Source organism: Cupriavidus sp. UBA2010, from assembly GCF_002335265.1.
GTDB classification, from domain to species: Bacteria; Pseudomonadota; Gammaproteobacteria; order Burkholderiales; family Burkholderiaceae; genus Cupriavidus; species Cupriavidus metallidurans.
Map to the genome: position 1 here is coordinate 169,814 of NZ_DDCI01000036.1, position 115,343 is coordinate 285,156.

Here is a 115,343-nt window from a genome sequence, read left to right on the forward strand (position 1 = left end):
CACGGGCGATTGTCAGCGTGGCGTCGCGCGTGATGCCGTCCAGGCACGAGGCCAGGTCTGGCGTGTAGATCACGCCGTTGCGCACGATGAACACGTTCTCGCCGGAGCCTTCGCTCACATAGCCTTCGGTATCCAGCAGCAGGGCTTCGTCGTAGCCCAGGCCGGTGGCTTCCTGGTTGGCCAGGATCGAGTTGATGTAGTAGCCCGATGCCTTGGCGCGCACCAGCGACACATTCACGTGATGGCGCGTGAACGACGAGGTCTTCACGCGGATGCCGCGCTCCAGGCCTTCCTCGCCCAGATACGCGCCCCAGGGCCAGGCGGCGATGGCCACATGGATCGTGTTGCCCTTGGCCGACACGCCGAGCTTCTCGGAGCCGATCCACACCAGCGGACGGATGTAGCACGACTCCAGATTGTTGGCGCGCACGACTTCTCGCTGGGCGGCTTCGAGCGTGGCCTCGTCGAACGGCATGGCCATCTGGAAGATCTTGGCAGAGTTGAACAGGCGGCGCGTGTGCTCCTTGAGGCGGAAAATCGCGGTGCCTTCCGGCGTCTTGTAGGCGCGCACGCCTTCGAATACGCCCATGCCGTAATGCAGCGTGTGCGTGAGTACGTGAATCTTTGCGTCACGCCACTCAATCAGCTTGCCATCCATCCAGATCTTGCCGTCGCGATCTGCCATCGACATGGTCGTCTCCCTCTGCAGCCCAGGTAAATGTCGCAAAGGCACCATTGTAAGCCGCGCGTCCTTGCGTGCCAACGAAGGGCGGCGGATAGAGCGTTCTACAATCGCACCTTCCGACCTTCTATCGTTCCGCAACCGCGTGTCCCACCCCGAACTTCCCGTCGAGCGTGCCGATCATGATGCCGATTCCGTCGCGGATGGCGGCTGGCAGGCCACGCTTGGCGCACTTGAAGCGTTGGCGGGGGGCGTGGATGAGGCCGCCGGCACCGGCGACGGACGCCGCCTGCTCTGGGCGCTGACCCTCGACGCCGACGGTGTGGTCGGGACGATCGAGCCGCTGGAGCAGACCCACGGGGCGCGTGGCTGGAGCAAGCCCAGGCCGGTGCCGCTGGCCCGTGTGGCCGAGGACGATACCCTGCCACCGTGGGATGTCCGCGTGGCCCGTGCCATTCGCCGCGACGCATCGCGCAACCGGCGTCACGTGCTGGACCGCGCCGCCGCCGTGGTGGCGCTGGTGGGGCATCCGGCCGTGGTGCTGTCCCATGCGCCGACGGTGCCGATGGAAGTGGTCGAGTCCGCGCCTTCGCTCGAGGCGGTGCGCGAGGGCGACCGCTACGTGCTGCGGATCGTGCCGCCGCTGCGCGAGGCGCTGGCCATGGAGGACTTCCTGCCCGCCGCCGCGCGTCAGGAGGCCGAATCGCTGCGCCAGATCACTGTGCTGCAGGATGGTCCGCGCCGGCTGCGCGTGGTCCGCTTCACGCCGGCGCAGCAGGGCGCGGCCAAGCTCATCGCAGGCGGACTCTCCGTGCCGGCCGATGCCCAGGCGCGGCTCGACAGCACGTTGCGCGCGCTGGCGGGCCACTTCCAGATTCACGCCGACAGCTCGGGCGAGGCACGCGAGCGCGATCCGGAGTCGCGGCTGCGTGCCGAGGTAGCGCCGGTTGGGCGCGGCATCAGCCTGCGGCTGGTGGTGACGCCGCTTGGCGTGCTCGGCCCCAGGCTCGCGCCGGGCCACGGCCGCGCGCAACTGATGGCGACGATTGGCGGCGAGACGCACGTGACGTACCGCGATCTCGATGCCGAGCACGCGCACGTGGCCGAGGTATTCGAGGCGTTGCCATTCCTCGTGCAGCAGGCCCCCGCTGGCGGCGAGCACACCTGGACGCTGGACGATCCCGAGGACGCGCTGACCGCCATCGAGGTGTTGCCAGGGCTGACCGGCGTGATCGATCTCGAATGGCCGCGTGGCCGTGAGTTGCGCGTCTTGCCGGCTGATATCGCGCAGCTTGCCGTCAGCGTGGAGACCGGCAGCGAATGGTTCAAGCTCGTGGGCGAACTGCGCGTGGCCGAGGGGCTGGTGATCTCGCTCGAAAAGCTGGTCGCGTGGGCGCATGGTCATGCGGGCCGCTTCATGCCGATGGCACACGGTGTCTACGTGGCGTTGACCCGCCAGTTGCGCGACCGGCTGCGCGATCTGGCCGGCGTGGGCGATGGCGTCCGCGACGGCATCCGCGTGCCGCTGGTCGCCGCGCCCTGGCTCGACGACGTGCTGGCTGGCGCCGGTATCGACCCCGACGCGCACTTCCGCACCCGCGTGAAGCAACTGCGCGCCGCGCGCGGTCACGATGCGCCGGTGCCGCCGACGCTGGCGGCGGAGTTGCGGCCGTATCAGATCGAAGGCTTCCGCTGGATGATGTCGCTGGCAGAGGCCGGCTTTGGCGCATGCCTGGCCGATGACATGGGCCTGGGCAAGACGCTGCAGTCGCTGGCCGTGTTGCTGGCGCGGGCGGCGGGTGGCCCCGCCCTGGTTGTCGCGCCAACCTCGGTCTGCGGCAACTGGGCCGCAGAGGCGCGTCGCTTCGCCCCGGCGTTGCGGGTCCACGTCTATGCCGAGGGCGACCGCGAGGCGATCGTCGGGCAGGCCGCCGCGCACGATCTGGTGATCGTCTCGTACAACCTGCTGCAACAGGCCCGCAAGGCCTTCTGCGATCGCCCCTGGCATACGGTCGTGGCTGACGAGGCGCAGTCGTTCAAGAATCCGTCCTCGCGCCGTGCACAGGCGATGTTCGCGCTGCCGGCCCAATGCCGCATCGCGCTTTCCGGCACGCCGGTGGAGAACCGTCTTGCCGAGCTCTGGGCCGTGATGCGCTTCTGTGTGCCGGGATTGCTTGGCTCGCTGGCACGCTTCAACGAGCATTTCGCGAATCCGATCGAGCGCAGCGGCGCACGCGATCCGCGTCAGCGGCTACGGCGCATGATTGCCCCGTTCGTGTTGCGCCGGACCAAGGCGCAGGTCCTCGACGAATTGCCGCCGCGCACGGAACTGGTGATTCGCGTCACGCCCGAGCCCACGGAGGCCGCCCACTACGAGGCGTTGCGCCGGCAGGCGCTTTCCGAGGCGGAACGGGCGCTGCTGCGTCCGCGCAAGGACAAGAGGGCGCCCGCGGCCATGACCGAGCCCGAGGCGCGCATCCATGTGCTTGCCCAGTTGATGCGGATGCGCCGTGCCGCGTGCGATCCGCGGCTGGTCACGCCCGATGTAGGGCAGCCCGGCGCCAAGGTGCGGGCATTCGCCGAACTGGCGGCTACGCTGGCCGCCAACGGGCACAAGACGCTGGTCTTCAGCCAGTTCGTCGATTTCCTGCAGATGCTGCGGCAGGCGCTCGTTGACGCGGGTCTGGCGTGGCAGTACCTCGACGGCGCGACACCGGCCGGCGAGCGCACGCGACGCGTGGCGGCATTCCAGGCGGGCGAGGGCGATGTGTTCCTGATCAGCCTGAAGGCAGGCGGGTTCGGCCTGAACCTGACCGCCGCCGACTACATCGTGATTGCCGATCCCTGGTGGAACCCGGCTGCCGAGGATCAGGCGATGGGCCGCGCACACCGCATCGGCCAGCAGCGGCCGGTCACGGTCTACCGGCTGATCGCGGCCGGCACGATCGAGGAGCGCATCGTCGATCTCCACCAGGGCAAGCGGGCGCTGGCGGACGGCGTGCTCGACGCGATGGATGGCGAGGCGATCGGCCGCGATGTGCCGTTGCCCGATGTCGATGAACTGGTAGGGCTGATACGGCGATGAGCGATACGCCGCTCAGGCACCAAACGGTATACAAAACGGCTCCCATGCATGGTGCATCGCACCATCAATCCGCCACCTGATTTCCCCTCATTTCCCTTTTTCTGCCTTGTTGCGGTGCATCCACCCTGGCACAAATACTGCCTTGTGGTCTGTGATGTTGTGAATATAGTATACCGACTGCTTCTCCAATCGCCCCCACAGACCGACCCACCGCCCCAAGCCTGATGGGCTCGGTCCAAGATGACAACGGAGCTACCGTGACCCTGCCAGACCTGTCTCCGGCTGACGCCGTTCAGCCCGAGGCGAGCTTTCATCCGGTTCACCAGGCGGCCGCGCAACTCGCGCGCGGCGAGACCACCGCGCAGGCGCTGGTCGATGCCTGCCACGCGGCCTGGGCCGCCCGCAATGGCGACATCAATGCAATGGTGCTGGCGGATTTCGAGGCCGCCCGTCACGCCGCCAGGCAGAGTGATGCGCGCCGTCGGGCCGGGCAGGCGCTCGGGCCGCTTGATGGCATTCCGTTCTCGATCAAGGAGTCCTTCGACGTGGCTGGCTGGCCGACTACCTGCGGCAGCCCCGCGCGGCGCGCGCATCAGGCCGGCAGCGATGCGGTGGTGGTCGAACGGTTGCGTGCCCAGGGCGCCGTGTTGCTCGGCAAGACCAATGTGCCGCTCGGGCTGCGCGACTGGCAGAGCTACAACGCGATCTATGGCACCACGCGTAATCCGCACGACCTGTCGCGCACGCCGGGCGGGTCTTCCGGCGGCAGCGCGGCGGCGGTCTGCGCCGGCATGAGCTATTTCGACATTGGCTCGGATATCGGTTCGTCGCTGCGCAACCCGGCGCACTATTGCGGGGTGTTCTCGCACAAGAGCAGCCACGGCATCGTGCCGCTGCGCGGCCACGGCAACGCAGCGGCAGGGTTTGCCGGGCAGGACATCAACGTGGCCGGCCCCGTGGCCCGGAGCGCGTATGACCTCGAACTGATCCTGCGTGCCATCGCCGGCCCCGACGCGGCCGAATTTCCCGCCTGGAAACTTGATCTGCCGGCGTGCGATCACGCCCGGCTGGCCGATTTTCGCGTGGCCGTGCTGCCCACGCATCCGTTGGCGGAGGTCGATGCCACGGTGAGCGGCGCGATCGAGGGCCTTGGTCACTGGTTGGTCGGGCAGGGCGCGCGCGTGGACTGGAACGTACGACCGGACTTCGATGCGGCAGCGCTTTGGCGCACCTATGTGCTGCTACTGCGCGCCACCACTTCGCTCTACATGGACGATGCGGCATTTGCCGACGCGCTCGCCAAGGCAGGAGATGCCGGCAACGACGATGACTACGCCACGCTGCAGTTCTCTGGCGCCACGCTGAGTCATCGCGACTGGCTATTGCTGCAACACGCGCGCGCCCGGTTCGCGGACGCGTGGGAGCGATTCTTCGCCGACTACGACGTGCTGCTGTGCCCGGCGGCCTCGACTACGGCGTTCCCGCTCGACGAGGCCGGCGAACCGTGGCAGCGGACGATCGACGTGAACGGCACGGCATGGCCGCTGACGTCGCAGTTGTTCTGGGCCGGCCATTCGGGGCTATGTGGATTGCCGTCCACGGTGGCGCCGATCGGTCCGGCCAGCGATGGGTTGCCAGTGGGCGTGCAGATCGTGGCACGCCGGTTTGGCGACCTGACATCGCTGCGGTTCGCGCAGCAGCTTGAGGCAGCCGGCCACGTGTTCCGCCAGCCGCGCGCCTGACACGCAAGTTCAAAACGGTAAAAGGGGAGAAAGACCATGCTGGACTGGTTCAGAGAGTTGTCGCGCGCCGAGCGCAAGGGGTTCTACGGCGCCTTCCTGGGTCATGCGGTCGACGTGTTCGACTTCATGATCTATTCGTTCCTGATTTCCACGCTGCTGGCCCAGTGGGGCATGAGCAAGTCGATGGCGGGCGCCATCGTCACGTGGACGCTGGTGTCATCACTGATCGGCGCGATCGGCGCGGGACTGCTGGCGGACCGCTTCGGCCGCGTGCGTGTGCTTCGCTGGACGATTCTGGTGTTCGCGGTGTCGTGCTTCCTGTGTGGTATCTCCACCTCGCCCGAACAGCTCATGATGTTCCGTATGCTGCAGGGGCTGGGTTTCGGCGGCGAGTCGTCGCTGTGCATGGTGCTGGTGACCGAGCTGATCCGGAATCCCGCGCACCGCGGCAAGTACTCGGGCTTCACGGCCAGCAGCTATTCGTTCGGCTGGGGTGGCGCGGCCATTGCCTACGCGATCACGTTCAACCTGTTCGAGCCGGAAATGGCGTGGCGCGTCTGTTTCTTCCTGGGCATCCTGCCGGCGCTGGTGGTGGTCTACCTGCGCCGTAACCTGCAGGAACCCGAGGTCTTTCTCAAGAGCCGCGCGGAACGCGGCAATGTATCGGCGGCCGCCGATCTCGCGCGCGTGTTCCGGGGCCCGCTGCTGCGCAAGACCGTGCTGTGCAGCCTGCTTTCGGGCGGGATGCTGGGCGCGTATTACGCCATCGCCACATGGCTGCCGACGTTCCTGAAGACCGAGCGCGGCCTGTCGGTGTTCGGCACGAGTTCCTATCTGGCGGTGACGATCCTTGGCTCGCTGGTGGGCTACGTGGCCGGCGCGTACGCAACGGACCGCTGGGGACGACGCCTGACCTACATGGCATTCGCGGCGGGCGCGTTCGTGATGGCGATGATCTACATGGTCATCCCGGTGTCGAACACGTCGATGCTGTTCCTCGGCTTCCCGCTCGGCGTGCTGATGCAGGGCGTGTTCTCGGGCATCGGCGCGACGATCTCCGAGTCGTATCCGAGCAGCATCCGTGCCACGGGCTATGGTGTGTCGTACAACCTCGGCCGCGTGATCGGCTCGTTCTTCCCGCTGGCGGTAGGTTGGCTCAACAGCGGCCGCACGACGCTGGCGCTGGCGATCGCGATGGTGGCGGGCGTTGGCTATGCGCTGGTGATGGTGTCCGCCGCGATGTTGCCGGAAACGTCCGGTATCGATCTGGGCCAGGCTGGTGGCGGCGATGACGGCGAGGCGAAACAGCAGGCCGCGGCCGAGCCCGTGACGGTGGCGCCGACCGCCGGACGTCCCGCCTGAAACCGGGATGCCGACGCCCGCGGATTGACCCCGAAACAACACTTTTAAGCCGCCACTTACCAGCGGCTGTCACACGCCTATAATGGCTCTTTCGCTGTCGGCCACGCACTGCGTGGCCGATGGTCCTTCAAGACGGCCAAGCCACGACAGACGGGCTGCCGTTGCGTCTCCTCTTCACATCCAAGTCATGACACCCCGACCATTGTCCCCGGTGTGGCAGCGCCTTTGGCACCGCTTCGCCGAGGTGGAGCGCGATGCCTTTCTCGAAGGCGCGCGCTTCTTCGCCCGTTTCCAGCCCGCGATTTTTTCCTGGGGGCTGGTCACAGGGGTGGCGATGAGCAAGTCGGCGCTGACCGTGCCGGAGGCGATTGGCATGTCGCTGCTGGTCTATGCGGGGTCCGCGCAACTGGCCGTACTGCCGCTGTTCGCCGCCGGCATGCCGATCTGGACCGTGCTGCTGACCAGCGCCGTGGTCAACTTGCGTTTCGTGATCTTCAGCGCGGCGCTACAGCCGCATTTCAGCTACCTGCCGCTATGGCGCCGGACCGTGCTCGGCTTCTTCAATGGCGACCTGCATTTCGTTTACTTCATGCAGCGCTACACCGAGCCGGGCTACGCGCCGGGCAAGGAAGGGTACTTCTGGGGCATGGCGCTCTTCAACTGCGTCACGTGGCAGGTATCGTCGGTCATCGGCATCCTGCTGGCGAGCCTGTTCCCCGATAGCTGGGGGCTGGCGCTGGCCGGCATGATGGCGCTGATCCCGGTGATGGTTTCCACGATCAATTCGCGTTCGACGATGCTGGCGGTGGCGGTGTCCTCGGTGCTGGCGCTGCTGTGTTTCGACCTGCCGTACCGGCTGGGACTGGTGGTGGCGGTTATCGGGGCAATCGCGGCGGGCATGGCCAGCGACGAGATGGCCGCTCGCGCCACGCTGCGTGGCATCCGCGCGCGCAAGTCCGCGCAACCCCAGGCCGGAGATCAGGCATGAGCCATCTCGAAATCTGGATCTCGATCATCGGCATGACGCTGGTCACGATAGTGACGCGCGCGCTGTTCCTGATGGCGGGCGAGCACGTGACCGTTCCTGATCGTATCCAGCGCGCGCTGCGCTACGCGCCAGCCGCCGCGCTGGCAGCGATCATCCTGCCCGAGTTCCTGAGCTTCGAAGGGCATTTCTCGTTCTCGCCGACCAACGACAAGCTGATGGCCGGCATTGCGGCCACCGCCTGCTATCTGCTCACGAAGCGCATGGTTGGCATGATCGTCGTCGGCATGGGGGTCTACACCGCGCTGCGCCTGCTCGGCTGACCAGGCCGGCAGCGCCGGCCCCGAACCGGCTACTGGGCTGCCACCGGCCTGCTACCGGCCTGCTATCTGGCGGGTTCGGCCAGCACGCTGCCCAGTCGAGTAAGCAGGTGAGCCAGTTGCGCCTGCGTGCTCGTGTTGGTCTTGGTGAAGATCGACTTGAGCTGGGACCGGCCCGTCTCGCGCTTGATGCCGAGCTGGATGCTCGCCTCCGGCAGGCCGATGCCGGTGGTCAGCAGCGCGGCGAGCCGCGTTTCCGCTGGCGTCAGACCGTAGAGGTCGCGCAGCACGGTGGGCACCGCCCGCGGCGTGCCGTGGCTTTCGTGAATCGCCACCAGCAGCGGCTGCCCGAGACATGCCGAGGACAGCGGTGTGCCCGGCGTCAGTCGCATCGCGACGATCTGGGCCTCGTGGCCGTCCGTGCTCACGGCGTGAATGGCGCCAGCCTCCAGCGGCGCGCCCGCATCGGTGAGCCCGCGCATGATTTCGTGGAACGGCTTCGAGAGCCGCCAGCCTTGTCCACCTGGTGCCGGCGTGCCGTCGGCGGTGCCGTCCGCACGTATCGGCATCAGTCGGCCGATCCAAGGCTCGCCTGCCGCATTCGCCAGTAGTGGCTCGCCATCAGCCGTGAAGACGATCACGCCGAATGGCAACTGGTTCAGCAGATTGGCTGACACGCGGCCGTGCGTGCTGGCGGCCTGCGCGCGGTCGCGCATGGCCACTGCTTCGCGCAGGTGCGGAATGATCCAGTCCAGCGCGCGGGCATCGGCTTCCAGAAAACCATCGGCGCCGGCCGGGCGCTGCAGCGACAGGTAGATCTCGTGGCCGGGCTGCCGGTCGATCAGGCAGGTCATCATGGAAGCGGGTGCGACGCCGGCAATGTCCTCCTGCGGAAAGGCGCCGAGGGTTGCAGCGAATCCCGTGTCGCGTCGATGAATGAACCAGCCGCCCACGTTCAGCCGTTCGCTAAAGGAAAGCGTTTGCGGCGAATCGTGGGGCGTTGCCTGCGAGGCAAGGGTGGCAAGCGCGGCCGTCTGCCGCACGCGCACATTGCCGCTTGCGGGATCGAAAACCAGGAGCGAGGCGCGCTCGCTCTGGCTGAGGTCGCATAGCGCGGACAGGCTGCGCTGCCACGCCTGCGGTTCCAGAACGCCTTGATAGAGACCACGAATGGTCTCGTGCATGTCCTCCGTCACCATCACTCGATCAACCTCCGTCGAGCGTGACGGCGAGTCGCGTCAGCAGGTGCGTCAGCTGTGCCTGGCTGGTGCAGCCGGTCTTGAGGAAGATCGCCTTGAGCTGGGTGCGCGCGGTCTCGTGCCGGATGCGCATCTGCCGGCTGGCTTCGGGCAACCCTTCGCCCGTGGCCAGCCGCGCGACCAGCCGGGTCTCGGCGGGTGTCAGGCCGTACAGGCTGCGCATGACCGAGTCGAGCAGTACCGACGGGGCGCCCGCCTCATGCACGACGACCAGCGCCGCGGGCGTCTGCCATGTCGAGGCAAAGGCGTGGCTGGCCGGCAAGGGCAGCACCAGGACTTCGGCCTGGCTGCCATTCGGGCCAGTGGCGCGGGCGGCCATGGCGGCCTGTGGTTTTGCGGGATCGCAGGCGCCGGTCGGGCGAATAGATGGCCACGGCGAACGCCAGTCGTTCGATCAGCCGCGTTGCCAGCGTGGTCATCGTCGACAGCGCCAGCGTGCGGTCGCGGATCGCAATCGCGCTGCGCATGTGCGGCACCACCCAGTCGAGCCGCCGCGCGTCATCGCCGCTGAAGTTGCCCTGCGCCAGCGAGCGCTGCATCGAGAAGTAAACCTCGTAGTGCGGCTGGCGCTCTACCAGGCAGGCCATGTACGAACCCAGTTCGAACTTGTGGAAGAACTCGCCATAGAACGGATGACGCGCCATGGCCTGATGGCCCAGGTCGCGCGCATCGACATACCAGGCGCCGGGCACCAGTCTGGGTGCGAACGCCTTGGCCGGGTCCATGGCCTGGAAATCGTTTTCATAGGCGAGAAACAATTCCTCGACCGGGTTGACCACCTCGTTGACGGTCACCTGATCGCGGACTGTGTCCCATACCATCATGGAGGCGTGCGTCGTGCCGGCGATTGCCGTTAACGCACGCAGACTTTGCTGCCAGGCTGCCGGGTCCAGGATGCCCTCGTAAAGCCCCCGGATCGCGCCATGCATGGTCGCTTGATCCATTTCAGACTACCCCCTTGCATTCGCCACGCTTATTTTTGGCCTCTTGGTAACCGGGGGTGTCCCGGGTCCGCGGGTCATATTTCTTATGGTCCGGTCGCGCCGGACCTGCAGTGATGTACTAAAACCACCAGAATTGACGTGAGTGTCTGGCCATGCATACGTTTAGTACATTAAGGCGTACATTACTCCAACCCGGTTGTTGAGCGTGCAATCGGGTGCCCCCCCTTCGGTAGGGGATGTTCCGGGCTGGGCATGGCATGTGACGGATATGCCGCGAAACGGGCAGATCGCGTCGTACGGTAGTAACGATCAGGTAAAATGCCGGTTTTCCCGATTTCCACGGGCGGCGCATGTCGCCCACGTCCCGCTCTTATCGCCATGACCTCTGTCCTGCGTCTTACCGATCTCATTTCCCAAGGCAAAATCTCCGGCAAACGTGTGTTCATCCGTGCCGACCTGAACGTGCCGCAAGACGACGCAGGCAATATCACCGAAGACACCCGCATCCGCGCGTCGGTGCCGGCCATTCAGGCCTGCCTGGACGCCGGCGCGGCCGTCATGGTGACGTCGCACCTGGGCCGTCCGACCGAGGGCGAGTTCAAGCCCGAGGATTCGCTGGCCCCGATTGCCACGCGCCTGTCCGAACTGCTCGGCAAGCCGGTGAAACTGGTCCAGAACTGGGTCGACGGTGTCGAGGTGGCGCCTGGCCAGATCGTGCTGCTGGAAAACTGCCGCGTGAACAAGGGCGAGAAGAAGAACAGCGACGAGCTGGCCCAGAAGATGGCCAAGCTCTGTGACGTCTACGTGAACGACGCGTTCGGCACCGCCCACCGCGCCGAGGCCACGACCCACGGTATCGCCAAGTTCGCCCCGATCGCCTGCGCCGGCCCGCTGCTGGCCGCCGAGATCGACGCGCTGGGCCGCGCGCTGGGCCAGCCGGCGCGTCCGCTGGTGGCCATCGTGGCCGGCTCGAAGGTTTCGACCAAGCTCACCATCCTGAAGGCACTGGCCGACAAGGTGGACAACCTGATCGTCGGCGGCGGCATCGCCAACACGTTCATGCTGGCCGCTGGCCTGAAGATCGGCAAGTCGCTGGCCGAGGCCGACCTCGTGGGTGACGCCAAGACGATCATCGACATCATGGCCGCGCGCGGCGCATCGGTGCCGATTCCCGTCGACGTGGTCTGCGCCAAGGAGTTCAGCGCCACGGCTGCGGCGACGGTCAAGGACGTCAAGGACGTTACCGACGACGACATGATCCTCGACATCGGCCCGAAGACCGCCGCGATGCTGGCCGACCAGCTCAAGGCTGCCGGCACGATCGTCTGGAACGGTCCGGTCGGCGTGTTCGAATTCGATCAGTTCGGCAACGGCACCAAGGTGCTGGCCGAAGCCATCGCCACGTCGAAGGCATTCTCGATCGCAGGTGGCGGCGACACGCTGGCCGCCATCGCCAAGTACGGCATCGCCGATCGCGTCGGGTATATCTCGACCGGTGGCGGCGCCTTCCTGGAATTCCTGGAAGGCAAGAAGCTGCCCGCATTCGAAGTGCTGGAACAGCGCGCCGCAGGCTGATGACCCGACAGGCCGGCGCGGGACATCCCCGTCCGGCCAGTTTCCAGAAAAACCAAGCGCCCCCCACCAAGGAAGCTGCCCGCATGACACGTTCCACCAAGATCGTCGCCACGATTGGCCCCGCATCCAGCACGCTGGAAGTGTTGACCCGCATGATCGGAGCAGGGGTCGATGTGGTGCGCCTGAACTTCTCGCATGGCACCGCGCAGGACCATATCGATCGCGCCGCCCTGGTGCGTGAGGCAGCGGCGGCCTGCGGGCGCGAGGTGGCCATCATGGCCGACCTGCAGGGCCCCAAGATCCGCGTGGGCAAGTTCGAGAACGGCAAGATCACGCTCAAGCCGGGCGATGCGTTCATCCTCGATTCGGCCTGCCAGATGGGCAATCAGGAGCGCGTGGGCCTGGACTACAAGGATCTGCCGCGCGATGTGGGCCCGGGCGACCTGCTCCTGCTCAACGACGGTCTGATCGTGCTGGTGGTGGACCGCGTGCTCGGCAACGAGATCTTCACCACGGTGCGTATCGGTGGTGAGCTGTCCAATAACAAGGGCATCAATCGTCAGGGTGGCGGCCTGTCGGCGCCGGCGCTGACCGCCAAGGACATGGAGGACATCAAGACCGCCATGGCGCTGGGCGCGGACTACGTGGCCGTGAGCTTCCCGAAGAACGCCACCGACATGGAAATGGCCCGCCAGCTCACCAACGTGGCAGGCCAGCCGCACAACCACAAGGCGCGCATGATCGCGAAGATCGAGCGGGCCGAGGCGATTCGTCCGGGCGTGCTCGAGGAAATCCTGCTCGCGTCGGACGGCATCATGGTGGCGCGCGGCGACCTGGCCGTCGAAGTTGGCAACGCCGCCGTGCCCGCGCTGCAGAAGCGCATGATCAAGCTGGCGCGCGAGGCCAACAAGCTGACGATCACCGCCACCCAGATGATGGAGAGCATGATCGTCAACCCGGTGCCGACGCGGGCCGAAGTGTCCGACGTGGCCAACGCCGTGCTCGATGGCACCGACGCCGTGATGACGTCGGCAGAGACCGCTGCCGGCCGCTATCCGGTGGAAACGGTCGAAGCCATGGCCGCGATCTGTCTGGAAGCCGAGAAGTCGGAGGTGGTGCAGCTCGACACCGACTTCCTGAACCAGACCTTCGCGCGGATCGACCAGTCGATCGCGATGGGTGCGCTGTTCACCGCCTATCATCTAGGTGTCAAGGCGATCGCGGCGCTGACCGATTCCGGCGCCACGGCGCTGTGGATGAGCCGTCACCGCATCCACGTGCCGATCTATGCGATGACGCCGAACCTGGCGTCGCAACGCAAGATGCAGCTCTATCGCAATGTGGTGCCGCTGCCGCTGCAGTCGAGCGCGGACCGCGACGTGGCGCTTGAGCAGGCCGAGGAACTGCTGCTGTCCCAGGGCGTGGTGCAGCGCGGCGATTTCATCGTGCTGACGATCGGCGAGCCGATGGGCCAGCCCGGCGGCACAAATACGCTCAAGATCGTGAGGGTGGGCACCCGGTAGGACGCGCGCCCATGTGGCGTGCCAGACAGACATGACCGCGCCCGATGCGCGAGCCTGTCTGGCGCAGCAACGACAAGAATTCAGAAATACCCCAAGCTATTTACATTCAGGAGTTAGACATGCCACTCGTATCCATGCGCCAGTTGCTGGACCATGCCGCCGAGAACAACTACGGTCTGCCGGCTTTCAACGTGAACAACCTCGAACAGGTTCAGGCCATCATGCAGGCCGCCGACGAGGTCAACGCCCCGGTGATCATGCAGGCATCGGCTGGCGCGCGCAAATACGCTGGCGAGCACTTCCTGCGCCACCTGATCGAAGCCGCTGTGGAAGCCTACCCGCACATCCCGGTGGTGATGCACCAGGATCACGGCCAGTCGCCGGCGATCTGCAAGGCCGCCATCGACCTGAACTTCTCGTCGGTGATGATGGACGGCTCGCTGAAGGAAGACGGCAAGACCCCGTCGGACTACGAGTACAACGTCGACGTGACCCGCAAGGTTGTGCAGATGGCCCACGCGCTGGGCGTGACCGTGGAAGGCGAACTGGGTTGCCTGGGCTCGCTGGAAACCGGTGAAGCCGGCGAGGAAGACGGCATTGGCGCCGAAGGCAAGCTCGATCACTCGATGCTGCTGACCGATCCGGAGCAGGCCGCCGACTTCGTCAAGGCCACCCAGCTCGACGCGCTGGCCATCGCCATCGGCACCTCGCACGGCGCGTACAAGTTCACGCGCAAGCCCACGGGCGACATCCTGGCCATCGGGCGCATCAAGGAAATCCACGCCCGCATTCCGAACACTCACCTGGTGATGCACGGTTCGTCGTCGGTGCCGCAGGAACTGCTGGCTGAAATCCGCCAGTTCGGTGGCGACATGAAGGAAACGTACGGCGTGCCCGTGGAGGAAATCCAGGAAGCGATCAAGTACGGCGTGCGCAAGATCAACATCGACACCGACATCCGTCTGGCGATGACCGGCGCGATCCGCCGCTTCTTCGTGGAGAACCCGAGCAAGTTCGACCCGCGCGAGTACCTGAAGCCGGCCCGCGAAGCCGCCAAGCTCGTGTGCAAGGCCCGCTACATCGCCTTCGGTTGCGAAGGCCAGGCCAGCAAGATCAAGGCCGTGTCGCTGACCGACGTTGCCCAGCAGTACAAGGCCGGCAAGCTCGCCCAGGTCGTGCAGTAAATTGTGTCGTTGCCCCGCCTGGTGCGGGGCTTTGCTACTTCATGGGGCTTCGCATCGCGCTCGAAGCCCCGCTTGTTTTTCAGCCGCAGCCGTTTTCACACCATGTCCGACGCCCTCTACGAATCCTCCATCCAGTCCCTGCCGCTGCTCGGCAAAGGCAAGGTCCGCGATAACTACGCTGTCGGCGACGACAAGCTGCTGATCGTGACCACCGACCGTCTGTCGGCCTTCGACGTGATCCTGGGCGAGCCGATTCCGGCCAAGGGCCGCGTGCTGAACCAGATGGCCAACTTCTGGTTCAAGAAGCTCGCGCACATCGTGCCGAACCATGAGACCGACGTGACCGCTGAGTCCGTGGTGGCACCGAACGAGGTGGAGCAGGTAAAGGGCCGCGCCGTGGTGGTCAAGCGCCTGAAGCCGATCCTGGTGGAAGCGGTGGTGCGCGGCTATCTGGCCGGCAGCGGCTGGAAGGACTACCAGGCCACGGGCAAGGTGTGCGGCATCGCCCTGCCGGCCGGCCTGCAGAACGCGCAGAAGCTGCCCGAGCCGATCTTCACGCCGGCGGCCAAGGCCGAGATGGGCGAGCACGACGAGAACATCTCGTTCGATGAAGTCGAGGCCCGCATCGGCAAGGAACTGGCCGCGAAGATGCGTGACATCTCGATCCGCCTGTACAAGGAAGCCGCCGACTACGCCGCCACGCGCGGCATCATCATTGCCGACACAAAGTTCGAGTTCGGTCTGGACGAGAACGGCACGCTGACGCTGATGGACGAAGTGCTGACGGCCGATTCGTCGCGCTTCTGGCCGGCCGATTCGTATCAGGTGGGCACCAACCCGCCGTCGTTCGACAAGCAGTTCGTGCGTGACTGGCTCGAAGCCGTGCGCATCGACGGCAAGCCTTGGCCGAAGACCGCGCCGGCGCCGAAGCTGCCGGAAGACGTGGTGCAGAAGACCGCCGACAAGTACAAGGAAGCGCTGACCCGCCTGACCGGCGAAGCGCTGCAGTAAAGGCAGGAAGGGTAATTGAAGATGAGCAACGAATCGAAGCCTGTGGTTGGCGTGGTAATGGGCAGCAGTTCCGATTGGGACGTGATGCAGCACGCCGTGGCCATGCTCAAGGATTTCAACGTGCCGTTCGAAGCGCAGGTGGTATCGGCGCACCGGATGGCCGATGACATGTTCCGCTATGCCGAAGCGGCGCGTGGCCGCGGCATCCGCGCGATCATCGCCGGCGCCGGCGGTGCCGCGCACCTGCCGGGCATGATCGCCGCCAAGACCATCGTGCCGGTGTTCGGCGTGCCGGTGCCGTCAAAGTACCTGCGCGGCGAGGACTCGCTGTTGTCGATCGTGCAGATGCCGAAGGGTGTGCCCGTGGCCACCTTCGCCATCGGCGAGGCCGGCGCCGCCAACGCGGCGCTGCACGCGATCGCCACGCTGGCCACCACCGACGACGCGCTGGCCAGCGCGCTGGAAGTGTTCCGCGCCAAGCAGACCGAAGCCGCGCGCGCGATGACGCTGCCCGTATAACTTTCTGAAGTCTCACCGTAGCCTGAGCCATGCCGACCGATATCCATCCCCACCTGTCCGAAGCGCATACCCCCGAGTCGCGCGCCGAGTTCGGCGTGGACAGTCCGAACTCGCCGATCCTGCCAGGTGCCTGGCTCGGCATGCTCGGCGGCGGCCAGCTCGGCCGCATGTTCACGCACGCGGCGCAGTCGATGGGGTACCGCGTTTGCGTGCTCGATCCGGACCAGGACAGCCCGGCCGGCTCCGTGGCTGACCGGCACATCTGCGCGGCATACACCGACGATGCGGCGCTGGCTGAACTGTCCAGCCTGTGCGAGGCGGTGAGCACCGAGTTCGAGAACGTGCCGTCGATCTCGCTTGAGCGTCTGGAGGAAGCCGGCGTGTTCGTCGCGCCGCGCGGCTACTGCGTGTCGATCGCGCAGAACCGCATCGGCGAAAAGAAGTTCTTCGCCTCCTGTGCAGACCGTACCGGCGTGCCGCCGGCCCCGCACTGGGTGATCCAGCACGATGCCGACGTGGACCGGCTGCCTGATGAAGTGCTGCCGGGCATCCTGAAGACCGCGCGGATGGGCTACGACGGCAAGGGCCAGGCGCGCGTGAAGTCGCGCGAGGACGTGCGCGTCGCATGGAAGGCCATGCAGCATGTGCCGTGCGTGCTCGAGCGGATGCTGCCGCTGGCGTACGAGGTGTCGGTGCTGGCCGCGCGTGCCGCCGATGGCTCCACCGCCACGTGGCCGCTGGCCGAGAACGTGCACCGCGATGGCATCCTGTTTTCGACGACGATGCCTTCGACAAGCGTGTCGGACGATATTTCCCAACGCGCCCGCAACGCCGCGGCGACGATTGCTTCGGAAATGGGCTACGTCGGCGTGCTTTGCATTGAATTCTTCGTGCTGACCGATGGCACGCTGGTGGCCAATGAAATGGCGCCGCGCCCGCATAACTCGGGGCACATCACGATGGATGCTTGCGAGACCAGCCAGTTCGAGCAGCAGGTCCGCGCGATGGCTCGCCTGCCGCTGGGCAGCACCCGCCAGCATTCGGCCGGCAAGATGCTGAACCTGCTTGGCGACTGCTGGTTCGAGTTCGGCCTGGAGCGTACGCCCGCGTGGGATGAGGTGCTGGCACAGCCCGGCGCCAAGCTGCACCTCTACGGCAAGAACGATGCGCGCCCGTCGCGCAAGATGGGACACGTGAACTGCGTTGGCGACCACGCCGAAGCGGCTGACCGCACGTTCGATGCCGCCGCCAAGGCGCTGCACATCCCCAGCTGAAACCGGTAGTTCGCGATGTCTTCACGCATGCCCACCGCCGCGGAGCTGGAAGAAGCTGTTCGCCTGCTCGAAGCCGGCGAGCTCGTGGCCTTCCCGACCGAGACCGTCTACGGTCTCGGTGCCGATGCCGAGAATCCTGAAGCCGTGGCGCGTATCTTCGCCGCCAAGGGCCGTCCGTCGAACCATCCGGTGATCGTTCACGTGGTCGATGGCGCCGATGTCGGCTACTGGAGCGACGACGTACCCGACGCCGCGCAGAAGCTGATCGATGCGTTCTGGCCCGGTCCGCTGACGATCATCCTGAAACGCGCCGCCCACATCCCGGCAGCGGTTGCCGGTGGGCAGGACAGCATCGGTTTGCGCTGCCCGTCGCATCCGGTGGCGCAGGCGCTGCTGTCGCGCTTCCGCCGTGGCCGTGGTGGCATTGCTGCGCCATCGGCCAACAAGTTCGGCCAGGTCAGCCCGACCACGGCCGAGCATGTGCGCGACGAGTTCGGTGGATCGGTCTATGTGCTCGAAGGCGATGGCGTGGACGTTGGCATCGAATCGTCGATCGTCGATCTGTCCCGCCTGGATACGGCTGGCCCGGTGCTGCTGCGCCCGGGCGCGATCACGGCGGCGATGATGGCCGACGTGCTCGGCACCATGCCGCTACCGCCGGACGCCGCCGCGCCGCGCGCATCGGGCACGCTCAAGGCCCATTACGCGCCCCGCACCACGCTGACGCTAGCCCAGGCGGACGCCTTGCCGCAGTACCTGCATGGGCTGTCCGCCGATGGCAGGCTGGCCTGGGTGGGTCGCGCGCCGGCAACCAGCGATCCGCGCTGCACGTTCGTTGAAGCACCGGCCACGCCGGACGCTTATGCGCAGGAGCTGTACCGGCTGTTGCGCCGGCTCGACAAGGAAGGATTCCTGCGGCTGGTGTTCGAACCCTTGCCGGAGAGTCCCGAGTGGGACGGGGTGCGGGACCGGTTGGGTCGCGCCGCGGCTGCGTTCGAGGATTCCTGAGGTTAGGGGAGAAAGCGGAGGAAGGCGGGGAGAGGGCCAGGCGCTCCATCCCCCACCACGCCCGTCACAAAACCCTCACCTCAAGGCGCGCCCTTATACACCCACTGCATCAACGCATCGTGCGCCTCCTGCGCCCCCGATGCGTTCGGGTGATTGATATACGCCACCACCACATAACGCTGCCCGTCGAGCGCGTCGACGTAGCCCGCCAGCGCGCGCACATCCTGTAGCGTGCCCGTCTTCAGGTAGGCATTGCCGGCCGCATTGGCGCGGGTCAGGCGATTGCGCAGCGTGCCATCCACGCCGAGGATCGGCAGGGAATCGATCAGCACCGGCCCAACATCGCTGGCCAGTGCCTGTTGCAGCAGGCGCGCCATGTCGTAAGCGCTGATCCGTTCCTCGCGTGACAGTCCCGAGCCGTTCTCCAGTACCAGATCCGGCATGTCCAGCCCCTGGCGCGATAGCCAGCGCTTGATCACGCGTGTCGACTTCTCGGTGCTGGCCGGGCCGCTCCGGTCGATCTCCGCGCCAATCGTCAGGAAGAGCTGACGTGCCATCACGTTGTTCGAGAACTTGTTGATGTCGCGCACGATCTCGCCGAGCGGCTGGCCGTAGTGCCGCGCCAGCAGGAACGCGCTGCGCGGCACGGTGCCGCCGCGCAGTCCGGGCGGACGCACGAAGCGGCCACCCGCCGCCTGCCATTCGGCCACGAAGCCGCCCCAGATGAAATCGCTGTGCGAGAGTGTGGCCAGGTTGACCACGTGTTCGCCACAATCGGCGGAGTAGTTGCCGTCGAACGCGGCGACGATGGTGCCGTCTGACTGCGGCGTGATGCTTGGGTTGGCACGTGCGCGCCAGTCACCGCAACGGCCGTTGACGAGCGTCAGGCGGTTATCCACACGCAATTGCGCCAGCGCCGGCGTGACGGCCACGTCGACGGCGCGGCCGGCGGCGTCGGGCGTGATCGTGAAGGTGAGCGTCTTGAAGGCATAAAGCAGCGCATCAGGATTGACGTTGTAGGCGCGTTGCGTCTCGCCATCGATCGTGTAGCTGTTGTCCTGGGTATCCGCGAAGAAGCTGCGGTCGAGCACGAGATCGCCGTTGATGGCCGTCGCGCCAGTCGATCGCGCCGTGTTGACCAGCTTGGCCATCTCCTCGGGCACCAGCTTCGGGTCTCCCCGGCCGCGCAGATAGACGTTGCCGTTGATCACCCCGTCCGGGCCTGGCTGGCCATCGGCGTAGAGCGAAGTGAGCCAGCGATAGTCGGGCCCGAGCAACTGCAGTCCGGCGAACGTGGTGACCAGCTTCATCGTCGACGCCGGGTTCATCGGCGCCTCGGCGTTCCAGCTCACACGCGGGCGCGGCGCGCCGACCTTGATCACGTAGAAGCTTGCTGCCGACAGTGGCACATGCGCGCGGCGCAGCGCCGTGGTGACAGTGGCGGGCAGGCCGGTGCGCGCGGCGGCCGGGTCCGCGGCTTCGGCACTGACGCGCTGGACCGACGGTTTGGTGGCTTTGACGGATTTGACGGGTTTGGCCTGGGCTCCAGTCAGGCCGAAGGCGAGCAGCGCGACCGTTGCGATAACGGGAGACAGGCTGCGGCGGAGCAGGGAGGGGCGGATTGGCATGGCGCTCATGTTAACGCATGGCCCACGCCCGATGGATGACGTGAATGCGGCCGTTTCTGGCCGCATTTTGTTGCTGAGGTCGACCGCGCGTCGCACGGTCGGATTTCCGCGGTTCCTAGTTGGCCGACGGGCAATCGGCAGGCTGGCTATCCTCCTTCGCCTTGAGGCCAGGGATCGGGAAGACCGCGTCATAGACCCAGTTGTAGACCAGCGCGTAGACCATGTAGAAGCCGGCCACGGCGATGTCCATGATGAACGCGTCGAGCAGGGTCATGTCGAGGTACCACGCCACCGATGGCAGGAACACGAGCAGCAGGCCACCCTCGAACAGGATTGCGTGCAGCACGCGAATCGCCGGCGTCTTCCGGAGTTGGCCGGTGAAGCGCAGCATCCCGCGGTCGAAGAGGATGTTGTAGACGTAATTCCAGACGGCAGCGATCAGTGACGCGACCGCGCCCACCAGACCCATCTGGTGCAGCGCGTAGCCAAATACCAGGCTGGCAAGCGGGGCGAAGATCAGCAACCCGATCAGCTCGAAACCGACGGTGTGACGGATCCGGTCTGCGGTGGTGCGCATGAAGCTCTCCTTTGTGAAACGATGGAGCGCATTCTATCGGCGGGACAGCTAATCGCAAGTTGGGTAGTATCGGTTATTCCGATAGAAGGGGATTCCCCCTGCGACCGGCTTTCGCCACCGTCTGCCCCCGTCGCCCCCTCCTGCTTGTGCGAGAGGGGAGAAAGCCAACGAGAACGCACACCATGAGCCTGTCCCTCGAACAGTTGCAAGCCTTTGCCGCCGCAGCCGAGACCGGATCCTTCTCCGCGGCGGCCCGCCAACTTGGCAAGGCACAGTCCGTCGTCAGCGCCGCCGTCGCCAATCTGGAGATCGACCTCGGCAACGCGCTGTTCGACCGCACCGCCCGCTATCCGGTTCTGACGCCGGCCGGCGAGCGGCTGCTGGTCGAGGCGCGTGTGATTCTGGAGCGTTGCGAGCACTTTCGGGGCGTCGCCAAGAGCCTGGGCGAAGGTGTCGAGTCCCGCCTCACGCTGGCCGTCGACGAGCTATATCCGGAAGAGACCCTTGGCGTGCTGCTCGACGAGTTCTCGCAACGCTTCCCGTCGGTCGAACTCGAACTGCTGTTTCCGCTGATGGAGGACGTGAGCCGGCTGGTGCTGAGCCAGTGCGCGGACCTCGGCATCATGTGGCGCCAGGAGATCCTGCCGCCCGAACTCGGCTTCCATGCGCTGGGCTGGGTGCCGATGCCGATCATCTGCGCGCCCGACCATCCCCTTGCCGCCCAGCCGCGCGTGGACTTCGAAGAGTTGAAACGCTACCGGCAGTTGATGGTGGCCACGCGCAGCGACAGCGAGGAAAAGAAACGGCTGCGTGTGGCGGCCGAAGTCTGGTGGGTGGAAAGCCAGTGGGTGATCGTCGAACTGGTCAAGCGCAAGCTCGGCTGGGCGTTTGTGCCCTGGCACGTGGCGGCCAACTCGCCCGCCGCTGCCGGGCTGGTATCGCCGCAGATGACCTTCCAGGACCAGGACTGGCCCGTGGCGATGGAAATCGTGTGGCACAAGCAGCGGCCGCTGGGCAAGGCGGCCACATGGTTGCGGGAGCGGGTCAGTCAGCAGCCGTTGCCGATGCCGGAGGGGCGGTAGCGCGCTGCAGCGCCGCTACCGAGTCCGCTATTGAGTCCGCCACCGAGTCTGTTATTGCGCTGTCGATGCGGGCGCGGTAGCCGGCGGGGCGCTATCGGCCTTCCCCACCTCCATATCCGGTCCATGCCATCCGCCGCCAAGCGCCTTGATCAGCGTGACGGCCGCGGTGTACTGCCGCCCCATGATCGTCAATGTGGTGTTCTCCGCCGTATAGGCCGCGGTCTGTGCCGTCAGCACATCCAGCAACGCTGCGGTGCCGGCCTTGTAGCGGTGGTTGACCAGCGAAAGCGCTTCGCGTGCCGAGCGCAGCGCGTCGTTCTGGACGATCGACTCCTGTTCGAGCACGCGGGCCGAGGCGAGGTTGTCCTCGACCTCCTGGAACGCGCCCAGCACGGTCTGCCGATAGTTCGCCACGGTCTGGTCGTATTGGGCCACGGCAATTGCTGTATTGGCACGGCGCAGGCCGCCGTCGAACACGGTGCCGGCCAGACCGGCACCGATTGACCAGACGCGGTCAGGCAGAGAGAGCCAGCGCGCCAGGGTGCTGGCCGTCAGCCCGCCTGTGGCGGATAGCGAGAGCGTCGGGTAGTAGGCCGCTTCGGCCACGCCAATATTGGCGTTCGCAGATGCCATGCGCCGTTCCGCAGCCGAGATATCGGGGCGGCGTTCCAGCAACTGCGACGGCACGGCCACCGGTACGCGCGGAATCGTGTCGCGGTTGTCGACGGTCGCCACGGTCAGGTCCGCCGGGGGTTTGCCGACCAGTACCGCGATGGCATGTTCGAGCTGCTGCCGCGTGATCTGGATATCGAGTTGCTGTGCTTGCGCGGACTTGAGCTGGGTTTCCGACTGCAGCACGTCCGAGCGTTGTGCGGTGCCCGCCTTGTACTGGTTCTGCACGAGCTGCAGCGACTTCGCGTAGTCGGCCACGGTGCGGTCCAGCAGCGCGTGCTGGGCGTCCGCCACGCGCAGCAGGAAGTAGCTCTGCGCCAGCGTTGCCTGCGTGGAGAGCAGGATCGAAGCCAGGTCGGCCTCGCTGGCCTGCGCGCCGGCCTGGGCGCTTTCCACCTGCCTGCGCACGCGGCCCCACACGTCGATTTCCCAGTTGGCGGACAGCGTCAGGTTCTGGCCGTTGATGATCTGGCCATTGCTGCTCGTCGCGCCGCGCGAAACGCCGGCGTTGGCGCCGACCGTCGGGAAGTAGCCCGCGCGTGCCGCGGATAGCGATGCCGTGGCCTGGCGATACTGTGCTTCCGCCGCCTTGATGTTCTGGTTCGATATTTTGACCTGAGACATCAGCGCGTCGAGCACGGGATCGTCGAATACGCGCCACCAGTCGGGGCGCGCCATGATGTCCTGCGGCTCGGCGGTTTTCCAGTCGCCGGTCCATGCGGGCATGTCCTCGCTGGCTTCCTTGAAAGCCTTGGGCACGGGCGCATCGGGCCGCTGGTAATCAGGGCCGACCGCACAACCGGTCAGCAGGGCACAAGCCAGCGCGACGACGGTGAACGAGAATTGGCTTCGAGACATGGCAATTGCCTTCATCAGTGTTCGAGGCGCGGCGTGGTGCCGCTTGCCTGGGTGCGACGACGCTCGCGCCAGGCCTTGACCTTGAGGCGCCAGCGATCCAGCGTGAGGTAAACCACAGGCGTGGTGTACAGCGTCAGCAACTGGCTGACGAGCAGGCCGCCGACGATCGAGATACCGAGCGGCGCGCGCAGTTCGGCGCCATCGCCGCGGCCCAGTGCCAGCGGAATCGCGCCCAGCATCGCTGCCATCGTGGTCATCATGATCGGGCGGAAACGGAGCAGGCAGGCGCGGTAGATCGCGTCGCGCGGGCTCAGGCCGTCACGCCGCTCGGCGTCGATCGCGAAGTCGATCATCATGATCGCGTTCTTCTTCACGATGCCGATCAGCAGGATCACGCCGATCAGCGCGATGATGCTGAACTCGGTCTTGAACAGCAGCAGGGCCAGCAGCGCGCCCACGCCCGCCGACGGCAGCGTCGACAGGATTGTCAGCGGATGCACGTAGCTCTCGTACAGGATGCCCAGCACGATGTAGATCGTGATGATCGCCGCCAGAATCAGGATCGGCTGGCTCTTGAGCGAATCCTGGAACGCCTTGGCGCCACCCGCGAAATTGGCCTGTAACGTCTCCGGCGCGCCGATCCGCGCGAGCGCATCCTTGATCGCGTCGGTAGCCTGCGACAGCGAATAGCCTTCGGCCAGGTTGAACGAGATCGTCGACGCCGCGAACTGGCCCTGGTGGTTCACGCCGAGCGGCGTGCTGGTCGGCATCACACGCGTAAAGGCCGCGAGCGGCACGCGTTTGCCACCGCCGGTGACGACATAGACATCCTGCAGCGCGTGCGGCCCCTGCAGATACTCGGAGCTGAGTTCCATCACCACGCGGTACTGATTGAGCGGGTGGTAGATCGTCGAGACCAGGCGCTGCCCGAAGGCATCGTTGAGGATCGCGTCGATCTGCTGCGCGCTGACGCCGAGCTTCGACGCGGTGTCGCGGTCGATGATCACTGACGTCTGCAGGCCCTTGTCATTGGTATCGGTGTCGACGTCCTCGATGCCCTTGATGTTCGAAATTGCCGCGCGAACCTTTGGCTCCCACTCGCGCAGCACGTCCAGGTCATCGGACTGCAGCGTGAACTGGTATTGCGAACTGCTCTGTCGCCCACCGACGCGGATATCCTGCACCGACTGCAGGAACAGGCTGGCGCCTGGCTCCTTCGCCAGCTTGCCACGCAGCCGCGCGATGATTGCATCGGCGGATTCCTTGCGCTCGGACAGCGGCTTCAGCGTGACGAACATCTGTCCCGTATTGCGCTGCGAGCCGCCCGTGAAGCCGACCACGTTGACCACGGCCGGGTCGGTCTGGACGATCTGGATAAAGTTGTCGAGCTTGGTGCGCATCGCCTGGAACGATGTGGCCTGGTCCGCGCGGATGAAGCCGATCAGGCGGCCCGTGTCCTGCTGCGGGAAGAAGCCCTTTGGCACGATCACGTAGAGCCAGACGTTCAGTGCCACCGTGGCCAGCAGAACGATCCAGACCAACGTGCTATGGCGCAACGCCGCGCCCAGCGTGCGTGCGTAGGCCTGCTGCATCCATGTGAAGACGTGCTCGGTTGCGTGATGAAAACGGCCCTGGGATTCTTCACGCACCGGGCGCAGCAGCCGTGCGCACATCATCGGCGTGGTGGTCAGCGACACGACCAGCGACACCAGGATGGCGACCGACAGCGTGATCGCGAACTCCTGGAACAGCCGGCCGACGATGCCACCCATCAGCAGCAGCGGGATGAACACGGCGATCAGCGAGAGACTCATCGACAGCACCGTGAAGCCGACCTCGCGCGCGCCGCGCAAGGCGGCGGCCAGCGGCTTCATGCCTTCCTCGATATGGCGCGAGATGTTTTCCAGCACCACGATCGCATCGTCGACCACAAAGCCCGTGGCGATGGTCAGCGCCATCAGCGAAAGATTGTTCAGCGAGAACCCGGCCAGGTACATCACCGAGAACGTGCCGACCAGCGATACCGGCACCGCCACACTCGGAATCAGCGTGGCCCGCACGTTGCGCAGGAACAGGAACACGACCATGACCACCAGAGCCACCGAGATGATCAGCGTCTGTTCCACCTCGCGCAGCGAGGCGCGGATGGTGGGTGTGCGGTCCATCATCACGTCCATCGAGATCGCGGCCGGGATCATCTTGCCCAACTGCGGCAGGATGTCGTTGACGCGGTCCACGGTCTCGATGATGTTGGCGCCGGGCGAACGGTTCAGCACCAGTAGCACCGATGGCTTGCCGTTGGCAGAGCCGGCATTGCGGATGTCCTGTACCGAGTCGACCACATTGGCCACGTCCTGCAGGCGGATTGGCACCGCGAAGCCGTTTGGCCCCTTCGCGCCGTTGCTGCCGCCGGTGGCGCCCGTGGTGATCGTCGTGGTGCCGCTGCTGGTGGTGATGGTGGTCGTGGTGACGCCGTTGACGGTCTTCGTGCTGACGTTGCCGCCGGCGGCGGCGTTGGCGGTGCTGGCGATCAGTGCGCCGGCCGACGCGGACGAGTACGTGCCCGGTGTCGCGTAGCGGATGATCAGCGGCATATAGTCCTTGGCCGCCATCGCCTGATCGTTGGCATAGACCTGCCACGCGTTGTTGCTGTTCTCCAGCACGCCGAGCGGCCGGTTGGCGTTGGTGGCGCTGATGGTGTTGCGGACGTCTTCCAGCGAGATGCCGTACTTGTTCAGTGACGTGGGATTCAGCTCCACCCGCACGGCCGGCAGCGAGGAGCCGCCGATGGTCACCTGCCCGACACCTTCCACCTGCGAGAGCTTCTGCGCGAGGATCGTCGATGCCGCATCGTAGAGCTGGCCGCGTGACATCGTCTGCGATGTCAGGCCGATGATCATGATCGGCGCGTCGGCCGGGTTGACCTTGCGATAGGTCGGGTTGTTCGGCAGGCTCGTGGGCAGCGTGGCGCGCGATGCATTGATCGCCGCCTGCACGTCGCGGGCCGCGCCGTCGATGTTGCGCGACAGGTCGAACTGCAGCGTCACGCGTGTGGAGCCGAGCGAGCTGGTCGACGTGATTTCCGTGACACCGGCAATCGTCCCCAGCGCGCGTTCGAGCGGCGTGGCCACCGTGGCGGCCATCGTCTCGGGGCTGGCGCCGGGCAGCGACGCAGACACCGAGATGGTGGGGAAGTCCACCTGTGGCAGCGGCGAGACTGGCAGCAGCCGGAACGCCGCGATGCCCGCCAGCAGAATGCCGATGGTCAGCAGCGCAGTGGCAACCGGGCGATGGATGAAGGTGGCCGACAGATTCATCAGACGTTCGGCTCCTGCGGACGGTGCGACGGCTGGCCGCCATCCTCTCCGGTGCCGCCTTCATCGGGGTCGCCAAAGCGGTTGCGGCGCCAGGCCTTCAGGCGGATCGCGACGCGGTCGAACGCCAGGTAGATCACCGGCGTGGTGAACAGCGTCAGCACCTGACTGACGAGCAGGCCACCCACCATCGTGATACCCAGCGGACGGCGCAGTTCCGAGCCGATGCCCGTGCCGAGCATCATCGGCAACGCAGCCAGCAGTGCGGCCATCGTGGTCATCAGGATCGGGCGGAAGCGCAGCAGGCAGGCCTGGAAGATCGCATCGCGCGGCTTCATGCCGCCTTCGCGTTCGGCCTCGAGCGCGAAGTCGATCATCATGATCGCGTTCTTCTTCACGATACCGATCAGCAGGATGATGCCGATGATCGCGATGATGCCGATATCCTGCCCCGACACCAGCAGCGCCAGCAGGGCGCCGACGGCGGCCGACGGCAGCGTCGAGAGGATGGTTACCGGATGGATCGTGCTTTCATACAGCACACCGAGCACGATGTACATCGTGACCACAGCGGCCAGGATCAGCCACAGCGTGTTGGAGAGCGACGCGCGGAAGGCCAGCGCGGCGCCCTGGAACTCGGTGGCCATCGAGATCGGCAGGCCAATCTCGCTCTCGACCTTGGTGATCTTGTCCACCGCCGCGCCAAGCGATTCGCCCGGCGCGAGGTTGAACGAGATCGTCGCGGACGGGAACTGGCCCTGGTGATTGATCACGAGCGGGCCGGTGCGCTCCGAGATGTGCGCGATCGATCCGAGCGGCACCTGGCCGCCAGACGACGACGGCAGGCGCAGCGCGGACAGCGACTCCGGGCTCACCCGGAACTGCGGCATCGTTTCCAGCACCACGCGATACTGGCTCGACTGGGTGAAGATCGTCGAGACCAGCCGCTGGCCGAACGCGCTGTAGAGCGCGCTGTCGATGACCGCGGTGGTGATGCCGAAACGCGCGGCGGCGTCGCGGTCGATCTCCACGTAGGCGCGCAGGCCGTTGTTCTGCTGGTCGCTGGCCACGTCGCGCAGTTCCGGCTCCTGCTTCAGCCGCTCGATCAGCTTCGGTACCCATTCGGCCAGCACGGCCGGATCCGGGTCCTCGACGGTGAACTGGTATTGCGTGCGAGCCACGCGGTCCTCGATTGTCAGGTCCTGCACCGGCTGCATGTACAGTGCCACGCCGCCAAGTTTCTGCACCGAGGCCTGCAGCCGGTCGGTCACGACTTCCATCGAGTCGCGTTCGTCCTTCGGCTTCAGGTTGATGATCATGCGGCCCGCGTTGATCGTCGTGTTGGTGCCGTCGACGCCAATGAACGACGACACGCTTTCGACGGCGGGATCTTCAAGAATCACCTTCTGCACCGCCTCCTGCTTGCGGCCCATCGACTGGAACGAACTGGTCTGCGAGGCTTCGGTGATCGCCTGGATCATGCCCGTGTCCTGCACCGGGAAGAAGCCCTTGGGCACCACCACGTAGAGAAGGCCGGTCAGCACCAGCGTGCCCACGGCGACGAGCAGCGTGGCCGTCTGGCGTCCGAGCACCCAGTTCAGCGCGCGGCCATATTGTTCGATCACGCTGTCGAAGAAGCGGCCCGTGACCACGTGGAAGCGGGACATTTCGCTCTCCGGCACGTGACGCAGCAGGCGCGCGCACATCATCGGCGTCAGCGTCAGGGAGACCACTGCGGAGATCAGGATCGACACGGCGAGCGTGACAGCGAACTCGCGGAACAGGCGGCCGACCACGTCGCCCATGAACAGCAGCGGAATCAGCACGGCCACCAGCGAGAACGTCAGCGAGATGATGGTGAAGCCGATCTGTTTCGAGCCCTTCAGCGCCGCTTCCATCGGCGGATCGCCTTCCTCGATGTAGCGCATGATGTTCTCGATCATCACGATGGCGTCGTCCACCACGAAGCCGGTGGCGATGGTCAGCGCCATCAGCGTGAGGTTGTTGATCGAGAAGCCGGCCATGTACATCACGCCGAACGTGCCCACCAGCGACAGCGGCACCGCCACGCCCGGGATGATCGTGGCGGACAGGTTGCGCAGGAAGATGAAGATCACCATCACCACCAGCGCGACGGCCAGCAGCAGTTCGAACTCGACGTCCTTGACCGAGGCGCGGATCGTGGTGGTTCGGTCGGTCAGCTGCTGCACCTGCACGGAGGCCGGCAGCGACGCCCGCAACTGCGGCATCAGCGTCTTGATGCGGTCGACCACCTCGATCACATTGGCGCCGGGCTGACGCTGGATGTTCAGCACGATGGCCGGCTTGGCGTTGGCCCATGCGGCCAGGCGGCTGTTCTCGGCCGCATCGACGATGTCGGCCACGTCGGTGATGCGGATCGGCGCGCCGTTCTGGTAGCCGATGATGATCTGCTTGTACTCGTCGGCCGACCTGAGCTGGTCGTTGGCGTCGATCGTCGACGCGCGCGCGGGGCCGTCGAAACTGCCCTTGGCGCCGTTCACGTTCGCATTGCCGATGGCGGTGCGCAGGTCGTCGATCGACATGCCGAGGTTGGCCAGCGCCGTCGGGTTGGCCTGGATGCGCACGGCGGGGCGCTGGCCCCCGCTGATCGTGACCAGACCCACGCCCTGGATCTGCGAGATCTTGGCGGCCACGCGCGTGTCGACCATGTCCTGCAGCTTGGGCAGCGGCAGTGTGTCGGACGTCATCGCCAGCGTCATGATCGGCGCGTCGGCCGGGTTGACCTTGCTGTAGATCGGCGGCATTGGCAGGTCAGCCGGGAGCAGGTTGCTGCCCGCGTTGATGGCGGCCTGCACTTCCTGTTCGGCCACGTCGAGCGACAGTGTCAGCTCGAACTGCAGCGTGATCACCGATGCGCCGCCGGAGGAGGACGACGACATCTGCTTGAGGCCAGGCATCTGGCCAAACTGGCGTTCCAGCGGTGCGGTGACCGACGAGGTCATCACATCGGGGCTGGCGCCGGGGTAGAGCGTGGTGACCTGGATGGTTGGGTAGTCCACCTCGGGCAGGGCCGAGAGCGGCAGCAGCCGGAATGCGACCAGCCCCGACAGCAGGATGGCCACCATCAGCAGCGCTGTGGCGACTGGCCGCTCGATAAAGATGCGTGAGGGATTCATGCCGCTCCTCGACTCCTCGCCTTACGGCTGTGCCTGCTGCGGGCTCGCGCCCGAGCCATGGGCGCCGCTGGCTGCCCGCGCGCCGCTGGCACCGTGGGCGCCGCTCGCGCCGCCGCCGCGACGGCCGCGGGCGCGTGGCGAACTCGCCGGAGTGAGCGCCGCGGCACGTGCCGCCGGGTCTACCGCCTCGACGGTCATGCCTTCCTTCAGGCGGTCCGCGCCATCCACAACCACGCGCTGCCCGGGCTCCAGGCCCTTGAGCACGGCGCTGTGGCTGCCGTCGCCCGGCCCAAGCGTGACGACCTGCACCTTGACCGTGCTCTGGTCATCCACGACATACACGAACGTGCCCTGCTGGCCGCGCTGGATCGCCGCGATCGGGATCACGGTTGCGTCTTCCAGCGTGTCGATGCGTGTGCGCACGTTGACGAACTGGTTCGGGAACAACATGCCGTCCGTGTTCGCAAAGATCGCCTTGAGCTTGACGGTGCCCGTGGTGGTGTCGATCTGGTTGTCCGTGGTCAGCAGCGTACCCTCACCGAGCTGGTTGCGCATCTGGCGGTCCCAGGCTTGCACCGGCAGCTTCTCGCCGGCGTTGAGCTTCTTCAGCACCGAGGGCAGGTTGTCCTCGGGGATCGTGTACAGCACCGCGATCGGCTGGATCTGGGTGATCAGGGCGATGCCGTTGGTGTCGCTCGGGTTGACGATATTGCCCGGATCGACCTGACGCAGGCCAATGCGGCCCGACGTCGGCGCGACGATGCGCGTGTACCCAAGCTGGATGCGCGCGTTGTCGACGTTACCCTGGTCGGTCTTGACCGTCCCCTCGTACTGGCGCACCAGCGCGTCCTGCGTATCCACCTGCTGGCTCGAGATCGAGTCCTGCGCCAGCAGCGTCTTGTAGCGCTTCTGGTCCAGGCGGGCGTTCTGGAGCAATGCCTGGTCGCGCGCGAGCTGGCCGACAGCCTGGTCGAGCGTGGCCTGGAACGGGCGCGGGTCGATCTCGGCCAGCACGTCGCCGGCCTTGACCATCTGGCCTTCCTTGAACAGCACCTTGAGCAGCGGGCCGGAGACCTGCGCGCGCACCGTGACGTTGGCCACCGGCGTCACGTTGCCCAGGCCGTTCAGGACCACGTCCATGTTGCGGCGCGTCACGCGGTTGACGACCACTGGCGAGCGCTGCTGCGCGCCCGGGCCGCCAGGGCCACCGGCGCCGCTAGCGCCTCCGGGGCCCCGCCTGCCCGCGCCCATCCCGGCGGCGCCACTGGCCGCGCCGGCACTCGTGGCGCCGGCTTCCTGCGCGGCCTTGCGATGGCCATGCCAGTACCAGCCGGCACCGGCCAGCACGACGATGACTGCGCCGGCAATCCATGTGCGGCGTCGGGACCGGGTATTACCGCCCGGTGTGGGCGGATTGGGAGGAGTGGGTTGACCTTGTTCTGGGTTGGACATGACCGGAATCCTGGGAGCGGCACGACGAAAAAGTGGGGCGTGCCAACGGTATTCGCACAAGCATTGTGACGGCGAAGTTGCAGCAGTATGCCGCATCGCACGGGCAGGGTGCCTCGCCGTCAGGGGGATGGCCTGAAGCATAATGTGCGGCTCCCATCCCACCTGTTTCGCCGCGCCCTGCTTTTATTACAGCGGATTACCAGCGACGTGGGTGTAACCTCCGGAAACAAAACGGTCCGGGACATTTGCAAAGCCGCATGTCCGGCCTGACTATCATGTGCCTATGCGTACAAACCAGCCCACCCAGATTCTCGTCGTCGATGACGATCCCGAACTGCGCGACCTGCTGCGCGAGTACCTGACATCCCAGGGATTCGCGGTTTCCGTGCTCCATGATGGCGACGGCCTGCAGGCGCGGCTCGAGCGCGAGCGCCCGGCGCTGATCGTGCTCGACCTGATGATGCCGAAGGTCGACGGCCTGACCGCCCTGCGCAACCTGCGCGCCAAGAACGACGATATTCCGGTGATCCTGCTGACCGCGCGCAGCGACGAGATCGACCGCATCGTCGGGCTGGAGATCGGCGCGGACGACTACCTCGGCAAGCCGTTTTCGCCACGCGAGTTGCTGGCGCGGATCAATGCCGTGCTGCGCCGCAAGCTGGCCCGCCCGGCCGCCGCCCCCGAAGATCGGGAATCCGTGGTGTTCGGGCCGTTCCGGGTGAACTTCCGTCAGCGCTCGCTCGAACGCAGCGGCCAGTCCGTTTCCATCAGCGACACCGAATTCGCGCTGCTCAAGCTGCTGCTGTCGCATCCGCTTGAAGTGCTCTCTCGCGAGCGCATTGTCGAACTGATGTACGGCACCGCCAACGGCATCAGCGACCGGGGCATCGACGTGCAGATCTGGCGCCTGCGCCGCCTGCTCGACGAGGACGCCCAGCGCCCGCGCTATATCCAGACCGTACGTGGCCGCGGCTACACCTTTGTGCCCGACGAGGCCGAGGACAGCATTCCGCAATGAAGCTTCGCATCGATACCCTGTTTGGCCGCATCGCGCTGCTAATCGCGGCCGTGTTGGTAATCAGCCACTTTTCGTGGCTGGCCATCCTTCGCATGGACCGGCGCCAGCAGCAGATCGACTATTCGGTCGAGCAGATGATCTTCCAGCTCGACAGTATCCAGCGGGCGCTCGATGCGACGCCGCCGTTGCCCCTGCCGAGCCTGGTGGAAGTGGCGGATGCCTCTACCGCCGACGAGCACGCCTCCGTTCCGCAGGCCGGCCGGGCGCGCCGGCTGGTGGAGCAGTTCACGCGGCGCCTGCCGCCGGGTACCGAGGTGCGGCTCGAGGACGAACTGTCCACGCCGCGGCTGTGGATCAAGCTTCCCAAGCGCAATCGATGGATCGCCATGCCGATCCTGTTCGTGCACAACCCGCCGCCGGACAATCGATTGCTGCCGGGCGTGGTGCTGGTGGTAGGGATAGCGATCATCTTCGCATTGCTGATCGCATGGCAGATCCAGCGCCCTGTGCGGGACATGGCCGAGGCGGCGGAGAAGCTGTCGCGCCAGCAACTGGTGTCGCCGCTGCGCGAGCGCGGACCGCATGAGCTGCGGCAACTGATCGTGCGTTTCAATCGCATGGTCGCAGACCTTGTGCGCATCGATCAGGAACGCAACACAATGCTGGCCGGCATCGCGCACGACCTGAAGACCCCGCTCGCACGCCTGCGGTTGCGTGCGGAGATGCTGTCGGATCCGAAGGCCGCTGCCGGCGTGACGCGCGATGTGGAGTCGATGTCGGCCATCGTCGAGCAGTTCCTGACCTTCGCGCAAAGCAGCGAGCCTACCGCGCGGCCCGTGCCGGTGGACAAGCGTATCGGCGAACTGGCGGCGTCCTTGCAGGAACAGGACAGGAAGGTGGTGCTGGAACTGAACGCGGGCGATGGCTTCCGCATGATCGCCACTCAGCTTGACCGAATCATCGGCAATCTTGTCGACAACGCCTACGCCTACGGCCAGCCGCCGGTGTGCGTGGCCACGAGCCGCACGCAGGAAGGCTGGAAGCTGATCGTCGAGGATGAGGGGCCGGGGATTCCGGATGACGCGATCGAACGCGTGACGATGCCTTTCGTGCGGCTCGATCCGGCACGTGGCGGCAATGCGCATTCGGGATTGGGCCTGGCGATCGTCGATCGCCTGGTGCGGCAGGCAGGCGGACGCCTGTCCATTGCCAACCGCGAGGAAGGCGGCCTGCGCGTGGAAATGATGTTCCCGTTCGCGGCCATGGCGCAGGCGGCTTGATGCGGTAATGCCGCCGATGGTTTTCCCCCTCTTCCATGAATGGGAGAGGGGCGCACACAGCTTGTGCTTCAGACGTTCAAACCTTCTTCTTCTCCCCGATCCGGCTTTCCTTGCCCGCCAGCAGCTTTGCGATGTTGGCGCGGTGGCGCGCGATCAGCAGCACGCTGATCACCAGAATCGCGCCGGCCATGATGTCCACGCCATTCATCAGTACATAGAAGAACGGCGCGAAGATCGCCGAGATCAGCGCGGCCAGCGACGAATAGCGGAAGAAGAACGCGATGATCAGCCACGTGGCCAGCGTGCCGGCGCCGAGGATCGGATCGATCGCGAACAGGATGCCGGCGGCCGTAGCCACGCCCTTGCCGCCCGCGAAGCGATGGTAGAGCGGGAACAGATGGCCGAGGAACACGGCCAGCGCCACCAGCGCGATGCCGGTCTCGTCCACGCCGTATGCCGGGCCGAAGTGTTTGGCCAGCAGCACCGCTGCCAGGCCTTTCAGTGCGTCGCCGATCAGCGTGAAAATGGCCGCCTTCTTGTTGCCGGTGCGCAGCACGTTCGTGGCGCCGGGGTTGCCGGAGCCATAGCTGTGCGGATCGGGCAGGCCCATGACTTTGCTGACCACGACGGCGAATGACACCGATCCGATCAGGTAAGCGATGACGGCGAAGAGCAGGTTGATCATTTCTGTGGGAATAGGGCTAGAAATTTCAGGCTGGCGCGATTGTAGCGCGGCGCCGGGTCATCCAACTCCGTGACTTTCCCCTATACGCGGTGTCAGTCCGGCAGCGCGCATTCCACCGGCTTGGCGCCAACCAGCGCTTCCAGTACCGACGGCGCGACGCTGACCAGGTATCCACGGCGGCCGCCATTGATGTAGATCTTGTCCAGCGTCAATATCGACGCCTCGACATAGACCGGCATTTTCTTCTTCGTGCCGAAGGGCGACGTGCCGCCAACCATATAGCCGCTGTGGCGCTGCGCCACTTCGGGCTTGCATGCCTGCACGCTCTTGGCGCCGATCTGCCGTGCGAGATTCTTAGTCGAGACCGAGCAGTCGCCATGCATCAGCACGATCAGCGGCTTGGCCGCTTCGTCTTCCATCACCAGTGTCTTGACCACGTCGTGCTCGGGCACGCCGAGCTGACGTGACGATTCGCCCGTGCCGCCGTGGTCGACGTAGTCATAGGTGTGCTCGCCGAACGTGACGCCGTGCTTGCGCAGCATTTGCGTGGCGGGGGTTTCGGAGACGTGCTTGCTCTTGCTCATATCGGGTGGTCGGTCGCGCGGGTCAGCCGCGCGGATGGTGATGCAGGTGCAGTTCGCGCAGGCGCTCGCGCGCGACGTGCGTATAGATCTGCGTGGTGGAGATATCGGCGTGCCCCAGCAGCAACTGCACCACGCGCAGGTCGGCGCCGTGATTGAGCAGGTGCGTGGCAAAGGCGTGCCGGAGCGTATGCGGGGAAAGCGGGGCGTGAATGCCCGCGTCACGCGCGTGTTTCTTGATCAGGTGCCAGAACGTCTGGCGTGTCATGCCCTCGCCGCGCTGCGTGACGAAGAGTTCGTCGCACGCGCGGCCCGCCAGCAACGTGGGGCGCGCATCGGACAGGTAGCGATGCAGCCAGTCGCCGGCCTGCGCGCCGAATGGCACCAGCCGCTCCTTGTTGCCCTTGCCGCCAACCACGCGCGCCACGCCTTCATTCAGGCCGACTTCGATGGTCTTCATGTTCGTGAGCTCGGACACGCGCAACCCGCTCGCATACATCAGCTCGAGCATGGTGCGGTCCCGCAGGCCCAGCGGCGTTTCGATATCGGGGGCTTCCAGCAGCGCCACCACCTGTGCCTCGGACAGCGTCTTCGGGAACCGGGGCGGTTGCTTGGCGGGGCGCAGCAGCAGGCAGGGGTCGGTCTCGATCATGTGCTCGCGCAGGGCCCACTGATAGAAGCGGCGGAACACGGTCAGGCGGCGATTGGCCGAGGAAGCGCGCGTCTCCAGGTGACGCGCGGCGAAGTATCCGGATAGCGCGGTGTCGTCGACGCCCAGCAGCGCCGTGGTGCCGGACTCGTGCAGCCAGCGCGCCAGCATGGCCAGGTCGCGCCGGTAGGCGTCGATCGTGTTGCGTGCCAGGCCATCTTCGAGCCACAACGCATCGCAGAACCGGTCGACCAGCGACAGGTCGCCATCGAGTGCGGCCGTCATAGCAGCATCGCGCCTTCATGGCGCAGCAGCCAGCGCTTCACGCCCAGATGGAATCCTTCCTCGCCATGATGCGCGAAGCCGCCGAGTCCGTTGGCCGCCACCACGCGATGACATGGCACCACGATCGGAAACCAGTTCTGTCCGCAGGCCTGGCCCACGGCGCGCGGCATGCTCTGCAGCGATTTCGCAATGGTGCCGTAGGTCGTCAGGCCGCCTCGCGGCACGGCGCTGATGGCTGCCCAGACTTTGCGCTGGAAGTCCGTGCCACGCCGCGCCAGCGGCAGGTCAAACACGGTGTCCGCATTGGCGTAGTAGGCGTCGAGCTGCTCCGCCACGCGCTTTGTCAACGCGCTGGTTGGCGGGACTTCGGCAAAGCTGTCGGGCAGATAGACGATTTCGTGAACCTGCGTGCCATCGACACGTACGCCGACCTTGCCAAATGGCGCGGGCAGGACGGCATCGAAGTGATGTTGCATGGTGGATGGCGGGATAACGTGGCGATGAGCGATTTTATGCTGATTCCAGATGCATATCGAATGCAATGGGACGACCCGCCCGCTCGGCGGGGGGCGGACAGGGGAAGAATGCTGGCGCCGCGTCTGTCAGGCGCAACAAAAAAGGACCTCCGTGGAGGTCCTTTCTCGCTACCTGCGGATACCCGCTTATTGCTCGAGCTTGATGTTCTGAACCTTCACCAGGTTCTTCATCTTGTCGAATTCCTTCTTGATTTCGGCGGCGTGCTGCGCCGGCGTATTGCCCGACGGTTCGGCGCCAGCCGCCTGCAGGCGCTGGACGAAGGCCTTGTCCTGCAGCGCCTTCACCACCGCGGCGTTGAGCTTGTTGATGACGTCGTCAGGCGTGCCGGCCGGGGCCACCAGACCGTACCAGGCCGGGTCGTTCGGCTCCTTCAGGCCCATTTCGCCGAAGGTCGGCACGTCAGGCAGTCCCTCGACGCGCTTGTTCCAGGCCACCACAATCGGGCGCAGCTTGCCGGCCTTGATGTACGGCATCGACGACGGCAGGTTGTCCACCATGATCGGCACCTGGCCAGCCAGTACGTCGTTCAGGGCGGGGCCCGCGCCACGGTACGGAATGTGCACCATGAACGTCTTGGTCGAGACCTTGAACTGCTCGCCGAGCATGTGGCCGAAACCGCAGGTGCCCGACGACGCGTACGAGTACTTGCCCGGGTTGGCCTTCAGCACCGCCAGGAACTCCTTGTAATCCTTGGCCGGGAAGTTCGGGTTCACGGCGATCACATTGGCCACGTTGGCCACGTTCGCGATGGGCTTGAAGTCCTTGATCGGGTCGTAGGAGAGCTTCGGGTTGCAGGCCGGGTTCACCGCCATCGTCGACACTGTGGAGATGCCGATCGTGTAGCCGTCCGGCGCCGCCTTGGCGATCGAGTCGGCGCCGATCGAGCCACCCCCGCCCGCGCGGTTTTCCACCACGACCGTCTGGCCCAGGATGCGGCTCATCTGATCCGCCACGCCACGGCCGACGATGTCGGTGGTGCCGCCCGGCGCGAACGGAATGATCAGGCGGATCGGCTTGGTCGGATAGTTGCTCTGCGCGTGAGCCACCGACGCCACGGAGGCAGCCGCCGCGACGGCAGCGATCAATGCGGTTTTGCGAGCTTGCATGAGGAAAGGATCTCCCGTACGTGAAAGCCGGGCGGATCACACCCGGGGTTGGAATCGCCGGCGTGCCTTTGCGCGGATTTGCGCGGCACGGCGGCGTGCATGGGTCAGCCGCCCAGCAGGCCGCGCTTGAGGTTGCGGTCTACCGGATGGTCGCCCAGGAAAATGCGCAGTACGGCCTGGTAGAAGTCTTCGCCGGCAATGGCCTGGCCGCGTGGGATGCCGTTGAGCGCCACTACGGTGCCGCCTTCGGGCGTGAAGTCGAAATTGATGATGTCGCCACGGTGCGCGGCGCCCATCTCGGTCATGGTCTGTTGGAGCTGCGCCAGGCGATCGGCCAGCATCTTCATCTGCAGCTCGGAATGGTTCTCGCGCAAGCCTTCGTTGAGCGCCTTGATGAACGATTCCGCTTCCACTTCCCGCAGCACGCGCAGTTGCAGCCGCTTGGGCCCGCGCGTGGCCAGCGCCACCGTTGCATTGCGGGCGCGTTCGGGCAGGTACAGGCCCGCGACATAGCCCTTGATCACGAATACCGAGCGCAAGCCAGCGCCGTTGAGCGCCAGTTCCTTGCCGCCGAGCCGCGTCGCGTCGTCGAAGCGAACCCCCTCGATGACCATCGCCGATGCAGGTGGCGTCAGCATCCAAAGCGCCAGCGTCGCGCACAGCGTGGCGGCGAAACGGCGGGGAAGGGCGGTCGTACGGGAGGGAGACTTCAGGGACTTCATGGTGCGACGGGCGGCGGGTAAACCGCGGGCGAGACGAAATACAGCGTGCCATGCTGCCGGAATTCTGAAAAAATACCCATCCGTATCTGCCCTAGGCTGCACATTTCATGATGCAAGGCAAACGAGCAGATGTGATGAAAACGACAAAACAAACGAGACAATGTCTTCCGCACTCCTGCTGGTCCCGGATTTCAGCCTGATTCTGATTGGCTGGCTGCTGGTTCGATACACCCCATTCGACCGCGGTTTCTGGGCCGGAGTGGAGCGCCTGGTCTACTTCGTCCTGTTCCCTGCACTGCTGCTGCAATCGACGAACAGCGCCAAGTTCGACTTCTCGTCGACGTCCGCCATGCTCGGCCTGGCCCTGCTCACGATGGTCTTCGGCATGGCCACCGGATATCTGGTCAAGTGGGTGTTGCGGCCGGCACCGGCGGATTTCGCCTCGGGCCTGCAGACAGCCTTCCGTTTCAATTCCTACATTGGCCTGGCCTTGGCCGCGCGGCTTGGCAATGGCGAGGGCCTGGCGCTGATGGCGCTGGTCGTCGGGGTGACGGTGCCGCTGTGCAACGTCGTGGCGGTGTGGGCGCTGGCGAAGCATGGCGAGGCGCGTGTGCTGCGCGAACTGGTCCGGAATCCGCTGATCCTGGCCACGGCCACTGGGCTGGTCACGAACCTGCTGGGCCTGCATCCGCCCGAGGTGGTGGCGATGACGCTGAATCGGCTGGGTTCGGCTTCCACCGCGCTCGGGCTGATGACCGTCGGCGCCGGGCTGCAGATGAGCGGGGCCACCGGCACGGCCGGCCCGATGGCTTGGTGGAGCGGCGTAAAGCTGCTGGCCATGCCCTGTTTTGCGTGGCTGGTGGGGAAGTATCTGCCGCTGACTCCGTTGCAGTACCAGATCGTGGTGGTCTACGCGTCGCTGCCCACAGCATCGAGTTCGTACATCCTGGCCGTGCGCATGGGCGGCAATGGCCCAATGGTGGCTGCGACGATTTCCGCGATGACCGTCGTGGCGATCGTGACCACGCCGGTGTGGCTGTCGCTGGTGAGCTAGCGGCCTACGCGTAGCCGCCTAGCCGCGCTCAGGGGCCCGGTCCTGCGCGAGCGCCCATTCGATATGCTCGCGCACCAGTGGCGTGGCCGCATCGAGCCGTGCGTGGAGTGACGCGCGGATGCGGTCGGCCAGCGCCGGATCGTTCACTGCCGCGGCGCGCAGGCTGTTGCCGAGGCCTACGGCCAGGTTGCGCAGCCAGCGTTCATGACCGATCCGCCGGATCGGGCTGCCTTCGAGCCGCTGGTTGAACTCTGCTTCGCTCCAACTGAACAGTGTTGCCATGTCGGGCGCGTCGAAGCCATTGCGCACGTCGAAGTCCGGTAACGTGGCGCGATGGGCGAACTTGTTCCACGGGCACGCCAGTTGGCAATCGTCGCAACCGTAGACGCGATTGCCCATCGGCGCGCGCAGGTCTTCGGGGATCGCGCCCTTGTGTTCGATCGTCAGATAAGAAATGCAACGCCGCGCATCCACCAGATAGGGCTCCACGATGGCCTGGGTCGGACAGATGTCGATGCAGCGGCGGCAGTTGCCACAGTGCGGTGCCTCGGCCGAATCGGCGGGCAACGGGATATCGACGAGGATCTCGCCGAGAAAGAACATCGAGCCGCCATCGCGGTCGAGCAGCAGGGTGTGCTTGCCGCGCCAGCCCAGGCCACCCTGGCTGGCCAGCGCCACCTCCATGACCGGGGCCGAATCGGTGAAGACGCGGTAGCCGAACGCGCCGATCGCGGTCTCGATACGGGCCGCCAGCTGCTGCAGCCGGTTGCGGAGTACCTTGTGATAGTCGCGGCCACGCGCATAGAGCGAGATCACGGCGGTCGCGGGGTCGTCGAGGCGGGCGAGTTCGTGCCGGCGCCAGTCGTCGTCACGCTGCATGGGCAGATAGGGCATGCGCGCGACGATGGCGCGCACGGTGCCGGGCACCAGTTCGGCCGGGCGGGCGCGCTTTGTGCCGTGGTTGGCCATATAATCCATGTCGCCGTGGTAGCCCGCCTGCAACCACGCCAACAGGCCCGCTTCGGCGTGCCGAAGATCGACATCGGCGATGCGGATCGCATCGAATCCGAGCTCACCCCCCCAGGCACGAATTTGTGCCACCAGCGACGCCAGAGAGTCCCTGGCAGCTTGCGGGGACGACGTGGACGGCACCGGAACGGGGTCTTTCGCGGGGGAGGAGGCGGGAACTACTCGGTCGATCATTCCTGAATTGTACGCAATGCCCCTGCTCGAAGAACGCATTCTGCCGCTACCGGACGAAGCCGCCACCGAACGGTTTGGCGCGGCGCTGGCCGCCGCTGCGCGCGCGATGCCGCCGCGCACGATCCATCTGCAGCTGTCCGGAGACCTTGGCGCGGGCAAGACCACGCTGACGCGCGCCGTGCTGCGCGCGCTCGGACACGCCGGCAAGGTGCGTAGTCCCACCTACACGCTGTGCGAACCCTATGAAGTGCTGCGTGCCGATGGATCGCCGCTGACGGTCTACCACTTCGATCTCTATCGCTTCGCCGACCCCGAGGAGTGGATCGACGCAGGATTTCGCGACTGTTTTGCCGAACCGGCGCTTAATCTTGTGGAGTGGCCGGAAAAGGCGGGCCGCCTGCTGGGGGAACCAGACCTCCATGTGTTGCTCCAATCGGACAATCGTGTCTCACATTGGGCCGATAACGGGGCCGATGCGGGCGCGGATCGCCGCATGGCAACGCTGCGCGCCTATACTCCCACTGGACTTACCCTGCTGAACGCATGCTGATCAAGCGACTCGCTACCGACCGACCCGATGGACCCGACGGACTGCTGAAGGCCCGCCGCAAATGGATGGCGCAGGCGCTGAAAGCCAGTGCCGGTACGGTCGTATTGACCATTGCCGGGCCGCAGATTGCCTTTGGCGCCGGCATCGTCGCGGTGCGGGTGTGGCCGGCCGAGGACTACACGCGGGTGACCATCGAGTCCGACGAGCGCCTGGTGGCCGTGCACCAGATGATCCGCAACCCGGACCGTCTCGTGGTCGACATCGACGGGCTCGACCTGTCGCCGACGCTGCGCGAACTCGTGGCGAAGATCACGCCGAATGATCCGTATATCCAGTCCGTGCGCGTGGGACAGAACCGCCCGCGCGTGGTGCGGATGGTGTTCGACCTCAAGGAAGACGTCTCGCCGCAGGTGTTCACGCTTGCGCCGATCAGCGACTACCGCAATCGACTCGTATTCGACCTGTATCCGGTCAATCCGCCCGACCCGCTCTGGAAGCTCGTGCGTGATACCGAGGACAAGCAGCGGCGATTCGCCGCCGCGCCGCCGCCTGCCGGTACCGATGGTGTGTCCGGCGCGCCCGCTGGCGCGGAAGAAGATGCAATCGGTGCGATCGTGCGCAAGTTCGAGGATCGGGACCAGCTTCCGTCGCCGACTACCGCTCCGCCTCCCGCGTTGGCCGGCGTGAAGCCCAGGCCCCCCCTGCCGTCCCCCGCGCCCGTGGCGCCGCCGCCGACGGCGCGGACCAATCTGCCGCCACCAAGCGAATTCAAGATGCGCCGCCTGCTGACCGTGGCCATCGATCCCGGACATGGTGGTGAAGACCCGGGGGCGATCGGTGCCGCGGGATCGCGCGAGAAGGATGTGGTGCTGCAGATCGCCACGCGCCTGCGCGCGAAGATCGACGCGCAGCCCAATATGCGCGCGATGATGACGCGCGATTCGGACTTCTTCGTGCCACTCAACGTGCGCGTGCAAAAGGCCCGCCGCGTGCAGGCAGACCTGTTCGTGTCGATCCACGCCGACGCTTTCCTGTCGCCCGAGGCGCGTGGGGCATCGGTGTTCGCGTTGTCTGAACGCGGCGCGTCAAGCTCCGCCGCGCGCTGGCTGGCCAACAAGGAAAACAATGCCGATCTGATCGGTGGTGCCAATATGGGCAACAAGGATGCCCAGGTGGCGCGTGTGCTGCTGGACTTGTCCACAACGGCGCAGATCAACGACAGCATGCAGGTAGGCAGGTCCGTGCTGCAGGAGATCGGTGGGATCAACAAGCTGCACAAGGGCAGCGTGGAGCAGGCGGGATTCGCGGTGCTCAAGGCGCCCGATATTCCGTCGATCCTGATCGAGACCGCGTTCATCAGCAATCCCGAGGAAGAGCGCAAGCTCAACGACGACAGCCATCAGGAGCAACTGGCCAACGCCATCCTGCGAGGCATCAAGGCGTACTTCGCGCGCAATCCGCCGCTGTCGAAGAATCCATCGGTGTGATGGTCGACGGTGGCCAATGCGACAGCGGGCCACCCTTCACCATGCAAAAGAAAACGGCGCCTGGGGCGCCGTTTTCTTTTGCTCGACAAGCCTGTCTCAGGCACGCACCGCCTCACGCGTTTCCACGTCATCGCGGTTTGCGTACCGCGCGGCGATGACCGAGCAGACAATCAGTTGGAGCTGGTGATAGACCATCAGCGGCAGCACCAGCAGGCCCAGGGCCGGATGACCGGCGAACAGGATCTTGGCCATCGGGATACCGTTGGCAAGGCTCTTCTTCGAGCCGCAGAACACGGCCGTGATTTCATCTTCCACCGAAAAGCCCAGGCGACGTGCCGTGAACGTGGTGGTGCCCAGAATCACGAACAGCAGGACGGCTGCGATACCCATCACTGCGCCGATGGTCTGCCAGTGGTACTGATGCCAGAGGCCGGCGGCGGTGGCGTCGCAGAACGACGAGTAGACGATCAGCACGATCACGCCACGGTCGATCTTGTTGGTGATCTGCTTCTTCTTGGCCAGCCAGTTGCCGATCAACGGACGCGCGGCCTGACCCAGCGCGAACGGCAGCAGCAGTTGCAGCGCCACGCCCATCAGCGCGCGACCCAGCGGCATCGACGCGCCGCTGGCGCTGATCACCAGACCCATCAGCAGCGGGGTCAGCGCCATGCCGATCAGGCCCGAGATCGTGGCGTTGAAGATGGCGCCGGGCACGTTGCCACGTGCCATCGACGTCATCGCCACCGACGACGACACCGTGGACGGCAGTGCGCACAGATAAAACACGCCCAGCAGCAACTCGGGCGGCAGCGTGTTGCGCAGCGACAGCATCAGCAGCACGCCGACGATCGGGAACACGATATACGTGAAAGACTGCACGAACACATGCAGACGCCAATGCTTGGCACCCGCCACGAGCTTGTCGCGCGACAATGCGGCGCCGTGCAGGAAAAACACCAGGGCGACACCGAGATTGGTGACCACGCCAAGGCGCAGCGGGCCGTCACCGGTTCCAATTTCAGGGGCAATCAGCGCGATGCCGATGGCGGTCAACATGATCAGCACGAACCCGTCGATCAGGTCGTAGATCTTTTTGAAGGGGGCGAGAATGGCGGACATTGATAGGGATAGTGCGTAAGGGTTTCTGCTTGGTATTGGACCCTCGTCCTGTCTAGAATGCAAATTCATTTATTTCATCCATTCATTTCAACGTTGCATGAATTACACACTGCGGCAGTTGCGGGTCTTTCTGGCGGTGGCGGGGCATGGCAGTTTCAGCCGGGCAGCGGATGCCGTCGGGCTGACGCAGCCGGCGGTCAGTCGGGGTGTTGCTGAGCTTGAAGAGGCACTTGGCGTACGCCTGCTGGATCGCACGACGCGGGAAGTCGTGCTGACCGAGGCTGGAACGGCGCTGGTACCAGCGCTGGAGCGGTTGCTGGGCCAGCTAGACGACACCCTGGAAGAGACGCGGCAGTCCGGTGAACGCTATCGCGGTCGGGTTGTGATAGCCAGTGCCCCGACGATCTCGGCACGACTGATGCCGATGTATGTGGCGGCCTGCGCGAGCCAGTATCCCGACATCCGGTTGTTCGTGCGCGACAACGTCCAGGCCGACGGCCTCGAGCAGATCCGCGCCGGCGCGGTCGATTTCGGGGTGTTGATCGATCCGATGGCACGTGAGGGGCTGACCATCGCGCCGCTCGCCACCGATCCGTTCTGTTTCGTATGCCGGCGCGACCATCCACTGGCCGAGGCGGATTCGGTGCCCTGGACCGCGTTGCACGGCGAGCGCCTGGTGCTGCTCGATTTTGCCTCCGGCAGCCGGCCGTTGATCGACCGGATCTTCGCCCGTCATGGCGCGGTGCCGCAGGTGGTGCAGGAACTCGGGCACTCCGCCAGCGTATTCGGCATGGTGGAGGCAGGGATCGGGGCCTCGGTCCTGCCGTCCTTCTCGTTGCCGTTGCCCGAGGCGTCCCCGCTGGTCTCGAAGCCGCTGACGCCGCGCGAGGAACGCAGCATCGTCATGGTCCGTCGCGAGGACCGGTCGCTGTCACCGGCGGCGGCCGCGGTCTGGAACATGGTCCAGACCATGGCGATCCCGGCCGAAACTGCGACGGGCTGACTGCGACCGGCGAGGGGAGGACTGAGGGGAGGGCTGTTACGCGCGGGGAGAGGCGGTCACCATTGCCGCTTCCAGCGCAAAGCTGCCGCCGGGCTGCACGCGATAGCGATCACGAACTTCGGCTGGCGCCTTTTCCCACAGATGGCGGATCGCGGCCGCCGCAACTTCTGGCGTGCGCATCCGGGCCACCCAGCTGCTGAACTCGATGTCGATGCGCCAGATCGGCGACACCTCTACCTGGAATCCGGCAGCCTCGAACATCTGCGTCCACACGGTCGGCGTGTAGTCGCGGATGTGCGATGGGTCGCGGAGCAATTCCACGGATTGCAGCCAAGTATCGCAAAGCGGGTCTTCGGCGCCGACGATGTCGATCAGCACTACCTTGCCGTTCGGCTTCAGCACGCGGCGGATTTCACGCAGCGCGGCGGGAACGTCGCGCCAGTGGTGGGCACTCATGCGCGAGACCACGGCGCAAAAGCTGGCGTCGTCGAACGGCAGTTGCTCGGCAGCACCCTGCTGTGTCTTGACGTTGCCAAGGCCGCGATCGCGTGCCGCGCCTGCCACGACGTCGAGCATTTCCGCCGACAGGTCGTAAGCCACCACTTCGTTGGCAACCGTTGCAGCAGCAAAGCTTGCGTGGCCTGCGCCGCAGCCCAGGTCAAGCACACGGCTACGCGCCACCGGCTTCAGGTGAGCCAGCGCTTGCTTGAGTTGTTCGAGATCGGCGCCTTGGGCATGGACGGCGCTGGTCAGGTAGGCATTGGCGGTGGCGCCGAACTGGGCGGCGACGAGTTCCTGTTGTTGCATGGGGTGCCTCGATTCTTGTCGGATTGGCGATGGGGATTGCCCGGGCCCGGGGGTTCACGTACTGTAGATGTGCTCTTTTCCCGGTACAAGTCACAGATTTATCCTGGTATAAGCACCACCAGTCATGTCCATCGAACCCACTCAAGTCAGTCGCGAAGCTGAACTCGGCGCATTTCTGCGCACCCACCGAGAGCGGCTGACGCCAAGCGACGTCGGCCTGCCGCCTGGCCGCAGGCGGCGCACGCCGGGATTGCGGCGCGAGGAAGTCGCGCAACTTTCGGGTTTGAGTGCTACATGGATCACGTGGTTGGAGCAGGGGAGACCGGTGGCGATGTCCGTGCGCGCGCTGGGCAGTCTGGCCGAGGCCCTGCGACTGTCTCGCGCCGAACGCGCCTATCTGTTCGCGCTGGCCGGCAAGCCCGAACCGCGCCAGGATGCCGAGCCCGCCGTGCCCGCCGCACTGCTTGCGAGCGTGCAGGCAATCTCGGGGCCTGCCTATCTGCTGGATCGCCAATGGACCGCCCGGGCATGGAATGACGCGGCCGCCGACCTGTTCGTCGGCTGGCTCGATGCGGCGTCCGGGGAGCGGAACCTGCTGCGAGCGATGTTCCTGCCGACGGCGTTGCAGGCGTTGGTGGAAGACTGGCCGCACCGCGCCGCACGGCTCGTGGCCGAGTTTCGCGTTCACAGCTTGCGTCATGCCGAAGATCCGCCGACACGCGCACTGATCGAGCGGCTCATGGAAGACAGCCCCGCGTTCGCGGCGGCCTGGCGTTCGCAGGACGTCGACGAGCGGCAAGGCGGCCGGCGCGGGTTTCATCACCCGACGCGCGGCCTGGTCTACTTCGAGCAGCTCACTCTGGTACCCCCGGCTGCGCCGGGGATGATGCTGGTGATGCTGCTGCCGGAAACAGCCTGATTCGGCGCGATTCGCCGCGAGTCGTCCTGCATCGGGCGACGCGCGGGCTTACTTCGGCTGCATACGGATCGCGCCATCCAGGCGGATCACTTCGCCATTCAACATCGTATTGCCGATGATCGACTGGACCAGCTTCGCGTACTCCGCGGGGCGGCCCAGGCGCGGCGGGAACGGCACCATCTTGCCGAGTGCCTCCTGCACCTCCGGCGGCATGCCGAGCAGCATCGGTGTTTCGAACAACCCCGGGGCGATGGTCAGGCAGCGCACGCCGTCGCGGGAAAGATCGCGCGCGATGGCCAGCGTCATGCCTACCACGCCGCCCTTCGATGCCGCATACGCAGCTTGGCCGATCTGGCCATCGAACGCGGCCACCGAAGCCGTATTGATGATCACGCCGCGTTCGCCTTCGGCATCGGGAGCGTTTTGCACCATCTCCGCGGCGGCGAGGCGAATCATGTTGAAAGTGCCGATCAGGTTGACGCGGATGGTCTTCTCGAACGCATCGAGCGGATGCGGTCCGTTCTTGCCGACCGTCTTGGCGGCCACGGCGATACCCGCGCAGTTGACCAGCCCGGAGAGCCGGCCTAGCTTCCGCGCGGCATCCACGGCCGCCTGACCGTCGGCTTCCGACGCCACGTCGCATTTGACGAACTGCCCGCCAAGCTCCGTGGCCAGCGCCGTGCCCGCGGCTTCGTTGAGGTCGGCAATCACGACCTTGCCGCCGGCAGCCGCCAGCATGCGCGCCGTGCCCGCGCCGAGCCCCGATGCGCCGCCCGTGACGATGAATACGTTGCCCTGAATGTCCATGCGTCTGTCTCCTCGTTGTAGATGCCGTTTACGTTAACGTCAATTGGAGGCTATTGTACGAACCGCGCGAACCGATCGGCAAATAAAAAAGCGGCCCGGTTGCCCAGGGCCGCTTCTTCTTGATGCTGGAAGCGCTTCGCGACTTACTTCAACGCGTCGAACACGCTTGTCGTGATCTTGTCGACTTCGCCAAGACCCGCGATCTTGCGGTACTTCGGCGGCGATACCTTCGCCGAGGCATCGCCGTTGGCGGCCCAGCTCGAGTAGTAATCGACCAGCGGACGGGTTTGCTGCGAGTACACGTCCAGGCGCTTGCGCACCGTCTCTTCCTTGTCGTCGTCGCGCTGGATCAGTGCTTCGCCCGTTTCGTCGTCGACCATGTCGGCCTTCGGCGGGTTGAACTTGACGTGGTAGGTCCGGCCAGACGCCACGTGCACGCGGCGGCCGCTCATGCGCTCGATGATGGCGTCGAACGGCACGTCGATTTCCAGCACGTAGTCGATCGCCACGCCGGCTTCCTTCATTGCCTCGGCCTGCGGAATCGTGCGCGGGAAACCATCGAACAGGTAGCCCTTTTCGCAATCAGGCTGCTTAAGACGGTCTTTCACCAGGCCGATAATGATGTCATCCGACACCAGTCCGCCCGCGTCCATCACCTTCTTGGCTTCGATGCCCAGCGGCGTGCCCGCCTTCACCGCGGCGCGCAGCATGTCGCCCGTGGAGATTTGCGGAATGCCGAACTTCTCGCAGATGAACTTGGCTTGCGTGCCTTTGCCGGCGCCAGGTGCGCCCAACAGGATCAAACGCATTTACGGGTCCTCAAGGTATTTGAATTCGGTCTGGCGGGAGGGATGGAAGGAGGGTACCGCCGCAACTTGACGCAGGACTTACGCGGTCAGGCCAGACTGTACGAGTCGAGCCATGTGCCGGAGTCAGGTCATGCTCGACGCGCCGGGCGCGCAGCAGGTGCCAGCGGGCACGCGCGCATCCGGTCGGGCTCGATCTCTATCTCCCCACCGAGTCTTTGCGAAGTGCGGCGAACGCGCCTCACGGACTCTGTTTCGGCAAGCATTATGCCATGGGCCGTACGGATTCGGCCCCCGCCGAAGTTGCAGCAGTGTGAACTTCAGCGGGCGAATGTTGTCACGGCCCTTCCTGAGCCATGCCCTGCGCCCATAGCGCGCGCACGCGTTCCAGGTCCGCCGGCGTGTCCACGCCCGGCGCCGGTGCAGCCGCCGTCACCATGACGCCGATCCGCTCGCCATGCCACATGGCGCGCAGTTGCTCGAGCGCTTCGGTCTGTTCGACCGGCGCGACCGCCAGCGTCGGGAAGCGGCGCAGAAAGCCTGCCCGATAGGCATAGATGCCAATGTGACGCAGCACCGGCATGGCCGGCAGCGGGACTTGCGCGGTGGCAGCGGGCTGGGCCGGCACGGCAGACCAGGCGTCGCGTGCCCACGGAATCGGCGCGCGCGAGAAATAGAGCGCCCGTCCCGCGTTGTCGCAGACCACCTTCACCACGTTCGGGTTGAATACTTCGCCCACGTCGTTCAGCGGATGCGCTGCCGTGGCGATCGCGCAGTCAGGGTGCGCCGCCAGATGCAGCGCGACTTCGTCGATCAGCGTCGGCTCGATCAGCGGCTCGTCGCCCTGTACGTTGACGACGATCGCATCATCGGCCAGCCCGAGCTGTGCCGCCACTTCCGACAGCCGGTCGGTGCCGGACTGATGGTCGGCACGCGTGAGCACGGCTTCGACGCCATGCGCGGCGCAGGCCTGCGCAACTTCCTGCGAGTCTGTTGCCACCACGGTGCGCTGGGCCGACGACGCGTGGGCGCGTTCAGCCACGCGCACGATCATCGGATGGCCGCCGATATCGGCCAGCGGCTTGTTAGGCAGCCGCGTGGAGGCGAGGCGGGCTGGGATGACAACGGTAAAGGTCGGGATGCTCATCGTGCGACCTTGGCCCATCAATTGCCGGTCGGCGCCGAGGGTTCCACCGGTACCACACGGCCCGGCACGGTCTGGCGCGCTTCGTCCGCCAGCATGACCGGAATGCCGTCACGGATCGGGTAGGCCAGCTTGTCGGCGTGGCAGATCAGTTCCTGGGCGGCGCGATCGTATTCCAGTTTGCCCTTGCACAGCGGGCAAACGAGGATTTCAAGCAGCCGGTTGTCCATCTTGGTGTTCCTTGTCGAGACCGTCGGCCATCCCGGTGGCGGTGGATTGCCCCACGGTGACGGGTGTGGCGATGGCCGGGTTGCGCGCCTGCACGACGCGGCGGATTTTATCGATCAGGCCCGCGTCGATCACGGGCGTGGTGGGGACGACCCAGATACGCGGGTCGTCGAAGCGCTCGCATTTTACGGCATCCTTCTCGGTGATCAGGATCACGTCGGCTTCGAGCGCGGCAGGATTGTCCGCGAACGGGTCCTGCACGAAATCGTAATGGTCCGGCAGCGGCATCGTGGCGGGGGAGAGCCCCGCCTGACGCAGGCTGGCGAAGAAGCGTTCCGGGTGGCCGATGCCGGCTGCCGCCAGCACTCGCTTGTCCGCGAACTTGGACACGTCGCGCGACATCGTCGGATCGTTGAGCTGCCAGGCCTCGTCGAGCTCCAGGCGCATGCCGTAGACGTCGGGTTTGTCTGGCGTGGCGCGGAAATTCGGATCGTTGATCAGCGTGGCGTCGCGTGGCCGGGTCAGCGGTTCGCGTAGCGGGCCGGCCGGCAGCATCATGCCGTTGCCGCCCATGCGCGTGTCGAACATCACGATCTCGAAGTCCCGCTGGAGCTTGTAGTGCTGCAGGCCATCATCGAGCAGTAGTACGTTGACGCCGGGATGCGAGACGAGCATGGCCTGCGCGCACAGGGCGCGGTCCGGGAAGACCCACACCGGGACGTCCGCGGCGCGTGCGATCAGCAGCGGCTCGTCGCCGACGTCGGCAGCCTTCGAGGTCGGCTTGACGCGGCGCGGGTGGTTCAGCTTCACGCCGTAGCCACGCGAAACCACGCCCGGGCGCAGGCCGGCTTCCGTCAGCGCATGGGCCAGCGCGATCACGGCCGGGGTCTTGCCGGTGCCGCCCACGGTCACGTTGCCGACCACGATGACAGGCATCGGCAGACGGGTCGACTTGAACCATCCCTGCTGATAGCCGTACCGGCGAATGCGCGCGATCAGGCCAAACAGCAGCGACAGCGGCCACATCAGCCAGGCAAACCAGCTACGGCGCTGCCACTGGTCGGTGACGAAGTCGGCGAGGGTGTGTTGGGGAGCGGCCATGAAGATCGGGGACGGGAACGGGCGGCGCCACCGCTAGGGTGGCGCCGGGCGGATGCAGACAGAATGCAGACATTATGGGCATTGCCCGACGCTTGCCGCAAGCCTGCCGTTCGCCGCGCCGGGACTGCGGGGCGTCCAGCGTCTTATCGCTTCTGACTGCTCTGGGTGGCGAACGTCAGCCGCGACAGACCTGCAAGGCGCGCGGCCTCCATCACATTGATCACGGCCTGGTGCGTGGCCTGGGCATCGGCGTTGACGATGACCACTGGCGGTTGCCCGTTGCTGGCCGGACCGGCTGCGCTACGCAACTGGTCGGCGAGGCTGGTGACATCCGTCTGCTCCAGCACCTGCTTGTTGACGGAATAGACCCCGCGCGCCGAAACGGACACGACGATCTCGGTCGGGCGCTGCTGCGCCCGCTCGGCATCGGCCGTCGGCAACTGAATCTGAAGTTCGGTGAAGCGCGAATATGTGGTCGTGATCATCAGGAAGATGAGGATCACGAGCAACACGTCGATGAGCGGGATCAGGTTGATCTCCGGCTCCTCGCGTCGCTGACGGGAACGGAAATGCATGGCGCGCTCCCGCGGCGTTACACCCGCCGCTGGGGCAGGATGGCGTCGAGGAACGAGGTCGCGCGGAATTCCAGCTCGGCCACGTAGTCGTCCACGCGGCGGCGGAAATAGCGCCAGAAAATCAGCGCTGGGATGGCGACGATCAGGCCGAACGCGGTGTTGTAGAGCGCCACCGAGATCCCGTGCGCGAGTTGCTCCGGATTGGCACCGGTGCCGCCCTGGTTGCCGAAGATTTCGATCATGCCGATGACTGTGCCGAGCAGGCCCATCAGCGGGGCCACCGAGGCGATCGTGCCCAATGCGTTCAGGTAGCGCTCGAGTTCGTGCGCGACCACGCGGCCGGCTTCCTCGACCACGTCCTTGGCGGCGTCGCGCGACGTCTGCGGTTGCAGCACCACGTGGCGCAGGCCGGCGGCCAGCACGCGGCCAAGCGGCGAATTCTGCTCAAGGGTGTTCACGACCTCGGGCGTCGCCCTGCGCTGCTGGGCGGCGGAGAGCGCCTCCTCGTACAGCTTGGGCGGCAGAATCTTGCTGCGCTTCAGGGAAATGAACCGCTCGACGATCAGCGCCAGTGCGATGACCGACGCGAGCAGCAACGGCCAGATCGGCCAGCCGGCCGCTTGAATGATGGAAAACACGTGGACCCCCGAATTCTACAAACGAACGACAGACCCGAAATCAGAACGATTGATGCGTGGCAGCCTTTGATGCGCCGGGACGCGCCCCGCGCAGCGGCAATGCTCGAAAAATTGCAGGCGCCACTCTACCCCGCGACTTGGCGCGGGGCAAGCCGCGCAATTACGCGGTGTCTGCCGTGCGCATCGCCGCACGCCGGCAGCTTTCCACATTTGTGCTGGACAGGACTGTGGACCGATTGTGGAAAGCACGCGGAAAAGCACGCTAACCCATTGATCGCAAAGGAAGGCGCGTGGTCTGCCTGTTTTTTGGGCAGGCTTCGGCGCAACGGCTGCCGGCACCTGTTCCGACCGCTTCCGACCGCTTTGGATGGGCGTGGTGGCGACTTTCCACACATACGCGGGACAGGATTGTGGATCGGTTGTGGAAAGTTATCGGAAAAGCGTGCTAAGTCCTTGATCGACAAGGGGGAAGCGAAGTCTGCCTAAAAAACGTGCAGTTCGGGTGTGGCGCCGGTCCGGCAGTCAATCCGGTAAGCCCGTCACTTTCCACATCTGTTCAGGACAGTACTGTGGACGCATTGTGGATAAGCACGGGAGAAGCAACGTAAACCGTTGATTCGATTGGCCCTGTAACTGGCTGCCTAAAAAATGAGCATTTGCGGTGCCACAACCCCTCGTGACGTGGTGAGGACATTTCGCCGGACCGACATTGCTGCAGCTTGAGTCGCGATGCCATCGCCGCGATTATCCACAGCATTGACGCTTGACAAATCATTTATCCAAAGCTTCTGTGGATAACTTTGTGAACAAGCCAAGTGGCCTTTCGGTAAGTCGTTGACGCGTAAGGTTTTCTCTTACATTGCCTGTTTTTTGCGCCGTCCAAAAAATCATAAGAATCAAAGGCTTGCACCAGAACATGCGGATTGCGGCCAGGCGCGCGTGAAGGGGGAGGTGCCCCTTGACATTGCCGGTATGCTGTGGACATGTCCATCCCAGGCCGCGTGCGCGGTTGCGAACCATGCCAGACAACGAGAACTTTCCGCGCGCGATGCCGTCTCAGCCGCCCACGCGCACCCGTGATGTGATCCAGGTCAGTGAACTGAATCACGCCATCGCCGGAGTGCTCGAACGCAGCTTTCCACTCGCCTGGGTCCGGGGAGAGATCTCGAATTTCACGCGGGCGGCCAGCGGGCATTGGTATTTCTCGCTCAAGGACGCACGCGCGCAGATTCGTTGCGTGATGTTTCGCGGACGCAATCAGCATGTCGACTTCTCGCCACGCGAAGGGGAGGCTGTCGAGGTGCGCGCGCTGGTGTCGATGTATGAGGCGCGTGGCGAGCTGCAGCTCGGCGTCGAAGCCATGCGTCGTGCCGGGCTCGGGAATCTCTACGAGGCGTTCCTGCGGCTCAAGGAAAAACTGGCGCAGGCAGGTCTGTTCGATACTGAGCGGAAACGCCCCATTCCGGATCATCCGCGTGTGATCGGCGTGGTGACCTCGCTGCAGGCCGCCGCGATGCGCGACGTGCTGACCACGTTGCAGCGCCGCGCCCCGCATGTGCCGGTGATCGTCTATCCGGTGCCAGTCCAGGGGGCGGGCGCTGCGGAAAAAATCGCCGCGATGCTCGACGCAGCCAGCGCGAGGCGCGAGTGCGACGTGCTGATCCTCTGTCGGGGCGGCGGCAGTATCGAAGACCTCTGGTCGTTCAACGAAGAGGTGGTGGCCCATGCGATCGCGCGGTGTGCCGTGCCCGTGGTCTCCGGTGTCGGTCACGAAACCGATTTCACGATCGCCGATTTCGTGGCCGACGTGCGCGCGCCGACGCCTACCGGCGCGGCGGAACTGGTGAGCCCCGACCGCGCGCATCTGCTCCAGGCCACGCGCCGCGCACGCGATGCGCTGGCGCAGGCAATGGACCGGCAACTCGAGCGCCGCGCGCAGCATCTGGAATGGCTCGGACGCAGGTTGCGCAGCCCGCAGGCGCAGTTGCAGGAGCGTCGCGCCCAGGTCGACAATCTGGCCCGGCACATGCGCTCGGCACTGCGCGATACGGTGGCCGTACAGCGCCACCGCGTGGACGTGCTGGCGATGCGCTGGCGTGCCTGCAAGCCCGACATTAGCGCGGCGCAGGCTGAGTTGGGCCGCCTGGCGGCACGTATGGAAGCTGCCGCCGCGCGGCGGCATGAGCGCGAGACGGCACGCCTGGCGCGTGCGTCGGGTGCGCTGGAGCTGCTGGCGCCCCAACGCACGCTCGAGCGCGGCTATGCGGTGTTGCTTGACAATCGTGGCCGAGCCCTGCGGTCGCCGGTCGAGTTGCGTGCGGGCAGCATTGTGGAGGCCCATTTGGCGGACGGGGTTGCCGACATCGAAATCGCCGGTGTGCAGGCCAAGCTGGCAAGCTTCTGACAACTGCCCCCGGCCCTGTGCCGGGGAAACTAACATGAGGGCAGGGGGCTTTCCGGCGTCGTTTGCGCGGGTCTGGCAAGTCACCTACAATCGGCAGTTCTCCCCACCACAAACCGCAGAGACAGAACAATGGAACACAAGCTCCCTTCTCTCCCGTACGCGCATGATGCCCTCGCTCCGCATATCTCCAAGGAGACCCTGGAGTTCCATCATGACAAGCATCACCAGACCTACGTCACGAACCTGAACAACCTGATCAAGGGCACCGAGTTCGAGAGCGCATCGCTGGAAGAGATCGTCAAGAAGTCGTCGGGCGGCATCTTCAACAACGCTGCCCAAGTGTGGAACCACACGTTCTACTGGGAATCGATGAAGCCGAACGGCGGTGGCCAGCCGACCGGCGCCCTGGCTGACGCGATCAACGCCAAGTGGGGTTCGTTCGACAAGTTCAAGGAAGAATTCACGAAGGTGGCCGTGGGCACGTTCGGTTCGGGCTGGGCCTGGCTGGTCAAGAAGGCCGACGGCTCGCTGGACCTGGTGTCGACCTCCAACGCCGCCACCCCGCTGACCACCGACGCCAAGCCGCTGCTGACCTGCGACGTGTGGGAACACGCCTACTACATCGACTACCGCAATGCCCGTCCGAAGTACGTCGAGGCATTCTGGAACGTCGTGAGCTGGGACTTCGCGTCGAAGAACTTCGCCTGAGCGAATTCGGCAAGTCGAAGCTGAGTAATAAGGCCCTCCTTAGCGAGGGCCTTGTTTTTTTGGGGCGAGGGTGATGAAAAGAGGCCAGTTCATCGTGCTGAGTACAGGGTGAATTGCCGCATAATCCACACTGTTCCCGAACGGCCTTCACCCACTGTCATGCCCACGCCTACCAAGCCCTCGACCCGGTCCGTTACCGCATCCCGCGCCCGGTCGGCCAAGCGAGGCGCCGAAGAGGTGGTGCGTCCACCGTTGCAGTCGCGTAGCGAAAAGAGTCTGGAGAAGATGGTGGCGGCCTGCCGCGCGCTGGCCGAGGAGCGCGGCAATCTCGACGACATTTCGCTGAACGAGACCGTTGCCAGGGCGGGCACGTCGATTGGCGCGTTCTATGGGCGTTTCAAGGACAAAGAGGCCTTTCTCGGCTATGTGCTCGAAGTGGCGTTGCGCGAGGCGGAGGACGTCATGCAACGCTCGATCGACGAGGAGCCTGTCTGGCAGGCGGGCCCCGCGCAGGCGATCGTCGAGCGCATCATCAGCGGCTACGTCGGCCAGTTTCGGCTGAATCGTGGCTTGTTCAGGGGATTCCTGCGGCACTACTCGGCGCGTGACGCGCGCGACAACCCGATGCGGGATGCCAACCGGCGGATCTACGGGCTGGTCGTGCCGTCGCTCGCGGCGCAGTTGGGCGATCGGCCCCAGGACACAGCGGAATTCGAAGTCCGCGCCGCGCTGCAGTTCATGGTGGGCACGCTCGCCAACATCCTGCTCAACGATCCGGGGCCGCTGCATCTCGATGACGATGCTCTGGCGCCGCACCTGAATCGCATGATGGTCCGCTACCTCGGATTGCCTGAGGCAGTCGCGCCTGTGGCATCCGCGGCGCCTCGCCGCAGCAAGCGCTAGCCTCCGGTTATCGAGCGTCTCGCGTTAGGCGTTTCCCGAGCGAAACCCTATCAGTATTTGCCCTCTGCTGTCTGAACCGAAAAATAGCACTACCGTTCGTAATCCGGTCGGATGGCACATGCCTTCCGGCACGCCCCCGGTGCGCGCGCGAGCACGCAAGGAGACTACGAATATGGCAGAAGCGTTGACATCGTCACGAGGCAGTGTGTTGCCGCAAGAGGCTGAGGAAAGCGGCCCGGCCAATGTCTATCAGCCACGCAAGGCATGGACCATCGCCATCTGGCTGACTGCCTTCTCCGCCATCAACTTCCTCGACAAGGTCGTGCTGGGCATGCTGGCCGTGCCGATCATGGAGGATTTTCATCTGACGCCCACGAGCTTCGGCGTGATCGCCGGCAGCTTCTTCTGGCTGTTCTCGCTGTCGGCGGTCGTGGTCGGCTTCATCGGTAACCGGGTGGCCTCGCGATGGATCCTGCTGTGCATGGCGTTCATCTGGTCTGTGGTCCAGCTTCCGGTCGCCTTCGCGTCGAAGTCATGGGTGCTGCTGGCCTCGCGGGTAGCGCTGGGCGCGGGCGAGGGACCGAGCTTTCCGGTCTCGGCACATGCCCTGTTCAAGTGGTTCCCGCATGACAAGCGCAATCTGCCGGTGACGCTGATCAACCAGGGCGCGGTCATCGGGCTGCTGCTGGCGGGCCTGCTCGTGCCCTATGTCTCGCACAACTGGGGATGGCGCACCAACTTCATCATGCTGGCGATTGCGTCGGCGGTGTGGGGGTTGGGCTGGCTTTGTTTCGGCCGCGAGGGCACGCTGAGTTCGGCCGCCGCCGATGACGGGCCCGCGCGCGCTGATACCTTGCCGCGACGTGTGCCTTACCGCAAGCTGCTGACCGACCCCACGATTCTGTCGGCCTGTTTCGTCGGCTTCACGGCGTACTGGAGTCTTGCGCTGGTGCTGACCTGGATTCCTTCCTATCTGGAGCAGGCGCTCGGCTTCGATCGCATCAGCGCGGGCAAGGTGTTCGCCGTGCAGGTTGCCGCGGGTATCCCTATCAGCATGACGTTGAGCTGGCTCTCGCAGCGCATGTTGCAGCGTGGCGCATCCACGCGTGTGGCCCGCGTGCTGTTTGGCGCCGTTTGCGTCGGTGTGGGCGGGCTGGGCCTGCTGGTGCCTGCATTCGTGCCGATGCCGACGCCTTATCGGCTGGTATTGCTCACCGCTGCGGCCACGCTGCCGAACATGGTGTTCTCGTTCGGCCCGGCGATCCTGGCCGAGATTACGCCCGACGCACAACGCAGCGCCATCGTCGCGCTCAATGTCGCGATATCCACCTGTGCGGGCGCCATCGCGCCGATCACGATGGGATGGTTCGTGCAGGCGCATCCGGGCGACCTTGCCCATGGATACGAACTTGGTTTTGCACTGGGCGGCGCGGTGATGCTGACGGGATTCGTGATGAGCTGGCTGGGTCAGCATCCCGAGCGCTCGCTGCGACGGCTGCAAGGCTAACGAACAGAGGCCGGCTTGCCGGCGAATCTCTGGCACGAAAAAAAACCCGGCAAGTATTTGCCGGGTTTTTTCACTTGCGCGGATTCAGTGCGCGCTGTCGGTGGCCTGCTTGATGGTGTCCATCACATGGCGGCGCGCGTCGAATTCCTCGGCTACCTTGTGATCGTTGGCGAACTGGGCTTCGACGTCAACGTTGGCGAACTCGATCGCGCCCATGGCGGCAAACGCGTCCTGCACGCGCTGGCTCCACAGACCGATGTCCTTGACCGTCGGCACGATCCGGCTGAACAGGCGCTGGCGGAACAGTCGCATGGTTTCCGAATCGCGTACCGCCTGCGCGCATTCGTCCTCGGGCAGGCCCAGCCGGCCCCAGACTTCCTTCTGGTCGAAGCGCTCGCGCATCAACTGGCAGGCTTCGATCACGAAGTCCTCGCGTTCGCGTTGTTCGGCCTCCGTCAGTTGCGGATAGTAGCCGCGCAGCGCGGTGCGGCCGAAGGCGACATGGCGCGACTCGTCCTGCATCACGTAGGCATTGATCGAAGCAGCCAGCGGGTTCTTCGCGAAGTCGCGAATGCGCTGGAAGGCGGCGAGCGCCAGCCCTTCCACCAGCACCTGCATCCCGAGGTAGCAGAAGTCCCAGCGCGAATCGGTCAGCGTGGTTTCCAGCAGCGACTTCAGACCGGGCGTGATGGGATAGAGCAGGCCGACCTTCTCATGCAGCAGACGCGAATAGGCTTCGACGTGGCGGGCCTCGTCCATCGTCTGCGTGGCTGCGTAGAACTTGGCATCCATGCCAGGCACCATCTGCACGATGCGCGCGGAGACCATCAATGCGCCCTGTTCTCCATGCAGGAACTGCGACAGCGAATGCGCCTGCTGGTGGCGGCGTACCTCGATGCGGTCGTGGTGGCCCAGCTTGTCCCACAGCTTGGTGCCGTAGATCGGGATCATGCGGTCATCGAGTTCCTGCGGGTTCTCCGGGTCCAGCTCCTGGGACCAGTCGATCCGGTCGCTCGCGTTCCACTGCTGCTTCTTGCTCGTCTCGTAGAGCTGCAGCAGCTTGGACGACCCATTGTCGTATTCCCAGTTGAACTCTGTCGCTACCTGGCTGCCGACGGACCAGCCGGTCTGGTCCACAGGCAGGGTGTAACGGTGCATCGATGTCATGACGTCTCCTTTGGCTTGCCTTGGGGTTTGGCCGATCATCGTGACCTGCTGCGCCGGAGCCGGGAAGATCGGCCTTGTTCTTGCGGGGGCTTCCGACTATAAACAGAAGAATAATTCTGTTTCTGATTAATGCAAGGAGCCGATACAGGTTCCGCAGAACGAGGAGACGCGGATGCAGTTCCATCGCCTGACCGTTGCCGATGTGGTTGCGGAGACCGAAGACGCACGTTCGTTCGCGCTTGCGATACCCGAGCCGCTGCGCGGCGCGTTTCGATATCGTGCGGGGCAGCATTTGACCTTCCGGGTGGACGTCGGCGGGGAAACCCTGATGCGCAGCTACTCGCTGTCCAGTGCTCCGGAGTCCCTTGGGCTACCGGTAGTGACGGTAAAGCGGGTCGCGCGAGGCAGGGTGTCGAACTGGTTCCACGCGCACGTCGGCCCCGGCAGCGTGCTGGAAGTGAGCGCGCCCACCGGGCGCTTCGTGTGTGACGATGGCGCGGCGCCGCTGGTGTTCTGCGCGGCGGGTAGTGGCATCACGCCCGTCCTGTCGATGATTCGCTCCGCGCTAGCCACGACCACGCGCCACATCACGCTCTTCTATGCGAATCGTGATGCCGCGAGCGTCATCTTCGGGCAGGCCATTGCCAGGCTGGTGGCGGATCATCCGGAGCGGCTCGCGGTCCGGTGGCACTACGATGACGAACACGGCATCCCCGACGCGCAGACCCTCGGACAAATGCTGCGCCGCAATGCGGACTTCCACCTTTATCTTTGCGGTCCCGCGCCGTTCATGGCCATGATTCAGCAGGCCGCGGGCGAAGCCGGCGTGGCAGGTGGGCGTGTGCACCTGGAGCGTTTCGACGCCGCGCCCGTGGTCGCCAGCGCCGCGGTTACCGCCACGGCAGCGATGGCCTCATGCGATGCGCGCGTGACGATCAAGGGCGAACAGCATACGGTGCGGGTGGAGGGCGGCCAGTCGCTCCTGCAGGCCATGCTGGAGGCCGGGCTCGATGTGCCGTACGCGTGCGAGGAAGGCTACTGCGGATCGTGCGCGGCAAAATGCCTCGATGGCGAAGTCGCCCACGCGCACAACGACGTGTTCAGTCCCGACGAACTTGCCGCCGGCTGGATACTGGCGTGCCAGGCGCGTCCGCGTCACGATCGATCATTGATCATCACCTACGACGTATGAATCCGATCATTCCGATGCAGACCGTGGAAGGTTTGCGCACGCCGCGCCAGGAGCGCAGCGAGGCCTCCCTGCGGGCCATGCTTACGGCGGGGCGAGGGTTGATCAACGCATCCGGCAGCCTGACCGGCTTCTCGCTGGCCGAGCTGACCCAGGCGGCCTCCACGTCGGTTGGCGCGTTCTACACACGCTTTCGCGACAAGGAGACCTTTTGCGCGCTGGTGCTCGAGGATATGCTGACCGAACTCCGGGCCGGGCTCGATGCGCAGATGGCGCAAGACCCGGTCTGGCATGACGGACCGGCTGATGCCATCTGCGCACGCATCATCGCGTTCTACGTTGCCACCTTCCGCTCATATGCTGGTGTGTTCGCGGCCTACCTGCGACATGCCGCCAGCGGTGGACCGTTATGGGGGCCCATTCGCGATGCCAACCAGCGCATTCTCGATGTGATGGTGCCCTGCCTGTCCGGCCATCTGCGCGCGGAAGGGCGCGACTGGGCCGAGGACGAGATCCGGATGGCGATCCGGCTGGTGGTCAGTACCCTCACGAGCATCGCGCTGGAAGTGCCGCATGGCATCGGCATGGAGGACGCGGCGCTCGAGCCTCGCCTTGCCGCGATGCTGCAACGCTATCTGGCCGGGCCGCCGCACGTCCCGGCTCCGTGAAGCAAGTTGATTCAACCAAGGAGACACAGAAGATGAAAGCCGCAGTGATGGAAAAAGCAGGCGCGCCGCTCGTGATCCATGACGTTGCCATTGCCGAACCGGGTCCGCGCGAGGTGCGGGTGCGAACGGCGGCTGTGGGGTTGTGCCATAGCGATCTTCACATGATGCAGGGCACCTATCCGCTACCGCTGCCTGCCGTGCTTGGGCACGAGGTGTCGGGTGTGGTGGAGGCCGTTGGCTCGCAGGTATCCGGACTGAAGGCGGGCGATCATGTGGTGGGCTGCCTGTCGGTCTATTGCGGCCACTGCTCGGTATGCGCGGCGGGCCGCCAGGTGCTGTGCCAGAACCCGGAGGTGAAGCTTCCGCCGGGCAAGGCCAACCGTCTGCGCCTGGCGGGAAATCCGCTCAGCCAGGTATTCAATCTTTCCGGTTTCGCCGAAGAGATCCTCGTGCACGAGAACGCGCTGGTGAAGATTCGTGACGATATGCCGCTCGATCGCGCGGCGTTGCTCGGCTGCGCGGTCATTACTGGCACGGGTGCGGTTTTCCACAGCGCGAAGGTGCCGCCGGGCAGCACCGTGGTGGTGGTCGGTTGCGGCGGTGTCGGGCTGTCCGTGATCAACGGCGCGGCGATTGCCGGCGCGTCGCGTGTGATCGCCGTGGACATGCTGCCTGCCAAGCTGGAACTGGCTCGCAAGTTCGGGGCGACCGACGTCGTCAATGCGGGCGATGGAGACCCGGTAGCGCAGGTGATGCAACTGACCGGCGGCGGTGCCGAATTCGCCTTCGAATGCATCGGCCTGAAGCAGACCGCCGAGCAGTGCTACGCGATGCTGGCCCCCGGTGGCACGGCGACGGTGATCGGCCTGTTCCGTCCTGATGCGAGGATCGAACTGCCCGCACTCGACTTCCTGAAAGAGAAGCGCATCCAGGGCTCGTTCATGGGTTCGAACCGCCTGAGTCTGGATATCCCTCGACTGGTCGAGTTGTACATGCAGGGCAAGCTGCTGCTCGACGATCTGATTTCGCAGCGGATCTCGCTGGAGGACATCAATGAGGGGTTCATCGCGATGCAGTCGGGAAGTGTGGCGCGAAGCGTGATCACGTTCCCTGGCGTAGGCGGGCTGTAAGAGGCCGCCCATCTGCCGCGCGCCATGCCGGATGCGGCGTGGCGCGCGGTGTCCTAACTGCTACAGCTATTGCGCGGTCCAGCCGCCGTCCATGGCCCAGGCTGCGCCGCGCACCTGATCGCCGAACGGCGAACAGAGCATCAGCACCAGATTGCCCAACTGCTCCGGCGTGACGAACTGCCCCGAGGGTTGCTTGTCCGACAGCAGCCGTGCCTGAGCCGCTTCCAACGAAATGCCGTCTCGCTTCGCGATCGCATCGATTTGCGCCGCTACCAGCGGCGTCAGCACAAAGCCGGGACAGATCGCGTTGCAGGTGATGCCGGTACCGGCCGTTTCCAGCGCGGTGACCTTGGTCAGCCCGACGAGACCATGCTTGGCCGCCACGTAGGCGGACTTGCCGGCTGAGCCGACGAGCCCGTGCACCGACGCGATATTGACGATACGACCCCAGTTACGGGCTCGCATCGCGGGAACCACGTGCCGGGTTGTGTGGAAGCTCGACGTCAGGTTGATGGCAAGGATGTCGTCCCACTTCTGCGCGGGGAAGTCCTCTACCTGCGCCACATGCTGGATGCCGGCGTTGTTGACCAGCACGTCCACGGCGCCAAAGCGATCCCGTGCCATGGCGATCATCGCTTCGATCTCATCGGGCTTGCGCATGTCCGCCGGATGATGGGCCAATTGCGCGCCAGTCGCCGCAATTGTGGCGTGCGCCGCGTCGACATCGCCGAAGCCGTTCAGCACGATGTTCGCGCCAGCGCGGCCCAGCGCTTCGGCGATGCCCAGTCCGATGCCGCTGGTGGAGCCGGTGACCAGCGCGGTCTTGCCTTGCAGATTGACCATTGCCGCTCCTTAGACCAGACCGGTAGCGTAGAACACGAAGATGACGAAGAACACCGCCATCGTCTTGATCAGCGTGATTGCGAAGATGTCGCGATACGACTGGCGATGCGTCAGGCCGGTGACCGCCAGCAGCGTGATTACTGCGCCGTTATGCGGCAGCGTGTCCATGCCGCCGCTGGCCATCGACACCACGCGGTGCAGGACTTCCAGCGGAATCTGGGCGGCGTGCGCGCCCTGGATGAAGACGTCCGACATGGCGGCCAGCGCGATGCTCATGCCGCCCGATGCCGACCCCGTGATACCCGCCAGCGTGCTGACCGACACCGCCGCATTGACCAGCGGATTGGGAATGCTGCGCAGCCCATCGCTCACCACCAGGAAGCCCGGCAGCGCGGCGATCACGCCGCCGAAGCCGTATTCCGATGCGGTGTTCATCGAGGCCAGCAGCGCACCGGACACGGCGCTCCTGGTACCTTCGGCAAAGCGCGAGCGCACCGCGCCGAATGCCGTCACGAGCACCACTACGATGCCGAGCAGCAGCGCGGCTTCCACGGCCCAGATCGCGGTCACGCTGGCGATCTTGGTTTCCACCGGCTTGGCCAGACCGGGCAGCGACACGCTGTTGGCCTCGCCATACCAGAGCGGAATCATGCGCGTGAGCCAGAAGTTGGACACACCCACCACGATCAGCGGCAGGATGGCCAGCAGCGGCGGCGGCAGCTTGCCGCCTTCCACACGTTGCGGTTCGTTCAGCAGGTTGGTGCCGTAGCCCTCGCCATTGGCGGCGGCCACGCGACGGCGCCACTCCAGGTACGACAGGCCAACGATGATGATGAACAGCGAGCCCGCCACGCCCAGCACGGGCGCGGCCCACGAGGTGGTCTTGAAGAACGTGGTCGGGATGATGTTCTGTATCTGCGGCGTGCCCGGCAGCGAATCCATCGTGAACGAGAACGCGCCCAGTGCGATGGCGCCCGGCATCAGGCGCTTCGGGATATTGCTCTGGCGATAGAGCTCGGCGGCGAACGGGTAGACCGCGAACACCACCACGAACAGCGACACGCCGCCGTAGGTCAGCAGTGCGCAGACCGCCACGATCACGGCATTGGCGCGCGAGCGGCCGATATAGCGGATCGCCGCGGCGACGATCGACTCGGAGAAGCCCGAAAGCTCGATGACCTTGCCGAACACGGCACCCAGCATGAACACCGGGAAGTAGAGCTTCACGAAGCCGACCATCTTCTCCATGAAGATGCCGGAAAACACAGGCGCGACGGCCGACGGGTCGGTCAGCAGCACTGCGCCTAGCGCGGCGATCGGTGCGAACAGGATGACGCTGTAGCCGCGATAGGCGGCGAACATCAGGAACGCCAGGGCGGCGAGCACGATGACGAAAGACATGAGGTCTCCGAAGACTTGTTATTGGATACCCCCTGGATGTGGCGCAAGGGGCAACTTTTGGGGGCCGCTTGTTCAGCACGTTCCATGCCCACGCTATAAGTTATCTATACGGCATATTCATGACGGTTTGATGGAGAATGTCTCCCGATGGAGATGTCGGGTTCTCCCGGGAGACCTATAAGTCTCCAATATGAGACACTTCGCGTCTCCAAATCGAGAATCGAAAAACGAGAACATGCACAAGATCGCCGAACCGGGCGGCGCGCTGCTGCTCGACTACGACGATGTCGCGCGGCGGGCCATGGAGTCGCTTTTCCGCACCTTCGAGAATTTCAGCGAGGGGACTTTCGTCGTGGACGACCAGGCACGCGTGGTGTGGATCAACAAGCGCTACGCGGCGCGTTTTGGCTTCAGTAATCCGCAGGACGCGATCGGGCTTGATTGCGAGCAGGTGATCCCGCACAGCCTGATGCGCGAGGTCGTAACAACCGGCAAGCCGATCCTGCTGGACATCCTGGAGACAGGGCGCGAGCCGATGATCGTCACGCGGCTGCCGATCAAGGACGACGAGGGTCGGACCATCGGCGGTGTGGGCTTCGCATTGTTCGACGAACTCAAGGCCCTCACGCCGATCTATGCCCATTACGCGCGGGTGCAGGCCGAACTGGCTGCCGCGCGGCGATCGCTGGATCAGGCGCGCCGCGCCAAGTACACCTTCGCGAGCTTCGTCGGCACCAGCCGGGCGGCGCAGGAGGTCAAGCGTCAGGCGCGCCGGGCGGCCCAGGTGGAATCGCCAGTGCTGCTGCTCGGCGAGACCGGCACCGGTAAGGAGCTGCTGGCGCACGGCATTCACGCGGGTTCGGCGCGTGCCGAAAAGCCGCTCGTGACGGTCAATGTCTCGGCGATTCCCGACACGTTGCTCGAAGTGGAGTTCTTTGGCGCCGCGCCGGGCGCCTATACCGGCGTCGACCGCAAGGGCCGCGTTGGCAAGTTCGAGCTGGCCGATGGCGGCACGCTGTTTCTCGATGAAATCGGCGACATGCCGCTCGCGCTGCAGAGCAAGTTGCTGCGCGCGCTCCAGGATCGAGAATTCGAGCCACTTGGCTCCAACCGGATCGTGCGATCCGATGTGCGCATCATTGCCGCCACGTCCGCCGACCTGCCGGGGCTGGTGGCGGCGGGCAGGTTCCGCCCGGACCTCTATTACCGGCTCAACGTGCTGACCATCGAACTGCCGCCGCTGCGGGAGCGACTGGGCGATCTGGTGCCAATGGCCTACGCAATGATCGAGGAACTCTGCATCAAGGCGGCCCGGCAGCCGATGGGGCTGGGCGCGGACGCATTGAAGCTGCTCGGCGAGTACGACTGGCCGGGCAACGTGCGCGAACTGCGCAATGTGCTGGAGCGTGTGGTGATGCTGTGCGACGAGGATGCGATCGACGCCGCGACACTGGCGCCGCTGCTTGGGCTGGGGCGCGTGCCGTCCGCCGTCCATGCGGGCCCTCAATCGGCACCGGAATCCGCGCGCCGTCCGACGACAGTGATTCCGGAGACACCCGTGCCGCCGGAGGTGGCAGCAGACGTGGCCATCGCCCTCGTCCCCGGCGTTCAGACCGCGGCGCCCGCGCAATCCTATGCCGACGCCATGGCGCAGTTCGAAGCGGCCTTCCTGCATCAGGCGCTGGACGCCTGCGGAGGCCGTGTAGCCGAGGCCGCCGCCCGCATCGGGCTCAGCCGCGCGGCGTTCTACAAGAAGCTGGCGGCCGGAAAGGCCAGGTAGTTCCGGGGCGTCACGGCGCCATGCTAACGTCGCGCGTCACAGTTATTTCGATCCACGGGAGTCTTCATGCAATCGGGCATTGTCGAGTCGGGCTACGGGTCAGATCCGGTCGGTCTGGTCAGCGGTTTCTTGTTCGAACCGGGGCAGCCCTTGCGGGAGATCGACTCGACAGGCGCGGCGGCCTGGCTGCGTCAGCACGGTAATGCCGCGCCGACCACGGCACGGCACGACCAGCCGTTTCTCTGGCTTCACTTCAACCTGTCCCACAGCGCTTGCGAGCGCTGGATGAAAGGCCAGCTCGGCCTGCCAGAAGACTTCTTCGAAGCGCTGCGGCAGGGCTCGCATTCGACACGTATCGAGCGCCAGGACGATGCGCTGCTGGCCGTGGTCAACGATGTGATCTACAACTTCGGCGTGGTTTCCACCGACATTTCCACGCTGTGGGCCCATGCCGATCATCGGCTGCTGGTGACCGCCCGCGCACGGCCACTGCGTTCGGTGGACCGCCTGCGCGCCGCGGTGCGCAGGGGCGAGCCATTCCGCTCGCCGCTGGATCTGGTGGTGCACCTGCTGCGCGATCAGGCCGACGTGCTCGTGCAGATCGTGCGCGAGACCGGTATCAATGTCGACCAGATCGAGGACCAGTTGCTGTCCCAGCGGCTGCACTCGAACCGCGCGGACCTGGGCGCGATGCGTCGTGGTCTGGTGCGACTGCAGCGCCTGCTGGCGCCGGAGCCCGGCGCGTTGTTCCGCCTGCTGAACCGTCCGCCGGCGTGGCTGCTCGACGGTGACTTGCGCGAGCTGCGCGAGTCGACCGAAGAGTTCTCGCTGGTGCTGAACGACCTTGCCGCGCTGGTGGAGCGGATCAAGCTGCTGCAGGAAGAGATCGCCGCCAAGCTCAACGAACAGACCAACCGCACGCTGTTCACGCTGACGCTGGTCACCGTACTGGCGCTGCCGATCAACATCGTGGCTGGCTTCTTCGGCATGAACGTGGGCGGCATTCCGCTGGCGGATCATCCGCACGGCTTCTGGGTGCTTGTGGTACTGGTGGCCAGCTTCACGGTGCTGGCCGGGCGCTGGGCGTTCCGCAAGCAGGCCGAGTAGGCTGGCAGTCGATTCATGCAAGTGCCACACTGAAAGCGTACGATTTCCGGCGCACAGCCGTACGTCAGTCCGGCGTACGTGATGGAGGAAAGCCATGGATTACAACGACGAGGCGCTGATCCGCCGCATCCACCAGGAAGTGGCGGATTACTATGACGAAGAGCTCGAACTCGAACTCGAAGATCGTGACCCGGGACTGATCCAGCGTGTGCTGGATGGCGATATTGGTGGCCCGGGGGACAACAGCAACCTCAACGGCGACGATATCGAGCGCGCCGAACGCCATCGCTATTTCCGCGAACTGTTCCGCCTGCAGGGCGAACTGGTCAAGCTGCAGAGCTGGGTGGTGGAAACCGGCCACAAGGTCGTTATCCTCTTCGAGGGGCGCGATGCAGCGGGCAAGGGTGGTGTGATCAAGCGGATCACGCAACGCCTCAATCCGCGTGTCTGCCGCGTGGCCGCGCTGCCGGCGCCGAACGATCGCGAGCGCACGCAGTGGTACTTCCAGCGTTACGTGTCGCATCTGCCGGCTGCCGGCGAAATGGTGCTGTTCGACCGTAGCTGGTACAACCGCGCGGGCGTCGAGCGCGTCATGGGTTTCTGCACCGACGAGCAGTATGAGGAGTTCTTCCGCTCGGTGCCTGAGTTCGAACGCATGCTCGTGCGCTCTGGTATCCAGGTCATCAAGTACTGGTTCTCGATCACGGACGACGAGCAGCATCTGCGCTTCCTGAGCCGCATCCACGATCCGCTCAAGCAGTGGAAGCTGAGCCCGATGGATCTGGAGTCACGCCGTCGCTGGGAAGAGTACACGCGCGCCAAGGAAGTGATGCTCGAGCGCACGCACATCGACGAGGCGCCGTGGTGGGTGGTGCAGGCGGTCGACAAGAAGCGCGCGCGCCTGAACTGCATCCATCACTTGCTGCAGCAGATGCCCTACGTGGAGCCGCAACAGCAGAGCGTCCTGCTGCCCGAGCGGGAGCGTCATGCCGATTACGTGCGGCATCCCGTGCCGGGCAAGATGATCGTGCCGGAAATCTACTGACACCGGACGCCGCGGCCGGACCCCGGGCGCGGCGCTCCCGAGATGATCGATACCCTGCGTTAACGCAAATCTTGCGCTGCACCGGGGTGATTCGGGTCTCAAGCGCAGCCATGGGCGCGTCGATATCCAAGGGTGACCCCGGGGACGACGCGCAAGGGCGCGTCGGCATCACTGGGGACCGTCTACTTTTCCTCGGGAGTCCCCTTGATGCGTCAAAACCTGGCACGCGCGTCCGCGTGCGTACGACCCTTTCCGCGTGTTTCTGGCTGGACTGGGCTGGCAGCGATGAGTGTGCTGGCGCTGGCAGCCTGTGGCGGCGGTGGCGATGGTGGGTCTGGCCCCACCGCCACGCCCTCTGCCACCACGACCACCACTACCACTACCACCACGACGACGCCCCCCGCTACGCCTGCGCCGCTGCTGGTCACGGGCCTTGACCAGTCGTGCAGCGGCTGCGGCGCGGCCTCCGCCAGCAGCTATGCGGGTGCCGGTACCGGTATCTGGGGTCGCGCTCCGGGTAGCAGTGACATGGACGTCCAGTACGCCATCTCCGGCGTGGCCGGACGGTCGATCTCGCTGATGCTGACCAACCTGTCAAGCATGTTGGTCGCCATGCCGGCCTCGGTCTCGTCGAGTGTGGCGGCGGATATGCTGTCGCCCCAGGCATTGAGCGTGGTCTCGGACGCCGAAGCCACGCAGCGCGCCATCGGCGAGTACAACCGCGCGGGCTGGGTGGACACCCTCCAGAACGGGCCGGCGCCACGGCTGAGCACGATGGGCGTGTCCGCGCCGCTGTCCGCGACGGTCGGTCTGGCAGTGGGTGCGCAGAAGAGCTGGTATCACACCGACAAGACCACGCGTCCGGCCACGTTGCGCACGCAGGTGACGGCCCCGGGCAATGTGCGAGTCAACTTCTGGGTCGAGGACGCCGAGTTCACCGCGGGGAACATCACGCAGGCGATGGTCGACGGTCTGGCCGCTGCATTTGCGAACAGCGGTGGCATCTACGACAAGCTCGTCAATATCGGCGGCCCGGTCTGGGGACCAAACAGCTACGGCGGCACGATGTTGCCCGATGGCCAGCCGCTGGACATCGTCATTCTCAATTTCAACCGCGACGGTCAGCCGTTCGGTACGGTCGGCTACTTCTGGAGCATGCACAACTTCCTGAAGAGCAGCGCACAGAACAGCAACGAGGCGATCTCGCTTTACCTGGACAGCGAGACCCTGTCTCTCGGCGGTGCATCGGGCTTGCAATCGGTCAAGACGGTCATGGCGCACGAAGGCACGCACATGCAGAACTTCTATCGCCGTCAGGTCAGCATGGGGGCTGCGTATGCCTACGACACGTGGCTGGAGGAAATGACGGCGATGCAGATGGAGGACTTCCAGAGTCACGATATCGACCCGACGTACAACCCCATCCGCGATCTGCGCCTGCCGGACTTCTATCGCTATGGCGCCTATAACTGCAACGTGCTGCAGTTCACGGGATTTGGCGCGTCGTGCGAAAGCTATTCGGTGTCCGGCAGTCTTGGCGGCTTCCTCGATCGCCAGCTTGGCCTGGCGTTCTACAAGGATCTGCTGACGCGCGCCACGGCGGATTCGAAGACCGTGCTCGATCAGGCGATTCGCGCGGCACGACCGGGCTGGACGTTCGAGCAGGCCCTGCTGAACTGGAAGGTGACCACGACCGCCGCGCTGCCGGCAGCGTCGGCGCCCACCGGTTTTGGCTACCCGGGCCGGACGGATGGCACGTATGTGCTGCCACAGATCGATCCGTCGCTGCCGGCGTATGCGGCGCTGCGAAAACTGCCAGCCATCGCCCCGATCTTCCTGCAGGGCTACGGCACTTACGCGGCTGCGCGTAGCGACAGCAACGGCGTGTACAGCGACAAGGTGCGCGTGCCGGCGGGTGCGGCGCTGTCTGTCGTGGTGTATTGATTCGGGAGTTAGGCGCGTCAGGCGCGTGGATGGGATTTCCCCGCCACGCGTCTACGGCAGCATTCCCGGAAACGCTTCCTCGAATGACTGCACCAGTCCGGTCATCTCGCCATCGTAGCCGGGCAGCGCATTGACGCGCTCCCGGAAACTCCCGCTCTTCATCGCGTTCACCGCTCCCGTCAGCGCCGGGTTCTGCAGCGCCTTCGTCTCGATGGCGAAGAAGTAGCGCTCCTTGAGCACCGGCACGAACTCCAGCCCGAAGCGGCGCGCGGCCGTTTCCACGCCGAAGCCCACATCGGCCATGCCGCTGCCGATATACGCTGCCACCGCGGCGTGGGTGAACTCGCCGTTGTTGAAGCCTTCGATGCGGCTGCTGTCGATGCCGCGCCTTGCCAGCATCAGGTCCAGCAGCAACCGGGTGCCGGAGCCCATCTGGCGATTGACGAACCGCACGTCGGGGCGCACCAGGTCTTCCAGCGTCAACACATTGAGCGGGTTGCCCGGCCGCACGAACAACCCCTGCGCGCGCGTGGCCAGGTGAATCAGGCAGTGGGTTTGCGGATGCAGCAGGCGCGTGAACCGCCTTAGCGTCTCTTCCTCGAACTCGCCGATCGGCACATGGAAGCCGGCGATGTCGCAGGCGCCTTCGGCCAGCGCGGCGGCGGCTTCCAGGCTGCCGCAGTACTTCAGGTCATGCCGTACCTTCTGTTCATCGAGAAAATCGCGCAGCGCGGCCACCGCGAATCCGTGGCTGGCATGGATGCGCACGGCCGGGTCGGACTCGGCCATCAGCTTCTTGAGTTCGATTTCGAGTTCCGAGGCCAGGCTTTCCAGCGTGGGCGACAACCGCGCGGCAATGCGCTTGCTGGCCCAGACGAGTTGCTGCGCCAGCGGCGTCAGCACCGATCCGCGCCCGCGTGTCTTGGCGATCAGCGCGCCGCCGAACAGGGTTTCCGCATCGCGCAGGATTCCCCAGGCGTAGCGATATGACAACGACACCGCTTCCGCCGACTGGGCGATATTGCCGGTGGCCTCGATATGGCCGAGCAACGCCACGAGCCGCGAAACGTCGAGCGCTGGCGCCGGTGTCCGGGCCGTGTCGTCGCGAATCTGCAGATGGGGGTGGATCGAAATGCGGAGCATATGCGGAAAATAGCATATTGAACGGGGCAAACCACGATCCTATAGTCGCACAAAGCGGCAAAAAAGCCAGCTTCGGTGCCACCAAATATGTAAAAAAAAGCCGATATCGGTGGGCGCCGCAAAACGGTACGGAGACACAGTTCATGCCAGATACCATCCCCACCGGCGGTGACGCCGCGGGCGTTGCCGACGCCGTCGCACGCATCGTGGCCGCCCGGCGCGACATGCCAGGCGCGCTGCTGCCGATCCTGCACGACATCCAGGACAGCCAGGGTTTCATTCCGGCCGATGCGGTACCGGTCATCGCGCGCGCGCTCAACCTGTCGCGCGCAGAGGTCCATGGCGTGATCACGTTCTATCACCACTTCCGCGAGCGGCCGGCCGGCCGTACCGTGGTGCAGGTCTGCCGCGCCGAGGCTTGCCAGTCCGTCGGCGCCGATGCGCTTGCCGCCCATGCGCGCAAGGCCCTCGGGTGCGACTTCCACGAGACCACCGCAGATGGCCAGTTCACGCTTGAGCCGGTCTATTGCCTCGGCCAGTGCGCCTGCGGCCCGGCGATGACAATCGGCGATCGTTTGCATGGTCGCGTCGACACGCAGCGATTCGACAAGCTGATCGACGCAGCCCGCGAGCGCGAGGAGGCCCAGGCATGAGCACGACGATCTTCGTACCCCGCGACTCCACCGCATTGGCGCTGGGCGCAGATGAAGTGGCGCAGGCCATCGCGCGCGAGGCGGAAAAGCGCGGCGTGGATGTGCGCATCGTGCGCAACGGCTCGCGTGGGATGTTCTGGCTGGAACCGCTCGTCGAGGTGCAGACCGATGCGGGCCGGGTGGCGTATGGCCCGGTCACCGAGGACGATGTGTCCGCGCTGTTCGACGCGGGATTCCTCCACGGCGGCAGCCATGCGCTGGGCCACGGCGCGACTGACGAGATTCCGTTCCTGAAGAAGCAGGAGCGGCTGACGTTCATGCGCGTCGGCATTACCGACCCCTTGTCGCTTGACGACTACATCGCGCACGAGGGCTTCGTCGGGCTGACCCGCGCGCTGTCGATGGCGCCCGCGGAGATCGTGCAGGAGGTCGTCGATTCTGGCCTGCGCGGCCGTGGCGGCGCAGCGTTCCCGACCGGCATCAAATGGAAGACCGTGCTCGGCGCCAGGTCCGACGTCAAGTACGTGGTGTGCAATGCCGACGAGGGCGACTCGGGCACATTCTCCGACCGCATGGTGATGGAGGACGATCCGTTCATGCTGATCGAGGGCATGGTGATCGCGGGTCTGGCCGTCGGGGCAGAGCAGGGCTACATCTACACGCGATCCGAGTATCCGCACGCGATTGCCGCGACGGCGGCAGCGATCGAGATCGCCACGCGTGCCGGCTGGCTTGGCGACGACATTCGCGGCAGCGGCCGCCGCTTCCAGCTGGAAGTGCGCAAGGGCGCCGGCGCCTACGTCTGCGGCGAGGAAACCGCGCTGCTCGAAAGCCTGGAAGGCAAGCGCGGCGTGGTGCGCGCCAAGCCTCCTCTGCCGGCGCTGGAGGGGCTGTTCGGCAAGCCTACCGTTATCAACAACGTGATCTCCCTGGCCACCGTGCCGGTGATTCTCGCGCGCGGCGCGAAGTTCTATCAGGACTTCGGCATGGGCCGGTCGCGCGGCACGCTGCCGTTCCAGTTGGCCGGCAACATCCGTCAGGGTGGTCTGGTCGAAAAGGCGTTCGGCGTGACGCTGCGCGAGCTGATGCTCGACTATGGCGGCGGCACGCGCAGCGGACGTGCAATCCGCGCGGTGCAGGTGGGCGGGCCGCTCGGCGCCTACCTGCCCGACTCACGCTTCGATACACCGATCGACTACGAGGCGTACGCGGCGTTCGGCGCGGTAGTGGGGCACGGCGGCATCGTGGTGTTCGACGAGACCGTGGACATGGCGAAGATGGCGCGCTACGCAATGGAGTTCTGCGCGATCGAGTCGTGCGGCAAGTGCACGCCATGCCGGATCGGGTCCACGCGCGGCGTCGAGGTGATGGACCGCATCATCGCCGGGGACCAGTCCGTGAAGCACGTGGCGCTGGTGCGCGATCTTTGCGACACGATGGTCAATGGATCGCTTTGCGCGATGGGCAGCATGACGCCGTACCCGGTGCTGTCTGCACTAAACGAGTTTCCGGAGGACTTCGGCCTGTCGGGCAAGGCTGCGAAGGCAGCCTGAACGCGGCCTGAGCGCGGCAATCAAAAAAAGCACGACGCACTCCTCAGGAGCGCGCGACCTCACAGCAGTGAAAGACGGGAGACATCCCTTGAACGCTCGAGACGATTTCGACTACGGTACCCCGGCCAGCGACGCCGAAACGCAGGTTACGCTGGAAATCGACGGGGTATCCGTCACCGTGCCAGCTGGCACATCCGTGATGCGCGCCGCCGCCGAGGCGGGCGTGGGCGTGCCGAAACTCTGCGCCACCGATTCGCTGAAGGCATTCGGATCGTGCCGCCTCTGCCTGGTGGAGATCGAAGGCCGGCGCGGCTATCCGGCTTCGTGCACCACGCCCGTTGAAGCAGGAATGAAGGTGCGCACGCAAAGCGAGAAGCTCGGCGATCTGCGCCGGGGCGTGATGGAACTCTATATCTCCGATCACCCGCTCGACTGCCTGACCTGCCCGACCAACGGCAACTGCGAGTTGCAGGACATGGCCGGTGTGGTGGGCCTGCGTGAAGTGCGATACAACGATGGCGCCGGCACTGCCCCGCCGATCGCCACGCACACGCATCTGGCCAAGGACGAATCGAATCCGTACTTCACGTATGACCCGTCCAAGTGCATCGTCTGCAATCGCTGCGTGCGTGCCTGCGAGGAGACGCAAGGTACGTTCGCGCTGACGATCAGCGGCCGGGGCTTTGATTCGCGTGTGGCGGCCGGCACCAGCCAGCCGTTCATGGAATCGGACTGCGTGTCGTGTGGTGCCTGCGTCCAGGCGTGCCCCACCGCCACGCTGACGGAAACGTCGGTGATCCAGCTGGGCCAGGCGTCCCACAGCAAGATCACCACGTGCGCGTACTGCGGCGTGGGCTGCTCGTTCAAGGCCGAGATGAAGGGCAACGAGGTCGTGCGGATGGTGCCTTACAAGGACGGCGCCGCCAACGAGGGCCATGCCTGCGTGAAGGGCCGTTTCGCGTGGGGCTATGCCACGCACAAGGACCGCATCCTGAAGCCGATGATTCGCGCCAGGATTACCGACCCGTGGAGGGAAGTGTCGTGGGAAGAGGCGATCGGATACGCGGCCTCGCAGTTCCGGCGCATCCAGGCGGAGCACGGCAAGGATTCGATCGGCGGCATCGTTTCGTCGCGCTGCACCAACGAGGAAGGCTATCTGGTGCAGAAGCTCGTGCGAGCCGCGTTCGGCAACAACAACGTCGACACCTGCGCGCGTGTCTGCCATTCGCCCACTGGCTACGGCCTGAAGACGACCATCGGCGAATCCGCTGGCACGCAGACGTTCCGCTCGGTGGCCAAGGCCGACGTGATCATGGTTATCGGCGCTAATCCGACCGATGGGCACCCGGTGTTCGCCTCGCGCATGAAGCGTCGCCTGCGCGCCGGGGCCAGGCTGATCGTGGTGGACCCGCGCCGCATCGACCTGGTGGAATCGCCGCATATCCGCGCCGACTATCACCTGCAATTGCGCCCGGGTACCAATGTGGCGGTGGTGACGTCGATCGCGCACGTGATCGTCACCGAGGGGCTGCTGGCCGAGCAATTCATCGCCGAGCGTTGCGAGGACCGCGCGTTCCAGCAATGGCGCGATTTCGTCGCATTGCCCGAGAACTCGCCTGAGGCACTCGAAGCGGAGACCGGCGTGCCGGCAGAACAACTGCGCGGCGCGGCCCGCCTCTACGCCACCGGCGGCAACGCCGCGATCTATTACGGCCTGGGTGTGACAGAACATGCGCAGGGCTCGACCACGGTGATGGGCATCGCCAATCTGGCCATGGCCACCGGCAACATCGGTCGCGAAGGCGTGGGCGTCAATCCGCTGCGCGGCCAGAACAACGTGCAGGGGTCGTGCGATATCGGCTCGTTCCCGCATGAACTGCCGGGCTATCGTCATGTGTCGGACTCGACGGTGCGCGGCAGCTTCGAGGCCGCGTGGAATGTCGAGATCAACCCCGAGCCCGGTCTGCGTATTCCGAACATGTTCGAAGCGGCAATCACCGGATCGTTCCGGGGTCTGTACTGCCAGGGCGAGGACATTGTCCAGTCCGACCCGAATACGCAGCACGTGGCCGAAGCGCTGTCGTCGATGGAGTGCATCGTCGTGCAGGATATCTTCCTGAACGAAACCGCCAAGTACGCGCACGTGTTCCTGCCGGGTTCGTCGTTCCTGGAGAAGGACGGTACGTTCACCAACGCGGAGCGCCGGATCTCGCGCGTGCGCAAGGTGATGCCGCCGAAGGCCGGTTACTCGGACTGGGAGGCAACGATCCTGCTGTCGAACGCGCTCGGCTATCCGATGCACTACAACCATCCGTCCGAGATCATGGACGAGATTGCGCGCCTCACGCCCACGTTCGCGGGTGTCAGCTACAAGAAGCTCGAGGAACTTGGCAGTATCCAGTGGCCGTGCAATGCCGAGGCCCCGGAGGGCACGCCGACCATGCACGTGGACACCTTCGTGCGCGGCAAGGGCAAGTTCATCATCACGAAGTACGTGCCGACCAGCGAGAAGGTCAACCGGAAGTACCCGCTGATCCTGACTACGGGCCGCATCCTGTCCCAATACAACGTTGGCGCACAGACACGGCGCACGCACAACGTGCATTGGCACGATGAGGACCGGCTCGAGATCCATCCGCACGATGCGGAGGAACGTGGGATCAAGGATGGCGACTGGGTCGGGATTCAGAGCCGTGCCGGGGAAACGGTGCTGCGAGCGATCGTCAGCGAGCGCATGCAGCCCGGCGTGGTCTACACGACGTTCCACTTCCCCGAGTCCGGCGCCAACGTGATCACGACCGACAACTCGGACTGGGCCACCAATTGCCCGGAGTACAAGGTGACGGCCGTGCAGGTGATGCCGGTGGCGCAGCCCTCCACGTGGCAGCGCAACTACCATGCCTTCAACGAGGAACAGCTGGCACACCTGCGCGCGGCCGGCGAGCCCGCACCGACGCGATGAACCAGGGAGCACGGCGATGAAGCGAGACATGCCTGACGAGAACGGCCTGGGTGAAGCTGGAGTATTGCCAGTGCAGCACACGCGTGCGGTCACGCGCTGGCGGCAGGGCGCCGCCTCCGCCGAGATCGATCATCTGGCCGAGGAAGTGCCGGTGGCGTTCGAGTACAACGGCATCTCCCATGCGGTGATGCTGGCCACGCCGGCGGACCTGGAGGATTTCGCGATCGGCTTCAGCCTGACCGAGGGCGTGGTCGACAGCGCGCGCGACATCTACGGCATCGAGGTGGAAGCCGCCGAGAATGGCGTGACGGTGAAGCTGGAGATCGCCAGCGCCGCGTTCGTCGCGCTCAAGAGCCGGCGCAGGGCGCTGGCGGGACGTACCGGTTGCGGTCTCTGCGGCACGGAATCGCTCGAGGAGGTCATGCGCGCGCCGCGGAAGGTGCAAAGCGCCGCGGTGTTCGATCCCGTGGTGTTCGATGATGCCTTCGCCGCGCTGCACAAGCGGCAGGCGCTGCTGCGCGATACCGGGGCCACACACGCGGCAGCGTGGTTGCGGGCAGATGGCGACGTATCGCTGGTGCGCGAGGACGTGGGCCGCCACAACGCGCTCGACAAACTCGCCGGCGCGCTGGCGCAGGGCGGCGAGGACGTGAGTCGTGGCGCCGTGATCGTCACCAGCCGCGCCAGCTACGAGATGGTGCTCAAGACGGCCTCGATTGGCGCGGGCATCCTGGCGGCGGTGTCCGGATCAACGGGGCTGGCTGCGCGTCTGGCCGAATCGGCGGGTGTCACGCTGGCCGGTTTCGTGCGCGGCGGCAGCCTGGTCGCCTACTCTCACCCCCAACGACTCAAGCTTGCGTAGGGTCTTTCATGCATATCGACAATCTGGTCAAGATGGCCAATCAGATCGGCACGTTCTTCGGAGCGATGCCAGATCGAGATGAAGCGCTGGGTGATATCGCCAGCCATCTGAAGCGGTTCTGGGAGCCACGCATGCGGCGCGCGCTGCTGGCCCATATCGACACGACGGGCGGGGAAGGGCTCGATCCGATCGTGCAGGCTGCCGTGGCGCGTCATCGCGACAAGGTGGCGGTGGCGCAGGCGGCCGCGTGACGCGCGAGCCTATTTCAGCCGCAGTGGTTCTAGCAGTGCGGCATCGTACTGGGCGCGCGTGATGCGGCCCAGTTCCAGCATCCGCAGCAGGATGTAGGCTTGGCGCTGGCGAGCGCGGCGCGGATTGACCACCGGGTTGTTGGCGGATGGCGCCTTGGGCAGCCCGGCCAGCATCGCGCATTCGGCCAGCGTGAGCCGGTCGACCGGTTTGCCGAAGTAGGTCTCGGCAGCCTCACCGAAGCCATACGCGCCCTGGCCAAGGTAGATCTTGTTCAGGTAGATCTCCAGGATTTCATCCTTGCTCAGTGCGTTTTCGATCCGGTACGCCAGCAGGATTTCGTAGAGCTTGCGCGTGTAGGTCTTCTGGCGCGACAGATAGAAGTTACGCGCCACCTGCATCGTGATCGTCGACGCGCCTTGCGAGAGGTCGTCGGAGAGATTGGCGATGCCGGCGCGCATCGCGCCCACATAGTCCACGCCGTCATGCAGGTAGAAGCGGTCGTCTTCGATGGCGACCACGGCCTCGGGCAAGTTGTGCGGGAAATCCGCGATCTTCACGTAGCCGGGCGAATCGCGAAATGCCGTCAGCGCGTCGAGGGACGGCAATTGCCGATTCGCCATCACGATGACGAAGGCCAGCAGCAGGGCGCCACCGATGGTGGCGAGCAGAACGAATTTGACGAGGGCGGACCAGAGACGTTGCATGGCGCGTATTGTGCCATTGGCGGCTATCGCGTCTGGGAAATCTCTGATGCTCTCCTGTCTCCGGTCCGTGCGAAGCGTGCTTCAACGGCCTACGCCGCCGGCATATCCACCCCCAGATCCCCCGCCAACGCTGCCAGATGGCTCCAGATCTTCGGATTGATCTCCAGATGCGTTGCCGCGGCGGCGCGATGCATGGCCTCGTACTCGCCCGGATACTGCACCTGGTCGAAGCCCGGCGCAGGCGGCGTGTCGTGCAAGTAGCGCACGAAGGCCTCTACCTCGTCCCGTTCCCAGTTGATGCCGAGATCGAGCTCGGGATTCAGCAGCACCGCGAACAGGTTGTTCGTGGCCACGCCGCCGCGCGGGTTGTCCGGCTGGATCGTGCCACCGCCGGACAACACCCCAGCCAGCAGTTCCGCCACCACGCCGAGACCGTAGCCCTTGTGGGCGCCAAACGGCAGCAGCGATCCCGGTTGATCATCGAACATGACCCCCGCATCGGTAGTCGGGTTGCCTTCGGCGTCGATGATGCTGTTCTCCGGCGCGGGCTCGCCTTTCTCCGCCAGCACGCGTGCCTTGTTGATGGCGATGGCGCTGGTGGCGATATCGACGACCAGCGGCGGTCGCCCGTTCGGCATCGGCCCGGCAAAGCAAAGCGGATTAGTGGTGAGCCGTGGCACGCGGCCGCCGAAGGGCGCGACCACGGGCGGGCGGTTGATCACGTTGGTGAAGCTCAACAGCACGAAGCCCGCATGGGCCACCATCTCGCCATAGTGGCCCATACGGCCAAGGTGGTGTGATTTGCGCAGTGTCACGATGCAGTGACCATGCTGGCGCACACGTTCGATGGCACGCGTCATCACGGTCTTGCCGACGTGCTGGCCAAAGCCGCCGTTACCGTCGAACACCATCAGCATGTCGCGGTCGAGCACGCACGCGGCGCGGCCGGTGGGATTCACGTTGCCACTCTCGATGGCACGGCGGTAGTTCGGCAGGATCGACAGGCCGTGGCTGACGTAGCCGCTGCGATCGGCTTCCACCAGGTGCTCGGCCACGTCATCGGCGATATCGGCGGGCACACCCTGCGCCGCCAGGATACTGCGCGCGAACTGCCGCGCGCTGTCTAGGGTAATTTTCATCATCGTTGGGGGCGAAGGTTTGGGGGCGCTTGTGTCAGCGGCGAGATTGCATGTTTTCCGGTCAGATCCAGCCAAGCCAGCGCCAGTACGTCGACGCGAACAGCAGCATTAGCAGATACCCAATGATCGTGGTCGGGATGCCGATGCGTGCGAACTGTCGCCCGTTGAAGGTATCGGTCCCCAGGCAGACCATGTTCTGCGGCGCGTTGATGGGAAGGATGAAGCCGAAGCTGACCGTGAAGCCGAGCAGCATCGTCATGCCGACCTTGTTCATGTCACCGGGTATGGTTTGCAGTACCGAGATCAGGATCGGCAGCATCGCGGAGGTCAGCGCCGTGGCGCTGGCAAAGCCGAGGTGGATCAGGATCAGGAATGCCGCCAGCACGGCAAAGACCAGCAGCGTGCCGTGATTGGCCAGGCCGGAATGCGTGACGACGAACTTGCCGAGCCATTGACCGGCCTGCGTTGTCAACAGCGCGGTGCCCAGACTGATACCGACGCCGAACACGATCAGCGTGCCCCAGGGCGTACGTTGCTGCATCGTCTTCCAGTCCATCACGCCGATGCGCGGCAACATCAGGATTACCAGGCCGACGAACGTGATCGACGCCGTATCGAACTTGTGCAGCTTGCCCTCGGTGGCCCAGAACAGCAGCAGGCCGATGGCGACGGCAGCCAGGCGCTTCTGTGGGCCGGTCATCGGACCCAGCGCGGCCAGCTCACGCTGCACGGCTTCCTTGCCGCCCGCAATCGCGTCGGTTTCAGGCGGTAGCAGCCAGCGCACGAGGAAGTACAGCACGATCGACATCGCGATGGCCCAGGGGGCGCCGGCAATCAGCCATTGCAGCCAGGTCACGCGTTCGCCGAGCAGCTTGTCCATGAAGCCCGCGGTCAGCAGGTTCTGTGCGGCGGCGGTCTGGATACCGACGTTCCAGACGCTGGTGGCCTGGGCGACCATGATCATGATGCCGGCTGCGATGTTCGACTTCTTGTCGACGCCGAATGCGGCGATTACGCCCATCATGATCGGCACGGTACATGCGCTGCGCGCGGTGGCGCTCGGCACCACCAGGCTGAGCAGGATCGTGACGGCGATCGTGCCGATCAGGATGCGCCGGGTACTGGTGCCGATGGCCGACAAGGTGACCAGCGCGATGCGCCGGTCCAGTCCGGTCACGGTCATGGCCGCCGAGATGAACAGCGCGGCGGCGACGAGGGCCAGCGCGGTGTTCGAGAAGCCCGCCAGGGCCATGCCGAGTGCGCGCGACGTGCCGTATAGCGTGTTGGGGTCATTGACCATCGGCGAGAAGCCGATCAGGCCTGCCATCAGCGACGTGATCATGATGGCGCTGGTCTCGTAGGTCACCGCTTCGGTAATCCACACCACGACCGCGAATGCCAGGATGGCCAGCATGCGCTGACCGGCCACAGGCAGGTCGGCCGGCATCGGAATCAGGAGCACCGCGATCAGCACGATCACGGCGGCATATAGACCCCAGTGGATGTTGAGCTTGGGCGCGGCCGGGATGGCCGTCGCGGCGGTGGGGGCGCCGGGGGCGGCAGGAGGTACTTGTGATTCAGGCATCGTGGAATCCCCATGTTGGATCAGCCTGTCGGTCGCGTCGTATCGCAGGATCGCCGCGGCCGACATGGGCTCATTATGTGAAGCCAAGGCCGATGTGCCAAGGTGCCGATGACGGCGCAATTGCTGGATATCAACTCACTGCGATGTCAGGCTTCGATGCCGGCAATGGGGCCTTGTGCGGATCGAGTGAGTGTGATTGCGCGTGGATGGGCGTATGAGCGGCACGGAAGCATGAAGCCGTACGTGGCACCTGTCCTTCGATGCGGCGATCTGAAATAATTGAAGTCGATGTTGAACGTTTTTGGAAGGCGTGCATGACGGCACGCGGATGTGAAATGACCAACAATATGAATCACGACGCACGCCCTTCCTTGGGGCTGGAAACGATCCCCAATGCGCGTGACCTTGGCGGACTGGCCGGTTTGTCCGGCCGTCGCGTCAGGTCGGGCAAGCTCTATCGCAGCGCGAATCCCGCGCTGGCCTCGGCCGCCGATCTCGATCGCCTGCATTCGCTCGATCTGGATATCGTCGTCGATTTCCGGTCTCCGGGCGAGAAGTCGCCTGCCGAGGCCGCTTTCGGCGAGCGCTTTCACTGGCTCGCGGTGCCGGTGCTGGAGGGCAGCATGGCGATGGATGTGCTGGTGCCGCGCCTGCGTGCAAGCACGCCCACGCAGATGCGCGACTTCATGCTCGATGTGTACCGCGATTTTCCGGTGCGCTACCGCGAGGCGTTCGGCGCGTTCCTGCGCCATGCCGAGGCCGGCCGCACGCTGTTCTATCACTGCACCGCAGGCAAGGACCGCACAGGCTTTGCGTCGTTGCTGTTGCTATCGGCGCTTGGCGTGTCGCAGGACGAGATCGTCGCCAATTACCTCGAATCCAATCACTGGAATCGTCGCCTCAACGAAGATGTGCTGGCGCGCGTGGCCCCGATCGGGGTCGACGCGGACGTCATCACGCCGTTGCTCGAAGTGCGGCCCGAGTACCTGGAAGCATCGATGGATGCGATTGCGCAGGCCTACGGCAGTGTGGAGCAATTTCTTGCCGATGACCTGCGCATCGATGTGGGGCAACTACGCGGGCACTACCTCGAAGATTAGCCGCCGTTTAGCAGGATCTTCGCGGTCGAGAGAGCGATCATGCCTTCCTCGTCCGTCTGCAGCGCCAGCACCGGCACGCGGCTTGTGTCGCTGCTGATGCGTTGGCAGTTGTCGCCATTGGCCGCGGCATCCAGCGAGATGCCGAAGAGATCGGTGAGGTGCGCGCAGACGCGTGCGCGCACGTCCGGCGAGTTGGCGCCGATACCAGCCGTGAAGACCAGTCCATCCAGGCCACCCAGCGTGACGGCGAGCTTGCCGATTTCCTGTGCGGCGCGATAGGCGTAGAAGTCCACGGCCAGCTTCGCGCGCGGCGTATCGCTGGCCAGCAGCGCGCGCATGTCGCTGCTGACGCCGGAGATACCCTTCAGGCCCGATTGCCCATAGAGCATCGTCTGGATTGCGTCGGGCGTCATCCCTTGCGCCGCCAGCCACAGCACCGCACCGGGGTCGATCGTGCCGCAGCGCGTGCCCATCGGCATGCCGTCCAGCGCCGTGAGGCCCATGGTCGATTCCACGCTCTTGCCGCCGCGCATCGCGCACAGGCTCGCGCCGTTACCGAAGTGGGCAACGATCACGCGGCCCTCGGCCAGGTCGGGCGCCACCTGCTTGAGCCGGCGCGCGATATACGCGTAGGACAGCCCATGAAAGCCGAAACGCCGGATGCCCTGCTCGTAGTACTTGTAGGGCAGCGCCATCAACTGGGCCATCGGATCGTGCCCGGCGTGGAACGCGGTGTCGAAGCACGCTACCTGCAACAGGCCGGGCGCGGCGGCCCGCACCGCGCGGATCGCCGTCAGGTTGTGCGGCTGGTGCAGCGGCGCAAGTGGTACCAGCGCATCGAGCCTGGCGATCACGTTGTCGTCGATGCGCACGGCGTCGGCAAAGTCCATCCCGCCATGCACCACGCGATGGCCGATTGCTACCGGTGGCGTATCGCGCAGGCCTTCCTGCAGCCTGGCCTGGATCAGGCGGAACGCCGCATCGTGATCGGGCACCTGCTCCACGGGAAAGCGCTCGTCGGCGACGACGGTGCCATCGGCCAGGCGCCCCTCGATATGCGGCGCCACGCCGATACCTTCGATCTGGCCGTGCGCAAGCTGCGCGGGCAGGACTTCGACGTCCTCGTGGGCAGCCTCCGGCACGGAGAAGATGGAAATCTTGACGCTCGATGAGCCGGCGTTGACGACGAGGATGACAGGGTGAGCAGTGGTCACGCGGCGAATCTCCTTAAGTGGCTTCAGACCTTGACGGCTGCCTCGGTGGCAACACGGCGTGCATGGGCGATGAGCACGGCGATCGCGCAACTACCAATGCGCGCGCGCACGCTGTCGGCGCGGCTGGTCAGGATGATCGGCACGCGCGCGCCAAGTACGATGCCAGCCGCTTCCGCACCGGCCAGGAACGTGAGCTGCTTGGCGAGCATGTTGCCGGCTTCGAGGTCCGGCACGAGCAGGATATCGGGGTCGCCGGCCACTTCGGAGTGGATGCCCTTGGTTTCGGCCGCGGCCTTGCTGATGGCGTTGTCGAACGCCAGCGGGCCATCGAGCAGGCCGCCTTCGATCTGCCCGCGCAGGCTCATCATGCACAGCGCGGCGGCGTCGATCGTCGACGGGATCTTGTCCGTCACCGTTTCCACGGCCGAGAGAATCGCCACCTTGGGGCGCTCGACGCCGAGAATGCGCACGAGGTCGATCGCGTTGCGCACGATGTCGGCCTTCTCATTCAGCGTGGGGAAGATGTTGACCGCGGCGTCCGTGATGAACAGCGGCTTGTGATAGGTCGGCACGTCCATCGCGAAGACATGCGAAAGGCGCCGTTCCGTGCGCAAACCGCTGGTGCTGCGCGTCACGGCGTGCAGCAACTCATCGGTATGAAGGCTGCCCTTCATTAGCAGTTCGGCGCGGCCCGAGCGCACGGCTTCCACGGCGGCTTCGGCCGAAGCATGGCTGTGAGCTGTATCGATGATCGGCGTATCGCCGAGGGGCAGGCCGTGCTCCTCCGCCACTTGCCGGATGCGCCACTCCGGGCCAACCAGCAGTGGAGTAATCAGGCCAAGCCGTGCCGCTTCCAGTGCGCCATCGAGCGATGACTGGTCGCACGGATGCGCTACGGCGGTGGGGATGGGGGGCAGCCCCTCGCAACGCGCGAGCAGCTGGGCGTACTTGTCGGTGGACGATGTAATCGGCATAGGCAGCGTTCCCTGGAACCAAACGGTTTTGGAGGGCAGGCATCCTGGGGGCCACGGATGCTGCATTGCGCAAACGTCTTGCGGCAAAGTATATGCCAATGTTCCAACTGCTACGATGACACGCATATGTCATGGGTGGCCGATATGTTCGGAGTGGCGCTTCGGCCAATTGCCATGGCGCCGCGACACTGGTAGATTTTCGGTGTTGCATCGCAGCAAGCACACCGGCGCTGATCTATCGACCATCCGGACGACACGTCTTGCCGCGACACCCTGACTCCGCCTATCCAGACTGGGAGAAACGGAATGACCGCACGTCAACCGACCGCTGTCACATCGACAGCGGAGGCACCCTCACCGGCCGCGACCGCGCTCGCCGGGTTTCTTCCACCAGTTCCGCCTACCGCCATTGCGCATGCCGCATGGGAGTACGGCATCGATGCCTGGCAACGCTCGATCCTGTTCCTCGACATCCTTCGGCAGCGCGGCAATGAAACCGCGGAGCACGAGCGCGGTGGCATGCCGCCAGTGCTGGTGTTCGACTACGAGGTACTGATCGACGGCCGCGATTTGCCGACGCCGGTCAACTACGCGCTGGTTCGCATCGTGCCACCTGAAGGACAACCGACGGACCCGGCCAAGCGGCCGTTCGTGGTGATGGACCCCCGCGCGGGGCATGGTCCCGGCATCGGCGGGTTCAAGTCCGACAGCGAGATTGGCAACGCCCTGCGCGGTGGGCATCCGTGTTACTTCATCACGTTCTTCCGCGATCCTTGCCCGGGGCAGACGATCGAGGACGTCGCGCGTACCGAAGGCCTGTTCCTGCAGGCGGTCGCCGAGCGCCACCCCGATGCGCCCGGCAAGCCATTCGTCGTTGGCAACTGTCAGGCGGGCTGGGCGCTGTTGATGCTGGCGGCTGCCGCGCCGGAAGTCACCGGCCCGATCCTGCTGGCTGGCGCGCCCGTGGCGTACTGGTCTGGGGTGCGTGGCAAGAATCCGATGCGGTACTCGGGTGGCCTGCTTGGTGGCACCTGGCTGGCATCGCTGGCGGCGGATCTGGGCAATGGCCGCTTCGACGGCGCCTGGCTCGTACAGAACTTCGAGAAGCTCGATCCCGCGAACACGTTCTGGTCGAAGCTCTACAACGTTTATGCCAAGGCCGACACCGAGGGTCCGCGTTTCCTGGAGTTCGAGCGCTGGTGGGGCGGCCACTTCCTGATGAACCGGGAAGAGATCGACTGGATCGTGCAGAACCTGTTCGTCGGCAACCACCTCACAGCGGGCGAAGTGCGCAGCAACGACGGCAAGACGGTCATCGACCTGCGGAACGTGCGCTCGCCGGTGATCGTATTCGCCTCCTGGGGTGACAACATCACGCCGCCGCAGCAGGCGCTGAACTGGATTCCCGATCTCTACGCGAACGTTGACGAGATCGTCGCCAACGACCAGACCATCGTCTATTGCCTGCATCCTTCGATCGGCCACCTCGGCATCTTCGTGTCGGGTAGCGTGGCCAACAAGGAACACTCGGAACTCTTCTGCGCGCTGGACCTGATCGACGTGCTGCCGCCGGGCCTGTACGAAGCGAAGATCGAGGACATCGCGCCGGGCACGTCGCACAAGGATCTGATCGAAGGCCGCTACATGGTGCGCTTCGAACGACGCACGATCGACGACATCCTGTCGCTCGACGACGGCCGGGACGACGAACTGCCGTTCCAGGTGGTGCGCCGCGTGGCCGAGGTCAACCAGCATCTCTACGATACGTTTGCCTCGCCGTTCCTGCGCGCGATGTCGAACGAGTCGATGGCGGAGGTGATTCGGGCGGTGCATCCGACGCGGCTTGAACGATCGCTGGAAGGCGACACCAATCCGTGGATGCAATGGGTGAGCGCGATGGCGCCGGCCGTGCGCGAAGCGCGCCAGCCCGTATCTCCCGACAATCCGTTCCTGGCCATGCAGACCGCGATCTCCGATCAGATCGTGCGCTCGCTCGACCTGTACCGCGATATGCGCGATGCCTGGCAGGAACAGGCGTTCTGGTCGATCTACGCCACGCCGTGGCTGCCGGCCCTATTCGGCATGAAGGTGGATACCGAGCGCGCCGAGTCGCCCGCCGTTACCGCGCTGCGTACGGAGGTGGCGGAACTCCGCCGTCGCGAGGCGCTGTCCCGGATCGGCGAGGGCACGCTGGTCGATGGGTTCCTGCGCATCCTGGCCTACGTGACCGGGGGCAAGTCCGCCATCGAGGAACGTCCATTCAACCTGCTACGCAAGCTGGCGGTGGAAAACCCGCCCGACGAGCGTTTCACACTGGCCGAATTCAAGGACGCGGTACGGCGTCAGAGCTATGTCGTCAGTCTTGACCCCGACGGCGCGCTGCGCACGCTGCCGCAACTCGTGCCGGACATGAAGGAGCGTCGCCGGGTGATGGTGCTGGCACATCGCGTGCTGACCGTTGGTGGCCCGCTCGAGGGTGAGTGGATGGAGCGTTACCGCAAGGTCGCCGACGTGATGGGTACCGATCACGGCAAGGCCACGCGCGAGGCGGGCGCCGACGCCCAGACCTGACTCCCGATAACCATTTCGCCCCGCCACCGCGTGCCGGAGGCGGGGCGGTCGTCGCGCATCGCTCATCACGTAGCTTCGCCGGAGAATCCGATGGTGCAAGTACCGAATCCACCCCTTGCAGGGGCGCGCGTGCTCGTCGTGGGCGTGGCGAACGAGGACTCGATTGCCTGGGGCTGCGCCCGGGCGTTCCGGGAAATGGGCGCCGAGATCGCGCTGACCTATCTCAACGACAAGGCACTGCCGTACGTGGAACCACTGGCGCGCCAGGTGGAGGCGCCGATCCTGATGCCGCTCGATGTCGAGGACGATGCGCAGATGGACGCGCTGTTCGCGCGCATCGCGGCGGAGTGGGGGCAACTGGATTCCCTGATCCATTCCGTGGCTTTCGCGCCGAAGGCCGACCTGCAGGGCGGACTGCTCAATTCATCGGCCACCGGGTTCGCGCGGGCGATGGATGTCTCCTGCCATTCCTTCATACGCATGGCGCGCCGCGCGGTGCCGCTGATGCCGCACGGCGGCACGATGTTCGCGATGAGCTATGACGGCGCCAACCGCGTGGTGCCGAACTATGACCTGATGGGGCCGGTAAAGGCTGCGCTGGAGGCCAGTTGCCGCTATCTGGCCTATGAACTCGGTCCGCGCTGCATCCGCGTGCACGCGATCTCGCCCGGGCCGCTGAAGACGCGCGCGGCGTCGGGGCTCAAGGACTTCGACGCTCTGCTGGCCGAGGCGGCGGGGCGCGCGCCGTTGGGCGAACTGGTCGACATCATGGATGTGGGCTTCGCCACCGCCTACCTGGCTACGCCGTACGCGCGACGGCTGTCTGGCAACACCGTGTACGTCGATGGCGGCGTGCACGTGATGGCCTGACAGGATGAGGCAACGTCGTGTGCGATCAGCGCATAAGGCACACGACGTGACGCGGAGCGCGGCCTACAATACACACAATGCCAACGCACCGAGGGAGAGGCCGCCATGCAGGTACTGATCCGCGGGCTGCATCGAGATGTGACGGCGGATATGCTGCGCGAAAAGCTCAAGATCTACGCCCGCGTCATCTCGATCGACATCATGCGCGAGGGTGACGCCGATCATCCATGGGCATGGGTGGATCTGGACGTCGACGCCTTCACGGCCTGGCGGTTGCTGCGCCAGCTCGACAAGCAGTACTTCGCCGGCAGCATCATGCGCTGGTACATTCCGGCGCACCAGAACTAGTGGATGCCGCGTGAATGCCGCGCCGATACCGCACTGACACCAGTGCCGTATCGGCGCGGTGTCGGCTGGCGGTACCATACGCTATCTTTCACTTCCCACACCGTTAGCACATGCTCGAACTCCAGGGAGCGATCTGGTTTCGCGCCGGCACGCATGATTGGGGCGGCAAGGACCGCATCGCGCTGCTGGCTGCCATTGGCGAACATGGTTCGATCACGGCCGCGGCGCGCGCCGTCGGCATCAGCTACAAGGCTGCCTGGGATGCCATCGACGCCATGAACAACAGCGCCGGCGAGCCGCTCGTTTCGCGCGCGGCAGGCGGCAAGGGCGGAGGCGGTACCCGACTGACCGAACGCGCCGAGCGCCTGATTCGTACCTACCATGCGATGGAGGCAGAGCACGCCCGCTTCGTCGCCTACCTTGACAAGGTCGGGAGCGCATTGAGCGACGCGGATGCCGACGACCTTCACCTGATGAGGAAATTCATGGTCCAGACCAGTGCGCGCAACAAGCTGTTCGGCCGCGTGGAAGCGATTCGCGGCGGGGCCGTCAACGATGAAGTCACGCTGGCGCTGCCGGGTGGCCAGCGCGTCGTTTCCACCATCACGCACGAGAGCGTGGAGACCCTGGGCCTGACGGCCGGCGCCGAGGCGTTCGCGCTAGTCAAGGCATCGTCGGTGATGATCGGTCTGCCTGACCCCAACGTGCGGCTGTCGGCGCGTAACCAGTTACCGGGCGTGGTCTCGCGCGTGCAGCCGGGCGCAGTCAATGCCGAGGTGGTGCTCGATCTCGATGGCGGCGGCACGGTCGCGGCCATCATCACCAATGCAGCGGTGACCGAACTCGATCTGAAGGTGGGCACGCGTGCGGTGGCCATTTTCAAGGCTTCGAGCGTGATCCTCGGGACAGTGGGCTAAAGCAGCATGGCACGCAATATCGAAATCAAGGCACGCATCGCCAGCGTCGAGGCGTTGATACCGCGCGCCGCCGCCGTCGCGGATCATGGCCCGGAACTGATCGAGCAGGACGACACGTTCTTCCCGTGCCCGAACGGCAGGCTCAAGCTGCGCGCGTTCAGTGCCGATCAAGGGCAACTGATCTTCTATTCCCGACCTGACCAGACGGGGCCGAAGGAGAGCTTCTACATCCTGTCCCCGACGGCCTCGCCCGACACGTTACGTGCCGCATTGGTCTCGGCCCACGGCGAGCGTGGACGCGTGCGCAAGGTGCGGACACTGTTCCTCGTCGGTCGCACGCGCGTGCATCTCGATCGCGTGGAAGGCTTGGGCGACTTTCTGGAACTGGAAGTGGTGCTGCGCGAAGGCGAGCCAGCGGAAGCTGGCGTGGCCGAGGCGCATGGACTGATGGCGCGGCTGGGCGTGAACCATGACGCTCTGATCGAAGGCGCCTATGTCGATTTGCTGACTGCGGATCAGGCCACGTGCGCGGGCAGGGGCGCGTAGACCGGCGGATGCCGCTTGCCGGTGCCGCTGCCGAAGATGCGGCCCTCGCGAATCTCGAGCACGTGGTCGCCCAGGATCTCGACGTCTTGCGGATCGTGCGAGATCACCACCATTGGCACATCGAGGTTCGCCTGCAGCGACAGCAGTTCTTCGCGCATACGCGTCCGTAGCGCCGGGTCCAGCGCCGAGAACGGTTCGTCGAGCAAAACAATATCCGGCTTGGGCGCCAGCGCGCGGGCCAGCGCCACGCGCTGCTTCTGACCGCCCGAGATCTCGGACGGATACTGATTCACGATCTCGCGCAAGCCGAAGGCATCGACCCAGTGCGCGGCCTCTGGCGGCAACTCGCGCCGCCGGGGATTACGCCAGCCGTGGTTCAGGCCGAACGCGATGTTCTGCGCCACGGTCAGATGCGGAAATAGCGCGTAGTCCTGGAACAGGTACGCCACGCGGCGCTCCTGGGGGGGCAGGTCGATGCCGGATTCGCTGTCGAACAGCGTGCGTCCGTTGAGTACGATGCGCCCGCTGTCCGGCGCCAGCAACCCGGCGATGGCCCGCAGTGTCAGGGTCTTGCCAGAGCCGGAGGGTCCGAACATCGCAATACGGTGACTGTCCGACTCAAATCCGATGTCGAGCGCGAACTGGCGATCTCGCGACACCAGGCGCTTGCGGATGGTGATCTGCATGCTCATGGCGGGCCTCACTTGCCCACGGCTTCGCGCCGGAAAGCGCGTCGCTCGTAGACCTCGCCAACGCCACGCGCGGCGGGCGGCACCAGTCGGCCAGCCACCACCAACAGCACGATGCATGTGACCGACGTCACCAGCACCAGCAGGTTGGCGGTGTTGTCGTCGCCAGCCTGCACGGCTTCATAAATGGCCACAGAGAGCGTCTGGGTGCGGCCCGGCAGGTTGCCGGCCACCATCAGCGTGGCGCCGAATTCGCCCAGTGCCCGCGCAAACGCCAGCACCACGCCGGCGGAGATGCCGCGCAGCGCCATCGGCAGCGTGACGCGAAAGAAGATGCCGGTCTCCGATACACCCAGCACGCGGGCGGCATTCTCGAGCTGGTGATCGACGCCTTCGAACGCAGCGCGCGCGGATTTCAGCACGAGCGGGAATGCGACCACGGTCGACGCCAGCACCGCGCCCTGCCATGTGAACACAAGTTCGATCCCGATCCGGTCCAGCCAAGCGCCAAACACGCCGCGCCGGCCCACCAGCACAAGCAGGTAGTAGCCGAGCACGGTGGGTGGGAGAACCAGCGGCAGGGTCAGGATGGCATCCACCACATCACGCGCGGACGAGCGCCAGCGCGATATCGCATAGGCGGCCGCCACGCCAAGAATGGCGTTCAGCAGCGTGGCCCAGCCCGCTACCTTGAGCGACAGCAGCAGCGGTACCCAGACGGCATCCATGACAGCAATCAGACCTTGTTACGGTTTCTGGAATCCAAATTTGGCCAGCACGGCCTGGCCTTCGGCCGACAGCACGTACTGGACGAAGCTGTTGGCCTGCTGGGCCTGCTTCGTCTGCGTGGTGACGGCGATGGGGTAGGTGACCGGCGTGCGATTCGGCACGCGCACCGCCACCTTGACCTTCTCCGGCATGATCGCGGCATCGGTGGCGAACACGAAGCCGGCGTCGACCTCGCCGCGTGCCACGTAGTCGAGACTCTGGCGAACGTTCTGGGCCGGCACGCCCTTGGCCGCCACGGCATCCCAAAGGCCCTCGGCTTCGAGCGCGCCCTTGGTATAGCGGCCCACCGGCACCGACGACGGATTACCGTACGCCACGCGCTTGACGTCGGCGCGGGTCAGGTCCTTGAGCGACCCGATGCCGAGCTTGCTGTCCTGCGGCACGATCAGCACTACCTGGTTGGCGGCAAAGTCCTTGCGGCTGGCCGGTTGCACGACCTTCTCGGCCTCGGCCTTGTCCATGGCGGTCTGGTCGGCGGAGGCGAACACATCGGCCGGCGCGCCCTTGACGATCTGCTGCATCAGCACGTCCGAAGCGCCGAAATTCAGCACCACCTTGGTATCCGGGTGGGCGTGCTCGTACTGCTCGGCCAGCGTCTTGAACGCGTTGGTCAGGCTGGCGGCGGCGGAGACCACGAGATCGGCGGCAAAGGCCGACGGTGCGGCGACGGTCAGGGCCAGGGCGGCGCCGACGCAGGCGGTGCGGCGCAGGAAGGGCAGGGTGCGGAAGGTCATGGCGTGAAGGGGTGCGGTGTGCGCGATTGTTACCTTGCGCAATATAAGCGGGTATATAGCGCACCGTCAATTGCCCGGATGGATAAGGGTCTTCAGCCATTTGGAATAGTCCGGCGCGCGATTTGTGCATTCCCTGATGACGCTGACATCCGTGGTGCCTGTCACACGAATGACGCGATTTCGCCACTTTCCTGCCATCGCGGCTGCCGACAATTCCGTGGCTGCACCAAAACCAAAATCAAAACAAATCCAATCAGGGAACCCGAAACATGCAACTCCATCGCATCCAGGCCGCGACGCTCGCGGCCTTGCTGGTGGGGGTGACCGCGCTGGCCGCCTGCGGCTCAGACGACACCTCGTCCTCCACCTCCGGCAACAACGGCGGCAATAGCGGAAACAGTGGCAACGGCGGCAACAACGGTGGCAACACCCCGGCGGCGATCGTCGCAGGTACCAAGTCCACGCTGGCGCTGCTCGAGACCACCGACCTCCACACCAACGTCCTGAGCTATGACTACTTCAAGCTGGCCGAAGACAAGTCGCTGGGCTTCGAGCGCGTCTCGACGCTGATCAAGTCCGCGCGGCAGGAGTTTCCGAACAGCCTGTTGCTCGACAACGGCGACACGATCCAGGGCACCGCGCTCTCGGACTATCAGGCACTGGTGAAGCCGGTCTCGTGCACCGAGACCCTGGCGATGTACAAGGTGATGAACGCCGCTGGCTTTGACGGCGGTGGCATCGGCAATCACGAATTCAATTACGGGCTGCAGTACCTGAGCCAGGTCACCGGCAGCAAGTTCAACGTTGACGGTCTGCCCGATCCGACCGCCCAGACCACATGCGCGGGTCCGAAGTTTCCGCAGGTGCTGGCCAACGTCTACAGCGTCAAGACGCGCGCGCCGTTGTTCCAGCCGTACGCGATTCTGAGCAAGACGCTGACGGCTACCGGCCCGGACGGCAAGACGGTAACCGCGCCGATCAAGGTTGGCATCATCGGTTTCGCGCCGCCGGCCATCCTGAGCTGGGACAAGCGCTGGCTCGACGGCAAGGTCTACACCGAAGGTCTGGTAGAAACGGCCCAGAAGTACATTCCCGAGATGCGCGCCAAGGGCGCCGACCTCGTCGTCGTGATCTCGCATGGTGGCCTCGATAACTCGACCTACTCGCCGACGATGGAGAACGGCAGCTATCACCTGTCGAAGGTGGCTGGCGTGGACGCGATGCTGATCGGCCACTCGCACCAGATCTTCCCGGATGCCAACAGCACGGTCGGCCAGTTCAACCTGCCGGGCGTGGACAAGGTCAAGGGCACGGTCAACGGCGTGCCGACCGTGATGGCCAACTACTGGGGCAAGCATCTGGGTGTGATCAACCTGTCGCTGAACCACGACGGCAAGAGCTGGAGCGTCGATCGCACCAAGACCACCGTGGAGGCGCGCTCGACCCAGAACGCCGACAAGACCTATGTGACGGCCGACGCCAGCGTGGCGCCGATGATCGACACCGAGCACCAGGCAACTATCCAGTACGTGAAGACGCCGATCGGCAGCACCAACTACCGCATGTCGAGCTACTTCGCCGACGTGGGTGATCCGGGCGCGATTCAGATCGTCAACATGGCGCAGGCTGCGTACGTGAAGGACTACGTGACCGCGAACCTGCCGGCGCTGGCCTCGCTGCCCGTGCTGTCGGTTTCGGCCCCGTTCAAGAGCGGCTTTGGCGGCGGCAGCGACTACACCGACGTGGCGTCCGGCAACCTGGCCATCAACAATGCGGCCGATCTCTACCTGTACCCGAACACGGTGTATGCGGTGAAGGTCAACGGCGACGAGGTGAAGGCGTGGTTGGAAACCGCCGCCAAGCGCTTCAACCAGATCGACCCGGCCAAGACGACGGACCAGCAGTTGATCAGCACCTTCCCGGGCTACAACTTCGACATGTTCACCGATCCTGACATGCAATATGAGATCGACGTGACGCAGCCGGTTGGCAGCCGTATCAAGAACCTGACGTACAAGGGCACGCCGGTGACCGCGGCGATGAACTTCATCGTGGCGACCAACAACTATCGTGCCAGCGGGGGCGGCAACTTCCCGGGCCTCGATGGCACCAAGACGATCTATGCCTCGCCTGATGCCAACCGCGATGTGCTGATCAGCTACATCAAGAAGGTGACCAATGTCACACGCGTGGCCAACGGCAGCGCGCGTAGCTGGAAGTTCACCAAGGTGACCACGACGGGCAAGGTGGTGTTCAGCTCGGGTATCGGGATGCAGCAGCAGGCAACCGACGCTGGGTTGACCAATATCTCGCTCGACAAGGCTGACGATGGGTCCGGCAAGAACCTGTCGCAGTACAAGCTCGATCTCAGCTTGTGATTGACTGACCATGCACGCCATGCCAACGACTACGGCCGTACCGCGGCGCTTTCCTCGCATTCACCCGCTGTTTGTGGCGGCCACGCTGGCTGTAACCGTTGCGGCGGCTGGGGTAGCTGGCGCCGCCGTGTGGCGACAGCAATCCGATGTGCGTCAAAGCGAGATCGCGCGATGGCAGTTGATGGCGACCTCGGCGAATGATGCCGCCGCACTGTCACGACTACAGCGCGCGGCCGCGGCGGGCGAGGTTGCGGCATGCGCGGCTCTCGGTGAAACACTACTGTCCCGGACAGACACCGAGAGCCGCGCGCAGGCGGAGCACTGGCTTGGCCTGGCGGCAGCGAGCGGACACACCCGCGCGCAGTTCCTGCTCGGCAAGGCCGCGATGCTTGGTGAGTTGGCGTCCGGTCGTACGGACTTGCCTGTCGCATGGCGCGAACTCGGCGCGGCGGCAAGGGTGGGCGATGTTGGCGCAGCGTATTACCTGGGGCTGCTCTATCGCGGTGGCTACGGCCATACAGCGGATCCGGCTGCCGCCGCGCACTGGTTCAGAGTGGCTGCTGACGGCGGTGTTGCGCAGGCCATGTTCTTGCTGGCCAACGCCTACCGTGAGGGCGATGGCGTGCCGCGTGATGATGCGACTGCGGTGTCCTGGTACGAGGCCGCTGCCGAGCGTGAGCATCCGGCCTCGATTCAGGCGCTGGCGATGGCTTATCGCAGCGGAGAACTTGGCCTCTCGCGAGATGAGAGCAACTACCGCCAGCATCTGGCCGAGGCTGCGCATGCGCTGAAGCATCCGGCGATCAATCCGTAAGCCTGCCGCGATCGTTAGCTCGGGGTGAACGATTGCCCGGCGTGGTGGTGTCCGTCAGCGTGGTAATGACAATGGGCCGGAGAGGTTGCCGCGCGCGATAGTTCGAGTGCGAAACGATTGCAGCGTGCCGATAGTGATCGGACCAAGCAGAGTCGCCGCGATGGTTGGCAACATTTGGCACGACCTGATCGCAGTATCGACATTCACGATTCCGCCTTCGTGTTGGGCTGGCATACCGATCGGATCTGCGTGAACGACGTCGCGTTGCGGACCTTCTCCGGCAGCTGATATTCGATCGCGCAACGTTGTGCGGAGTGTGTGCCCCAGGAAACCTGCAAGCGTCCGGTGTCTTCGATGCCACGCACGAAGATGATGCCGCTTTGGCCAACCACGCCGATTTCGGCATTGTCCTTATCCAGCACTGATGCGCCGAAGGGCAATGGCGCCCCATCGGGCTGGCTGGCCGAGATGATGACGGAGCGTCCGCTGAGCGCGGCGAACTTGATTTTTACCGCTGCGTTCGCGCGTGGCGCTACCTGGGTGCTGGTCGCGTCCAGCGATACATCCAGCGGCATCCCGCGTGGATCTATCTCGATCGTGTTCATGTTGTAGGGCTGGAGGTACGGCACGATGGCGTAGCCGAATGCGTCGATCCTGACGCCCGTCGCATTGGCGACGCGCGCGCCGGTGGCGCCCTTTGCTTCGACGATGCCGATGGTGTCGCCAAGGTAGTTGGCGAGTGTGATGCCTCCTGAGTGGGCGACCAGGGCGCCTTGCAGGCCGCCCGAATATTGCGTGTAACTGCCGCCACCGCTGACAGAAGCGGAAACCGTGGTGTAAGGCGTCCGGTACTGTACGTTGCCGCCGCCGGTGGTCGTGTTCGGCGAACGGTCGACGTTCAAGCCATAGGTGATGGCGTTGTCCTCGAGTGCGGTGCCGCTCAGCCGCATCTGTTGCGAGGATTGGCTGTCACTGTTATGCGTGGCGCCGAAGGACAGCATTGGGGCGTGGATGCTCTTGCCCAGCGGGACGGTGAGGCTGGCGAAGACTTGGGTGGTGAACCGGCCAGTCATCGCTTCGCGTTGGCGCGAGGCCGCGATGTTGTAGGTCATCGGCAGCCCCAGCACACGCAGCGAGTTGCTGTAGCCCACCTGAAACATCAGTGCTGTACCGCCCCGATTCCAGTACTCCGCGGAAGTGCCCGTGAGATAGAAGTTGCCCCAGCGATCTCCAAGGCTCTGATTCAGCGTGAGCTGAACCTGGCTGCGCTGGCGGTCCACGGCGCGGGCATTGCCACCGCTGGCGCGAGCGGTGAATGCGTCGCTCATCGTCCAGAAGCCGCGGGTCGCATAGCGATAGGCGGCGAGTGACATACTCGTGCTTGTTGACGGCACGAACTTGCTGTAGCTGAGGCGGACGCTTTGTCCGCTGGTGTTGTCAACCTGGTCGATCGAGGCGCGGGCATGAGTCGCATCCAGCGCGAATGCCCCAATGGGAAGATTCAAGGCCGCGCCGACCATGCCCGCCTGATAACCCTCCGAGAGGACTAGCCCGGCATAGCCTGTTACGAAGTTGTTGAACCCGTGCTGCACCGTGCCCTGGACCAGTTTCTCGCGGCGGGAAGACGTGCGCGAGCCACCGCGGTACTCCCCAACCGTGGCCGAGTACCGCGTGATACCGGGCCGCAGAAGCTGAGCCACGGATGCATAGGGCACGGTAAAGCTGCTCTGGCTGCCGTCGGCTTCTGTCACCGTGACGAGCAGATTGCCGCCATAACCGGTGGCGTACAGATCCTTGATCTCGAACGGTCCCGGGGCCACGGTCGTTTCATAGAGCTTGTTGCCATTCTGCGTGACCGTGACACGCGCATTGGAGCGGGCGACGCCTCGGACCAGTGGCGCATAGCCGCGCGCGGAGTCGGGAAGCATCCGGTCATCGCTGGCCAGATTCACGCCGCGCACGGAAAAACTGTCGAAGACGGCCCCATCCGTGTAGGCATCGCCAAGGGTAAGTTGACTACGCAGACGTGATATGTCCCGTTGCACATAGGTCGCGATGTTCTGGTAGTCGTAGGTGCTTTGGCCAATGGACTGCTGCCAGCTCATCGAGGAGCGCTGCCGCACGTGCCAGGCACCGATATTCAATCCGGAATCGACGCCAAGGTAGGTAGAGGTGCCAGGCGAACTACCAGTGGTGTGGAACGTATTGAAATTGTAGGCGACCGTCCCGGACGGGACGCCATCATCCAGGAGTTCTGGGCTGACACTGCCACGCGGCGTGCGGCGCAGCAAAGCCTGCGCCACGCCGATGTCGAGACGCAGGTCATTGAGGTGGAACGACCAGGTGAGATCCTCCGAGATGTCAGATGAACGCGTGCATTCCCCGCTGACGGCATGCGCTATCGCATTGCGGTTGGCGGGCGGCAGCGCCTGCTCGTCGAGATTCAACCGGGTAATGAGCGATCGGTCCATGCATGGGCCGACGACCTCGTCCCGGGACCGGAATCGCACTGTCTCTCGACCAACCCAAGATCCGTTCAGGTATATGTCGACCGGATAGTCGCCAGGTGAGATGGGGTTGCCAAATGCAAACCGGTCGACGTCGACGCTGGTGCCATCGGAACGTTTCAGAAATTGTGAATTGAACTTGATGGCTGCGGCGGTGGCTGTCTTGCCCGGCTCATCAGCAAATACCGCAGTAGGCAGCGCGGCGGCCAGGACCCAATGCACAGCGAGAACGCGCGAGGCGCGTGGCTTCCGCCTCCGCATCGTCATTGTCATTGTCCCTTCGCTTTCTGCATTGGCTTCGCATTGCGGATGCCAGATACACCGGCGCCATAGTCCGAGATAAACGTGTAACTGACCTGGGCTGGTTCACCGGACACTGGCGACGTGTCATCCATGGCAAATTCGACTGTGCCGCCGGGATTCACCATTGCTCCGGCATCATTGCTGTACACATGCCCGCCAGCGGCTGCCTCGACCTTTGTGTAGGTGATGTGGTACGGCGTTGGATTCGTTGCCCTCAGTACATGATGGCCGTCATCCTTGCGTGCGAAGCGCCAAGTGACCTTGGTGGGCGCGCTGTCCGCGTCGCCGGGTAATCCCGTTGGACGGAAGAACAGCTTGATGCGTGACCGAAAGGCGAACTGAAGCGAGTTCTGCTGATCCTTGCTGCTGGATGCGACGGGTGGCACTTCGAGAACGTTGAGCCAGAACAGCGATTCCTGATCGCGGGGCAGCGCTTGCTGGATCTGAATGATGCGTAGCGTCTGGCCCTTCTTCGCATCCAGTCTGAACAGCGGCGGCGTGAGCGTGAATGGCGACTTCGCGTTCTCCGGCGTCGCATTGGGGTCGCCGTCGTCGATCCATGCCTGCACTAGAGCGGGCGCATCTCCTTCATTTGTGAGTTTGAGGCTGACTTCCCGCTCCGACTCGGAATAGATGACGCGGGTCCCGGTCAAAACCACGGACGCAAGGGTTTCCGGCGTGACCATTGCCAGGAGGACGGCAGCAATGGCTGCGCGACAACTTGAAGTCTTGAACATGATGAACGGCGACGGGAAGGAGGTGCCGGCTCGAAGCCGGCTGGCTGGAGGTGCCGGCATGTGTGCGCATGCCGGCAGGTATAGGCCTGACTTACGGGTACACGATGGAATACGTCGCCGAAGTCTGGAGTGTGCCGAGTGTGGCGGCGCCGGTTGCCACGTACTGGGCGTAGTACTGCAGTGTTGCGGCACCACTTGTAATGGCCACACGTTGCGAGTTCTGCGAGGCGAACGCGGCCCCTACGTTGATGTTGGTCATATCGCTGTTCAGCAGACCGATCTGGACGTTCGATGCACCAGTAATTGCTGGGGTGCTGCCAGAAGCGGGACTGTTGACAACCGTGTTTTTCAGGCGACCGGTGCCGAGATCCACTGCCGCACCGGGTTCGAAGTGAACTGCCACGTTACCGGTGTTTGGGTTGCAGTTTGTGAGCCGAATATTGAAAGGCGTGCGACCCGCGATGTTGCCGGCGGTGTTCAGCGTCGAGGCAGTAACGGTGGGCAGCACAATGGTGAAATCGCCAGCCGGTCTACCGTTGCCAGAGATGGTGCAGGTCTGCCCTGTGACTCGGCCAGTAAAGGTGATCGTGCCATCCACGGCAAACGCGGCCGGACTCATCGTGGCAAGCAGCAGGGATGTGGCAAGGATCTTTGTTCGAATATGTTTCACTTTGACCTCATGTATTGATGTGATTAGTGACTGTCAAGGCGAATCGCGGAGATCCGCATAGCGAGCGATGGCAGCTGTATCCGGGATAAGAAGCCGCACATTCCACGCGGATATCCCCGGAATTTCGCCAGTGAAATCGCTATACGTCGCGTCTTCCTGACAGGGTCAAAGACTATTGATTTTTAGGAATTCTTTTAATCGTATTTATCTTGAATTTACGATTTTCTTGGGAATGTTCCGATTGACTGTGTCGGCGATGGCTGCTGTGCAGACTAAATGCGATGAATGGAAGGTAGGAAACTTCCTTGTGCCTTCAAGATCGGCCGATATGGGAATTACAAGTCAACCGCAATTTCACTAAATCTGTTCCGCGCGCGGATCAAAAATGAAAGACGCACACCTCTGCGCTATTCTTTCGTTCGTTCCAAATGGAGGAAGTGCCATGAAGATGGTCTATCTCGCTGGCTTTGATGTGTTCCGCGAGGACGCGCGCGACTGGGGTGAACACCTGAAGGCGCTGTGCCTGCGGTATGGCTATGAAGGCTTGTACCCGCTGGACAAGGCGGCGCCGTCCGGGCTGTCGGGGTCAGCCACGGCACAATGGATCTACGAGGCCAACATCGCGTTGATTCGTCGCGCAGATGTCGTGATGGCGAATCTCGACGATTTCCGCGGGCCGGGGGAGCCTGACAGCGGTACTGCGTTCGAGGTTGGGTTTGCCGTGGCGCTGGAGAAGCCCGTCTGGGGCTATGCGGCCGATGCCGGCACGTTGCTGGATCGCGTGCGTGTCAGGACCGATGCCGACGGGAACGCGCGCGATGCGCGCGGTTATGTGGTGGAGGACTTCGGCTTGTCGATGAACCTGATGCTGGCTTGCAGCGTGCGGCTGGTGACGGGGGATGCCGAAGCGTGCCTGGCCGCGATGGCCGAAGCGGACCGCCAACTGGCGGTCCGGAGGGATTGACGCCTTAGCGGCGCAGCGATTGCACGCCGGCGGCGATGTCGGCGGCGGTTGTCGCGACGATCTGGCGATAGGCGTTCACCACGCCATCCACCTGACCGGGCGCGGGCAACTCGGCTTCCGTGCGGCCGCCCAGGACCTTGCCGTCGGGCAGGCGGCGTACGGTCCAGGCGATCGAAGCGCTGGCGCGCTGGCCAGGGTCCGCATCCAGCCGCACCACTTCCGTGGTCACGCGATAGACCGGCTCCACTTCGGACAGTCCCTGCTGATAGGTATCCACGGCACCGAGTTTCGCCTGAAGCTGCTGTGACAGCGCATCGCGCAACTCGTCCGGCAACGGCGCGGACCAGCGCGACAGGTCCAGCATCTTCACGCCGCCAGCGTTGCCGTCGGCCACCACGAGCTGGGTGCGGTTCAGGCGCTCCGGTACCCTGACCGGCGACACCTCGATCCAGATGGGCTGCGTGCCGGGTGTCGGGGACGTGGCGGCCGGAGCGGCTGTGGATGCGAGTGTGTAGTAGCGGGGCTCCGGCGACGCGCAGCCGTTGAGCAGCGCGGCGGCCAGCGCCAGAAGCATCAGCGAGCGTTTCATCATTCCTTCTCCGTCTTCCCACGCAACAGCGCCTCGGGATGGCGCTCGAGATAGTCGGTCAGCGCACGCAGGGACACGGCCGTGCGCGTCAGTTCCTGCATCATGCGGCGCGTATCCTGCTGCAGCGGCGCGTCCGAAGCCAGCGTGCCATTGGCGGCGTTCAGCGTACGTCGGGCATCCTGCAGCGCGGCGAGTACCTGGGGCGCCACATCGCCGTGCAGTTGCGTCACGAGCTTGTCGGCGTTATCGAGCATCTTGTTCATCGACACCACGCTGGTACGCAGATCCTGGCCGATCTGATCGAACGGCACCTTGTCGATCTTGTTGACGATATCGCCAAGCTTGGCCTGCAACTCATCGAAGGCGCCCGGCGTGGTCGGCAGTTCCGGCATTGTCGCGTTGAGGTCGAGGTCCTTCGGCGGTGGCGCCTTCGGGAAGAAGTCGAGCGCCACGTAGAGCTGACCGGTCAGCAAGTTGCCAGTGCGCAGTTGCGCGCGCATGCCGCGCTTGACCAGGCCTTGCACGATGCTGCGCTTCTTGGCCTCGTCGGACACATCGCGCTCCCGGAATCCCATGCGCGACGGATAGAACTCCACCACCACGGGCATACGGAATGCCTTCTTGTCGCGCTGGTATTCGATGCCGATCGAGCGCACCTGGCCCACGATCACACCGCGGAAGTCGACCGGCGCGCCCGGCGACAGGCCGCGCACCGACTGGTCGAAGTTCAGCACCGCCAGCGCTGGCGCCAGTTCTTCAGGCTCCTTCATCGCCTCCGACTGGTCCGATGCCAGCAGGAATTGCGTATTCTCGGACGCCGGCTGCGTTGCGGTGGAGTTGTCCGGTGCCTGGAAGGCCACGCCGCCCAGTAGCACCGTGACCAGCGATTGCGTGGAGAGCTTCAGGCCGTTCGCATCGAGCTTGAGGTCGACGCCGCTGGCGTGCCAGAAGCGGGTGTCGCCATTGACGAGCTTGTCGTACGGCTTGTTGACGAACACGCGCAGCGAGATGTCACGCCCGTTCGGGTCGAGCTGGTACGCCACCACCTGGCCTACCTGCACGCGGCGATAGTAGACCGGCGAGCCGATATCGAGCGAGCCCAAGTCCTGGGCGCGCAGCACGAACTGGCGACCGGACGCGTCGGCGGTGACCACGGGTGGCACTTCGAGACCGATGAAGTTGCGCGTGCTTTCCCGTGACTTGCCGGCATCCACGCCGATGTAGGCGCCCGAGAGCAGCGTTTCCAGGCCGGATACGCCACTGATCGCAAAGCGCGGGCGCACCACCCAGAAACGCGTGTCCTTGACGGCGAAGCTCTCGGCGTCCTTTGTCAGCTCGATCGATGCGATCACGTGCGAGCGATCGGACGCGAGCCGCACCGACTTGACCAGACCGATGTCGACGTCCTTGTAGCGCACGGCGGTCTTGCCCGGTGTCAGCCCATCGGCGGAGCGGAAGGTGACGTTGATCTCCGGCCCGCGTGAGGCGAGCGTGTTGATCAGCAGCGAGACGCCGACCACGGCGGCGACAATCGGGATCAGCCACACCAGCGATGGCAGCCAGCGGGCGCGACGCTTGCGCGCGGGCTGGGGCACGCCACCGGAGGTCGGCGGCGGGGAGGGACTATCGTGATCGGGCATTGTCGGATTCCGGCAATTCGATGGAAGAGGGGTTCGGGGTCTCGAGCGAGTCCCAAAGCAGGCGCGGGTCGAAGCTTAGCGATGCCAGCATGGTCATCACGACCACCGAGGCAAATGCCAGCGCGCCAGCGCCGGGGATGATCGTGGCCAGCGCGCCCGCGCGCACCAGCGAGGCCAGCAGCGCCACCACGAAGATATCAAGCATCGACCAGCGGCCGATGACTTCGACCAGCCCGTACAGCTTGGTCTGCTGGCGGATGCGCCATGTCGATTTCATGTGCACCGAGATCAGCAGCAGCGTCAGGATCATCATCTTCAGCAGCGGCACGACGATACTCGCGATCAGCACCACGCCAGCCAGCATGTGCGATCCGGATAGCCACAGATAGAGCACACCGGACAGGATGGTGTCGCGCTGCACGCCCAGGATCGACTCGGTGACCATCACCGGTAGCAGGTTGGCCGGGATGTAGAGGATGTACGCGGCCAGCAGGAAGGCCCAGGTGCGCGCCAGGCTGGCAGGCTTGCGGCGGTGCAGCGTGGCGCCGCAGCGTGGGCACGGTTCGCCTTCGAGCGTGATGGGGCTCACCAGGTCGCATGCATGGCACGACAGCAACCCGCGCGAGGACGCGGTGGGTACCTCCGCCAGCGGGGTACGTTCGTCGTCGTCGGTCAGCTCCGCCATCACATCGGCGGCCACGCGCCGTGACCGCGCGATCTGGTCGCGTGCCATGGCCGTGCGTGATGGGCGCGATGGGCGTGATGGCTGGCTCATGGCGTGGGCTCCTGCGCGCCGGGCGGGGTGTCATCCCCATCCGGCGTTTCCAGGTAATGCCACAGGTCGCGGGGATCGAACGACAGCATCGCGGCCAGCACCACCACCAGCGCGCCGAACGACCACAGCGCCACGCCGGGCAGCACTTCCGCCATGGTCGACAGCTTCACCAGCGTGACCAGCACGCCGATCATGAAGACCTCGATCATGCCCCAGGGCCGGGTCTGGCGGATGCCACGCACGATGGCGTCGAACCCGCGCGGCATCTTCCGCTGCGCCATCGGCACCAGCAGGTAGCACATCATCAGCATCTCGGAGAGAGGGAACAGGATCGTCGTGGCGAACACCAGCATGGCCACCAGCGTCATCTGGTCCGAGTAGAGCGCCTGCACCGCGCCCCAGAGCGTGGTCTCGGTGCGTACGCCCTTCAGGTCCATTTCGACGATCGGATACGTGTTCGAGATCACGAACAGGATCAGGGCGGTGAACACGAGCGGCAGCAGGCGGCGATAGGCGCGGGTGCTTTCGCGATAGAGCTCGCTGCCGCAACGCAGGCAGTTGGCGCGTTCGCCGGGCGCGAGCGACGCACGCTCATAGAGCGCGTCGCAGTACTCGCAGGCCACAAGGTGGCGCAGGTCCGGCGCCGGCGCGGACGCCGACGCCGCAGGGCCGTGGTGCTCAGGCATCCGGGGTCAGTTGGGACGGCGGCGGCGCCGTGACGGCGGTCACGCTCGCGCGTTCCTGGTTGCCGATGGTCCAGTCGCGCAGCAGCGCGTACGCCACTGCCAGCACGGTTGGCCCGATGAAGACGCCCAGGAAGCCGAAGGCCAGCGCGCCGCCCAGCACGCCCATCATGATCCAGATGAGCGGCAGGCCGGTGCCCTTGCTGATGAGCAGCGGCTTGATGACGTTGTCGGCCATGCCGACCACTGCGGCGCCCCAGACCACCATGAAGATCGCCCAGCCCGTCTCGCCGGTGTGATAGAGCCACAACGCGGCGGGAATCCAGGCCAGCGGCGGGCCCATCGGCACGACGGAAAGGAAGAACGTGATGAAGCCGAGAATCGCCGCGCCGGGCACGCCAGCGATCCAGAACCCGATGCCGGCCAGCACGGCCTGCACAAAAGCGGTGCCGAGCACGCCGTAGACCACGCCCTTGACCGTACTGCCGGCCAGTGACAGCAAGTGGTCGGCCCGGTCGCCGGACACACGGCGCATGCCGCCGCGTACCCAGTCCACGGCCAATTCGCCGCCGGTATAGAAGAAAAACGCCAGTACGATCGACAGCGCGAGCTGGCCGAGACCGGCTCCGATCGACAGGCCAGCGCCGAGCAGCGCGTGTCCCACCGGCGCAATCAGCTTGCGCAGGCTGGCCACGGTTTCGGAGTCGGCAGTGATGACCTTGTTCCAGGCCGATTCGATCTGCGGGCCAACGAACGGCAGGCTGCTGAGCCAGTCCGGCAGTTGCGGGATACCGTGTTCGGTATAGCGATTGACCAGCGCGGTCAGTTCGTCGATGTGCGCCGAGAAGCTGGCGCCAGCGTAGACGAACGGCCCGAGCACGATCACGGTGGCGATCAGCACGCAAATCAGCGCGGCCAGGCCGCGGCGGTTGCCGAGCCAGCGCGTCAGCACGGTATAGGGGTGCCAGGAGCTGTAGGCGAGGATCGCGCCCCACAGCAGGGCCGTGGCGAATGGCGCGAGTACGAGCAGCGAGCCGCCGATCAGGACGATCAGCGCGAATACGGCAGCCAGCTTCTCAATCAGTTGTCCGGAACTCATCTTTGGCGGGCCAGGGGCGTCCACTTTATAAGAACGCCGATAGCATAGCGGAATTCGATGAGCCGTCCGGGTTTCCCCTCGATCACTCAGTTTGCGGTGGTGTCCCGGCGCAGCAGGGCGGCTACCAGATCCGACTGGGTCACCATGCCCACGACGTGCCGGTCTCCATCGACCACGGGCACATGGTGCAGCCCGCCATCGGAGAACGCGTGCGCCAGTTCCACCATCGGCTGGTCGACATGCGCGGTCACCACCACGCGCGTCATCAGATCGCGCACGGTGCCGTTGGCACGGCGCGAGTTCGAACGATGCGCGCGGAAGAAATCGCTCTGCGTCACGATACCGAGCAGGCGGCGATTGCCGTCCACCACAGGTAGCGCCTTGATGTGGTGGCGCGCCAGCAGCGCGGCGGCATCGGCCGCGCGCTGGCCGGGGCGCACGGCCACGACGTCGCGCGACATGATGTCGCTGCAGCGCACGTCGCCGAAGCGGCGCGAGTAGGCACGCAGTTCGGCGGCCACCAGGATCGCCTCGAGATCGTCTTCCTCGATGTCCAGGAATTCACCGCGTGCAGCCAGCACTGCATCCAGGTCCGCGCGTGTGAAGCCCACGCGCCGGCTGGGCGGCACATCCTTGGTCAGGTGCTGCGAGGGCGGCTCGGGCGGCCGGTGCGGATAGCGCCGCTGCATGAGGTTATTGAACGCCAGCGCCGTCAGGAGCAGCAGCGCCGAGTTGATCGCGACCGGCGCCACCACGAAGCCGAAACCGAGCGCCTGCACGGCAGGTCCGCCAAACACGGCGGTGATCGCCACTGCGCCGCTGGGCGGGTGCACGCAGCGAAGCTGGAACATCAGTGCGATGGCCACCGCGACGGCCACGCCGGCGGCCAGCCCCGGCTCCGGAATCCAGCGCGCGCAGGCCACGCCGACCGTGGCGGCCACGAGGTTGCCGCCGATGATCGACCACGGCTGTGCCAGCGGACTGGCCGGCACGGCGAACAGCAGCACTGCCGACGCGCCCATCGGCGCCACGAACCACGGGTTGAAGCCCTGCAGGAAGTGGCGGCAGATCCATTCCGTGAGGAACAGGCCGATCAGCGCGCCGATGCAGCTCTTGATGCGCTCGCGGCGGCTCGCCGCGATGGGCATGGGGACGAAAGTGCGTAACCACGCACGTGTTCCGGCAACGGAAGTGGATAAGTCGAATGCTGCTGGCATCGAAAGCGGGGGCGGTTGGGGCGTTGGGGGCGCAACGGGGGCGTTTTTGCTGTGCGCGGGGCGCGTCGCAGCGTACCACGCTACAGGAGCGAGGCCCGCCAATATATCATGGCGTGATATATTCCGCCGGCCGGTAATCCTGCCGGAAAAGAAGCCGCCCCCGCTCATGCATACGGAAGTTCACACCGTCGAAAAACGCGACTACGCCGTCAATGGCCGCCTGCCCATGCTGGCTGCCATCGCGCTAGGCATCGGTGCCATCAGCACCGGCGCCGCCTATGTGCTGGTCAATCTGATCCACTTCTTCACCAACCTGTTCTTCTTCCAGACGCTGTCGTTTGCCGATCGCTCGCCGGCTGGACACACGCTGGGCCCCTGGGTGATCGTGGTGCCTGCGATCGGCGGGTTGATCGTCGGCCTGATGGCGCGCTATGGCAGCGACAAGATCCGCGGCCACGGCATTCCAGAGGCGATCGAGGCGGTGCTGTTCGGCAAGAGCAAGATGTCGCCGAAGGTAGCGGTGCTCAAGCCGTTGTCGTCGGGCATCGTGATCGGCAGCGGCGGCCCGTTCGGGGCGGAAGGGCCGATCATCATGACCGGCGGCTCGATCGCCTCGCTGCTGGCGCAGTACCTGCACCTGACGGCGGCCGAGCGCAAGACGCTGCTCGTATCCGGTGCCTGCGCAGGCATGACGGCGATCTTCGGCACGCCCGTGGCAGCCGTCCTGCTGGCCATCGAACTGCTGCTGTTCGAACTGCGCCCGCGCAGCCTGCTGCCCGTGGCGCTGGCCTGCGCCGTGGCCGGGTTCCTGCGGCCGTTCGTGTTCGAAGCGGGGCCGCTGTTTCCGCTGCAGACCGCGCCGGCCAGCACGCTGGCGCTCGGGTCATGCGTGCTGGCGGGGCTGCTGTGCGGTGTGCTTGGCGCTGGGCTCACGCTCGCGCTGTATCGCACCGAGGATGCATTCGACCATCTGCGCCTGCACTGGATGTGGTGGCCGGCCATCGGTGGCCTGGTGGTCGGGATCGGCGGCTATTTCGAGCCGCGCGCGCTCGGCGTGGGCTACGACGTGATCGGCGACCTGCTCAACAACCGCCTGCTCGTGGAAGCGGCGGTGGCGCTGCTGGCCGTCAAGGCGGTGATCTGGATCGCCGCGCTCGGCTCGGGCACCTCGGGCGGGGTACTGGCCCCGTTGCTGATGCTTGGCGCGGGGCTTGGCGTGGTGCTGGCGCCGATGCTGCCGGGCGGATCGCCGGGCCTGTGGGCGCTGGTCTGCATGGCCGGTGTGCTTGGCAGCGTGCTCGGCGCGCCGCTGACGGCCATCGTGTTCGCCTTCGGCCTGACGCACGATAGCGAGGCGCTGTTGCCGCTGCTGCTGACGACGGCCGTGGCCTACGGCTTCTCGGTGCTGACGATGAAGCGCTCGATCATGACCGAGAAGATCGCGCGCCGTGGGCTGCATATCTATCGCGAGTACGGCGTCGATCCGCTGGAGCGCGCGCATGTGGGCGAACTAATGACGCGGGACGTGGTGTCGATCGACGCCAGCCTGCCGGTCACCGAGGCGCTTACGCGATACTTCGGTGATCATGCTGCGCATCGCGCCTATCCGGTGCTCCGGGACGGCAGGGTGATCGGTATGCTCCAGCGCGCGGCAATTGTCGCGGCACATGCCGGCGACGATGCCGGACTGACCTGTGGCGATCTGCTTGCCGATGCCGCAAATCCGAACGCCGGCCCGGCCGTGCTGTTGCCCGCACAGACCGGTCGCGCCGCCGCCGGACGTATGGCCGAACTCAGCGTGGCCAGGCTGCCAGTGGTCGAGGACGAGACCACGATGCGGCTGGTCGGCATTGTGTCGCTGCGCGACCTGATGGCGCCCAGCAGCCACGTGCTGCACGAGGAAACCCAGCGTGAGCGGTTGCGCGGGATGGCGATAAAGGCGCTTGGCCGCACCGTGTAGCAGGGGTCGGCTGTTCCGCTGGCATTTTGTGCACAGTTGCTTCGCATATCGGCTACGAAGGATAGCAATCTGGTCAGTTTGTTAGCTGTTTTTTGACGTGCGAGGGCACCAGAATTCACTCACCGAACACGAGAGTGAAATCAAGGAGCCCCCACCGTGACAGACTGCCCGACCATCCTCCTGGTAGCCCCCACCTTCTACGACGTTTCCTACAGCATCAATCCCTGGATGGACCCCGGGGCGTGGGCACGCGACCCGCGTGGCATGCATCGGCACGCGATGGCGTCGTTCGACGCCCTGCGGGAAGCGCTCGGCACGGCCGGATTTCAGGTTGAAGTCATGGAAGGCGCGCCGGGTCAACCCGACATGGTGTTCCCGGCCAACGCGGCGGTCGTGCTCGATGGCAAGGCAGTGCTGGCGCGCTTTCGCTATCCGCAGCGGCGTGGCGAGGAGGCGCCGTTCGCCGCGATATTCGAAGACCTGCGCGCGCGCGGCCTGATCGACAGCGTCGAGACGCTGCCCGAGGGTTGCTATCAGGAAGGCGCGGGCGACTGCATCTGGGATGCGTCGCGTGGCCACTTCTGGGCCGGCTTCGGACCGCGTTCCTCCCGTGAAGCCGCCGATGCGATGGCGCGTCACTTCGGTCAGGAAGTCGTGGCCCTGGAGCTTGCCACCGAACAGAGCTATCACCTCGACGTCTGCTTCTGCCCCCTGGCCGGTGGCGAAGTCCTGTACTACCCACCCGCATTCAGTCCTGCCGCGCTGCGCGAGATTCGCGCGCGCGTTCCGGCCGCGCAGCGCATCGAGGCCACCGAGGACGACCTGCGGCATTTCAGCGTGAACGCGGTCAATCGCGGCGACACCGTCGTGATGACGCGCACCACGCCGCATCTGCGTACCGAGCTGGGCAGTCGCGGCTATCGGGTGCTCGAGGTGGATCTGTCGCCGTACATGATGTCGGGCGGTGGTGCGTATTGCATGACGTTGCGTCTGGACCGCGTCAGCACGTCCGTGCGGCGTGCGGTCGCGGCATGAAAGGAGTCGAGCATGAAGCACGCACTGAAAGAAACCGGGATGACGCGATTCCTGGATGCCGGTGACGTTGCGGCGCTGGTGCGGCGCATCGGTGTCCCGGTGGCCATCATGCAGATGGCGGACTGTGTGCGGCAGGATTTCCTGCGCTGGGATGCGTTCGAGAAGTCGGCACGGCTGGCCAGCCATTCATCGGTGGGCGTGATAGAGCTGATGCCTGTCAGCGATGGCGTCCAGTTCGCGTTCAAGTACGTCAACGGACATCCGCGCAACGCGCGACACGCGCTGCCAACGGTGATGGCGTGCGGCATGCTGGCCGAAGTGGAGACCGGATTCCCGTTGCTGCTGGCCGATCTCACGCTGGCCACGGCCTTGCGCACCGCGGCGACATCGGTGCTCGCCGCGCGCGCCATGGCGCGGCCCGGCGTGCGGACCATGGCGTTGATCGGCAACGGCGCCCAGGCCGAATTCCAGTCGCTGGCCTTCCATGCAGGCCTCGGTATCGAGACGGTACGCGCCTTCGACATCGACTCGCATGCCACCGCACGGCTGATGCGCAACCTCGCGGCTGTGCCGGGGCTGAGCATCGTGCCGACACGTTCGGTGCGAGAGGCGCTCGACGGTGCCGATATCGTCACCACGGTAACGGCGGACAAGACCCGCGCAACGATCCTGACACCGGACATGATCCGGCCGGGGATGCATCTCAACGCCGTGGGGGGGGATTGCCCGGGCAAAACCGAGCTGCACGTCGACATCCTGCATCGCGCGCGGATCATGGTGGAGTACGCGCCGCAGTCGCGCATCGAAGGAGAGATCCAGCAGTGGCCGGAGGCACCGGTCAGTGAGCTGTGGCAAGTGTTGTCGGGCGCGGTGCCGGGGCGTGCCAGTGCGGATGACGTGACGATCTTCGATTCTGTCGGTTTCGCGCTGGAAGACTACTCGGCGCTTCGCTGGCTCCATGCGGCGGCCATCGCGCATCACGCGGGCCAGTTCATCGAGCTTGTGGCCTTGCCGCCAGATCCGCGCGATCTCTACGGATGGATGATGAAGCCGGATATCGCCATACCCGGTGCGATGAGCGATGTTCCCGGGAAGGCCGTCGCCCTGGCGTGAGGCATCGCCAACGCCAGGCGCATGCCGTGACAATTGGCGCGCCCAATGGCACAACGGCCCGGACTTGTGTCCGGGCCGTTGTCGTATCGGGAATCAGGCGGGTCAGGCGCCCACGCGCCCCATCATCAGTTGGGCGCGCAGAAATCCCTTGATCTCTTCCAGCGACGGTGTCTTGAGGAACACCATGATGCCCCATTGCTGGAGCGCGTCAGCCACGCCGTCGTAGGCCTGGCGGTTCGTGATTACCGCGAAGACCACGTGCTGGCGCGAGAAGAAATTCTGCAGCTTCTCGATCGTCGCCGATTGCGCGTCATTGAGTTCTTCAACGTAGTAAAGCACCACGCGCGGACGTGAATCGACCGATGTGATCACCGTGTCCACCACGTCCTCGAGCACCTGGCTTTTGAGCGGCAACGACCATTTGCCAAGCTGCGCGCTGATGCGTTGCGCTTCCACATGGTTCGGATGGAAGACCAGCAGATCGAGGTCGTGCTCCATCGCCGCGTCTGGCACGGACCGGCTGGCGAGCAAGCGGTGCACCGTTTCCTTGTGGATACGGCGGTGGCCGCCGTTGGTTTTCCAGGCGCCAAGCTCACCCCGTTCGACCATCTTCTGGACGGTGCCCAACGAGACGTTCAGGAGTTTTGCTGCGGTGCGCGTGCTGTAGTATGGCTTTTCAGCCAGTTCTGGATCCAGTTTCATCCAATCACCCGTAGTATCGATCAGCAGCTCGGCGCGCAACGCGCACGCCGTGGCGCCTTCGGACACGCCACGCCGGTTAAATACCGGGCTGTCGAATTTTTACTGACCCTGATGCGTGCGACCCGCTCCCCGGCTGGTCTTTGTTGCTTTTGCATTTGCTACGTGACATGACAACGGCTACAGGATGCCGTGCACGTTTTCGGTGCCTGCAGTCTTGTGCTGCCTGGTACCTGTCTACACCATCAAATCGCATCTCTGCGAAAACGTCACTAGTATGGCCCCTTGATACGCACTCGTCACAGCCAGAGTCATGACTGACGTCACACTTTTGTCGTTTAACGTACGCTGCGCGGATCGCGTGGACAGGTGAGTGCAAAGATCATGTTGCGATATGTATCAGACGTTCTTCACATGACGATTGCAGAGACTCCCCGCGTGGTCGCCAGTTCCCATCAAAACGGCATTTTGTAAGTTGCCACATTCTCATGACGAAAGTCCGTACTTGCGGACCTTGTCGAAAAGAGTGGTCTTGGCAATGCCGAGCGACTCGCCGGCGCGTGTCAGATTTCCATCATGGCGGCGCAGCGCGTCTGCTATCAGTGCACGTTCGAACTGTTCTACCGCCTGCGCCAGCGGCAAGGCCGCGGGTGGCGCCATATCGTGTCCGCCTTCTCCTGGCCGGCATCCCAGCCCCAGCACGTGGCGCTCGGCCAGGTTGCGCAACTCGCGCACGTTGCCGGGCCACGGGTAGGCCATCAATCCGGCCATCTCGGCTGGCGTGGGCGGTATCGCCTCGCGTTCGAATCGCAGCGCGGCCTGCGCGACGAAGTGCTCGAACAGCAGCGGGATGTCTTCCCGGCGCTCTCGCAACGGCGGAAGCTCAAGCGTGACGACATTGAGACGGTAATAGAGATCGGCGCGGAACTGGCCCAATTCGGCCGCCGCGCGCAGATCGGCCTTGGTGGCCGCCACCACGCGCGTGTTGACCTGCACCGCTTGATTCGAGCCCAGCCGCTCCACCACACGCTCCTGCAACACGCGCAGCAGCTTGATCTGCATCTGCATCGGCATGCTCTCGATTTCGTCGAGAAACAGCGTGCCGCCTTCAGCGTGTTCGATCTTGCCGATGCGGCGTTTGGCCGCACCCGTGAACGCGCCGGCCTCATGGCCGAAGATCTCGGATTCGAACAGTTGCTCGGGCAGCCCGCCGCAATTGATCGGCACGAAATGCCGCGCCCGCCGCGCGCTGGCTTCGTGCAGGCAGCGTGCCACCAGTTCCTTGCCGGTGCCGGTCTCACCATGAATCAGCACGCTCGCGGTCGTGTTGCCGAGGCCGGTGATCATCTGGCGCAGGCGCTCGATGGCGGGCGAATGACCGATCAGGCGCGCGGAGAGCGATTCCTGCCCCGCCAGCCGGGCTCGCAGGTCTGCCACCTCGAGTGCCAGGCGACGCTTCTCCAGCGCGCGCCGGCAAGTGGCCACGAGCCGTTCGGGCGAGAACGGCTTCTCGATGAAATCGTAGGCGCCCTGTTTCATGGCCTGCACGGCCAGCGTGATATCGCCATGGCCGGTGATCATGATGACGGGCAGCGCGGCATCGCGCGACGCGAGTTCGCGCAGCAGCGCCATGCCGTCCGATCCCGGTAGGTTGATATCGCTGACGACAATGCCCGCGTAGCCGGTATCGACCTCACGCAGCGCGGCTTCGGCGCTGCCTACCGCGCGTGTGGCAATGCCTTCGAGGCGCAGCGCCTGTTCGCAGCCGAGCCGCACGTCGGCGTCGTCCTCGACAATGAGCACGGTCAGCACGGGGCTCGTTGCCTCGGCGTTCAGGGGCGCTTCGATCGGGTTAGCGGACATGGCGAAGTGTCTCGCGCGCCTGCGGCAGTGCCAGCGTGAAGCAGGCGCCGCCATCGGGGTGATTGATCGCGCTCAGGTTGCCGCCGTTCTCGTTGAGGATGCCGGCGGACAGGGTGAGTCCAAGGCCGAGCCCTTCGCCCGCGGGTTTGGTGGTGAAGAACGGTTCGAACAGCTTCGCGAACGCGGCTTCGGAGAGGCCCGGGCCGTTGTCCCGCACCGTCAGATGCACCATGCCACCGTTTTCGCCGGTCTCGTAGGCGTGCAACGACAGCAGGGGATCGGGGCGATCGCGCAGCGCGTCGAGCGCATTGCCGATCAGGTTGACCAGCACCTGTTCGAGGCGGTTCGGATCGCAGGCCACGGCCAGGTGCGGGTCGATCTGGCGCTCGATGCGCGGCGCCACGGCCGTCACACGCGTTTCCAGCAGGAACAGCGCGTTTTCGACCGCGTCGCCCAGATGCGCCACGCTGCGCTGGCTTGCCGACGGATTGCGGGCGAACGACTTGAGCGCGCCCGTGATGCGACCCATCCGCTCCACCAGTCCGACGATCTTGTCCAGGTTGTGCTGCACTGTCTCGTAGTCGCCGCGCTCCAGGAACTTGCCCGTGTTGCCGGACAGTGTGCGCAGCGCGGTCAAAGGCTGGTTCAGTTCGTGCGCGATGCCGGCCGACATCTGGCCTACAGCGGCGAGCTTGCCCGCCTGCATCAGGCCGTCCTGGGCCTGTCGCAACACCGTCTCGGTGCGGATCCGTTCGGCCACTTCGGCGTGAAGCTGCTGGTTGCTGGCGGACAGATCGGCGGTGCGCTCGGCCACCTTGCGCTCGAGTTCGCTGTTGGCCGCTTCCAGCGCGGCGCGCGCGGCCAGTCGCTCGCTGATGATGCGCCGCCGCACGTTCCATGCAGCGGCAAGCAGCAGCACGAAGGCCGCCAGCACGCCGGCCAGCGCGGCACTGTTGAGCGCGGCCACGCGTGCCTGGGAGGTGTTGGTGAGCAGGGTGAGATTCCAGTCCGTGCCCGCCAGCGCCAGATGCTGGGCCAGCATTGGCGGGCCCTGGCGCAGACGCATCAGCGCGTCGCCGCCCTCGGCCGGGCCGCTGCCGAGCGCGCGGACTTTGGACAGTTCCAGTTGCGGCAACGGCGCGCGGTTGTACTGCAGGCTGCGGTCCAGCTTCGCGCGTTGGTCGGCGGAGAGCGGCCGCAGGGCGGCCAGCTTCCATGACGGGTCGGAGGCCAGGATCACCACGCCATTCTCGTCGGCCAGCAGCATCTGGCTGTCGTTGCCCTGCCAGCGGTTCTCCAGCGGTTCGAGGCCGATCTTGACCACGGCCACGCCCTGAGGCCGGTCACGGTCGCCGAGCGGCGCGGACAGGTAGTAGCCGGATTCGCTGCGCGTGGTGCCCACGCCGTAGAAGCGCCCGAGCTGGCCGTCGATGGCCGTGCGGAAATAGGGGCGGAAGCTCAGGTCTTCGCCCAGGTAGCTGTCGGGGCGCTGGTAGTTGCTCGTTGCCAGCACCTTGCCGTGGGCGTCGAGCACATAGACCACGCGCGTGCCGGCGCGGATGTTCAGCGATGCCAGATAGGCATTGGCCTGCGCCACGCGTGCGGGATCGCCCGGCTCGCGCAGCAGCCCGTCGATCCGCGCGTCCAGCGACAGCAGGCTCGGCACGTAGTCGTAGCGCGCCAGTTCGCTTTCCAGCGCCTGGGCGTAGAGCCGCAGCTGCACCTGGCCGCGCTCGGCCTGGCGGGCCAGCGCGGTGTCGTACGTATAGCGATAGCCGAGCCACCCGGCCAGCGTGACCAGGGCGGCCAGCGCGAGCAGGGCGACGAACGGCGCGACGCGACGCCATGGCGAGGGCATACCGCCGCCCTCGGACTGGCCGGGAACGGGGATGGATTCAAGGGGGGCAATCATGCGGAATCGGTGATACGGGCGCCAATGAGTGCTGTATGAGGCATTTATCGAATGCTTTCACGCATTCGGGTGATGCGAGCCATCGGCAAGGCGACGTTTTACCACACCCGGCGTTACAGCCGCCAAAAAGCAAAAAGGCCCGGTTACCTGATCGGCAACCGGGCCCTGGCACGCCTGGGAGCAATAACCTACTTGCTCGCCAGGACCTGAGCGGGTGTCAGGCCGGCATTGCTGTCCTCGGAGGTGTCTGCCTCCTCGGAGAGTTCCGGCGCGCCGATCGCGCCTTCGCTTTTGGCGACGACGGTCGTGGCAATGGCATTGCCAAGCACATTGGTCACGGTCCGGCCCATATCGAGGATATGGTCGATACCGAGGACGAGCAGGATGCCGGCTTCGGGCAGGCCGAACATCGGCAGAACGGCGGCTACCACCACCAGCGAGGCGCGCGGCACGCCGGCGATGCCCTTGCTGGTGACCAGCAGCACCAGCAGCATGGTGATCTGCTGGGTCAGCGAAAGCTGGATCCCATACACCTGCGCCACGAACAGGGCGGCAAAGGAGGTGTACATGATCGAGCCGTCAAGGTTGAACGAGTAGCCCAGCGGCAGCACGAAGTTCGTGATGCGCGGCTTGACGCCGAAGCGCGTCAGCTGGTCGATCACCTTCGGGTAGGCCGATTCGCTGCTGGCCGTGGCGAAGCCGATCATCAGCGGCGCGCGCAGCGTGCGCATCAGGCGGAAGACGTCACGACCCAGGAAGAAGTAGCCACCCGCGATCAGTGCCAGCCACAGCAGCGCCAGCGCTGCGTACACGCTGCCCAGCAGCTTGGCGTAGACCACCAGCACGCCCAGGCCCTGTGCCGAGATCACGGCGGAGACGGCGCCGAACACGCCCAGCGGCGCGAAGGCCATCACGTAGTTGGTGACCTTGAGCATGATGTGGCCCAGGCCATCGATACCGGCCAGCACGGGCTTGCCCACGCCGTCCTTGAGGGTACCCAGCGCGAAGCCGAAGAACAGCGAGAACACCACGATCTGCAGCACTTCGTTGGTGGCCATCGCTTCCACGAAGCTCTTCGGGAACATGTGGGCGATGAAGTCGCGCAGGTTCAGCGCGCCGGTCTTCAGGTTCGACGCGGCGTCGGCGGCCGGCAGCGGCAGGTTCATGCCGTGGCCCGGGGCCAGCAGGTTGGCCATCAGCAGGCCCAGCAGCAGCGACGTGATCGACGCGGCCATGAACCAGGCCATCGCCTTCAGGCCGATGCGGCCGACGGTCTTGCCGTCGCCCATGCTGGCAATGCCGGAAACCAGTGTGGCGAACACCAGCGGGCCGATGATCATCTTGATCATCCGCAGGAACACGTCGGTCAGGATCGACAGGTGATCGGCGATCGACTTCGCGGTTGCGGCGTCCGGCGACATGTTGTGCACGGCAGCGCCGACGAGCACGCCTAGCAGCATCGCGAC

Annotated in this window: 97 protein-coding genes and 1 pseudogene (2 of these 98 running past the window's edge); 48 read left to right on the forward strand and 50 right to left on the reverse strand. The window is 65.2% G+C overall.

Features of this window, described 5'->3' with window-relative positions:
* Positions 1–691, reverse strand: partial view of a branched-chain amino acid transaminase gene (locus tag B2246_RS28070; RefSeq protein WP_011515363.1) — the 5' portion only. Its footprint begins 230 nt before the window's first position; the window shows 691 of its 921 coding nt (coding positions 1–691); the start codon lies at positions 689–691; its stop codon lies off the left edge, out of view.
* Between the two features lie 136 nt (positions 692–827).
* Between B2246_RS28070 and B2246_RS28075 the strand changes: the two genes are divergently transcribed.
* The 5 genes from B2246_RS28075 to B2246_RS28095 all read left to right on the forward strand — a co-directional run bounded on the left by B2246_RS28075 (position 828) and on the right by B2246_RS28095 (position 8,179).
* Positions 828–3,767, forward strand: coding sequence for a DEAD/DEAH box helicase (locus tag B2246_RS28075; RefSeq protein ID WP_411860058.1), 2,940 nt, complete (start codon positions 828–830; stop codon positions 3,765–3,767).
* Positions 3,768–3,991: 224 nt separating this feature from the next.
* A complete protein-coding gene (locus B2246_RS28080; protein WP_286879613.1) occupies positions 3,992–5,509 on the forward strand; it encodes an amidase in 1,518 nt (505 codons plus the stop codon).
* Between the two features lie 36 nt (positions 5,510–5,545).
* Positions 5,546–6,871, forward strand: a complete 1,326-nt coding sequence (locus B2246_RS28085) for an MFS transporter (RefSeq protein WP_286879614.1) — start codon at positions 5,546–5,548, stop codon at positions 6,869–6,871.
* A 187-nt stretch (positions 6,872–7,058) separates the two neighbouring features.
* Positions 7,059–7,859 carry an AzlC family ABC transporter permease gene (locus B2246_RS28090; protein WP_035881407.1) on the forward strand — a complete coding sequence of 267 codons (801 nt, stop codon included), beginning with the start codon at positions 7,059–7,061 and terminating at the stop codon, positions 7,857–7,859.
* Positions 7,856–8,179, forward strand: coding sequence for an AzlD domain-containing protein (locus tag B2246_RS28095; protein WP_008652154.1), 324 nt, complete (start codon positions 7,856–7,858; stop codon positions 8,177–8,179). Before B2246_RS28090 ends, B2246_RS28095 begins: the two co-directional genes overlap by 4 nt.
* Before the next feature lie 62 nt (positions 8,180–8,241).
* Here B2246_RS28095 and B2246_RS28100 read toward each other — a convergent pair whose 3' ends face one another.
* Positions 8,242–9,360 carry a helix-turn-helix transcriptional regulator gene (locus B2246_RS28100; protein ID WP_286879616.1) on the reverse strand — a complete coding sequence of 373 codons (1,119 nt, stop codon included), beginning with the start codon at positions 9,358–9,360 and terminating at the stop codon, positions 8,242–8,244.
* 22 nt (positions 9,361–9,382) lie between these two features.
* A pseudogene (locus tag B2246_RS28105) lies at positions 9,383–10,379 on the reverse strand (helix-turn-helix transcriptional regulator).
* 378 nt (positions 10,380–10,757) lie between these two features.
* Here B2246_RS28105 and B2246_RS28110 point away from each other — a divergent pair.
* From B2246_RS28110 to B2246_RS28140, 7 genes are all read left to right on the forward strand, one after another.
* Positions 10,758–11,954, forward strand: coding sequence for a phosphoglycerate kinase (locus B2246_RS28110; RefSeq protein WP_008652151.1), 1,197 nt, complete (start codon positions 10,758–10,760; stop codon positions 11,952–11,954).
* Between the two features lie 83 nt (positions 11,955–12,037).
* On the forward strand, positions 12,038–13,477 hold the full coding sequence (gene pyk / locus B2246_RS28115) for a pyruvate kinase (protein ID WP_008652150.1): 1,440 nt from the start codon (positions 12,038–12,040) through the stop codon (positions 13,475–13,477).
* 119 nt (positions 13,478–13,596) lie between these two features.
* Complete coding sequence (gene fba, locus B2246_RS28120; protein WP_008652148.1) at positions 13,597–14,661, forward strand: class II fructose-bisphosphate aldolase; 1,065 nt, start codon at positions 13,597–13,599, stop codon at positions 14,659–14,661.
* Positions 14,662–14,763: 102 nt separating this feature from the next.
* On the forward strand, positions 14,764–15,672 hold the full coding sequence (locus B2246_RS28125; protein WP_008652147.1) for a phosphoribosylaminoimidazolesuccinocarboxamide synthase: 909 nt from the start codon (positions 14,764–14,766) through the stop codon (positions 15,670–15,672).
* A 21-nt stretch (positions 15,673–15,693) separates the two neighbouring features.
* Positions 15,694–16,191, forward strand: a complete 498-nt coding sequence (purE, locus tag B2246_RS28130) for a 5-(carboxyamino)imidazole ribonucleotide mutase (protein WP_035881410.1) — start codon at positions 15,694–15,696, stop codon at positions 16,189–16,191.
* Positions 16,192–16,220: 29 nt separating this feature from the next.
* Positions 16,221–17,465 carry a 5-(carboxyamino)imidazole ribonucleotide synthase gene (locus B2246_RS28135; protein WP_008652145.1) on the forward strand — a complete coding sequence of 415 codons (1,245 nt, stop codon included), beginning with the start codon at positions 16,221–16,223 and terminating at the stop codon, positions 17,463–17,465.
* Between the two features lie 15 nt (positions 17,466–17,480).
* On the forward strand, positions 17,481–18,473 hold the full coding sequence (locus B2246_RS28140; protein ID WP_286879617.1) for an L-threonylcarbamoyladenylate synthase: 993 nt from the start codon (positions 17,481–17,483) through the stop codon (positions 18,471–18,473).
* A gap of 80 nt (positions 18,474–18,553) precedes the next feature.
* On the opposite strand, the gene dacB is transcribed toward B2246_RS28140, so the two are convergent.
* The gene (gene dacB / locus B2246_RS28145) at positions 18,554–20,110 is read right to left on the reverse strand and encodes a D-alanyl-D-alanine carboxypeptidase/D-alanyl-D-alanine endopeptidase (protein ID WP_286879618.1); all 1,557 of its coding nucleotides are present in this window, start codon (positions 20,108–20,110) and stop codon (positions 18,554–18,556) included.
* 106 nt (positions 20,111–20,216) lie between these two features.
* Positions 20,217–20,678 carry a PACE efflux transporter gene (locus tag B2246_RS28150; protein ID WP_011515375.1) on the reverse strand — a complete coding sequence of 154 codons (462 nt, stop codon included), beginning with the start codon at positions 20,676–20,678 and terminating at the stop codon, positions 20,217–20,219.
* Between the two features lie 182 nt (positions 20,679–20,860).
* Between B2246_RS28150 and B2246_RS28155 the strand changes: the two genes are divergently transcribed.
* Complete coding sequence (locus B2246_RS28155) at positions 20,861–21,760, forward strand: LysR family transcriptional regulator (protein ID WP_286879619.1); 900 nt, start codon at positions 20,861–20,863, stop codon at positions 21,758–21,760.
* A gap of 51 nt (positions 21,761–21,811) precedes the next feature.
* Here B2246_RS28155 and B2246_RS28160 read toward each other — a convergent pair whose 3' ends face one another.
* Genes B2246_RS28160 through B2246_RS28175 form a run of 4 tightly spaced genes read right to left on the reverse strand, consistent with a single transcriptional unit; the run spans position 21,812 to position 31,214 of the window.
* Complete coding sequence (locus B2246_RS28160; protein ID WP_375198921.1) at positions 21,812–23,305, reverse strand: efflux transporter outer membrane subunit; 1,494 nt, start codon at positions 23,303–23,305, stop codon at positions 21,812–21,814.
* Positions 23,305–26,607, reverse strand: coding sequence for an efflux RND transporter permease subunit (locus B2246_RS28165; protein ID WP_286879621.1), 3,303 nt, complete (start codon positions 26,605–26,607; stop codon positions 23,305–23,307). The genes B2246_RS28160 and B2246_RS28165 overlap by 1 nt, the downstream gene beginning before the upstream one ends.
* Positions 26,607–29,762, reverse strand: a complete 3,156-nt coding sequence (locus tag B2246_RS28170; protein ID WP_008652134.1) for an MdtB/MuxB family multidrug efflux RND transporter permease subunit — start codon at positions 29,760–29,762, stop codon at positions 26,607–26,609. Before B2246_RS28170 ends, B2246_RS28165 begins: the two co-directional genes overlap by 1 nt.
* 21 nt (positions 29,763–29,783) lie before the next feature.
* On the reverse strand, positions 29,784–31,214 hold the full coding sequence (locus B2246_RS28175; RefSeq protein ID WP_286879622.1) for an MdtA/MuxA family multidrug efflux RND transporter periplasmic adaptor subunit: 1,431 nt from the start codon (positions 31,212–31,214) through the stop codon (positions 29,784–29,786).
* Between the two features lie 283 nt (positions 31,215–31,497).
* On the opposite strand from B2246_RS28175, the gene B2246_RS28180 reads away from it, so the two are divergent.
* Positions 31,498–32,232, forward strand: coding sequence for a response regulator (locus B2246_RS28180; protein ID WP_008645039.1), 735 nt, complete (start codon positions 31,498–31,500; stop codon positions 32,230–32,232).
* Positions 32,229–33,512: an ATP-binding protein gene (locus B2246_RS28185; RefSeq protein ID WP_035881416.1), complete on the forward strand. Its 1,284-nt coding sequence runs from the start codon at positions 32,229–32,231 to the stop codon at positions 33,510–33,512. The genes B2246_RS28180 and B2246_RS28185 overlap by 4 nt, the downstream gene beginning before the upstream one ends.
* A gap of 76 nt (positions 33,513–33,588) precedes the next feature.
* Here the strand turns inward: B2246_RS28185 and plsY are convergent, their stop codons facing one another.
* The 6 genes from plsY to B2246_RS28215 all read right to left on the reverse strand — a co-directional run bounded on the left by plsY (position 33,589) and on the right by B2246_RS28215 (position 38,077).
* Entirely contained in the window at positions 33,589–34,197 is a 609-nt protein-coding gene (gene plsY / locus B2246_RS28190) for a glycerol-3-phosphate 1-O-acyltransferase PlsY (protein ID WP_008645034.1), read from the reverse strand.
* 92 nt (positions 34,198–34,289) lie between these two features.
* Positions 34,290–34,781 carry a Cys-tRNA(Pro) deacylase gene (gene ybaK / locus B2246_RS28195; protein WP_008645031.1) on the reverse strand — a complete coding sequence of 164 codons (492 nt, stop codon included), beginning with the start codon at positions 34,779–34,781 and terminating at the stop codon, positions 34,290–34,292.
* A gap of 22 nt (positions 34,782–34,803) precedes the next feature.
* Positions 34,804–35,712: a site-specific tyrosine recombinase XerD gene (gene xerD / locus B2246_RS28200; protein WP_286879623.1), complete on the reverse strand. Its 909-nt coding sequence runs from the start codon at positions 35,710–35,712 to the stop codon at positions 34,804–34,806.
* The gene (locus tag B2246_RS28205; RefSeq protein ID WP_008645026.1) at positions 35,709–36,188 is read right to left on the reverse strand and encodes a methylated-DNA--[protein]-cysteine S-methyltransferase; all 480 of its coding nucleotides are present in this window, start codon (positions 36,186–36,188) and stop codon (positions 35,709–35,711) included. Before B2246_RS28205 ends, xerD begins: the two co-directional genes overlap by 4 nt.
* 186 nt (positions 36,189–36,374) lie before the next feature.
* Positions 36,375–37,355 (reverse strand): tripartite tricarboxylate transporter substrate binding protein BugE, encoded by a 981-nt coding sequence (locus tag B2246_RS28210; RefSeq protein WP_008645024.1) that lies wholly within the window; start codon positions 37,353–37,355, stop codon positions 36,375–36,377.
* Positions 37,356–37,459: 104 nt separating this feature from the next.
* Positions 37,460–38,077 carry a chalcone isomerase family protein gene (locus B2246_RS28215; RefSeq protein ID WP_152414966.1) on the reverse strand — a complete coding sequence of 206 codons (618 nt, stop codon included), beginning with the start codon at positions 38,075–38,077 and terminating at the stop codon, positions 37,460–37,462.
* 160 nt (positions 38,078–38,237) lie between these two features.
* Here B2246_RS28215 and B2246_RS28220 point away from each other — a divergent pair, with 160 nt between their 5' ends.
* Complete coding sequence (locus tag B2246_RS28220) at positions 38,238–39,131, forward strand: AEC family transporter (RefSeq protein WP_008645019.1); 894 nt, start codon at positions 38,238–38,240, stop codon at positions 39,129–39,131.
* An 18-nt stretch (positions 39,132–39,149) separates the two neighbouring features.
* Here B2246_RS28220 and queG read toward each other — a convergent pair whose 3' ends face one another.
* Positions 39,150–40,334 (reverse strand): tRNA epoxyqueuosine(34) reductase QueG, encoded by a 1,185-nt coding sequence (queG, locus tag B2246_RS28225; protein WP_035881419.1) that lies wholly within the window; start codon positions 40,332–40,334, stop codon positions 39,150–39,152.
* 16 nt (positions 40,335–40,350) lie between these two features.
* Between queG and tsaE the strand changes: the two genes are divergently transcribed.
* Both tsaE and B2246_RS28235 read left to right on the forward strand, forming a co-directional pair.
* The gene (tsaE, locus tag B2246_RS28230) at positions 40,351–40,884 is read left to right on the forward strand and encodes a tRNA (adenosine(37)-N6)-threonylcarbamoyltransferase complex ATPase subunit type 1 TsaE (protein WP_008645015.1); all 534 of its coding nucleotides are present in this window, start codon (positions 40,351–40,353) and stop codon (positions 40,882–40,884) included.
* Positions 40,878–42,371, forward strand: a complete 1,494-nt coding sequence (locus B2246_RS28235) for an N-acetylmuramoyl-L-alanine amidase (protein ID WP_008645014.1) — start codon at positions 40,878–40,880, stop codon at positions 42,369–42,371. The genes tsaE and B2246_RS28235 overlap by 7 nt, the downstream gene beginning before the upstream one ends.
* 96 nt (positions 42,372–42,467) lie before the next feature.
* Here the strand turns inward: B2246_RS28235 and B2246_RS28240 are convergent, their stop codons facing one another.
* Positions 42,468–43,490: a bile acid:sodium symporter family protein gene (locus tag B2246_RS28240; RefSeq protein WP_008645010.1), complete on the reverse strand. Its 1,023-nt coding sequence runs from the start codon at positions 43,488–43,490 to the stop codon at positions 42,468–42,470.
* A 97-nt stretch (positions 43,491–43,587) separates the two neighbouring features.
* On the opposite strand from B2246_RS28240, the gene B2246_RS28245 reads away from it, so the two are divergent.
* A complete protein-coding gene (locus B2246_RS28245; protein WP_008645008.1) occupies positions 43,588–44,493 on the forward strand; it encodes a LysR family transcriptional regulator in 906 nt (301 codons plus the stop codon).
* A 36-nt stretch (positions 44,494–44,529) separates the two neighbouring features.
* Here B2246_RS28245 and B2246_RS28250 read toward each other — a convergent pair whose 3' ends face one another.
* Positions 44,530–45,300 (reverse strand): class I SAM-dependent methyltransferase, encoded by a 771-nt coding sequence (locus B2246_RS28250; protein WP_286879624.1) that lies wholly within the window; start codon positions 45,298–45,300, stop codon positions 44,530–44,532.
* Positions 45,301–45,424: 124 nt separating this feature from the next.
* Between B2246_RS28250 and B2246_RS28255 the strand changes: the two genes are divergently transcribed.
* Positions 45,425–46,219, forward strand: coding sequence for a helix-turn-helix transcriptional regulator (locus B2246_RS28255; protein ID WP_051705302.1), 795 nt, complete (start codon positions 45,425–45,427; stop codon positions 46,217–46,219).
* A 48-nt stretch (positions 46,220–46,267) separates the two neighbouring features.
* On the opposite strand, the gene B2246_RS28260 is transcribed toward B2246_RS28255, so the two are convergent.
* The 7 genes from B2246_RS28260 to B2246_RS28290 all read right to left on the reverse strand — a co-directional run bounded on the left by B2246_RS28260 (position 46,268) and on the right by B2246_RS28290 (position 51,518).
* A complete protein-coding gene (locus B2246_RS28260; RefSeq protein WP_008645003.1) occupies positions 46,268–47,026 on the reverse strand; it encodes a 3-hydroxyacyl-CoA dehydrogenase in 759 nt (252 codons plus the stop codon).
* Positions 47,027–47,169: 143 nt separating this feature from the next.
* The gene (gene adk / locus B2246_RS28265; RefSeq protein ID WP_286879625.1) at positions 47,170–47,835 is read right to left on the reverse strand and encodes an adenylate kinase; all 666 of its coding nucleotides are present in this window, start codon (positions 47,833–47,835) and stop codon (positions 47,170–47,172) included.
* A 334-nt stretch (positions 47,836–48,169) separates the two neighbouring features.
* Positions 48,170–48,979, reverse strand: coding sequence for a 3-deoxy-manno-octulosonate cytidylyltransferase (gene kdsB, locus B2246_RS28270; RefSeq protein ID WP_186425990.1), 810 nt, complete (start codon positions 48,977–48,979; stop codon positions 48,170–48,172).
* Between the two features lie 17 nt (positions 48,980–48,996).
* Positions 48,997–49,206, reverse strand: coding sequence for a Trm112 family protein (locus B2246_RS28275; RefSeq protein WP_286879626.1), 210 nt, complete (start codon positions 49,204–49,206; stop codon positions 48,997–48,999).
* Positions 49,187–50,305 (reverse strand): tetraacyldisaccharide 4'-kinase, encoded by a 1,119-nt coding sequence (lpxK, locus tag B2246_RS28280; RefSeq protein ID WP_186425991.1) that lies wholly within the window; start codon positions 50,303–50,305, stop codon positions 49,187–49,189. Before lpxK ends, B2246_RS28275 begins: the two co-directional genes overlap by 20 nt.
* A 143-nt stretch (positions 50,306–50,448) precedes the next feature.
* Positions 50,449–50,880, reverse strand: coding sequence for an ExbD/TolR family protein (locus tag B2246_RS28285; RefSeq protein ID WP_008644996.1), 432 nt, complete (start codon positions 50,878–50,880; stop codon positions 50,449–50,451).
* 17 nt (positions 50,881–50,897) lie between these two features.
* Entirely contained in the window at positions 50,898–51,518 is a 621-nt protein-coding gene (locus B2246_RS28290) for a MotA/TolQ/ExbB proton channel family protein (RefSeq protein WP_008644986.1), read from the reverse strand.
* Between the two features lie 1,018 nt (positions 51,519–52,536).
* Between B2246_RS28290 and xseA the strand changes: the two genes are divergently transcribed.
* The 4 genes from xseA to B2246_RS28310 all read left to right on the forward strand — a co-directional run bounded on the left by xseA (position 52,537) and on the right by B2246_RS28310 (position 57,040).
* Entirely contained in the window at positions 52,537–53,922 is a 1,386-nt protein-coding gene (xseA, locus tag B2246_RS28295; RefSeq protein ID WP_186425992.1) for an exodeoxyribonuclease VII large subunit, read from the forward strand.
* Between the two features lie 129 nt (positions 53,923–54,051).
* A complete protein-coding gene (sodB, locus tag B2246_RS28300; RefSeq protein WP_008640957.1) occupies positions 54,052–54,630 on the forward strand; it encodes a superoxide dismutase [Fe] in 579 nt (192 codons plus the stop codon).
* Positions 54,631–54,789: 159 nt separating this feature from the next.
* Positions 54,790–55,533 (forward strand): TetR/AcrR family transcriptional regulator, encoded by a 744-nt coding sequence (locus B2246_RS28305; protein ID WP_286879629.1) that lies wholly within the window; start codon positions 54,790–54,792, stop codon positions 55,531–55,533.
* 172 nt (positions 55,534–55,705) lie between these two features.
* A complete protein-coding gene (locus B2246_RS28310) occupies positions 55,706–57,040 on the forward strand; it encodes an MFS transporter (RefSeq protein WP_008640955.1) in 1,335 nt (444 codons plus the stop codon).
* Positions 57,041–57,124: 84 nt separating this feature from the next.
* Here the strand turns inward: B2246_RS28310 and B2246_RS28315 are convergent, their stop codons facing one another.
* A complete protein-coding gene (locus tag B2246_RS28315) occupies positions 57,125–58,207 on the reverse strand; it encodes a ferritin-like domain-containing protein (RefSeq protein WP_008640954.1) in 1,083 nt (360 codons plus the stop codon).
* Between the two features lie 172 nt (positions 58,208–58,379).
* Here B2246_RS28315 and B2246_RS28320 point away from each other — a divergent pair, with 172 nt between their 5' ends.
* The 3 genes from B2246_RS28320 to B2246_RS28330 are packed head-to-tail and all read left to right on the forward strand — an operon-like array spanning position 58,380 to position 61,194.
* Entirely contained in the window at positions 58,380–59,399 is a 1,020-nt protein-coding gene (locus tag B2246_RS28320) for a ferredoxin--NADP reductase (protein ID WP_008640953.1), read from the forward strand.
* Positions 59,396–60,064 (forward strand): TetR/AcrR family transcriptional regulator, encoded by a 669-nt coding sequence (locus B2246_RS28325; protein WP_008640951.1) that lies wholly within the window; start codon positions 59,396–59,398, stop codon positions 60,062–60,064. The genes B2246_RS28320 and B2246_RS28325 overlap by 4 nt, the downstream gene beginning before the upstream one ends.
* A gap of 32 nt (positions 60,065–60,096) precedes the next feature.
* Positions 60,097–61,194 carry a Zn-dependent alcohol dehydrogenase gene (locus B2246_RS28330; RefSeq protein WP_008640950.1) on the forward strand — a complete coding sequence of 366 codons (1,098 nt, stop codon included), beginning with the start codon at positions 60,097–60,099 and terminating at the stop codon, positions 61,192–61,194.
* Positions 61,195–61,260: 66 nt separating this feature from the next.
* Here B2246_RS28330 and B2246_RS28335 read toward each other — a convergent pair whose 3' ends face one another.
* Together B2246_RS28335 and B2246_RS28340 are read right to left on the reverse strand one after the other, a co-directional pair.
* A complete protein-coding gene (locus tag B2246_RS28335) occupies positions 61,261–62,037 on the reverse strand; it encodes a 3-hydroxybutyrate dehydrogenase (RefSeq protein ID WP_008640948.1) in 777 nt (258 codons plus the stop codon).
* 9 nt (positions 62,038–62,046) lie between these two features.
* Positions 62,047–63,438, reverse strand: coding sequence for a GntP family permease (locus B2246_RS28340; protein ID WP_286879630.1), 1,392 nt, complete (start codon positions 63,436–63,438; stop codon positions 62,047–62,049).
* A 235-nt stretch (positions 63,439–63,673) separates the two neighbouring features.
* Here B2246_RS28340 and B2246_RS28345 point away from each other — a divergent pair, with 235 nt between their 5' ends.
* The 4 genes from B2246_RS28345 to B2246_RS28360 all read left to right on the forward strand — a co-directional run bounded on the left by B2246_RS28345 (position 63,674) and on the right by B2246_RS28360 (position 69,314).
* Positions 63,674–65,218 carry a sigma-54 interaction domain-containing protein gene (locus tag B2246_RS28345; RefSeq protein WP_286879631.1) on the forward strand — a complete coding sequence of 515 codons (1,545 nt, stop codon included), beginning with the start codon at positions 63,674–63,676 and terminating at the stop codon, positions 65,216–65,218.
* Positions 65,219–65,284: 66 nt separating this feature from the next.
* Positions 65,285–66,325 carry a transporter gene (locus tag B2246_RS28350; RefSeq protein ID WP_286879632.1) on the forward strand — a complete coding sequence of 347 codons (1,041 nt, stop codon included), beginning with the start codon at positions 65,285–65,287 and terminating at the stop codon, positions 66,323–66,325.
* Positions 66,326–66,419: 94 nt separating this feature from the next.
* Positions 66,420–67,370 (forward strand): polyphosphate kinase 2, encoded by a 951-nt coding sequence (gene ppk2, locus B2246_RS28355; RefSeq protein ID WP_186425994.1) that lies wholly within the window; start codon positions 66,420–66,422, stop codon positions 67,368–67,370.
* 207 nt (positions 67,371–67,577) lie between these two features.
* Positions 67,578–69,314, forward strand: coding sequence for a M30 family zinc metallopeptidase (locus B2246_RS28360; RefSeq protein ID WP_286879633.1), 1,737 nt, complete (start codon positions 67,578–67,580; stop codon positions 69,312–69,314).
* 51 nt (positions 69,315–69,365) lie between these two features.
* On the opposite strand, the gene B2246_RS28365 is transcribed toward B2246_RS28360, so the two are convergent.
* Positions 69,366–70,457: a substrate-binding domain-containing protein gene (locus B2246_RS28365; protein ID WP_029308395.1), complete on the reverse strand. Its 1,092-nt coding sequence runs from the start codon at positions 70,455–70,457 to the stop codon at positions 69,366–69,368.
* 143 nt (positions 70,458–70,600) lie between these two features.
* Between B2246_RS28365 and B2246_RS28370 the strand changes: the two genes are divergently transcribed.
* The 5 genes from B2246_RS28370 (at position 70,601) to B2246_RS28390 (ending at position 76,738) form a co-directional block, all read left to right on the forward strand.
* Complete coding sequence (locus B2246_RS28370) at positions 70,601–71,110, forward strand: formate dehydrogenase subunit gamma (protein WP_286879634.1); 510 nt, start codon at positions 70,601–70,603, stop codon at positions 71,108–71,110.
* Positions 71,107–72,663 carry a formate dehydrogenase beta subunit gene (locus tag B2246_RS28375; protein ID WP_286879635.1) on the forward strand — a complete coding sequence of 519 codons (1,557 nt, stop codon included), beginning with the start codon at positions 71,107–71,109 and terminating at the stop codon, positions 72,661–72,663. The genes B2246_RS28370 and B2246_RS28375 overlap by 4 nt, the downstream gene beginning before the upstream one ends.
* A gap of 88 nt (positions 72,664–72,751) precedes the next feature.
* Positions 72,752–75,625 (forward strand): formate dehydrogenase subunit alpha, encoded by a 2,874-nt coding sequence (gene fdhF, locus B2246_RS28380; protein WP_286879636.1) that lies wholly within the window; start codon positions 72,752–72,754, stop codon positions 75,623–75,625.
* A gap of 16 nt (positions 75,626–75,641) precedes the next feature.
* Entirely contained in the window at positions 75,642–76,487 is an 846-nt protein-coding gene (gene fdhD, locus B2246_RS28385; RefSeq protein ID WP_035881430.1) for a formate dehydrogenase accessory sulfurtransferase FdhD, read from the forward strand.
* An 8-nt stretch (positions 76,488–76,495) separates the two neighbouring features.
* A complete protein-coding gene (locus tag B2246_RS28390; RefSeq protein ID WP_286879637.1) occupies positions 76,496–76,738 on the forward strand; it encodes a formate dehydrogenase subunit delta in 243 nt (80 codons plus the stop codon).
* A gap of 9 nt (positions 76,739–76,747) precedes the next feature.
* Here the strand turns inward: B2246_RS28390 and B2246_RS28395 are convergent, their stop codons facing one another.
* The 3 genes from B2246_RS28395 to B2246_RS28405 form a co-directional block, all read right to left on the reverse strand.
* The gene (locus B2246_RS28395) at positions 76,748–77,443 is read right to left on the reverse strand and encodes a transglycosylase domain-containing protein (protein ID WP_017511621.1); all 696 of its coding nucleotides are present in this window, start codon (positions 77,441–77,443) and stop codon (positions 76,748–76,750) included.
* Between the two features lie 89 nt (positions 77,444–77,532).
* Entirely contained in the window at positions 77,533–78,582 is a 1,050-nt protein-coding gene (locus B2246_RS28400; protein ID WP_008640934.1) for an Ldh family oxidoreductase, read from the reverse strand.
* A gap of 61 nt (positions 78,583–78,643) precedes the next feature.
* Entirely contained in the window at positions 78,644–80,167 is a 1,524-nt protein-coding gene (locus tag B2246_RS28405) for a DASS family sodium-coupled anion symporter (protein WP_035881506.1), read from the reverse strand.
* 335 nt (positions 80,168–80,502) lie between these two features.
* Here B2246_RS28405 and B2246_RS28410 point away from each other — a divergent pair, with 335 nt between their 5' ends.
* Complete coding sequence (locus B2246_RS28410) at positions 80,503–81,267, forward strand: tyrosine-protein phosphatase (RefSeq protein WP_035881431.1); 765 nt, start codon at positions 80,503–80,505, stop codon at positions 81,265–81,267.
* Here the strand turns inward: B2246_RS28410 and B2246_RS28415 are convergent.
* Positions 81,264–82,481, reverse strand: a complete 1,218-nt coding sequence (locus B2246_RS28415; protein ID WP_286879638.1) for an acetate/propionate family kinase — start codon at positions 82,479–82,481, stop codon at positions 81,264–81,266. The genes B2246_RS28410 and B2246_RS28415 overlap by 4 nt on opposite strands.
* A 23-nt stretch (positions 82,482–82,504) precedes the next feature.
* On the reverse strand, positions 82,505–83,455 hold the full coding sequence (locus tag B2246_RS28420) for a phosphate acetyltransferase (RefSeq protein ID WP_008640930.1): 951 nt from the start codon (positions 83,453–83,455) through the stop codon (positions 82,505–82,507).
* A gap of 306 nt (positions 83,456–83,761) precedes the next feature.
* On the opposite strand from B2246_RS28420, the gene B2246_RS28425 reads away from it, so the two are divergent.
* The 5 genes from B2246_RS28425 (at position 83,762) to B2246_RS28445 (ending at position 88,707) form a co-directional block, all read left to right on the forward strand.
* Positions 83,762–86,026 (forward strand): DUF3141 domain-containing protein, encoded by a 2,265-nt coding sequence (locus tag B2246_RS28425; RefSeq protein ID WP_286879639.1) that lies wholly within the window; start codon positions 83,762–83,764, stop codon positions 86,024–86,026.
* Positions 86,027–86,116: 90 nt separating this feature from the next.
* Positions 86,117–86,896, forward strand: a complete 780-nt coding sequence (gene fabI / locus B2246_RS28430) for an enoyl-ACP reductase FabI (RefSeq protein WP_008640903.1) — start codon at positions 86,117–86,119, stop codon at positions 86,894–86,896.
* 105 nt (positions 86,897–87,001) lie between these two features.
* Positions 87,002–87,244, forward strand: coding sequence for an RNA recognition motif domain-containing protein (locus B2246_RS28435; RefSeq protein ID WP_008640901.1), 243 nt, complete (start codon positions 87,002–87,004; stop codon positions 87,242–87,244).
* Positions 87,245–87,354: 110 nt separating this feature from the next.
* A complete protein-coding gene (locus tag B2246_RS28440) occupies positions 87,355–88,161 on the forward strand; it encodes a TOBE domain-containing protein (RefSeq protein WP_035881432.1) in 807 nt (268 codons plus the stop codon).
* Between the two features lie 6 nt (positions 88,162–88,167).
* Entirely contained in the window at positions 88,168–88,707 is a 540-nt protein-coding gene (locus B2246_RS28445) for a class IV adenylate cyclase (RefSeq protein ID WP_008640897.1), read from the forward strand.
* Here B2246_RS28445 and B2246_RS28450 read toward each other — a convergent pair.
* The 3 genes from B2246_RS28450 to modA are packed head-to-tail and all read right to left on the reverse strand — an operon-like array spanning position 88,677 to position 90,919.
* Positions 88,677–89,399, reverse strand: coding sequence for an ATP-binding cassette domain-containing protein (locus tag B2246_RS28450; protein ID WP_008640896.1), 723 nt, complete (start codon positions 89,397–89,399; stop codon positions 88,677–88,679). The two genes, B2246_RS28445 and B2246_RS28450, sit on opposite strands and share 31 nt — an antisense overlap.
* An 8-nt stretch (positions 89,400–89,407) precedes the next feature.
* Positions 89,408–90,124, reverse strand: coding sequence for a molybdate ABC transporter permease subunit (modB, locus tag B2246_RS28455; protein ID WP_008640894.1), 717 nt, complete (start codon positions 90,122–90,124; stop codon positions 89,408–89,410).
* Between the two features lie 18 nt (positions 90,125–90,142).
* Entirely contained in the window at positions 90,143–90,919 is a 777-nt protein-coding gene (gene modA / locus B2246_RS28460; RefSeq protein WP_035881434.1) for a molybdate ABC transporter substrate-binding protein, read from the reverse strand.
* Positions 90,920–91,188: 269 nt separating this feature from the next.
* On the opposite strand from modA, the gene B2246_RS28465 reads away from it, so the two are divergent.
* Both B2246_RS28465 and B2246_RS28470 read left to right on the forward strand, forming a co-directional pair.
* Complete coding sequence (locus B2246_RS28465; protein WP_286879642.1) at positions 91,189–93,297, forward strand: bifunctional 2',3'-cyclic-nucleotide 2'-phosphodiesterase/3'-nucleotidase; 2,109 nt, start codon at positions 91,189–91,191, stop codon at positions 93,295–93,297.
* A 19-nt stretch (positions 93,298–93,316) separates the two neighbouring features.
* Positions 93,317–94,111: a tetratricopeptide repeat protein gene (locus B2246_RS28470; protein ID WP_286879644.1), complete on the forward strand. Its 795-nt coding sequence runs from the start codon at positions 93,317–93,319 to the stop codon at positions 94,109–94,111.
* A gap of 203 nt (positions 94,112–94,314) precedes the next feature.
* Here the strand turns inward: B2246_RS28470 and B2246_RS28475 are convergent, their stop codons facing one another.
* From B2246_RS28475 to B2246_RS28485, 3 genes are all read right to left on the reverse strand, one after another.
* Positions 94,315–96,891, reverse strand: coding sequence for a fimbria/pilus outer membrane usher protein (locus tag B2246_RS28475; protein ID WP_317915003.1), 2,577 nt, complete (start codon positions 96,889–96,891; stop codon positions 94,315–94,317).
* Positions 96,888–97,658, reverse strand: a complete 771-nt coding sequence (locus B2246_RS28480; RefSeq protein ID WP_040010802.1) for a fimbrial biogenesis chaperone — start codon at positions 97,656–97,658, stop codon at positions 96,888–96,890. Before B2246_RS28480 ends, B2246_RS28475 begins: the two co-directional genes overlap by 4 nt.
* A 91-nt stretch (positions 97,659–97,749) precedes the next feature.
* Complete coding sequence (locus B2246_RS28485) at positions 97,750–98,328, reverse strand: fimbrial protein (protein WP_008640883.1); 579 nt, start codon at positions 98,326–98,328, stop codon at positions 97,750–97,752.
* A gap of 442 nt (positions 98,329–98,770) precedes the next feature.
* Between B2246_RS28485 and B2246_RS28490 the strand changes: the two genes are divergently transcribed.
* Entirely contained in the window at positions 98,771–99,292 is a 522-nt protein-coding gene (locus B2246_RS28490) for a nucleoside 2-deoxyribosyltransferase (RefSeq protein WP_286879646.1), read from the forward strand.
* 4 nt (positions 99,293–99,296) lie between these two features.
* Here the strand turns inward: B2246_RS28490 and B2246_RS28495 are convergent, their stop codons facing one another.
* From B2246_RS28495 to B2246_RS28520, 6 genes are all read right to left on the reverse strand, one after another.
* Positions 99,297–99,884 (reverse strand): PqiC family protein, encoded by a 588-nt coding sequence (locus tag B2246_RS28495; RefSeq protein WP_286879647.1) that lies wholly within the window; start codon positions 99,882–99,884, stop codon positions 99,297–99,299.
* On the reverse strand, positions 99,881–101,521 hold the full coding sequence (locus B2246_RS28500; protein WP_035881441.1) for an intermembrane transport protein PqiB: 1,641 nt from the start codon (positions 101,519–101,521) through the stop codon (positions 99,881–99,883). The genes B2246_RS28495 and B2246_RS28500 overlap by 4 nt, the downstream gene beginning before the upstream one ends.
* Positions 101,505–102,296, reverse strand: coding sequence for a paraquat-inducible protein A (locus tag B2246_RS28505; RefSeq protein ID WP_008640879.1), 792 nt, complete (start codon positions 102,294–102,296; stop codon positions 101,505–101,507). Before B2246_RS28505 ends, B2246_RS28500 begins: the two co-directional genes overlap by 17 nt.
* Entirely contained in the window at positions 102,293–102,982 is a 690-nt protein-coding gene (locus B2246_RS28510; protein WP_286879648.1) for a paraquat-inducible protein A, read from the reverse strand. The genes B2246_RS28505 and B2246_RS28510 overlap by 4 nt, the downstream gene beginning before the upstream one ends.
* Entirely contained in the window at positions 102,975–104,078 is a 1,104-nt protein-coding gene (locus B2246_RS28515; RefSeq protein WP_008643578.1) for an AI-2E family transporter, read from the reverse strand. Before B2246_RS28515 ends, B2246_RS28510 begins: the two co-directional genes overlap by 8 nt.
* An 86-nt stretch (positions 104,079–104,164) precedes the next feature.
* On the reverse strand, positions 104,165–105,295 hold the full coding sequence (locus B2246_RS28520) for an HPP family protein (RefSeq protein WP_035881444.1): 1,131 nt from the start codon (positions 105,293–105,295) through the stop codon (positions 104,165–104,167).
* A gap of 166 nt (positions 105,296–105,461) precedes the next feature.
* Here B2246_RS28520 and B2246_RS28525 point away from each other — a divergent pair, with 166 nt between their 5' ends.
* The 3 genes from B2246_RS28525 to B2246_RS28535 all read left to right on the forward strand — a co-directional run bounded on the left by B2246_RS28525 (position 105,462) and on the right by B2246_RS28535 (position 109,403).
* Entirely contained in the window at positions 105,462–107,255 is a 1,794-nt protein-coding gene (locus tag B2246_RS28525) for a chloride channel protein (RefSeq protein ID WP_286879650.1), read from the forward strand.
* A 156-nt stretch (positions 107,256–107,411) separates the two neighbouring features.
* Positions 107,412–108,290 carry a dimethylarginine dimethylaminohydrolase family protein gene (locus B2246_RS28530; protein WP_008643573.1) on the forward strand — a complete coding sequence of 293 codons (879 nt, stop codon included), beginning with the start codon at positions 107,412–107,414 and terminating at the stop codon, positions 108,288–108,290.
* A 39-nt stretch (positions 108,291–108,329) separates the two neighbouring features.
* Entirely contained in the window at positions 108,330–109,403 is a 1,074-nt protein-coding gene (locus B2246_RS28535; RefSeq protein ID WP_234706938.1) for an ornithine cyclodeaminase, read from the forward strand.
* 102 nt (positions 109,404–109,505) lie between these two features.
* Here B2246_RS28535 and B2246_RS28540 read toward each other — a convergent pair whose 3' ends face one another.
* The 4 genes from B2246_RS28540 to B2246_RS28555 all read right to left on the reverse strand — a co-directional run.
* Entirely contained in the window at positions 109,506–110,105 is a 600-nt protein-coding gene (locus B2246_RS28540) for a helix-turn-helix domain-containing protein (RefSeq protein WP_035881507.1), read from the reverse strand.
* A gap of 483 nt (positions 110,106–110,588) precedes the next feature.
* Positions 110,589–111,965, reverse strand: a complete 1,377-nt coding sequence (locus B2246_RS28545) for a sigma-54-dependent transcriptional regulator (protein ID WP_008643567.1) — start codon at positions 111,963–111,965, stop codon at positions 110,589–110,591.
* The gene (locus tag B2246_RS28550; protein ID WP_035881509.1) at positions 111,955–113,823 is read right to left on the reverse strand and encodes a sensor histidine kinase; all 1,869 of its coding nucleotides are present in this window, start codon (positions 113,821–113,823) and stop codon (positions 111,955–111,957) included. The genes B2246_RS28545 and B2246_RS28550 overlap by 11 nt, the downstream gene beginning before the upstream one ends.
* Positions 113,824–114,065: 242 nt before the next feature.
* Positions 114,066–115,343 carry the 3' portion of a dicarboxylate/amino acid:cation symporter gene (locus tag B2246_RS28555; RefSeq protein ID WP_008643565.1) on the reverse strand. 30 nt of this gene lie beyond the right edge of the window, so 1,278 of the gene's 1,308 nt are visible here — the last part of the coding sequence; the start codon falls outside the window, past its right edge — the gene reads right to left on this strand; the stop codon is at positions 114,066–114,068.

Coding starts and splice junctions, on each gene's coding strand:
- B2246_RS28475 (WP_317915003.1), bottom strand. CDS start 96,891: ATGACAATGACGATGCGGAGGCGGAAGCCACGCGCCTCGCGCGTTCTC.
- B2246_RS28260 (WP_008645003.1), bottom strand. CDS start 47,026: ATGGACATTCAGGGCAACGTATTCATCGTCACGGGCGGCGCATCGGGG.
- fabI (WP_008640903.1), top strand. CDS start 86,117: ATGGTGCAAGTACCGAATCCACCCCTTGCAGGGGCGCGCGTGCTCGTC.
- B2246_RS28345 (WP_286879631.1), top strand. CDS start 63,674: ATGCACAAGATCGCCGAACCGGGCGGCGCGCTGCTGCTCGACTACGAC.
- fba (WP_008652148.1), top strand. CDS start 13,597: ATGCCACTCGTATCCATGCGCCAGTTGCTGGACCATGCCGCCGAGAAC.
- B2246_RS28510 (WP_286879648.1), bottom strand. CDS start 102,982: ATGCCTGAGCACCACGGCCCTGCGGCGTCGGCGTCCGCGCCGGCGCCG.
- B2246_RS28285 (WP_008644996.1), bottom strand. CDS start 50,880: ATGCATTTCCGTTCCCGTCAGCGACGCGAGGAGCCGGAGATCAACCTG.
- B2246_RS28320 (WP_008640953.1), top strand. CDS start 58,380: ATGCAGTTCCATCGCCTGACCGTTGCCGATGTGGTTGCGGAGACCGAA.
- B2246_RS28370 (WP_286879634.1), top strand. CDS start 70,601: ATGCCAGATACCATCCCCACCGGCGGTGACGCCGCGGGCGTTGCCGAC.
- B2246_RS28255 (WP_051705302.1), top strand. CDS start 45,425: ATGTCCATCGAACCCACTCAAGTCAGTCGCGAAGCTGAACTCGGCGCA.
- B2246_RS28315 (WP_008640954.1), bottom strand. CDS start 58,207: ATGACATCGATGCACCGTTACACCCTGCCTGTGGACCAGACCGGCTGG.
- B2246_RS28495 (WP_286879647.1), bottom strand. CDS start 99,884: ATGATGAAACGCTCGCTGATGCTTCTGGCGCTGGCCGCCGCGCTGCTC.
- B2246_RS28135 (WP_008652145.1), top strand. CDS start 16,221: ATGCCGACCGATATCCATCCCCACCTGTCCGAAGCGCATACCCCCGAG.
- B2246_RS28535 (WP_234706938.1), top strand. CDS start 108,330: ATGACGCGATTCCTGGATGCCGGTGACGTTGCGGCGCTGGTGCGGCGC.
- B2246_RS28170 (WP_008652134.1), bottom strand. CDS start 29,762: ATGAATCCCTCACGCATCTTTATCGAGCGGCCAGTCGCCACAGCGCTG.
- B2246_RS28185 (WP_035881416.1), top strand. CDS start 32,229: ATGAAGCTTCGCATCGATACCCTGTTTGGCCGCATCGCGCTGCTAATC.
- purE (WP_035881410.1), top strand. CDS start 15,694: ATGAGCAACGAATCGAAGCCTGTGGTTGGCGTGGTAATGGGCAGCAGT.
- B2246_RS28520 (WP_035881444.1), bottom strand. CDS start 105,295: ATGCCAGCAGCATTCGACTTATCCACTTCCGTTGCCGGAACACGTGCG.
- B2246_RS28410 (WP_035881431.1), top strand. CDS start 80,503: ATGACCAACAATATGAATCACGACGCACGCCCTTCCTTGGGGCTGGAA.
- B2246_RS28525 (WP_286879650.1), top strand. CDS start 105,462: ATGCATACGGAAGTTCACACCGTCGAAAAACGCGACTACGCCGTCAAT.
- fdhD (WP_035881430.1), top strand. CDS start 75,642: ATGAAGCGAGACATGCCTGACGAGAACGGCCTGGGTGAAGCTGGAGTA.
- modB (WP_008640894.1), bottom strand. CDS start 90,124: ATGGATGCCGTCTGGGTACCGCTGCTGCTGTCGCTCAAGGTAGCGGGC.
- B2246_RS28400 (WP_008640934.1), bottom strand. CDS start 78,582: ATGAAAATTACCCTAGACAGCGCGCGGCAGTTCGCGCGCAGTATCCTG.
- dacB (WP_286879618.1), bottom strand. CDS start 20,110: ATGAGCGCCATGCCAATCCGCCCCTCCCTGCTCCGCCGCAGCCTGTCT.
- pyk (WP_008652150.1), top strand. CDS start 12,038: ATGACACGTTCCACCAAGATCGTCGCCACGATTGGCCCCGCATCCAGC.
- B2246_RS28545 (WP_008643567.1), bottom strand. CDS start 111,965: ATGTCCGCTAACCCGATCGAAGCGCCCCTGAACGCCGAGGCAACGAGC.
- B2246_RS28235 (WP_008645014.1), top strand. CDS start 40,878: ATGCTGATCAAGCGACTCGCTACCGACCGACCCGATGGACCCGACGGA.
- B2246_RS28095 (WP_008652154.1), top strand. CDS start 7,856: ATGAGCCATCTCGAAATCTGGATCTCGATCATCGGCATGACGCTGGTC.
- B2246_RS28335 (WP_008640948.1), bottom strand. CDS start 62,037: ATGGTCAATCTGCAAGGCAAGACCGCGCTGGTCACCGGCTCCACCAGC.
- tsaE (WP_008645015.1), top strand. CDS start 40,351: ATGCCCCTGCTCGAAGAACGCATTCTGCCGCTACCGGACGAAGCCGCC.
- B2246_RS28330 (WP_008640950.1), top strand. CDS start 60,097: ATGAAAGCCGCAGTGATGGAAAAAGCAGGCGCGCCGCTCGTGATCCAT.
- B2246_RS28395 (WP_017511621.1), bottom strand. CDS start 77,443: ATGCAACGTCTCTGGTCCGCCCTCGTCAAATTCGTTCTGCTCGCCACC.
- B2246_RS28085 (WP_286879614.1), top strand. CDS start 5,546: ATGCTGGACTGGTTCAGAGAGTTGTCGCGCGCCGAGCGCAAGGGGTTC.
- B2246_RS28325 (WP_008640951.1), top strand. CDS start 59,396: ATGAATCCGATCATTCCGATGCAGACCGTGGAAGGTTTGCGCACGCCG.
- B2246_RS28175 (WP_286879622.1), bottom strand. CDS start 31,214: ATGTCCAACCCAGAACAAGGTCAACCCACTCCTCCCAATCCGCCCACA.
- lpxK (WP_186425991.1), bottom strand. CDS start 50,305: ATGGCCGCTCCCCAACACACCCTCGCCGACTTCGTCACCGACCAGTGG.
- B2246_RS28275 (WP_286879626.1), bottom strand. CDS start 49,206: ATGGACAACCGGCTGCTTGAAATCCTCGTTTGCCCGCTGTGCAAGGGC.
- B2246_RS28480 (WP_040010802.1), bottom strand. CDS start 97,658: ATGTTCAAGACTTCAAGTTGTCGCGCAGCCATTGCTGCCGTCCTCCTG.
- B2246_RS28490 (WP_286879646.1), top strand. CDS start 98,771: ATGAAGATGGTCTATCTCGCTGGCTTTGATGTGTTCCGCGAGGACGCG.
- B2246_RS28450 (WP_008640896.1), bottom strand. CDS start 89,399: ATGAGCATGCAGATCACCATCCGCAAGCGCCTGGTGTCGCGAGATCGC.
- modA (WP_035881434.1), bottom strand. CDS start 90,919: ATGACCTTCCGCACCCTGCCCTTCCTGCGCCGCACCGCCTGCGTCGGC.
- B2246_RS28180 (WP_008645039.1), top strand. CDS start 31,498: ATGCGTACAAACCAGCCCACCCAGATTCTCGTCGTCGATGACGATCCC.
- B2246_RS28305 (WP_286879629.1), top strand. CDS start 54,790: ATGCCCACGCCTACCAAGCCCTCGACCCGGTCCGTTACCGCATCCCGC.
- B2246_RS28425 (WP_286879639.1), top strand. CDS start 83,762: ATGACCGCACGTCAACCGACCGCTGTCACATCGACAGCGGAGGCACCC.
- B2246_RS28350 (WP_286879632.1), top strand. CDS start 65,285: ATGCAATCGGGCATTGTCGAGTCGGGCTACGGGTCAGATCCGGTCGGT.
- B2246_RS28125 (WP_008652147.1), top strand. CDS start 14,764: ATGTCCGACGCCCTCTACGAATCCTCCATCCAGTCCCTGCCGCTGCTC.
- B2246_RS28155 (WP_286879619.1), top strand. CDS start 20,861: ATGAGCCTGTCCCTCGAACAGTTGCAAGCCTTTGCCGCCGCAGCCGAG.
- B2246_RS28405 (WP_035881506.1), bottom strand. CDS start 80,167: ATGCCTGAATCACAAGTACCTCCTGCCGCCCCCGGCGCCCCCACCGCC.
- B2246_RS28390 (WP_286879637.1), top strand. CDS start 76,496: ATGCATATCGACAATCTGGTCAAGATGGCCAATCAGATCGGCACGTTC.
- B2246_RS28310 (WP_008640955.1), top strand. CDS start 55,706: ATGGCAGAAGCGTTGACATCGTCACGAGGCAGTGTGTTGCCGCAAGAG.
- B2246_RS28375 (WP_286879635.1), top strand. CDS start 71,107: ATGAGCACGACGATCTTCGTACCCCGCGACTCCACCGCATTGGCGCTG.
- B2246_RS28245 (WP_008645008.1), top strand. CDS start 43,588: ATGAATTACACACTGCGGCAGTTGCGGGTCTTTCTGGCGGTGGCGGGG.
- xseA (WP_186425992.1), top strand. CDS start 52,537: ATGCCAGACAACGAGAACTTTCCGCGCGCGATGCCGTCTCAGCCGCCC.
- B2246_RS28250 (WP_286879624.1), bottom strand. CDS start 45,300: ATGCAACAACAGGAACTCGTCGCCGCCCAGTTCGGCGCCACCGCCAAT.
- B2246_RS28160 (WP_375198921.1), bottom strand. CDS start 23,305: ATGAAGGCAATTGCCATGTCTCGAAGCCAATTCTCGTTCACCGTCGTC.
- sodB (WP_008640957.1), top strand. CDS start 54,052: ATGGAACACAAGCTCCCTTCTCTCCCGTACGCGCATGATGCCCTCGCT.
- B2246_RS28420 (WP_008640930.1), bottom strand. CDS start 83,455: ATGCCGATTACATCGTCCACCGACAAGTACGCCCAGCTGCTCGCGCGT.
- adk (WP_286879625.1), bottom strand. CDS start 47,835: ATGCGTTTGATCCTGTTGGGCGCACCTGGCGCCGGCAAAGGCACGCAA.
- B2246_RS28090 (WP_035881407.1), top strand. CDS start 7,059: ATGACACCCCGACCATTGTCCCCGGTGTGGCAGCGCCTTTGGCACCGC.
- queG (WP_035881419.1), bottom strand. CDS start 40,334: ATGATCGACCGAGTAGTTCCCGCCTCCTCCCCCGCGAAAGACCCCGTT.
- B2246_RS28140 (WP_286879617.1), top strand. CDS start 17,481: ATGTCTTCACGCATGCCCACCGCCGCGGAGCTGGAAGAAGCTGTTCGC.
- B2246_RS28340 (WP_286879630.1), bottom strand. CDS start 63,438: ATGTCTTTCGTCATCGTGCTCGCCGCCCTGGCGTTCCTGATGTTCGCC.
- B2246_RS28435 (WP_008640901.1), top strand. CDS start 87,002: ATGCAGGTACTGATCCGCGGGCTGCATCGAGATGTGACGGCGGATATG.
- B2246_RS28515 (WP_008643578.1), bottom strand. CDS start 104,078: ATGAGTTCCGGACAACTGATTGAGAAGCTGGCTGCCGTATTCGCGCTG.
- B2246_RS28365 (WP_029308395.1), bottom strand. CDS start 70,457: ATGCTCCGCATTTCGATCCACCCCCATCTGCAGATTCGCGACGACACG.
- B2246_RS28205 (WP_008645026.1), bottom strand. CDS start 36,188: ATGCAACATCACTTCGATGCCGTCCTGCCCGCGCCATTTGGCAAGGTC.
- B2246_RS28215 (WP_152414966.1), bottom strand. CDS start 38,077: ATGAAGTCCCTGAAGTCTCCCTCCCGTACGACCGCCCTTCCCCGCCGT.
- B2246_RS28440 (WP_035881432.1), top strand. CDS start 87,355: ATGCTCGAACTCCAGGGAGCGATCTGGTTTCGCGCCGGCACGCATGAT.
- B2246_RS28220 (WP_008645019.1), top strand. CDS start 38,238: ATGTCTTCCGCACTCCTGCTGGTCCCGGATTTCAGCCTGATTCTGATT.
- B2246_RS28505 (WP_008640879.1), bottom strand. CDS start 102,296: ATGAGCCAGCCATCACGCCCATCGCGCCCATCACGCACGGCCATGGCA.
- B2246_RS28210 (WP_008645024.1), bottom strand. CDS start 37,355: ATGCAAGCTCGCAAAACCGCATTGATCGCTGCCGTCGCGGCGGCTGCC.
- B2246_RS28445 (WP_008640897.1), top strand. CDS start 88,168: ATGGCACGCAATATCGAAATCAAGGCACGCATCGCCAGCGTCGAGGCG.
- plsY (WP_008645034.1), bottom strand. CDS start 34,197: ATGATCAACCTGCTCTTCGCCGTCATCGCTTACCTGATCGGATCGGTG.
- B2246_RS28165 (WP_286879621.1), bottom strand. CDS start 26,607: ATGAATCTGTCGGCCACCTTCATCCATCGCCCGGTTGCCACTGCGCTG.
- B2246_RS28550 (WP_035881509.1), bottom strand. CDS start 113,823: ATGCCCTCGCCATGGCGTCGCGTCGCGCCGTTCGTCGCCCTGCTCGCG.
- B2246_RS28500 (WP_035881441.1), bottom strand. CDS start 101,521: ATGCCCGATCACGATAGTCCCTCCCCGCCGCCGACCTCCGGTGGCGTG.
- kdsB (WP_186425990.1), bottom strand. CDS start 48,979: ATGAGCATCCCGACCTTTACCGTTGTCATCCCAGCCCGCCTCGCCTCC.
- B2246_RS28360 (WP_286879633.1), top strand. CDS start 67,578: ATGCGTCAAAACCTGGCACGCGCGTCCGCGTGCGTACGACCCTTTCCG.
- B2246_RS28080 (WP_286879613.1), top strand. CDS start 3,992: ATGGGCTCGGTCCAAGATGACAACGGAGCTACCGTGACCCTGCCAGAC.
- ybaK (WP_008645031.1), bottom strand. CDS start 34,781: ATGAGCAAGAGCAAGCACGTCTCCGAAACCCCCGCCACGCAAATGCTG.
- B2246_RS28465 (WP_286879642.1), top strand. CDS start 91,189: ATGCAACTCCATCGCATCCAGGCCGCGACGCTCGCGGCCTTGCTGGTG.
- ppk2 (WP_186425994.1), top strand. CDS start 66,420: ATGGATTACAACGACGAGGCGCTGATCCGCCGCATCCACCAGGAAGTG.
- B2246_RS28150 (WP_011515375.1), bottom strand. CDS start 20,678: ATGCGCACCACCGCAGACCGGATCCGTCACACCGTCGGTTTCGAGCTG.
- B2246_RS28240 (WP_008645010.1), bottom strand. CDS start 43,490: ATGTCCGCCATTCTCGCCCCCTTCAAAAAGATCTACGACCTGATCGAC.
- xerD (WP_286879623.1), bottom strand. CDS start 35,712: ATGACGGCCGCACTCGATGGCGACCTGTCGCTGGTCGACCGGTTCTGC.
- B2246_RS28100 (WP_286879616.1), bottom strand. CDS start 9,360: ATGCACGAGACCATTCGTGGTCTCTATCAAGGCGTTCTGGAACCGCAG.
- B2246_RS28110 (WP_008652151.1), top strand. CDS start 10,758: ATGACCTCTGTCCTGCGTCTTACCGATCTCATTTCCCAAGGCAAAATC.
- B2246_RS28470 (WP_286879644.1), top strand. CDS start 93,317: ATGCCAACGACTACGGCCGTACCGCGGCGCTTTCCTCGCATTCACCCG.
- B2246_RS28540 (WP_035881507.1), bottom strand. CDS start 110,105: ATGAAACTGGATCCAGAACTGGCTGAAAAGCCATACTACAGCACGCGC.